At 71.5% G+C, this 115343-nt stretch carries 82 protein-coding genes and 1 pseudogene (1 of these 83 running past the window's edge); 40 read left to right on the forward strand and 43 right to left on the reverse strand.

The window, feature by feature from the left end:
- Positions 1-4 precede the first annotated feature (4 nt).
- Together ACIA5D_RS28410 and ACIA5D_RS28415 are read right to left on the reverse strand one after the other, a co-directional pair.
- The gene (locus ACIA5D_RS28410; protein WP_396033316.1) at positions 5-1813 is read right to left on the reverse strand and encodes a family 78 glycoside hydrolase catalytic domain; all 1809 of its coding nucleotides are present in this window, start codon (positions 1811-1813) and stop codon (positions 5-7) included.
- A 64-nt stretch (positions 1814-1877) separates the two neighbouring features.
- A pseudogene (locus ACIA5D_RS28415) lies at positions 1878-2138 on the reverse strand (alpha-L-rhamnosidase N-terminal domain-containing protein); the annotation flags it as partial.
- A gap of 16 nt (positions 2139-2154) precedes the next feature.
- On the opposite strand from ACIA5D_RS28415, the gene ACIA5D_RS28420 reads away from it, so the two are divergent.
- From ACIA5D_RS28420 to ACIA5D_RS28430, 3 genes are all read left to right on the forward strand, one after another.
- Positions 2155-2538 (forward strand): hypothetical protein, encoded by a 384-nt coding sequence (locus ACIA5D_RS28420; protein WP_396033317.1) that lies wholly within the window; start codon positions 2155-2157, stop codon positions 2536-2538.
- 63 nt (positions 2539-2601) lie between these two features.
- Positions 2602-2745, forward strand: a complete 144-nt coding sequence (locus ACIA5D_RS28425; protein WP_396033318.1) for a hypothetical protein — start codon at positions 2602-2604, stop codon at positions 2743-2745.
- Between the two features lie 144 nt (positions 2746-2889).
- Positions 2890-3246: a hypothetical protein gene (locus ACIA5D_RS28430; RefSeq protein ID WP_396033319.1), complete on the forward strand. Its 357-nt coding sequence runs from the start codon at positions 2890-2892 to the stop codon at positions 3244-3246.
- 731 nt (positions 3247-3977) lie between these two features.
- Here ACIA5D_RS28430 and ACIA5D_RS28435 read toward each other — a convergent pair.
- Both ACIA5D_RS28435 and ACIA5D_RS28440 read right to left on the reverse strand, forming a co-directional pair.
- Positions 3978-4907, reverse strand: a complete 930-nt coding sequence (locus tag ACIA5D_RS28435) for an alpha/beta hydrolase (protein ID WP_396033320.1) — start codon at positions 4905-4907, stop codon at positions 3978-3980.
- A complete protein-coding gene (locus ACIA5D_RS28440) occupies positions 4904-6748 on the reverse strand; it encodes a hypothetical protein (protein WP_396033322.1) in 1845 nt (614 codons plus the stop codon). The genes ACIA5D_RS28435 and ACIA5D_RS28440 overlap by 4 nt, the downstream gene beginning before the upstream one ends.
- Positions 6749-6907: 159 nt before the next feature.
- On the opposite strand from ACIA5D_RS28440, the gene ACIA5D_RS28445 reads away from it, so the two are divergent.
- From ACIA5D_RS28445 to ACIA5D_RS28465, 5 genes are read left to right on the forward strand one after another with little or no spacing between them, the layout of a single operon-like run.
- Entirely contained in the window at positions 6908-7990 is a 1083-nt protein-coding gene (locus ACIA5D_RS28445) for a LacI family DNA-binding transcriptional regulator (RefSeq protein ID WP_396033323.1), read from the forward strand.
- Positions 7983-9581 carry an FAD-dependent oxidoreductase gene (locus tag ACIA5D_RS28450; protein WP_396033324.1) on the forward strand — a complete coding sequence of 533 codons (1599 nt, stop codon included), beginning with the start codon at positions 7983-7985 and terminating at the stop codon, positions 9579-9581. Before ACIA5D_RS28445 ends, ACIA5D_RS28450 begins: the two co-directional genes overlap by 8 nt.
- A 13-nt stretch (positions 9582-9594) precedes the next feature.
- Positions 9595-10836, forward strand: coding sequence for an ABC transporter substrate-binding protein (locus ACIA5D_RS28455; protein ID WP_396033325.1), 1242 nt, complete (start codon positions 9595-9597; stop codon positions 10834-10836).
- Positions 10833-11726, forward strand: a complete 894-nt coding sequence (locus ACIA5D_RS28460) for a carbohydrate ABC transporter permease (RefSeq protein WP_396033326.1) — start codon at positions 10833-10835, stop codon at positions 11724-11726. Before ACIA5D_RS28455 ends, ACIA5D_RS28460 begins: the two co-directional genes overlap by 4 nt.
- On the forward strand, positions 11716-12534 hold the full coding sequence (locus ACIA5D_RS28465) for a carbohydrate ABC transporter permease (protein WP_396033328.1): 819 nt from the start codon (positions 11716-11718) through the stop codon (positions 12532-12534). The genes ACIA5D_RS28460 and ACIA5D_RS28465 overlap by 11 nt, the downstream gene beginning before the upstream one ends.
- A gap of 5 nt (positions 12535-12539) precedes the next feature.
- On the opposite strand, the gene ACIA5D_RS28470 is transcribed toward ACIA5D_RS28465, so the two are convergent.
- Positions 12540-13838: a cytochrome P450 gene (locus ACIA5D_RS28470; RefSeq protein ID WP_396033329.1), complete on the reverse strand. Its 1299-nt coding sequence runs from the start codon at positions 13836-13838 to the stop codon at positions 12540-12542.
- A 95-nt stretch (positions 13839-13933) separates the two neighbouring features.
- On the opposite strand from ACIA5D_RS28470, the gene ACIA5D_RS28475 reads away from it, so the two are divergent.
- The 7 genes from ACIA5D_RS28475 (at position 13934) to ACIA5D_RS28505 (ending at position 24254) form a co-directional block, all read left to right on the forward strand.
- Positions 13934-14524, forward strand: coding sequence for a TetR/AcrR family transcriptional regulator (locus ACIA5D_RS28475; RefSeq protein ID WP_396033330.1), 591 nt, complete (start codon positions 13934-13936; stop codon positions 14522-14524).
- Positions 14525-14543: 19 nt separating this feature from the next.
- Entirely contained in the window at positions 14544-15323 is a 780-nt protein-coding gene (locus ACIA5D_RS28480; RefSeq protein WP_396033331.1) for an SDR family NAD(P)-dependent oxidoreductase, read from the forward strand.
- A 110-nt stretch (positions 15324-15433) separates the two neighbouring features.
- Entirely contained in the window at positions 15434-16375 is a 942-nt protein-coding gene (locus ACIA5D_RS28485) for a glycosyltransferase family 2 protein (RefSeq protein ID WP_396033332.1), read from the forward strand.
- 347 nt (positions 16376-16722) lie between these two features.
- Positions 16723-17106, forward strand: a complete 384-nt coding sequence (locus ACIA5D_RS28490) for a hypothetical protein (protein WP_396033333.1) — start codon at positions 16723-16725, stop codon at positions 17104-17106.
- 1 nt (position 17107) lies between these two features.
- Positions 17108-19441, forward strand: a complete 2334-nt coding sequence (locus ACIA5D_RS28495) for a caspase family protein (RefSeq protein WP_396033334.1) — start codon at positions 17108-17110, stop codon at positions 19439-19441.
- Positions 19442-19505: 64 nt separating this feature from the next.
- Positions 19506-21098 (forward strand): MFS transporter, encoded by a 1593-nt coding sequence (locus ACIA5D_RS28500; RefSeq protein ID WP_396033335.1) that lies wholly within the window; start codon positions 19506-19508, stop codon positions 21096-21098.
- A gap of 216 nt (positions 21099-21314) precedes the next feature.
- On the forward strand, positions 21315-24254 hold the full coding sequence (locus ACIA5D_RS28505; RefSeq protein WP_396033336.1) for a BTAD domain-containing putative transcriptional regulator: 2940 nt from the start codon (positions 21315-21317) through the stop codon (positions 24252-24254).
- On the opposite strand, the gene ACIA5D_RS28510 is transcribed toward ACIA5D_RS28505, so the two are convergent.
- Positions 24255-24728, reverse strand: a complete 474-nt coding sequence (locus ACIA5D_RS28510; protein ID WP_396033337.1) for a hypothetical protein — start codon at positions 24726-24728, stop codon at positions 24255-24257. It abuts the gene before it with no gap.
- A 130-nt stretch (positions 24729-24858) separates the two neighbouring features.
- Here ACIA5D_RS28510 and ACIA5D_RS28515 point away from each other — a divergent pair, with 130 nt between their 5' ends.
- The gene (locus ACIA5D_RS28515; protein ID WP_396033338.1) at positions 24859-28404 is read left to right on the forward strand and encodes a TIR domain-containing protein; all 3546 of its coding nucleotides are present in this window, start codon (positions 24859-24861) and stop codon (positions 28402-28404) included.
- Positions 28405-28437: 33 nt separating this feature from the next.
- On the opposite strand, the gene ACIA5D_RS28520 is transcribed toward ACIA5D_RS28515, so the two are convergent.
- From ACIA5D_RS28520 to ACIA5D_RS28530, 3 genes are all read right to left on the reverse strand, one after another.
- Positions 28438-29913 carry a tetratricopeptide repeat protein gene (locus ACIA5D_RS28520; protein ID WP_396033339.1) on the reverse strand — a complete coding sequence of 492 codons (1476 nt, stop codon included), beginning with the start codon at positions 29911-29913 and terminating at the stop codon, positions 28438-28440.
- A gap of 45 nt (positions 29914-29958) precedes the next feature.
- A complete protein-coding gene (locus ACIA5D_RS28525) occupies positions 29959-31278 on the reverse strand; it encodes a cytochrome P450 (protein WP_396033340.1) in 1320 nt (439 codons plus the stop codon).
- A 98-nt stretch (positions 31279-31376) separates the two neighbouring features.
- Positions 31377-32156 carry a hypothetical protein gene (locus ACIA5D_RS28530; RefSeq protein WP_396033341.1) on the reverse strand — a complete coding sequence of 260 codons (780 nt, stop codon included), beginning with the start codon at positions 32154-32156 and terminating at the stop codon, positions 31377-31379.
- A gap of 198 nt (positions 32157-32354) precedes the next feature.
- Here ACIA5D_RS28530 and ACIA5D_RS28535 point away from each other — a divergent pair, with 198 nt between their 5' ends.
- Entirely contained in the window at positions 32355-34607 is a 2253-nt protein-coding gene (locus ACIA5D_RS28535; RefSeq protein WP_396033343.1) for an ATP-dependent Clp protease ATP-binding subunit, read from the forward strand.
- Positions 34608-34620: 13 nt separating this feature from the next.
- On the opposite strand, the gene ACIA5D_RS28540 is transcribed toward ACIA5D_RS28535, so the two are convergent.
- Together ACIA5D_RS28540 and ACIA5D_RS28545 are read right to left on the reverse strand one after the other, a co-directional pair.
- Complete coding sequence (locus ACIA5D_RS28540; protein WP_396033344.1) at positions 34621-35550, reverse strand: anti-sigma factor RsbA family regulatory protein; 930 nt, start codon at positions 35548-35550, stop codon at positions 34621-34623.
- A complete protein-coding gene (locus ACIA5D_RS28545; RefSeq protein ID WP_396033345.1) occupies positions 35547-36401 on the reverse strand; it encodes an MEDS domain-containing protein in 855 nt (284 codons plus the stop codon). The genes ACIA5D_RS28540 and ACIA5D_RS28545 overlap by 4 nt, the downstream gene beginning before the upstream one ends.
- Before the next feature lie 170 nt (positions 36402-36571).
- On the opposite strand from ACIA5D_RS28545, the gene ACIA5D_RS28550 reads away from it, so the two are divergent.
- Positions 36572-38632, forward strand: a complete 2061-nt coding sequence (locus ACIA5D_RS28550; RefSeq protein WP_396033346.1) for a hypothetical protein — start codon at positions 36572-36574, stop codon at positions 38630-38632.
- Position 38633: 1 nt separating this feature from the next.
- Positions 38634-40163 (forward strand): hypothetical protein, encoded by a 1530-nt coding sequence (locus ACIA5D_RS28555; RefSeq protein WP_396033347.1) that lies wholly within the window; start codon positions 38634-38636, stop codon positions 40161-40163.
- Here the strand turns inward: ACIA5D_RS28555 and ACIA5D_RS28560 are convergent.
- The 4 genes from ACIA5D_RS28560 to ACIA5D_RS28575 are packed head-to-tail and all read right to left on the reverse strand — an operon-like array spanning position 40138 to position 46070.
- Positions 40138-41127, reverse strand: coding sequence for an isopenicillin N synthase family dioxygenase (locus ACIA5D_RS28560; protein WP_396033348.1), 990 nt, complete (start codon positions 41125-41127; stop codon positions 40138-40140). The two genes, ACIA5D_RS28555 and ACIA5D_RS28560, sit on opposite strands and share 26 nt — an antisense overlap.
- Positions 41128-41134: 7 nt before the next feature.
- A complete protein-coding gene (locus ACIA5D_RS28565; protein ID WP_396033350.1) occupies positions 41135-42559 on the reverse strand; it encodes a M1 family metallopeptidase in 1425 nt (474 codons plus the stop codon).
- A 34-nt stretch (positions 42560-42593) separates the two neighbouring features.
- Positions 42594-42983, reverse strand: a complete 390-nt coding sequence (locus ACIA5D_RS28570) for an SRPBCC family protein (RefSeq protein WP_396033351.1) — start codon at positions 42981-42983, stop codon at positions 42594-42596.
- A 6-nt stretch (positions 42984-42989) separates the two neighbouring features.
- Positions 42990-46070 carry an ATP-binding protein gene (locus tag ACIA5D_RS28575; protein WP_396033352.1) on the reverse strand — a complete coding sequence of 1027 codons (3081 nt, stop codon included), beginning with the start codon at positions 46068-46070 and terminating at the stop codon, positions 42990-42992.
- 98 nt (positions 46071-46168) lie between these two features.
- Between ACIA5D_RS28575 and ACIA5D_RS28580 the strand changes: the two genes are divergently transcribed.
- Positions 46169-46519, forward strand: coding sequence for a nuclear transport factor 2 family protein (locus ACIA5D_RS28580; RefSeq protein WP_396033353.1), 351 nt, complete (start codon positions 46169-46171; stop codon positions 46517-46519).
- 6 nt (positions 46520-46525) lie between these two features.
- On the opposite strand, the gene ACIA5D_RS28585 is transcribed toward ACIA5D_RS28580, so the two are convergent.
- Complete coding sequence (locus ACIA5D_RS28585) at positions 46526-49255, reverse strand: ATP-binding protein (protein WP_396033354.1); 2730 nt, start codon at positions 49253-49255, stop codon at positions 46526-46528.
- Positions 49256-49382: 127 nt separating this feature from the next.
- On the opposite strand from ACIA5D_RS28585, the gene ACIA5D_RS28590 reads away from it, so the two are divergent.
- The 3 genes from ACIA5D_RS28590 to ACIA5D_RS28600 are packed head-to-tail and all read left to right on the forward strand — an operon-like array spanning position 49383 to position 52314.
- Positions 49383-49946 (forward strand): OsmC family protein, encoded by a 564-nt coding sequence (locus ACIA5D_RS28590; protein ID WP_396033355.1) that lies wholly within the window; start codon positions 49383-49385, stop codon positions 49944-49946.
- Positions 49947-49950: 4 nt separating this feature from the next.
- Entirely contained in the window at positions 49951-51189 is a 1239-nt protein-coding gene (locus tag ACIA5D_RS28595) for an NAD(P)-binding domain-containing protein (RefSeq protein WP_396033356.1), read from the forward strand.
- 6 nt (positions 51190-51195) lie between these two features.
- Positions 51196-52314: an NAD(P)/FAD-dependent oxidoreductase gene (locus tag ACIA5D_RS28600; RefSeq protein ID WP_396033357.1), complete on the forward strand. Its 1119-nt coding sequence runs from the start codon at positions 51196-51198 to the stop codon at positions 52312-52314.
- 26 nt (positions 52315-52340) lie between these two features.
- On the opposite strand, the gene ACIA5D_RS28605 is transcribed toward ACIA5D_RS28600, so the two are convergent.
- The 3 genes from ACIA5D_RS28605 to ACIA5D_RS28615 all read right to left on the reverse strand — a co-directional run bounded on the left by ACIA5D_RS28605 (position 52341) and on the right by ACIA5D_RS28615 (position 58609).
- On the reverse strand, positions 52341-53687 hold the full coding sequence (locus ACIA5D_RS28605; RefSeq protein ID WP_396033358.1) for a M1 family metallopeptidase: 1347 nt from the start codon (positions 53685-53687) through the stop codon (positions 52341-52343).
- Positions 53684-57502, reverse strand: a complete 3819-nt coding sequence (locus ACIA5D_RS28610) for a Pls/PosA family non-ribosomal peptide synthetase (protein WP_396033471.1) — start codon at positions 57500-57502, stop codon at positions 53684-53686. Before ACIA5D_RS28610 ends, ACIA5D_RS28605 begins: the two co-directional genes overlap by 4 nt.
- Positions 57503-57682: 180 nt before the next feature.
- Positions 57683-58609 (reverse strand): L,D-transpeptidase, encoded by a 927-nt coding sequence (locus ACIA5D_RS28615; protein WP_396033359.1) that lies wholly within the window; start codon positions 58607-58609, stop codon positions 57683-57685.
- Between the two features lie 174 nt (positions 58610-58783).
- On the opposite strand from ACIA5D_RS28615, the gene ACIA5D_RS28620 reads away from it, so the two are divergent.
- Both ACIA5D_RS28620 and ACIA5D_RS28625 read left to right on the forward strand, forming a co-directional pair.
- Positions 58784-59620 carry a sensor histidine kinase gene (locus ACIA5D_RS28620; protein WP_396033360.1) on the forward strand — a complete coding sequence of 279 codons (837 nt, stop codon included), beginning with the start codon at positions 58784-58786 and terminating at the stop codon, positions 59618-59620.
- Between the two features lie 23 nt (positions 59621-59643).
- Positions 59644-63210 (forward strand): PAS domain S-box protein, encoded by a 3567-nt coding sequence (locus ACIA5D_RS28625; protein WP_396033361.1) that lies wholly within the window; start codon positions 59644-59646, stop codon positions 63208-63210.
- 22 nt (positions 63211-63232) lie between these two features.
- On the opposite strand, the gene ACIA5D_RS28630 is transcribed toward ACIA5D_RS28625, so the two are convergent.
- The 3 genes from ACIA5D_RS28630 to ACIA5D_RS28640 form a co-directional block, all read right to left on the reverse strand.
- Entirely contained in the window at positions 63233-63976 is a 744-nt protein-coding gene (locus tag ACIA5D_RS28630) for a ParA family protein (protein WP_396033362.1), read from the reverse strand.
- Positions 63973-65496: a CHAD domain-containing protein gene (locus ACIA5D_RS28635; protein ID WP_396033364.1), complete on the reverse strand. Its 1524-nt coding sequence runs from the start codon at positions 65494-65496 to the stop codon at positions 63973-63975. Before ACIA5D_RS28635 ends, ACIA5D_RS28630 begins: the two co-directional genes overlap by 4 nt.
- A 70-nt stretch (positions 65497-65566) precedes the next feature.
- The gene (locus ACIA5D_RS28640; protein WP_396033366.1) at positions 65567-66442 is read right to left on the reverse strand and encodes a helix-turn-helix domain-containing protein; all 876 of its coding nucleotides are present in this window, start codon (positions 66440-66442) and stop codon (positions 65567-65569) included.
- Between the two features lie 133 nt (positions 66443-66575).
- Between ACIA5D_RS28640 and ACIA5D_RS28645 the strand changes: the two genes are divergently transcribed.
- Positions 66576-67598: a zinc-dependent alcohol dehydrogenase family protein gene (locus ACIA5D_RS28645; RefSeq protein ID WP_396033367.1), complete on the forward strand. Its 1023-nt coding sequence runs from the start codon at positions 66576-66578 to the stop codon at positions 67596-67598.
- Positions 67599-67619: 21 nt separating this feature from the next.
- On the opposite strand, the gene ACIA5D_RS28650 is transcribed toward ACIA5D_RS28645, so the two are convergent.
- The 9 genes from ACIA5D_RS28650 to ACIA5D_RS28690 form a co-directional block, all read right to left on the reverse strand.
- A complete protein-coding gene (locus ACIA5D_RS28650) occupies positions 67620-68627 on the reverse strand; it encodes a glycoside hydrolase family 6 protein (protein ID WP_396033368.1) in 1008 nt (335 codons plus the stop codon).
- Between the two features lie 76 nt (positions 68628-68703).
- Positions 68704-69414, reverse strand: a complete 711-nt coding sequence (locus tag ACIA5D_RS28655; RefSeq protein WP_396033369.1) for a polysaccharide deacetylase family protein — start codon at positions 69412-69414, stop codon at positions 68704-68706.
- A complete protein-coding gene (locus tag ACIA5D_RS28660) occupies positions 69408-70295 on the reverse strand; it encodes a glycosyltransferase family 2 protein (protein WP_396033370.1) in 888 nt (295 codons plus the stop codon). The genes ACIA5D_RS28655 and ACIA5D_RS28660 overlap by 7 nt, the downstream gene beginning before the upstream one ends.
- A gap of 73 nt (positions 70296-70368) precedes the next feature.
- Complete coding sequence (locus ACIA5D_RS28665; RefSeq protein ID WP_396033372.1) at positions 70369-70962, reverse strand: TIGR03086 family metal-binding protein; 594 nt, start codon at positions 70960-70962, stop codon at positions 70369-70371.
- 187 nt (positions 70963-71149) lie between these two features.
- Positions 71150-71494: a hypothetical protein gene (locus ACIA5D_RS28670; RefSeq protein ID WP_396033373.1), complete on the reverse strand. Its 345-nt coding sequence runs from the start codon at positions 71492-71494 to the stop codon at positions 71150-71152.
- Between the two features lie 7 nt (positions 71495-71501).
- The gene (locus tag ACIA5D_RS28675; RefSeq protein WP_396033375.1) at positions 71502-72659 is read right to left on the reverse strand and encodes a WXG100 family type VII secretion target; all 1158 of its coding nucleotides are present in this window, start codon (positions 72657-72659) and stop codon (positions 71502-71504) included.
- Positions 72656-72961 carry a type VII secretion target gene (locus ACIA5D_RS28680; protein WP_396033376.1) on the reverse strand — a complete coding sequence of 102 codons (306 nt, stop codon included), beginning with the start codon at positions 72959-72961 and terminating at the stop codon, positions 72656-72658. The genes ACIA5D_RS28675 and ACIA5D_RS28680 overlap by 4 nt, the downstream gene beginning before the upstream one ends.
- 187 nt (positions 72962-73148) lie before the next feature.
- On the reverse strand, positions 73149-74030 hold the full coding sequence (locus ACIA5D_RS28685; RefSeq protein WP_396033377.1) for an aminoglycoside phosphotransferase family protein: 882 nt from the start codon (positions 74028-74030) through the stop codon (positions 73149-73151).
- 61 nt (positions 74031-74091) lie between these two features.
- Positions 74092-75129: a LacI family DNA-binding transcriptional regulator gene (locus ACIA5D_RS28690; RefSeq protein ID WP_396033378.1), complete on the reverse strand. Its 1038-nt coding sequence runs from the start codon at positions 75127-75129 to the stop codon at positions 74092-74094.
- A 231-nt stretch (positions 75130-75360) separates the two neighbouring features.
- On the opposite strand from ACIA5D_RS28690, the gene ACIA5D_RS28695 reads away from it, so the two are divergent.
- The 9 genes from ACIA5D_RS28695 to ACIA5D_RS28735 are packed head-to-tail and all read left to right on the forward strand — an operon-like array spanning position 75361 to position 93663.
- Positions 75361-76614 (forward strand): ABC transporter substrate-binding protein, encoded by a 1254-nt coding sequence (locus tag ACIA5D_RS28695; protein WP_396033379.1) that lies wholly within the window; start codon positions 75361-75363, stop codon positions 76612-76614.
- Positions 76611-77522 carry a carbohydrate ABC transporter permease gene (locus ACIA5D_RS28700; protein ID WP_396033380.1) on the forward strand — a complete coding sequence of 304 codons (912 nt, stop codon included), beginning with the start codon at positions 76611-76613 and terminating at the stop codon, positions 77520-77522. Before ACIA5D_RS28695 ends, ACIA5D_RS28700 begins: the two co-directional genes overlap by 4 nt.
- Complete coding sequence (locus ACIA5D_RS28705) at positions 77522-78328, forward strand: carbohydrate ABC transporter permease (RefSeq protein ID WP_396033381.1); 807 nt, start codon at positions 77522-77524, stop codon at positions 78326-78328. The genes ACIA5D_RS28700 and ACIA5D_RS28705 overlap by 1 nt, the downstream gene beginning before the upstream one ends.
- Before the next feature lie 5 nt (positions 78329-78333).
- Positions 78334-80235 (forward strand): glycoside hydrolase family 127 protein, encoded by a 1902-nt coding sequence (locus ACIA5D_RS28710; RefSeq protein WP_396033383.1) that lies wholly within the window; start codon positions 78334-78336, stop codon positions 80233-80235.
- Positions 80235-85736, forward strand: coding sequence for an OmpL47-type beta-barrel domain-containing protein (locus ACIA5D_RS28715; protein WP_396033384.1), 5502 nt, complete (start codon positions 80235-80237; stop codon positions 85734-85736). Before ACIA5D_RS28710 ends, ACIA5D_RS28715 begins: the two co-directional genes overlap by 1 nt.
- Positions 85737-85749: 13 nt before the next feature.
- Positions 85750-88764 carry a family 43 glycosylhydrolase gene (locus ACIA5D_RS28720; RefSeq protein ID WP_396033385.1) on the forward strand — a complete coding sequence of 1005 codons (3015 nt, stop codon included), beginning with the start codon at positions 85750-85752 and terminating at the stop codon, positions 88762-88764.
- A 10-nt stretch (positions 88765-88774) separates the two neighbouring features.
- Complete coding sequence (locus tag ACIA5D_RS28725; RefSeq protein ID WP_396033386.1) at positions 88775-89395, forward strand: hypothetical protein; 621 nt, start codon at positions 88775-88777, stop codon at positions 89393-89395.
- A 9-nt stretch (positions 89396-89404) separates the two neighbouring features.
- Complete coding sequence (locus tag ACIA5D_RS28730; protein ID WP_396033387.1) at positions 89405-90340, forward strand: hypothetical protein; 936 nt, start codon at positions 89405-89407, stop codon at positions 90338-90340.
- The gene (locus ACIA5D_RS28735) at positions 90337-93663 is read left to right on the forward strand and encodes a beta-L-arabinofuranosidase domain-containing protein (RefSeq protein WP_396033389.1); all 3327 of its coding nucleotides are present in this window, start codon (positions 90337-90339) and stop codon (positions 93661-93663) included. The genes ACIA5D_RS28730 and ACIA5D_RS28735 overlap by 4 nt, the downstream gene beginning before the upstream one ends.
- Before the next feature lie 72 nt (positions 93664-93735).
- Here ACIA5D_RS28735 and ACIA5D_RS28740 read toward each other — a convergent pair whose 3' ends face one another.
- Both ACIA5D_RS28740 and ACIA5D_RS28745 read right to left on the reverse strand, forming a co-directional pair.
- Positions 93736-94023, reverse strand: coding sequence for a hypothetical protein (locus tag ACIA5D_RS28740; RefSeq protein WP_396033390.1), 288 nt, complete (start codon positions 94021-94023; stop codon positions 93736-93738).
- A 78-nt stretch (positions 94024-94101) separates the two neighbouring features.
- Positions 94102-94821, reverse strand: coding sequence for a spermidine synthase (locus ACIA5D_RS28745; protein ID WP_396033391.1), 720 nt, complete (start codon positions 94819-94821; stop codon positions 94102-94104).
- Positions 94822-94884: 63 nt separating this feature from the next.
- On the opposite strand from ACIA5D_RS28745, the gene ACIA5D_RS28750 reads away from it, so the two are divergent.
- From ACIA5D_RS28750 to ACIA5D_RS28760, 3 genes are all read left to right on the forward strand, one after another.
- A complete protein-coding gene (locus ACIA5D_RS28750) occupies positions 94885-95721 on the forward strand; it encodes a patatin-like phospholipase family protein (protein ID WP_396033392.1) in 837 nt (278 codons plus the stop codon).
- 104 nt (positions 95722-95825) lie between these two features.
- Positions 95826-100247, forward strand: coding sequence for a fibronectin type III domain-containing protein (locus ACIA5D_RS28755; RefSeq protein WP_396033393.1), 4422 nt, complete (start codon positions 95826-95828; stop codon positions 100245-100247).
- 75 nt (positions 100248-100322) lie between these two features.
- The gene (locus tag ACIA5D_RS28760) at positions 100323-100877 is read left to right on the forward strand and encodes a dihydrofolate reductase family protein (protein WP_396033394.1); all 555 of its coding nucleotides are present in this window, start codon (positions 100323-100325) and stop codon (positions 100875-100877) included.
- Here ACIA5D_RS28760 and ACIA5D_RS28765 read toward each other — a convergent pair.
- Positions 100853-103870 carry a BTAD domain-containing putative transcriptional regulator gene (locus ACIA5D_RS28765; RefSeq protein ID WP_396033395.1) on the reverse strand — a complete coding sequence of 1006 codons (3018 nt, stop codon included), beginning with the start codon at positions 103868-103870 and terminating at the stop codon, positions 100853-100855. The two genes, ACIA5D_RS28760 and ACIA5D_RS28765, sit on opposite strands and share 25 nt — an antisense overlap.
- Positions 103871-103980: 110 nt before the next feature.
- Positions 103981-104304: a putative quinol monooxygenase gene (locus tag ACIA5D_RS28770; protein WP_396033396.1), complete on the reverse strand. Its 324-nt coding sequence runs from the start codon at positions 104302-104304 to the stop codon at positions 103981-103983.
- A 63-nt stretch (positions 104305-104367) separates the two neighbouring features.
- On the opposite strand from ACIA5D_RS28770, the gene ACIA5D_RS28775 reads away from it, so the two are divergent.
- Positions 104368-105300, forward strand: a complete 933-nt coding sequence (locus ACIA5D_RS28775) for a GlxA family transcriptional regulator (protein WP_396033397.1) — start codon at positions 104368-104370, stop codon at positions 105298-105300.
- A gap of 340 nt (positions 105301-105640) precedes the next feature.
- On the opposite strand, the gene ACIA5D_RS28780 is transcribed toward ACIA5D_RS28775, so the two are convergent.
- Together ACIA5D_RS28780 and ACIA5D_RS28785 are read right to left on the reverse strand one after the other, a co-directional pair.
- Positions 105641-106954, reverse strand: a complete 1314-nt coding sequence (locus ACIA5D_RS28780; RefSeq protein ID WP_396033398.1) for a PQQ-binding-like beta-propeller repeat protein — start codon at positions 106952-106954, stop codon at positions 105641-105643.
- Positions 106955-107055: 101 nt separating this feature from the next.
- Positions 107056-108150 carry an AI-2E family transporter gene (locus ACIA5D_RS28785; RefSeq protein WP_396033399.1) on the reverse strand — a complete coding sequence of 365 codons (1095 nt, stop codon included), beginning with the start codon at positions 108148-108150 and terminating at the stop codon, positions 107056-107058.
- Between the two features lie 193 nt (positions 108151-108343).
- On the opposite strand from ACIA5D_RS28785, the gene ACIA5D_RS28790 reads away from it, so the two are divergent.
- The gene (locus tag ACIA5D_RS28790) at positions 108344-110185 is read left to right on the forward strand and encodes a threonine/serine exporter family protein (RefSeq protein WP_396033400.1); all 1842 of its coding nucleotides are present in this window, start codon (positions 108344-108346) and stop codon (positions 110183-110185) included.
- Positions 110186-110195: 10 nt separating this feature from the next.
- Here ACIA5D_RS28790 and ACIA5D_RS28795 read toward each other — a convergent pair whose 3' ends face one another.
- The 6 genes from ACIA5D_RS28795 to ACIA5D_RS28820 all read right to left on the reverse strand — a co-directional run.
- Positions 110196-110888, reverse strand: a complete 693-nt coding sequence (locus ACIA5D_RS28795; protein WP_396033401.1) for a DUF4203 domain-containing protein — start codon at positions 110886-110888, stop codon at positions 110196-110198.
- 36 nt (positions 110889-110924) lie between these two features.
- Positions 110925-112478 carry a basic amino acid/polyamine antiporter gene (locus ACIA5D_RS28800; RefSeq protein WP_396033403.1) on the reverse strand — a complete coding sequence of 518 codons (1554 nt, stop codon included), beginning with the start codon at positions 112476-112478 and terminating at the stop codon, positions 110925-110927.
- Positions 112479-112480: 2 nt separating this feature from the next.
- The gene (nhaC, locus tag ACIA5D_RS28805) at positions 112481-113968 is read right to left on the reverse strand and encodes a Na+/H+ antiporter NhaC (RefSeq protein WP_396033405.1); all 1488 of its coding nucleotides are present in this window, start codon (positions 113966-113968) and stop codon (positions 112481-112483) included.
- A 32-nt stretch (positions 113969-114000) separates the two neighbouring features.
- Positions 114001-114153: a hypothetical protein gene (locus ACIA5D_RS28810; protein ID WP_396033406.1), complete on the reverse strand. Its 153-nt coding sequence runs from the start codon at positions 114151-114153 to the stop codon at positions 114001-114003.
- A 237-nt stretch (positions 114154-114390) separates the two neighbouring features.
- Complete coding sequence (locus tag ACIA5D_RS28815) at positions 114391-114576, reverse strand: hypothetical protein (RefSeq protein ID WP_396033407.1); 186 nt, start codon at positions 114574-114576, stop codon at positions 114391-114393.
- Between the two features lie 209 nt (positions 114577-114785).
- Positions 114786-115343 carry the 3' portion of a TetR/AcrR family transcriptional regulator gene (locus tag ACIA5D_RS28820; RefSeq protein WP_396033408.1) on the reverse strand. The gene runs 24 nt beyond the window's last position, so 558 of the gene's 582 nt are visible here — the last part of the coding sequence; the start codon falls outside the window, past its right edge; it ends in the stop codon at positions 114786-114788.

The following is a 115343-nucleotide window of genomic DNA, read 5'->3' on the forward strand; positions in this document are numbered from 1 at the left end:
GTCCTCAGGCTGCGACGAAGGTGTAGCTGCCGGACGGCAGCGCGTAGCTGCCCGGCCCCTGCGGCACTGCCTCGGCCGGAGGGGAGACCGATCCCGCGAGCCGCACGGTCGCGGTCGTGTTCGGTGGGATGACGACCCGCAGGGTCAGCGTGGCGCCGCTCCGGGTCCAGGACGAGCTCGCCGTCCCGTACGCGGTCTGGAGCGACGACGACGCGGCCGTGAGCGAGCCGCCGGGCCGGGGATCGATGAGCAGTTGCCGGTAGCCCGGCGCGGCCGGGCCGAGGCCCCCCACCCCGCGGTAGAGCCAGTCCCCGACCGAGCCGAGCCCGTAGTGGTTGAACGAGTTCATGCCGGGGTCCTGGAGCGAGCCGTCGGTGCGGATGCCGTCCCACCGCTCCCAGATCGTGGTGGCGCCGCGGGAGCTCATGTAGCCCCAGCCGGGATATCCCGGCTGCTGGAGGATCCGGTACGCGGTGTCGGCGTGCCCGTGGTCGGCCAGCACCGGCAACAGGTTCTCCACGCCCATGAAGCCCACCGACAGATGGCCGCCGCGGGCGTCCACTTTGGCCGCCAGCTTGTCGGCGACCGCCTGGTGCCGCGCGGACGGCACCAGGCCGAAGGCGAGCGCCAGCACGTACCCGGTCTGACTGTTGTTGCCCACGGTGCCATCGGCCGCCACGAAGCGTCCGGTGAACGCGGCCGCGATCTGGTCGGCCAGGGCGCCGTACGATGCGGCCTCGGCGGTCCGTCCGGTGGCCGCCGCCATCCGCGCGACCAGCCGCGCCGACCAGCCGAAGAACGCCGTGCTGGACACGTCGTTGGGCGTGCCGTCGTCGACGTTCAGCCAGTCGCCGAAGGTGTCCTGGTTGCGGATCAGATCGGCGCCCGCGGTCGACCGCAGGTAGTCCACGTACCGCGCCATGGCCGCGAAATGCTGGTCGACCACGGCGAGATCGCCGAAGCGCTGCCAGATCGTGTAGGGCACGATCACGCCCGCGTCCGCCCAGCCGGCCTTGCCGGCGCCGTCGATGACCGCCGGCGCCACGTCGGTGAACGCGCCGTCCGCCCGTTGCGCGTCCACCAGGTCGTCGACGAACTTGGTCAGCAGCCCGTGGGTGTCGAAGTTGAACGTCGACGTCGCGCCGAAAGCGGCGATGTCCCCGGTCCAGCCCAGCCGTTCGTCGCGCTGCGGGCAGTCGGTCTGGATCGAGAGCATGTTCGAGCGCGCGCCCCACAGGATGTTCTGCTGCAGCTGGTTCACCAAGGCGTCGCTGGAGGTGAACGTGCCGGTGGGGGAGGAAGCCGTCCAAGCCGCCAGCCCGGTGATGCTGTCGGCGGTGGGCGTGCCCGGGAATCCGGTGATCTCGACGTACCGGTAGCCGTGCACCGTGAAGTGCGGCTCGAAGACCTCGGGCGCGCCGGTCCCGGCCAGCGTGAAGGTGTCGGTGGCCTGGGCGGCGCGCAGGTTCGCGGTGTAGAGCGTGCCGTCCGCGTTGAGGATCTCGCCGTGCCGCAGGGTGACCTTCGTGCCGGCAGGCCCGGTCACCCGCAGCCGGTTCCAGCCGGCGAAGTTCTGGCCCATGTCCGCGATGAAGACGCCCGAAGCGGGCTGGGTGATCGAGCGTGGCCGGAACTCCTGCTGCACGGTGACGCCCGGATCGACCTGCGCCACCAGGTGTGGCAGCGGGGCGGTCCGGATCGTCACCGGCACCCCGGCGGCGCCGCCGATCCGGGCGTCCTGGTCCTCGCCGTGGTAGAGGTCGTCGGCGACGATCACGCTCGGCGCCGCGGTCCAGCTTCCATCGGTACGCACCTCCGCGCGTGCCGTCGGCGTACTCGATGGCGAGCTTGGCCGAATACCAGGGTGAGGCGCCGTAGCGCTGACTCCCGGCAAAGCCGATGTTGCCGGAGTACCAGCCGTTGCCGAGCAGCGCGCCGAGAGTGTTGCCGCCGGTGCGAAGCCGCGCGGTCACGTCGTACTCGCGGTACTGCAGGCGTTTGTTGTAATCGGTCCAGCCGGGCGCCAGCCGTTCCTCGCTCACCTTCGCGCCGTTCAGATAGGTCTCGTGCAGGCCCAGCGCGGTGGCGAACAGCCTGGCCCGGGCGACCGGCTTTCCGACATCAAAACCCTTGCTCACGTACGGCGTGGGGTTCGTGACCGAGACCTGGTTGCCCCACGGGCCCCCGCCGAGCGTGGCGGTCGCGACGGCGGCCGGCCACGCCGCATCGTTGAAGCCGGGCTGCTCCCAGCCGGACGGTCCGCTGGTCGAAGCCTTCCACGAGCCGTCGGTGACGACCGCGCCGAGTTTGGCGATCACGCCGGCCGGGCTCGCGGTGGTGTTGGTGGCCGCGATCGCCAGCGTGTTGCCGCCGGCGCGGGTGGGAACGGTGACGGTGGTGGCGCGTTTCCACGAGTCGGTGACCCGCCGGGAAGCGCTGACCTTCGCGCCGTTGAGCCACACGTCGGCGGTGTCGTCGCCGGTCACCACCAGCGCCGCCGTCCCGGCCGCGGCCAGGTCGAACGTGCGCCGGAAGTAGCGGGTGGCGGCCGGTGCGGAGGTGGCCGGGTCGCCCTCGGGATACCAGATCCACGAGGCGCCCGTGAGGTTCGCGTTTGCCGGCGCGCCGACGAAGCTCGCCTGCCACTCGGTGGCCGGGTCGAACAGCCCGGTGTCGAAGGTGGCCGGCGCGCTCCACGGGCTGAGCCGTCCCTGCGCGTCCCCGATCCGTACCCGCCAGTGGTAGGTCCGGTTGCTGATCAGCGCCGGTCCGCCGTAGGAGACGTCCACGCTCTGAGCCGAGGCGACCTGTCCGCTGTCCCACACGTCGGCCGCTCCGGGCGAGGTGCCGACGGTGATCTGATAGCGGCCCTGCATCGGGGCGTTGGCGGTGACCGCGAGGCGCCAGCCGAACCGCGGTCTGGCGGCGTCGACGCCGACTGGGTTGGTGCGGCGCTCGGTGGTCAGCCCGGTCACGGTGACCGGCGAGGCGGCGGTGACATCGGGCGCGGCGACGTTGCGCGCCCACGGCCCGGCGCCGTACGCGCCCAGGTCGCGGGCCGCCACCCAGGTCTCGGGGATGCCGGTCGCCGCCTGCCACGCGCCGTCGGTGACCAGGTCGGCCGTGCCCGCCGCGGAGGCGACCCGGAGATGGCCGAGAAGCCCGGCCGGCCCGGCGCTGGTGTTGCGCACGGCGACGCGCAGGGTGTTGCCGCCGGGCCGCAGCGCCGCGGCCAGGTCGACGTAGCGGGCCTGGCGCCACGCGTCGGTGACCCGGGCCGAGCCGGCCAGGTAGGTGTCGTTGAGCCACACGTCCACCGTGTCGTCGCCGGTGACGACCAGCTGGGCGTCGGTGTACGGGCCGGCCGGCGCGGTGAAGACGCGGCGCAGGTAGCGGGTGGCGGCCGGAGCGGACTGGACCGGATCGCCCTCCGGGTACCAGATCCAGTGCGCGGCGTCGAGGCCGGTGGGCGCGGCGGCGATCGCGGGGGTGCCGAGGACGGTGAGGGCGGTGATGATCGTCGCGAACGCGGCGACCAGGCGTTTTACGGCCATCCTGTTTCTCCTCGTAGGGAGCGAGGTATTGACACGTTTCAATGTGAAACGTGATTACAGGCTAGGTCCGGGCGTGTGATCGTTTCAACGCGAAGCGGGCAGGATTGCCCTTTCGGGCCGGATGCTCTTGAAGGCTTAGACACCTTCTCGGCCGAAAGACCCGCACGCCGGGCCGGCTGATCCTCTGGCCGACCATCTGCCTGGCGATCCTCGCGGCCGGGTTCGTCACCGGCCTCGTGCGGCTCGCCCGCGACGTCACCCTGCCGCAATGGTCGGCGAAGGCCGCCCGGATCGTCACCGTCCCACTGCTGCTCCTGGTGCTGGCCGAGGGCCTGCCCGACCTCGCGCACGTCAACGAGCCCGCCCAGCCGCACGTGTGTGCCCGGGCCGCGTGTGTGCCCCGCCGCGCGGCGCGTGGCCGGGTCACGAGACCGGGCCCAGCGTCCGGCGCAGCCACGCCAGCCGGGCCTGCCGCGCCTCGAGCGACAGGGCGGCCTCGGGAACCATCCCGTCGAAGCCGTGGAAGCCGCCCGGCCACACGTGCAGCTCGGCCTGCCCGCCGGCGGCCCAGATCCGGCCGGCGTAGGCGACGTCCTCGTCGCGGAACGTCTCGGCCGAGCCGACGTCCGCATAGGCCGGTGCGAGCCCACTCAGGTCCTCTGCCCGGGCCGGCGCCGCGTAGGGCGAGACATCCGGCCCGCCGCGCGCGTTGCCGAGCAGGGCGTCCCAGCCGAACTCGTTGAACTCCCGGTCCCAGACGCCGAGGCCGGCCATCTGCCGGGCCGACAGCGAGTCGTTTCGGTCGTCCAGCATCGGGCAGATCAGCATCTGTCCCGCCAATGACGGGCCGCCACGATCCCGCGCCAGCAGGGCGACCGCCGCGGCCAGACCACCGCCGGCGCTGACCCCGCCCACGACGATGCGGGTGGCATCGATCTCCGGAGCGGCCGAGGCAGCGAGAAGCCCCCGGTAGCAGTCCTCGACCGGGATCGGATGCGGGTGTTCCGGAGCCAGGCGGTAGTCGACCGACACCGCGACCATGCCGAGCTCGTCCGCCCAGTCGAGAATCGGCGGCAGGTCGGTGCGCGGGTTGCCGGCCACCATGCCGCCGCCGTGGATGAAGTAGAGCGCCGGTCCCGGCCGGGTCAGCCCGGCCGGGACACAGAACAGCAGATCGCCCTCCTCGCGCAGCCGGAATGCGCCGTCGCGGGCGAGGGCGTCGAGGGAAGGCGGCTCGCGCCCGGGCACCGGCCGCCGCATGGCGGCGAGGTCCGGGTGGGCGGGCCGCGCCGCCCGGATGGCAGGCAGCGCGGCGCCGAGCTCGGCATCGAAGGGCGGTGGTGTCAGCGTCATGCCGTAATGGTGACGTCGATGTCGCCGTCGTGCGGGATGCGCAACACATGGACGCGCCGCGTCGCGTCGGCCAGATACGTGCGCGTGGAGGTGGAGATGGTGGCCCGGCGGGCGACGCCCCAGCTGATGGCGATGGTCGCCCCGGCCCGGCGCAGCACCAAGCCGTCGGCCGTTGCCGTAACCGTGGAGTTGTAGGCGACCGGCGTGCCGTCGGTGAAGGCGACCGTGTCGGAGGGCCGCAGCACGAGCGGGATCTGCTCGGTCGCGGCGGTCGTCGCGCGCACGGTCCGCCTTACCGAACGGTCGGTCAGGGTGAGCGCGGTGGTCACTCTCGCGTCGGGCGTGCGGTAGTCGACCCGGTCCTTCCCGTACGCGGCCACGAGGTTCCCCGCGGAATCGGGGTTCCCGCCGGTGGGCACCGTGCCCCAGCACCCGGTCGTGGTCTGCTGGGCGTGGATGACCGTGCCGGCGACCGGATGCCAGAAGAACCCGGTTCCGCCCTTGACCGTGGTCGAGGCGCGATCGCCGAAGAACGCGCCGAAGTAGTAGCCGGGCTTGCGGACGAACAGGTAGTCCTGGTTGGTCACGCTGTCGCGGCGCAGCTCCCAGAAGCGCCGCGACCGCAGGTAGGGCAGCCGCGCGATGGCGGCCCGCTTGACCAGCGCGGGCGGCAGCATCTCGGGGTACGTCGCGTGGGTGATGATGCGCGGCGAGGTGTCCTGCTTGGCCAGCACCGGCACTGGGCCGGGAAGCGCTGCCCACTGCGCGCGGGCCGCCGCTTTGCCCTCCCGCGAGGTGTAGAAGGCGGCGAGCGCCGGGACGACCGGGATGAACGATGTGCCGAGGGTCTGCCGGTCGGTGTCGCCGATGACGTCGTCGTAGTCCGAGGCGGCCGTGCGCGCGGAGACCGCGTAGTAGGTGAGCCAGCCGCTGCCGTCCGGCTCGCGCAGCATCACGTGGCCGAACCAGTCGGCGAACCGCCGGGCCATCGCGGCGGCGACCGGGCTCGCGGTGAGCCGGAAGTACTCGGCCAGCTCCGGCAGCATGACCTCGAAGTTGTAGTTGACGTCCATGCCGGTCGGCTCGTAGAAGAAGCCGGCCGGGCTCTGGCCGTGCCGGGACAGGTAGAGCGTCCGCTCGGCCAGCCGCGCCCGCAGCGCCGGATCGCTGAACTGGGTCAGCGCGAGCGCCGATCCCGCCAGCCCGGCCGTGACCTGGTTGGCGTAGTGCACCGGGGGCGTCCAGATCGCGTTGCCGGGATTCAGGAGCCAGCCCATCGCCGTACGCAGAGCGGTGGTGATCTGGGTTTGCCGCTGCGGCAACACGCCCGCCTGGCGCAGGTTTCGCAGGGTCTTGGCCAGGTAGCCGATGCCGAAACCGGTCGGCGCCAGGCCGTGCTCGTCCACGTTGTACTCGGGGAACGAGCCGTCCGGATGCTGCAGGTAGAGGTAGTGCCCGATGGCGGCGTCGAGCGCGGCCAGCAGCGCCTTGTCGTGAAAGTACGGGTTCCAGCGGCGGGACGACGCGTAGAACCAGCTCAGCGTGAAGACGTGCTCCTGCACCCGTGCGTTGGTCGGCCCGCTCGGCGTGCGCCACCAGCCGCCGCCGAAGTGCCCGTAGAGCGCCGGATCGTCGGTGTCGTTGATGTCGTCGACCAGCGGGGCGAGCGTGGCCAGATAGGGCGCGAAGCGCTGCTCGGCCGGGGCGAAGGCGTGCCGGTCGGGGGCCACCGGATCGAGGTCCGTCAGGGGTGGCAGGGCGGCGCGGGCGGGGTCGGCGATCAGCAGGGGAGAGGCGGCGGCGCCGGCCGCGGCGGCGAAGAGAGTTCGACGAGCAACCATGCGTCGAAGTTTCGGCAGCGTTACCGAGGGGGTCAAGATGATAATACGAATTAGTTCGCTGCTAATACCTATTAGTCCTTGACTTCACCTTCCACGCCGCCACACCATGTGAGCCACACGCAGCTAATGCGTATCAGCGCAGCACAACGAGGGGGTCCGGTGGCGCGACGCGTGACCCAGCAGGACATCGCCCGGATGACCGGAGTCAGCCAGGCCACGGTGTCGCTGGTGCTCAACGGGCGGGACGACGGCGACGTGCGGATAGCGCCCGAGACCCGCGACCGGGTGCTCGAGGCCATCCGCCGTACGGGCTATGTGGCCGACCCGATCGCCCGCCGGCTCGCCGCCCGGCACAACCGCATCCTCGGCGTCTTCACGTACGAGTCGGTGTTTCCGGCCGGGACGGGCGACTTCTACCACCCGTTCCTGGTCGGAATCGAGGAGTGCGCCGAGCGAATCGGCTGCGACCTGCTGCTGTTCACCAGCGCCCCGGTGGTCGACGGCCGCCGCCGCATCTTCCACCAGGACAACCGGCTGCGGCTGGCCGACGGCTGCATCCTGCTCGGACAGTGGCTCGACTCGGCCGAGCTGGCCCGCCTGGTCGCCGAGGGCCCGGCGTTCGTCAGCGTCGGCCGGCGCGACGACGCCGGCGGCCCGGTGCCCTACGTCGGCGCCGACTACCCGGGCGCGACCGCCGCCCAGGTGCGCGCGGCGGTCGAGCGCGGCCACCGGCGGCTGGTCTACGTGGGGGAGGGGACGACCGGCCCGGAGTCGCACGCCGACCGCATGCGCGGCTTCACCGGCGCGGCCGCCGAGACCGGGGCGGAAATCCGTCATCTGCCGCTGCCCAACCTGGACGCGATCGTCGCCGAGGCGAGGACCTGTGTCTTCGTGGAGGAGTTCGCCGACGGGGTCGCGCTGGCTCAGCAGGCGGCCGAGTGGGGACTGCGGGTGCCGGAGGACCTGTCGATCGTGGCGCTGGGCGATCCGACCCGGCCGGCCGCGACCGACATCGACTTCACCGGCTTCCGTATCCCGCGCAAGGAGATGGGCTGGCAGGCCGTCGAGGTGCTCTCCGCCCTGCTGGAAGCCGGCGGTCCATCGGGTGGCGCCGGCGTTCCGGGTGGCGCCGGTCTTCCGGGTGGCGCCGGCCTGCCGGTGGGCGCCGGCCCGGTGGCGACGCAACGGATCCTGCCGTGCGAGCCGGTGGCCGGGACGACGCTGGCGGTGGCCCGTGCGTGAGCTGCATGCGGACGTCGTCGTCATCGGGGGCGGCCTGGGCGGGGTGGCGGCCGCGCTGGCGGCGCTGCGGGCCGGGCGGTCGGTGCTGCTGACCGAGGAGTACGCGTGGCTGGGCGGCCAGCTGACCAGCCAGGCGGTGCCGCCGGACGAGCACAGCTGGGTCGAGCAGTTCGGGGTGACGGCGAGCTATCGGGCGCTGCGGGACGGGATCCGGGCCTACTACCGGTCACACTTTCCGCTGACCGACCGGGCACGCCGGGAACGGTGGCTGAACCCCGGCGCCGGGCATGTCAGCCGGCTGTGCCACGAGCCGCGGGTCGCGGTCGCCGTGCTTCAGTCGATGCTGGCGCCATACCAGGCTTCGGGCCTGCTGACCGTGCTGCAGCCGGCGACACCGGTCGCCGCCTCGACCGACGACGACCGCGTGACCTCGGTGACCGTCCGCTCCCGAAGTGGCGACGTCGTGCTGACCGGGCCGTACATCCTGGACGCGACCGAGACCGGCGAGCTGCTCCCGCTGACCGGCACGGAGTACGTCACCGGGTTCGAGAGTCGCGCGGAGACCGGCGAGCCGAGCGCGCCCGACATCGCCGACCCGATGAACATGCAGGCGTTCTCGGTCTGCTTCGCGGTCGACCACGTGGACGGGAACCACACGATCGACCGCCCGGCCTCGTACGACTTCTGGCGCGACTACCAGCCCCCGTTCTGGGGCGCCAAGATGCTCTCCTGGCAGACGCCGAACCCGCGCACGCTCGAGCTGTCCACCCGCAGCTTCACCCCGAACCCGGACGACGACCCGTGGCTGGTGCAGGCCGACCAGCGACGCAACCCGGGCGACGGGAACCTGTGGACGTTCCGCCGTATCGCAGCCCGCCGCAACTTCGCCGACGGCTTCTACGCCAGCGACATCTGCCTGGTCAACTGGCCGATGATCGACTACTTCGAGGCGCCGATCGTCGACGTGAGCGACGCCGCGACGCATATCGAGAAGGCCCGGGAGCTGTCCCGCTCGGTCCTGTACTGGCTCCAGACCGAGGCGCCGCGCCCCGACGGCGGCACCGGCTTCCCCGGACTGCGGCTGCGTGGCGATGTCACCGGCGGCGGCGACGGCCTGGCCATGGCCCCGTACATCCGCGAGGGCCGCCGCATCCGCGCCGAGTACACCATCGCCGAACAGGACCTCTCCCTCGAGGTGCGGGGCGACAAGGGCGCCGTCTCGCACGCCGACTCGATCGGCGTCGGCATGTACCGCATCGACCTGCACCCGTCGACCGGCGGTGACAACTACATCGACGTGGGCTCCTGCCCTTTTGAGATCCCGCTCGGCGCGCTGCTGCCGCAGCGCGTCGAGAACCTCCTGCCGGCCGGCAAGAACATCGGCACCACCCACATCACCAACGGATCCCACCGGCTGCACCCGGTCGAGTGGAACACCGGCGAGGTGGCGGGCGCGCTCGCCGCCTTCTGCCTGGACCGCGGCTGCGACCCCCGCGCGGTCCGCAACACCCCGGCCCTGCTGGCCGACTTCCAGGAACGCCTTGTCTCCGACGGCGTCGAGCTGCGCTGGCCCGACGTCAGCGGCTACTGAAAGGACTTCTCCCATGCGTTTGAGAGCGGCCTTCGCCGCCATAGCCCTGCTCGGTACCGTGGCCGCCTGCGGCGGCGGTGGCGACGAGAGCGCTGATGGCCCGGTCACCCTGCGGATGACCACGTGGTCGGCGAACGAGGCGCACGTGAAGCTGTTCAACGACATCGCAGCCGAGTACAAGCAGACCCACCCCGACGTGACCGTGCAGTTCGACGCGCTGCCGGTCGACACCTACACGACGACGGTGACCACGCAGATCGCCGGCGGCAACGCGCCCGACCTGGCCTGGATCCTCGAAGGCGCGGCGCCCGACTTCGTCTCCTCCGGGGCGCTCGTCCCGCTGGACGACTCGATCGAGAACCCGTCCGAGCTCGCCCCGGCCGCGACCGCGTTGTGGAGGCAGGACGGCAAGCTCATCGCGTACCCGTTCTCGACCTCGCCTTTCGGGGTTTTCGTCAACACCGACCTGCTCGCGAAGGCGGGCCAGAAGCTGCCCGCCGGCGCGGAATGGACGTGGGACAACGCCATCGCCGTGGCCACCGCGACCGCGGCCAAGACCGGTAAGCAGGGCCTGGTCCCGCGCGACTTCGACTACAAGGACTGGACCAACCTCGCGCCCATCTTCGACGGCTGGGGCGCCCAGGCCTGGTCGGACGACGGCAAGACGTGCGGCTTCGACCAGCAGCCGATGGTCGACGCGATGACCTTCATCCACCAGGCGATCTTCACGAAGAAGGCCATTCCCGGCCCCGGTGTCGCGGCCGACTTCTTCGCCGGCGAGTCCGCGATGACCATCACCCAGATCTCCCGGGCCTCGCTGCTCAAGGACGCCAAGTTCAAGTGGGACCTGGTGCCGCTGCCGGCCGGGCCCAAGGGCAAGTACTCGGTCATCGGCCAGGGCGGCGTGGGCGTGCTCAAGCAGGGCAAGCACGCCGACGCGGCCAAGGAGTTCCTGAAGTTCTTCACCAACGACGCCAACTCGGCCAAGCTCGCCCAGTTCTTCCCGCCGCCGCGCACCCCGCAGCTCACCGCCGACACCCTGGCCAAGTCCAACCCGCTGCTCAGCGCCGACCAGCTGCAGACCGTGGTGATCGACGGCATCTCCGCCGGGGTGGTCAAGCCCAGCCACGCGAACAGCGCTCAGATCGGTCAGGCGGTGCGCTCGGCGCTCGATCCGATGTGGAAGGCGGACGCGGACGTGCCCACCGTGCTCAAGGGCGTGTGCGGCGCGATCCAGCCGCTGCTGGTGAAATGACCGCTCGCTTTTGGACGCTGCGGCGCCGGGACAAGCTGACCGCGTACCTCTTCATCGCCCCGCAGCTGGCCGGCGCCGCCGCCTTCGTGCTCGTTCCGCTCGTGCTGGTCTTCTGGTACAGCCTGCACGAGTGGAACGTGCTCGCGAACACGTTCACCTTCAGCGGCGCCGACAACTACCGGCAGCTTCTCGACGACCCCAACGTCCCCAAGGTGTTGCGGGCGACGCTGTTCTTCTCGGCCGGTCTGGTGGTCCTGAACCTGTCGCTGGCGCTGCTGCTGGCCGTGCTGCTCAACCAGAAGCTGCGCGGCACCACCTTCTTCCGGGTGCTGTTCTTCTCGCCGGTGGTGGTGTCGCTGGTCGCCTGGACCATCGTGTGGCGGTTCATGTTGCAGGACAACGGCGGCATCAACTCGTTCCTCGACCTCGCCGGCATCGACGGCCCGAACTGGCTGCGCTCCGGCGGCACCGCGATGGCGGCGGTGATCGTGGTGCAGGTCCTCAAGAACGTCGGGCTCAACATGGTGCTGTTCCTGGCGGCGCTGCAGGGCGTGCCGCAGGAGCTGTACGAGGCGGCCCGCACCGACGGCGCGGGGGCGTGGACCGTCTTCCGCCGCATCACGCTCCCGCTGATCAGCCCGACCATCCTGCTCACCTCGGTCATCACGGTGGTCGGGTCGCTGCAGGTCTTCGCGCAGATCGCGGTGCTCACCGAGGGCGGGCCGGGCACGTCCACCACGGTGCTCGTCTACTACCTCTACCAGCAGGCGTTCCAGTTCCACGCCTTCGGCTACGGCGCCACCCTGTCCGTCCTGCTGTTCCTGATCGTGCTCGTCCTGACCGTCGTCCAGTGGCAGCTGCGCAAGAGGTGGGTCTTCCATGAGAGCTAAGACCTTCGCGTACGGGCTTCTGCTCGTCCTCTGCGTGCCGTTCGTCTTCCCGACCTGGTGGATGGTGACCAGCTCGCTCAAGCCGAACGCCGACATCTTCGGCCGCAACCTGTGGCCGCGGCACATCTCGTTCTCGGCCTGGCACGACGTGTTCACCATGCAGCCGTTCGCGCGGCAGTACGTCAACAGCGCGTACATCGCCATCGTGGTCACCCTCGGCACGCTGGTGGTGGCGTCGATGGCCGGGTACGCGTTCGCCCGCATCCGCTTCCGGGGCCAGAACGTGCTGTTCCTGGTGGTGCTGACCGGCCTGCTCATCCCCAGCGAGGTGACGATCGTCCCGCTGTTCCGCATGTTCAACTCGCTCGGCCTGATCAACACCCACTGGCCGCTGATCCTCGTCCCGATCTTCGGCGCCCCCAGCGTGCTGGCCACCTTCATCATGCGGCAGTTCTTCGTCACGCTGCCGGTCGAGCTGGAGGAGGCGGCCCGCATGGATGGCCTGGGCCGTCCCGCCATCTTCCGCCGGATCGCGCTGCCGCTCGCCCGTCCCGCCCTCGGCGCGGTCGCCATCTTCACGTTCCTGACCAGCTGGAATCTCTACCTCGAGCCGATCGTCTACCTGTCCAGCAAGTCGATGTTCACGCTGCCGCAGGCGCTGACCCAGTTCACCGACCCGTACCAGGGCCAGCTGTGGAACGTGCAGCTCTCGGCGGCGTCGATGACCGCGATCCCGGTGCTGATCGTCTTCGTCATCGCCCAGCGCCAGTTCATCGAGGGCCTCGCCCACACCGGCCTCAAGGGGTGAGCTGGTCAGCGCCGGCGGACCACGGCCAGGCCGCCGCGAGCCGGCGCCACCGCGATGCCGCGGCTGTGCGAGCGCTCCGGCCGGTCGGTGGTGGGCTCGAGGACGAAGTCGCGCAGCACGGTGCGAAGGACGACCCGCATCTCGAGCGAGGCGAACGCGGCGCCGATGCAGCGGCGCACGCCACCGCCGAACGGGATCCAGCCGTACGTGTCCGCGCGCGGCCCGGCGAACCGATCGGGGTCGAAGCGCCCGGGATCGGGGAACAGCGTCTCGTCGTCGTGCAGCAGCGCGATGCAGGCGGTGACGACGGTGCGGCGGGGGAGGGTCCACCGTCCGATGTGGAGCACATCGGCGCGTACCTGCCGGGCGGTTATCTCGATGACGGGCCGGACCCGCTGCACCTCCATGAGGGTCGCGTCGAGGAGGTCGTCGTCACCGGCGACAAGCTGGTCCAGCACCCGAGGATGGCGGCGCAACCGCTCGACCGCCCACGCCAGCGTCGTGGCCGTGGTCTCGTGCCCGGCCGTGAGCAGGGTCAGGAGCTGGTCGGCGATCTGATCGCGGGACATCGGGGAGCCGTCGTCGTACCGGGACTGCACGAGCATGGCGAGAATGTCGTCCCGGTCGGCGAGGCGTGGATCGCCTTCCGCCCGGTCGATGAGCCGGTCGACGACCTCGTCGTACCGTCGCCGGTAGCGGTCGAAGCGCGCGCCGGGCCCGTACCCGCCGAGGTCGCGGCGCAGGACGGGCAGCACCGCCAGCACCGAGCCGAGCTTGACCGCCCTCGGCAGCAGCTCGCGCAGCTCGTCGAGCTCGGTCCCCTCGGCGCCGAAGACGGCCCGCAGGATGACGTTGAGCGTGATGCGCATCGTCGAGGGCATGACCGGAAATGCCCGGCCCTCCGGCCACGACTTCGTCTCGCGCGCTGTCTCGCTTTCGACGATCGACTCGTACGCCCGCAGGCGGCGCCCGTGGAACGGCGGGGTGAGCAGTTTGCGCTGCCGGCGGTGCTCGTCGCCGGTGATGGCGAAGAACGATCCCGGCCCGAGCACCGAGCCGAGGTTCGCGTCGGGGGTGTCGGCCAGCTCGGGGCTGGTCTGGAACAGCTCGCGCACCTCGGCGGGATCCGCCAGCATCACCATCCGGCCCAGGTTGAGCGACTCGACGGTGAAGGCGGACCCGTACCGGCGGCGCAGCCGTCGCATCGTGTCGCGCCGGGAGATCGCGAAGCCCAGCGCCTGCACCAGGCGAGGCGTGTTCGGGCCGTCCGGCAGGACCGCGTGGGCCGTGGTTGTCGCTGTCATCGCCACCCCTCCGCTGGTACGTTTGCGTACCACCACACGGTACGTTCGCGTACCAGCCGCGCACAAGGCCGTCATCAGGTATTAGCGTGTGCAGCGTGACGACCACTGACGTGGATACCTCGCATCGCCGGCGGCTGCTCGAGGGCCTGGCGGCGTGCATCCGCGCCCGCGGGTACGCGGACACGACGGTGGCCGGCATCGTCCGGGAGGCGCGCACCTCCCGGCGTACGTTCTATGCGCATTTCGCCGACCGCCAGGAGTGCCTGGTCGCCCTGCTGCACGAGAGCAACCAGCGCACGATCGCCCGGATCGTCGCGACGGTCGACCCGGTCGCGGCCTGGGAGGCGCAGGCGCGCCAGGCGATCGAGGGCTGGATCGCCGCCGTCCAGGCCGACCCGCCGATCACCCTGAGCTGGATCCGCGACGTGCCGGCGCTCGGACAGGGCCGTGCCCGCCAGTTCCAGCGCTCGACGATGCGCTCCTACGTCCGGTTGATCCAGGACCTCACCGACACCCCGCACCTGCGCGCCGCCGGGGTGCGGCCGCCGTCCGAGCAGATCGCGATCATCCTGCTCGGCGGCCTCCGCGAGTTGATCGCCACCGCGGTGGAGGACGGCCACGACGTCGCCACGATCGTCGCTCCCGCCGTGGAGGCGACCCAAGCGCTGCTGGGCCCGCGCACCTGACACGAGGGAGCTCACCATCATGGCCGACTACCCACGCGGCTTGTCCGCGTTTTCGCTCGAAGGCAAGAAAGCCCTGGTCACCGGCGGCAATCGCGGTCTCGGGTACGCGTTCGCCCGGGCCCTGGCCGACAGTGGCGCCACGGTCGCGTTCGTCGGCCGCAGCGCCGAGGCCAACGAGGCGGCGATCGGCCGCCTGACGGGCGACGGCATTCACGCGTACGGCATCAGCGCCGACCTGACGGTGGACGGCGAAGCCGATCGGGCGGTCGATCGGGCCGCCGAAACCCTGGGTGGCCTGGACATCGTGGTGAACAACGCCGGCATCTGCTTCCACAACCCGGCCTGGGACGCCACCGACGACGAATGGCAGCAGGTCTTCGACCTCAACGTCCGGGCGGTCTGGAAGGTCAGCCTCGCCGCCGGCCGCCACCTGCGGGCCACCGGCGGCGGTGCGATCGTCAACATCGGCTCCATCTCCGGGCTGATCGTCAACCGCCCGCAGGCGCAGGCGCCCTACAACGCCTCCAAGGCCGCCGTGCACCAGCTGACCAAGTCCCTGGCCGCCGAATGGGCGCCGTACAACATCCGCGTCAACGCGGTCGCGCCCGGCTATGTGAAGACCGAGATGGCGCCGGTGGACCGCCCCGAGCTGCGCCGGATGTGGATCGAGGACGCCCCGCAGCAGCGTTACGCGATGCCCGAGGAGATCGCTCCGACCGTCGTCTACCTCTGCTCACCGGCGGCGGCTTTCGTCACCGGTTCCGTCCTGGTGATCGACGGGGGCTACACCGTCTACTGACCGGGCGTATCGGATACCTCCTCCTTTCGGACATGTCCGGAATTATCCGATCTTGTTAGTGTTGGGGTGGGCGCAAGAAGCGCCGGTACCGGCGGAAGAAGGACCCCCCCATGACCCAGGATCGCCGCAACGCCCTGCGCTCGACTCCGGATCGCCGCCGGAGCGAACCCGGTGGCCCGCGTCGATTGCCCTTGGTCAGCGTCGTCATCCCCACGCTGAACGAGGAGCTGAACCTGCCGCACGTGTTCGGCGCGCTGCCGGCCGGGCTGCACGAGGTCGTCCTCGTCGACGGCGGTTCGGTCGACAACACCGTGGCGGTCGCGCGTCAACTGCGCCCGGACGTCGTCGTGGTGCGGCAGACCCGGACCGGCAAGGGCAACGCCCTGGCCAGCGGCTTCGCCGCCTGCACCGGCGACGCCATCGTGATGATCGACGCGGACGGCTCGACGGACCCCGCCGAGATCCACCGCTTCGTCGAGGCGTTGATCAACGGTGCCGAGTTCGCCAAGGGCTCCCGCTTCGGCGAGGGCGGGCACAGCCACGACATCACCCCGCTGCGGCGGGCCGGCAACATGGGCCTCAACCTGTTCGTCAATCAGCTGTTCGGGACCAAGTTCACCGACCTGTGCTACGGCTACAACGCGTTCTGGCGGCGCGCGGTGCCGGTCATGGATCTGCCCTCGACCGAGCTGCCGGCCCCTGCCGACGGGCGCAAGCTGTGGGGCGACGGCTTCGAGATCGAAACCCTGATCAACATTCGGGTCGCCGCCGCCGGCATGCGGGTGAGGGAGGTGTCCAGCATCGAGCACCTGCGCATCCACGGCATGAGCAACCTCAACACGTTCCGCGACGGCGCCCGGGTGTTGCGCACCATCCTCAGCGAGTTCCGCCGCCGTGGCGCCCTGCGCCGCGCGGAGGCGAAGACCGAGGCGCTCACCCGCGCCGCGAACGCCGGCCGAGTCGTCCCGGTGCTGGCCGTCCCCGGCGGCAAGTGGTACGGGACCGTGGACGCGCTGCTGACCGCCGAGACCCAGGTCCCGCGCGCCGTCTAGCGCAGCGAGCCGGTGGCGTCGGAGGCGAGGCCGATCAGCCACGGTCCGAGGGTGCCGCCGAGAGTGCCGGCCATCACCCGGACGGCGCCCCGGCGCCGCGCCGGACGGCGACCGCCGGCCGTCCCGGGTAGGCCGTCACCTGCCGGGTCTGCTCGGCACGGGCTCCGATCATGTGGGTACTCCCTTTTTGGTAAACGGCGTTTCGCTGGAGGAAACAGTCGGGTGCGGCCGGGTATCCGACATCGGACAACACGCAAGGTCCGATCTGGTTGCTCGCGGTCGGCCGGTCGTGCATGTTGTAGGCGGGCCGTCACCGACGCGGAGGGGCTGGGGCTGTGGGCGAGGAAGTGAAGCTTCGCTTGTACGAGGACGGAGCAGACGGTGAACGGCTCGACGAGCTGACCGGCCTCCTCCGCCAGGAGCTGCTTCAGCTCGACGTGGAAGACGTGAGTCCGCTGCCGGGCGGTGCGGCTCCGCCGGGCTCTCGAGCGTTCGACGTGGCGATGGTCGGTGGGCTCCTGGTCACGCTCAGCCAATCGGCGGAACGTCTGGGGCCGGTTGTCCAGGCCGTCCGGAACTGGCTGGGGCGCGGGCAGAACACCCGCCGGACGGTCCGGCTCGAGATCGGCGGCGACGTGCTGGAGCTGTCCGAGGCGACCGAGGCCGACCAGCAGCGGCTGATCGATCTGTTCGTCACCAGGCATGGTGCGGTGGCGGACCGGGACCAATGAGATGAGCGGCCGGCGGAAGGCCCTGATCGTCGCGAACGATGTTTACGATCACGCCGGTCTCGAGCGCCTGCTGGCGCCCGGCGCCGATGCCCAAGCGCTGGCCACGGTCCTCGGCGACGCTCAGATCGGCGCCTTCGAGGTGCGGGTCGTCCGCAACGAGCCGGCACACGTCATCCAGGGCGAGATCGAGGACCTGTTCGCCGAGAGCCGGGCCGACGACGTGCTCCTGCTGCACTTCTCGTGCCATGGGCTGAAGAGCGAGTCCGGCGAGCTGTTCTTCGCCGCCCGCAACACCCGCCCGAACCGGCTCGGCTCCACGGCGGTCGCCGCCGACTTCGTCCAGCGGTGCATGCGGTCGAGCCGGTCGCGTAGCATCGTCCTGCTGCTGGACTGCTGCTACGGCGGCGCGTTCAGCCGGGGCGTGACGGTGCGGGCGGCGGGCGACGTCAACGTGCTCGACAGCTTCCCCGGCGGGCGGCTGGGCAGCGGACGCGGCCGGGCGGTGATCACCGCGTCGAGCGCCATGGAGTACGCCTTCGAGGGTGACCAACTCGCCGACGACCAGGGCCGCCGGCCGTCGGTCTTCACCTCCGCCCTGGTGGAAGGCCTGGCAACCGGCGACGCCGACCGCGACCAGGACGGATGGGTCTCGCTCAACGAGCTTTACGAGTACGTCTTCGACCGGGTCCGCGAGCAGAACCCACATCAGACGCCGACCCGTGACGTGGAGATGCAGGGCGAGCTCTACCTCGCCCGCCGAAGCCGCCCGGTCACCGCCCCCGCGTCGCTGCCGCCCGAGCTGCAAGGGGTGATCGACCATCCGCTCGCCCACATCCGCGCCGGCGCGGTCCAGGAGCTCGCCCGCCTGCAGCGAGGCGGGCATGCGGGCCTGGCGCTGGCCGCGAGGCTCACGCTCGAGCGCCTCGTCGACGACGACAGCCGCATGGTGTCGGCGGCGGCAGCGTCGGCTCTGGCGGCCGTCGAACACGATGCGGGCGCGTCGGCCGGGGCGCCGGCCGGAGCCGTACCGCCGCCGGCCGTCGCGGTGCCTCGCGACCCCGCGGTCGAGGCGAAATGGCCGGGCGGCGACCGGACTGACACGCGAGGACCGGCCGAGTTGCCTTCGATGAGCCTGCAACGGTCATTGCTGGCTCTGATCCGCGGAAAGACCGGGAATTCAGCATCGACAACAGAGCTGTGGGACGTGAACGCTCTGCGGCTCAGGCACCGGCTCGAATACTCGGAACCGCTGGAAGACGTAGCGCTGGACCGGGACGCCAAGTGGCTGGCCGCCTCCTGCGCCGAGGACAACAAGCTGGTGCTGTGGGATGCCGAACGTGGCCGGCTTCGGCACACGCTCAAGCTGCCCCACCCGCCCGACGGGTTCTGTTTTGCTCCGGAGGTCGCTGCGATCATTGCCGGCGGCGAGGGCCGCGATGCCCTGACGGTCTGGGACCTCGAGACCGGCCGCCTTCGCCATTCTCTCGCGCATGACGGCCCGATCGACAACTGGCGGCTGAGCCCGGACGGCGTCTGCGTCGCTGCGCTCCGCAAGGCGGACCACACCGTACGCCTGTGGGATCTGTCGACCGGCGTGGTCCGTTGCGACCTGTCACTCGACCCGCAGGTCGACTGGTGGAACTTCAGCCCGGACGGGCAATGGATCGACGCCGGGGGAAAGGATTGCGAGACGAAGCTGTGGGACGTCGCGAGCGGGCGGCCCGGTGACGCCTTCTTCCAAGGCCCGCTTCTGCATCCGGAATTCTCCGAGGACGGCGGCCTGGTTGCCACTCAGCGTGCCTATGCGGAGTCGGGTGGCATTTGGCTCTGGGACCTGAAGACCAGACGTCTCCTTCGCACGCTGAAGTTGAAGGAGCATGCATACGACATTTCCTTCAGCCCGGCGAATGACCTGCTGGCCACCGGCTTCTACGAATCGGAAGCAAAGATCTGGAATGTCTCGACCGGGCGGGTGATCCGGTCCATCACCGCCGTGTCGAGCTTCACGGGACTGAAGTTCAGTCCCGATGGGAAATGGCTCACCGCCGGCTGCTACAGCCGATCGTCGGTTTTCGTCTGGGATGTCTCCACCGGTGGGCTGCGTTACGAGATTCCCTTCGGGGACACCAAGAACTCGGTCTTCTACGACTTCAGCCCGGACGGTCGCTGGTTGGCCGGCCACGCCTACGGCCACGATCGGTTGCACGTCTGGAACCTCGCCACGGGCGCCGACCGTACGCTGAGCCACCGCGAGATCCTCAGTCAGGAATTCAGCGATGACAGCCGATGGCTGATCACCCTGGGCGACGACGTCCACAAGATCTGGGCGCTCTGAGCCGCCCGGCCGGTCACCTTCCTGGGATGAGGACGTCCGGCCTCGCCGCGCCAATGCTGAGGGGATGGCTGAAGGCACCGGTGAGGGCTCTGGTCTGGGCGGTCGGCAGCGGCGGCTGGCGCTCCTCCTCGCCGCGGCGATGTTCGTGCTCGTCGTCGACACGTCGCTGATGAACGTCTCGATCGCGGCGGTGGTGCGCGATCTCGACACCACCACGAGCGGCGTGCAGTCCGCGATCGCCCTGGAAGCGCTGGTGTCGGCCGCGTTCATCCTGATCGGCGGGAAGGTCGGCGACCTCATCGGACGCAAGCGCGCGTACGTGCTCGGCCTGCTCGGCTACGCCGTCGGCGCGCTGGCGATGACGATGGCACAGAGCCTGACCGTGGTCATCATCTTCTGGGCCCTGATCGGTGGGATCGGCGCGTCGCTGCTCCTGCCGTCCATGCAGTCGCTCATCCACGGCAATTTCCAGGGAGCGGCGCAGCGCCGGGTCTACGCCCTGGTCGGAGCGGCGGCGGCGATCGCGGCCGCGGTGGGGCCGCTGCTCGGGGGCTTCATCACCACCTACCTGTCCTGGCGGGTCGGGTTCGGGCTGGAGGTCGTCATCATCGCGGGCGTGCTGTCCGGCATCGGGCTCGTCCGCAACGTGCCCTACACGGGACCGCGCGTCATCGACATCGTCGGCTCGATCCTGTCGGTCGTCGGCATGGGCGGCGTCGTGCTCGGCATCCTGGTGTGGCAGGAGGGCGGCGAGGCGGTTCTTCTGCTCGTGGCGCTCGGTGTGGCGGCGCTGGCCGGACTGGCGTACTGGCTGGTGCGGCGCAAGCGCGCGGGCAAGCCGCACCTGCTGGACCCGGCCCTGTTCAAGTCGGCGATGTTCCGGGTGGGAATCTCCCAGCAGTTGCTGCAGCAGATCGCCCTGGGTGGCTTGATGATCGCGTTGCCGATCTACCTGCAGATGGTGCTGGAGTACAGCGCCATGCTGGCGGGCCTGTCGCTCGCGCCGCTGTCGCTGAGCATGTTCGTGGTGGCCCTTCTGGTCGGCAAGAGGGCCGGACGGCGGCGCCCGGCCGACATCGTCGGCACCGGATTCCTGCTCGTCAGCATCGGGGTCGCCGTGCTGATCCCGATCGTGCCCCGGGCGGAGTTCGGCTGGGCCCTGCTGATTCCGCTGGCGATCGCCGGGTCGGGGCTGGGCCTGCTGGTGTCGCAGCTCAACGACTACACGCTCTCGCCGATCTCGGAGGAACGGGTGAGCGAGGCCGCCGCCGTGAACTCGGCGGGTGGCTCGTTCGGCCTGTCCTTCGGGCTGGCGTTCGCCGGCGCCATCATGCTGGCGACGCTTTCCTTCTCGTTCACCGACAAGGCCGAGGCGAGCAGCGTCCTCTCACCCGCCCAGCAGACCCAGGTGGCGCAGGTGCTGGAGGAGAACGCGGAGGTGATGACCAACACCCACCTCGACGAGCTGCTGGCCGATCAGACCCCGGAGGTGCGGGCCGAGATCATCCGCATCAACACGGAGGCCCGGCCGGTGGCCCTGCAGATCGCGCTGCTCATTCCGCTTCTCGCCGCCCTGCTGGGACTCCTGAACTACATCCGCATGAGGCGCCTGCCCGACCCCGAGCGGGCGAACAAGGACGGCATAGTCCTGGGCTGATTGATGCAGGGCAGGTCGCCCGTCGCTCAAGGTCTTACTTACACGTCCCGATTCCCCCGTACACGCTCCGCGCAACCGGGCGAGGGCGACCCTTCCCCTGCAACGTGGTCAATGGTCGTCGTCGCACCTTGTACGAAGCATGCGAGACTTGCCGTGCTCCTTGTGAATATCTTGAATCCCCTGCTGGGGCGGTGGGTGAGGACGTGCGGAGGTCAGTTGACGGCGGAGTTCGGGTTGCTGGGCGCGATGGAGGCCCGGATCGCCGGCCGGCCGGTCGCCCTCGGGCATGCCCGGCAGAGCAGCGTGCTCGCTGTGCTGCTCGCCGAGGCCGGGCGCCCGCTCACGGTCGACCAGCTGATCGACCGGGTCTGGGGTGAGGACGCGCCGCAGCGGGCCGCCGGAGCGCTCTACAGCTACCTGTCGCGGTTGCGGCAGGCCGTCGCCGGGGCCGCCATCGCGATCGAGCGCCGGCCCGGTGGGTATGTCCTGACCGCCGACCCGCAAACGGTCGATCTGCACCGCTTCCGCCGGCTCGTCACGCTGGCGCGGGCCGCGGAGTCGGACCGATCCGCCGCGGAACTGATCACGCAGGCCCTCGGCCTGTGGCGGGGCGAGCCGTTCGCCGGGCTGGACACCCCGTGGCTGGCCTCGATGCGGCAATCGCTGCTGAGCGAGCGGTTCGCCGCCGAACTGGACCACAACGACGTGCTGCTCCGGCTCGGCCGGCACGGCGAGCTGTTGCCGTCCCTGTCCGCGGCCGTGGCCGAGCATCCGCTCGACGAGCGGCTGGCCGAACAGCTGATGCTCGCCCTCTACCGGTCCGGCCGCCAGGCCGACGCCGACGAGCAGTACCGGCGGATCCGCCGCTGCCTCGCCGACGAGCTCGGCAGCGATCCCGGCGCCGGACTGCGCCGGCTGCACGAGCGCATCCTCGCCGCCGACCCCGCCCTCACGGTCGCGACCGGCGACGGCCGCGCTCCGCAGGCGCCGCTCCCGACCCGCCCGACGGTGCCGGCGCAGCTGCCGGCGGACGTGCGCGCCTTCACCGGCCGTACCCGGGAGCTCGCCGCGCTGGACCGGTCGCTGGCCCCGCCCGGCGGCGACGAGCCCCCGCTGACCGTCGTGCTGCTGTCCGGCACGGCCGGCGTGGGCAAGTCCGCCCTCGCCGTCCGGTGGGCGCACCGCGTACGCGAGACTTTTCCCGACGGACAGCTGTACGTGAACCTGCGTGGCTACGACGCCGAACAACCCGTGACGGTCGGTGACGCGCTGGCCGGCTTCCTGACCGCGCTCGGCGTACCCGGACCGGAGATCCCGCCGGGCGTCGACGAGCGCGCCGGCCGCTACCGGTCCGAGCTGACCGGCCGCCGGATGCTCGTGCTGCTCGACAACGCGTCCTCGGTGGAGCAGGTCCGGCCGCTGCTGCCCGGCACCGGATCCTGCCTGGTGCTGATCACCAGCCGTGACGCGCTGCCCGGCATGGTGGCGATCCACGGCGCCGAACGGATCAATCTGGATCTGTTGCCGTTGCCGGACGCGGTGGTGCTGTTGCGCCGCCTGATCGGCGCCCGGGTCGACCACGAGCCGGCCGTCGCGGAAGACCTGGCGGCGGCGTGCGCCCGGTTGCCGCTGGCGCTGCGGATCGCCGCCGAGCTGGCCGCGGCGCGTACCGATGTCTCGCTGGCCGAGCTGGTCGGCGAGCTGAGCGACCACCGCCTGCGACTGGATCTGCTCGATGCCGGCGATCCCCGCGCCGAGGTCCGGGCCGTGTTCTCCTGGTCGTACCAGAACCTGCCGGCCGACGCGGTCCGGGTGTTCCGGCTGCTGGGCCTGCACCCGGGCGACAGCGCGCACGTCGAGGCGGTGGCGGCGCTGGCCGGAACGGACGCCGGCGAGGCCCGGCGGCTGCTCGGCGTGCTGGTCCGGGCCAGCCTGGTGCAGGCCGGCCCCGGCGGCCGGTACGGCATGCACGATCTGCTGCGGGCGTACGCCGCCGAGCTGGCGGCCGTGCACGACCCCGCGCCCGACCGGAAGGTCGCGCTGACCCGCCTTTTCGATCACTATTTGGCCGGTTCCGTCGCGGCGATGAACACCTTGTACCCGGAGGGGAGCGTCGCCGCCGGCGACCCGGACGCGGCCCGGAGCTGGATCGAGGCGGAACGGCCCAACCTGGCCGCCGCCTGCGCTTACGGCGCCGCGCACGGCTGGCATCGGTTCGCGATCGCCCTCGCGGGAACGCTGTTCCGCTACCTCGACGCCGGCGGGCCGGCCGCCGAGGCGGTCGCCGTCACCGCCTCCGCCGTGTCGGCGGCCGTGGCCGCCGGCGACCGGGAGGCGCAGGCCCGGGCGCTGTCCGATCTGGGCCGGTTGCACCGGCGGCAGGGCCGCCTCGCCGAGGCGGCCGACATCTACCAGCAGGCCCTGACCCTCTACGCCGACCTCGGCGAGCACGCCGCCGAAGCGGTGGCGCTGCGCAATCTCGGCAGCGTGCACTGGCGGCTGGGCGACTACCGGCAGGCCGCCGACCACTACCGGCGGGCCTGGTCGCACTACCGGCGGCTGGGTGACGACGCCGGGCAGGCCGACGCCTCGGTCCGGCTCGGCCTGGTGGACGCCCGGCTCGGCGACGAGGCGCAGGCAACGACGCGCCTCCGGTCGGCCCTCGAGCTCTACTCGCGGCTCGGCGACAGGTTCAGCGAGGCGTACGTGCTCTCCCTGCTCGCCCGGCTCTCCGGCCGGCCGGCCGACCTCGAGCGAGCCGCCGCCCATCTGGAACAGAGCCTCGCCGTGGTCCGGCCGGCCGGCGACCGCACGGCGGAGGCGTACGCGCTGACCGACCTCGCCGTGGTGTACGCCCGCGGTGGCCGGCTCACCGAGGCGGCGGGTCACCTGCGCCGTGTCCTGGTGCTGCACCGGCGGATCGGGGACCGCGCCAGCGAGGCCGAGGCGCTCAACGAACTCGGTCAGGTGCTGTGGGCCGCGGGCGATGCGGACGAGGCCCGTGCCCAGCACGAGCAGGCGCTGGTCCTGGCCGAGGAGATCGGCGACCGGTACGAGCAGGCGCGCGCCCACGACGGCATCGGCGGCGAGAATCACGAAGATCTCGCCCGGCGCCTCTTCACCGGCCTCGCGGTGCCCGGCGCCCCTCGCTGGTAGTCAAACCCGGACCACACCTTCCACCCACAGCACCGTGACCGGGCGGCCGCGGGTCCTGGCGTACGTGACGACGTCCGCGGTTCCGCCCAGGCCGCGGGCCGGACGGCCGTCCCACACGGCGAAGAGATGATCGCAACGATCCACCAGCGCCTGACCGGCGGCGAGGAATGCCTGATCGCTGGGCGCCGGATAGGGCATCGTGATCACTTTTGCCGCCGCGCGCCGGAGGTCCTCGAACCGGGTCCGGCTGTCGTCCGCGATCAGCGAGGCGGCGTAGCCCTCGCACGGCAGCACCACCTCGAGGGTGCCGCCGGCCGCCAGGACGTGGGTGGCGAACAGCTGGTCGGCGCCGTCGGCGAGATTCGACACCCCGTGCGGACGGGAGCCGGCCGGCAGCACCCGGCTCCAATGCCGCACCGCGCAGTCGACGATGCTCGGCGGGAGGATCCGATGACCTGTGACACCGAACCGCAAATCGACCTCCGTACCGGGGCTCGTCACGCTGGCGATGCACCATGACGATACGATCCCTCGCCTTTTCTCGTGGGGCGCTGGCATGCACAATCTGTCGTCGCAGCACGTGCCGACTGCCAGGGGACCTGCCATGACCTTCGATGGTTTCATTTCGTACAGCCACGCTGCCGACGGGCGGCTCGCTCCCGCCGTACAGCGTGGTCTGCACCGTCTTGCCAAGCCCTGGCACCGCCGGCGCGCCTTGTGGATCTTCCGGGATCAGACCGGGCTGGCGGTGACGCCGGGGCTGTGGTCCTCCATCCAGACCGCCCTGGACGGCTCGGAGTTTTTCGTGCTGCTCGCCTCGCCCGAGGCCGCGCGGTCGCAGTGGGTGAACCGGGAGATCGAGCATTGGATCGCCACGAAATCGGCGGATCGGATCCTGCCCGTGGTGACCGACGGCGAGTGGGCGTGGGACGAGGACCGTGGCGACTTCTCCGAGGGCTCGACGGCGGTGCCCCCGGCGTTGCGGGACGTGTTCACCGAGGAGCCGTTCTTCCTCGATCTGCGGTGGGCGCGCGGGAGCGAGCACCTGAGCCTGCACCACTCCCGCTTCCGGGACGCGATCGCGCAGCTGGCGGCCCCGATGCACGGGGTGAGCAAGGACGAGCTGGAGGGCGAGGACGTCCGGCAGCATCGCCGGGCGAGGCGACTGCGGTCGGGGGCCGCGGCGACCCTGGTGGTCCTGGCGTTGGTGGCATCGTTGACCGGAATATCGGCGGTGCGCAACGCCGAGCGGGCCAAGGCCGCGGCGGCCGAGGCGCTGCGTCAGCAGCAGGTCGCGGACAGTCAGCGCGACAGCGCCGAACAGTCGGCGGAAGAGGCGCGCCGGCAGGAGGAGCTGGCCCGGCAGCAGCACACCCGGGCGGCGCAGGCGTCGGCACAGGCGGATCAGGCGTCGGCACAGGCGGAGCAGTCCGAGCAGTCGGCGCAGGAGTCCGAGCGACTGGCGCAGCAGGCCGAGCGGTCGGCCCGGCAGCAGCAGGAACTGGCCGATCAGGCGTCGGCCGAGGCGCTGCGCCAGCAGCGGCTCGCCGATCGGGCAGCGGACCGGACACGAGAGCAGCAACAGCTGGCGAAGGAAGCGGCCGAGAAGGCGCAGCGGCTGCAGAAGGAGGCGCAGCGGCAACAGCAGGAGGCGCAGCGCCAACAGCAGGAGGCGCAGCGGCAGAAGCAGGAGGCGCAGCGCCAGCGGCTGGAGGCGCAGCGGCTGGCCGGCATCGCGGCCGAGCAGCGCCGGCTGGCCGACCAGGCGGCCGCGGAAGCCGCGAGGCAGCAGGCCAAGGCCGACGAGCAGCAGCGCATCGCGGTCGGCCGGCGGCTGATGAACCAGGCTACGGCGACGATCGTCGAGGACCCCCAGACCGCCCTGATGCTGGGGGCGGCGGCCCAGGGGCTCAACCCCGACGCGGCGACCCGCCGCCAGCTCGCCGGCATCGTCACCGCGACGCAGTACGCCGGCACGCTCGCCACCGTCACGGCGGCCAGGTACGGGCCGGACGGCGTCCTGGCGGCTCTCGGCAACGACGGCCGCGTCTCGCTGTGGAACGTGGCCGACCCGCGCCGGCCGATCCGGATCGCCGCGCTTGCGGACAAGGCCGCGATCGGCAGTTCCCTCGAGCTCAGCCGGGACGGGCGGACGCTGGCCGTCGTGAGCGCGCAGGGCGAGGCGGTCCTGTGGGACGTCGCCGACCGGTCCCGTCCGGTCCGGCTCGCCATCCTGCCGGGCGACGGCGACGTCAGCGCCTTCGCGTTCAGCGGGGACGGCGCCATCTTCGTCACGGGCGACGACCTGGGGACCACGACCCTGTGGGACACGACCGACCGGACGCGTCCCGCCCTGCTCGCCACGCTGACCGAGAAGGACACCTATCCGGTCGATCGTCTGGCGATCAGTCCGGACGGCCGCCTCCTGTTCGTGGACAAGGGGCGGTTCATCCCGCTCTACGACCTGACGGACCCGGTCTTTCCGGTCACGCTTCCCGGCGTCGTCACCTTCGGCGGGTCGCCGGTGGCGTTCAGCCCGGACGGCTCGACGCTGGCCTTCGGCGACCCCGACGGCACGGTGGCTCTCTACGACATGACGGCCCGGAACCCGCTCGGGATCGAGCTGGATCAGGACGTGCAGGACGAAGCCCCGCCCGGTCTTCCTTCGCCGCCCCCGGGCGGGCCGGACTTGCCGCCCCCGGGCGGGCCGGACTTGCCGCCCCCGGGCGGGCCGGACTTGCCGCCCCCGGGCGGGCCGGACTCGCCGCCCCCGGGAACGCCGGGCGGGCCGGACCCGGACCCGGGCACCGACCCGTTCGCCCGGCTGACCGGCCTCACCGGCAGCATCACCTCGGTGGCGTTCAGCCCGGACGGTAGCCTGCTCGCCGCCGGTGACGAGAACGGAACGGCGCTGCTCTGGGACCGGACGGAGTCGAGGAGCCCGGGGGCCTTCACCCGCGTGCGGTCTCGCGGGCCGATCGATTCGCTGTCCTTCGACCCGAAGGCCGCAACGCTGGTCACCGCCGGCGGCTCCGCGACCGCGACCGTGTGGAACGTGACCCCGCCCGGTGCCCCGGACCAGCCGGCCACGCTCGCCGTCCCGGCCGGGAACCCCCTGGCCACGGTTTTCGGTCCCGACGGACGCTCCCTGACCGCCGCCGGCTCGGGCGGGGCGGCGAGCACCTGGAACACCACGGACCCCGGGCATCCCGTACGCGGCGCCGACCTGGCCCTCGACAGCGGATCGGTCCGAGCGGTGGCGTTCAGCCCGGACAACCGGACGGTGGCGACCGTGTCGGCGGGCAGCCGGACACTGACGCTGGCGGACGTGGCGCAGCCGGCGCGGAAGACGACGCTCGCCGTCCTGCCCCAGACCACCGTGGGAACGAACGCGATGGCGTTCAGCCCCGACGGGCGCACCCTGGCGGTGACCGCCGGCGCCGGCACGTTGATGGTGTGGGATGTGGCCGACCGCGCCCGTCCGGCCCTGCTGGCCCGGCTGAGCGACGTCACGGTCGGCGGGAAGGTGGCGTTCAGCCCGGACGGGCGCACCCTGGCCACCGCCGGCGCCACCGATCCCACGATCACGCTGTGGGACGTGGCCGGCCCTTCCGTGCCGGTCCGGCTCGCTTCGCTGGCCGGCCACAGCAAGTTCGTGACCTCGCTGGCCTTCAGCCGCGACGGGCGCACGCTGGCGAGCGGCAGTTTCGACAACACCGCGCTGCTGTGGAATGTCACCGACCGGGCCCGCCCGCAACGGCTCGCCACCCTGGCCGGCCAGAGCAGGTGGGTGGGCTCGGTGGCCTTCGGCCCCGACGGCCGCACCCTGGCCGTGGGTGGCGTCGACTTCACGGCGATCCTGTGGGACACCACCGACCCGGCCGCGCCGATCCAGCTCGCCACGGTGCAGACCTCCTTCAGCACCGAGGTGCGCGAGGTGACGTTCGGGCCGGACGGGCGCACGCTGGCAATCACCGGCCAACCGGCTTCGGGCGGCCCGACCGTCACGCTGTGGAGCCTCACCAAGCTGAACAGCCTCCGCGCTGACCCGGCCGGCTACGCCTGCCGGGTCGCCGGCCGTGGCCTGACCGCGGCCGAATGGGCGCGGTTCGTCCCGGAGATCCCGTACCGGCAAACCTGTCCCCACTGACGGGCCGGCGCGGGCCGCCAGGCGGCCCGCGCGCTAGCTCGCGACCGTGCGGCTGAACTCGGCGTGGCCGGCCCGCACGACCTCGTTGAATCGCTGCAGCTCGTCCTCGGCCGGCTCCTGCTGGAACTCGACGTCGACCATGAAGCTGTTGCCGACGATCCGCACGTCGAAACGGGCGAGCAGGCCGTCGGGCATGCGGGACACCACGAACTGGCGGTACGCCTCCTCGAGCGCGGCCCGCAGGCGGGCGCAGTCACACTCCCGGCCGTCGAGGAGTGCGACCAGGTGGTCGCGAGCCGCATGCGCGGCCTCGCCACGCGGATCCATGACGGACATGCCCTCCTCGAGGGCCTCGCGCGCTTCGGCCGGCCGGCCCAGGTGCTGCAGGCAGATTCCGTACGCGGCGGTGATCTGCCCGAGAAACTCGGGATCGTCACCGCGGCGTGCGGCGGCGGCCGCCTCACCGAGACGCCGCGCGGCCGGCTCGGGCCGGCCCGCCTCCTGCAGGGCGAGCCCCCAATCGAACAGCGCCTGGCTGATCCGGTCGGCGCGGCCGGTCCGCTCGGCGCGTGCGGCTGCGTCCTCGTACGTGAGCAGGCTTTTCTCGGTCTCTCCGGCGGCATTGAGCGCTTCGGCGAGGTCGATCGCCGCCGAAAGTCCCTCCTCCGTGCGGTTCTGCCGGTCGTAGGCGGCGAGCACCCGCCGCAGCGCCGCGGTGCGGCCGGCGTGGTCGCCACGCTCGGCGGCCCGCACGGCCAGGGTGCTGAACGCGCCGACCGTGGCCACGTGGTCCGGCCCGAGACGCTCGCGCAGCGCGTTGGCGAGGTGGGCGACGAGCAGGTACGCGGCCTCCGGGTCGATGCCCTGGTGCACGCGGGCGGCAGCGATCGCGGCGACCCGTTCCACGACGGTGTCGGGCAGATCCCGCAGCCCGGCGAAGAGCGGCCCGCTCCGGCCGGCCGCCTGCAGGATCACGCCCCGCAGCGCGACCGAGCCGGCTACCCGCTCGTGCCCGGCCCGCTGGAAGATCGGCAACGCCTCCTCGATCGCCTCGAGCGCGCCGGTGAAGTCGCCGAGGCGCAGCAACACGTCGGCGAGGGGCTCCAGGCCGGCCGCGTACCCGAGGTGTTCACGCCCGAAGAAGTCGAGCCGGCCGGCACACGACTGGCGCAGCACCTCCGCGCCCTCCTCGAGCCGTCCGCTGAGCGCCAGCGCGATACCCAGGTTGAGCTGGTACCCGAGCCGGCGTTGCGGGTCGTCGCCCGGCGCCACGGCCACCGCCACGGCCGCCCGGAAGCATTCGGCCGCCCACGCGGGCTGCTGGGCCCGCAGCAGCACATTGCCCATGTCGGACTGTGCGGACGCCCAGGCGGCGCCGTGCTCGCCGCTGTCTTCCGCGGCCTGGCGCACGGCACGCTTCATCAGCTCTTCCGCCTCGGCCACCCGGCCGTCGCGAAGCAGCGCCAACGCCTCGTCGAGCGGGCTGGTGGATGCGGGTGAAGCGCTCATGGCCGCGGAGTGTAGCCGTATCCACGCTCGGTGAAGAAAGCCTGCTCAGTCGTCGGGCTTCGACGGCTCCAGGGTGACCGGCAGCGCGTCCAGGCCGAAGACGATCGAGGCCCGGCGCGTGGGAATGGTGGCCGGGTCGATCGCCGGGCGCATCGCCGGGAAGCGCCGCACCAGCGCCGGATAGGCCGTGCGCAGCTCCATCCGGGCCAGCTCGGCGCCGACGCAACGGTGCAGGCCGTGGCCGAAGGCCAGGTGCGACCGGCTGGTGGGCCGGCCGACCTCGATCCGGTCCATTCCCGGACCGAGCACGCCGTCGCGGTCGGCCGCGCTCAGCGAACACATGATCACGTCGCCCGCTCTGATCGGCACGCCGGCGATCTCGAGGTCGCGGACGGCGAACCGGGGGAACGCGACCTGCACCACCGTCAGATAGCGCAGCAGCTCCTCGACCAGCGCGTCGGCCGGCTCGCCCGACCGCAGCGGATCGGCCAGCTCCGGCTGCGTCATCAGCACCAGGGCGCCCAGCGCGAGCATGCTGGCGCTGGTCTCCAGCCCGCCGGTGAGCACCCCGTCGGCCAGTCCGGTCAGCTCGCGGTCGTCGAGCTCGTCGCCGTGGTCGCGGATCAGCGACCCGATCAGTCCGTCACCCGGGTTGCGGCGCTGGTCGGCGACCAGGCCGCGCAGGTACGCCCGCGATTCGTTGATCGCGTCGAGCGGCGCGTAGGCGCCGCCACCGCCGAGGTCGAACCTGGCCGCGCTGAACTCCTGGACGATCGCCCGGTCGGCGTACGGGACGCCGAGCAGCTCGCAGATGGTCAGCGCCGGCACCGGCAGGGCGAACTCCTGCAGCAGGTCGACCGGGCCGTCGATACGGGCCATCGCCTCGAGCCGGTCGTTCACGATGGTGTCGATCCGCGGCTGCAGCCGGGCCAGCCGGCGCATGGTGAACTCGGGCGTGACCAGCCGGCGCAGCCGGGTGTGCATCGGCGGGTCGGTCATGCCGAGCCCGCCGGGCTCCTCCGCGGCCGTCAGCCCGATCTGGGCGGCGAACCCGCCGAAGTCGTTGCTGAAACCGTCCGGGCTGCCCAGCACCGACCGCACCGGCTCGTAGCCGGTCACCAGCCAGGCCCGGATGCCCAGCGGCACCGGTAGCCGGCTGACCGGCGACTGCTCGCGCAGGTTGCCCACCTCGGCCACCGGGTCGAGGCCGGTGCGGAACAACGGGAACAGGGAACTGTCGGGCAGCTTCGACAAGGTGCCGCTGACGGACACCTCGCCGGCTTTCCCCGCGAATCGGCGGGCAGCCCACCCGAGCAGGCGCAGACGGATCGAAGCGAACGTCGTACCCGCATTGGCGATCTGCAAGTCGGCCTCCAGACGGCCGTAGTTCTTCCCCGTGTGAGAAACGGCGCATCTGAATAGTGGCCCCAAGATCCTGTCGTCGCAGTGAGGCCGATCACGGGTCAGACGCCGGCCGGCTCCTGTTCCTGGCCGAGGTCGACAACATGAATCCTGGGGTCGCCGTCGAGCCGTACCTCGTACGCCACCGGCGGCCCGCTCTCGGGCCAGCGCGCACCCACCACCGTGGCCGTGCGCCCGCCGAGGCCGATCGCCGTCCCGGGCGCCTTGAGCCGGTGCGCCGCGAGCAGCACCGCGTCGAGGGTCTGCCGGGCGCCCGGCAGCGAACCCCGCAGGCTCACCGTGCGGAGCTCGCGGCCGAGGCTGATCGTCGCCTCGCCTCGGGGGTCGCCCGCTTCGAGGGCCGCCTCGACCCTGGTCCACAGCCCCCACTGGTCGGCGTCGAGCAGCAGCCGGGCAGCCCGGTCGAGGCCCGCGCACGTGATGTCGACCGCCGTCTCCTCGCCCAGCTCGGCCACCCACTCCAGCTCCCCGGCCGCCGGCAGCAGGCCCGGCGACTCGTGTGCCACCACCGCGTACAGCATCGCGAGAACCGTCCCGCGGTCGCGGCCGTCGTAGAGCCGGCCCGCGGCGGTGCGCAGGCGCGGGAAGCGGGCCGTCAGGTGGGCGGCTCGGCCCAGCGGGGGAGTCGCCGCGTCCCGAGTGTCGCGCACCCGGGCGTGGAACGGGCGTTGTTCGCGGTGGGCGAACACGAGCGCGCGGTGCGGATCGGCGATCAGGCGCGCCGCGACCGAGTAAGGCACTCCCATCTGGGCGGCGAGGGCCCGGATGGCACGCCTGCGTGCACGGTCGTTGGCCTGGCGGCGGCGTTCGGCTCCGGTCATGGCTGCCCCTCCCTTGGGCCATCGTAGATTCTTCGTTGTACGTTGAGGGGGCAGCCGCGCCTGCACGAGCGTTGCGGGCCCCCCACGCGGGCCCGCGTCGACGCCAAGAGGCTCTGACTCAGCGCACACCACCCCCGCGCGCCCGCGTGCGCCGACCGGGTGGGGTGCGTGGGGCCTCGCCGCGAGGGCGTGATTCTCGTGTTCGAACGATTCACCGACCAGGCCCGCCGGGTTGTCGTCCTGGCTCAGGAAGAGGCCCGGCTCCTCAATCACCACTACATCGGCACCGAGCACCTGCTGCTCGGCCTCATCAGCGAGGGCGAGGGCGTGGCCGCGCAGGCCCTGACCGCTCTGGATGTGACGCTCGAGGCCGCCCGCCTCAAGGTCGAGGAGGCCATCGGCCAGAGCGGGGAGACGCCGGGCCTGCACGTCCCGTTCACCCCCGCCGCCAAGAACGTCCTCGAGCTCGCCCTGCGTGAGGCGCTCAAGCTGGGCCACAACCACATCGGCCCCGAGCACATCCTGCTCGGGTTGGTCCGGGAGAGCGGATCGGTGGCGGCTCAGATCCTGGTCGCCCTGGGCGCCGAGCCCCGACGCGTACGGGAAAAGGTCCTTCAGCTTTTGTCCGGGCACCCCGCCCTGGCCGCCGGGCCGCCGGCCACCTCGGCCCTGCTCGACCAGTACGGCGAGAACCTCACCCAGCGCGCCCGCGACGGCGGCCTCGACCCGGTGGTCGGCCGCGACCAGGAGATCGACCGCATCATGGTGGTGCTCTCCTGCCGCACCAAGAACAACCCGATCCTGGTCGGCGAGCCCGGCGTCGGCAAGACCGCCGTCGTGGAGGGCCTGTGCCGGCGCATCGTGGCCGGTGACGTGCCCGAGACGCTGCGCGCCAAGCAGGTCTACACGCTCGACCTGGGTTCCCTGGTGGCCGGCTCGCGGTACCGCGGCGACTTCGAGGAGCGCCTCAAGAAGGTGGTCAAGGAATGCCGCACCCGCGGCGACGTCATCCTGTTCATCGACGAGGTCCACACCCTGGTCGGCGCGGGCGCGGCCGAGGGCGCGATCGACGCGGCTTCGATCTTGAAGCCGATGCTCGCGCGTGGCGAACTGCAGACGATCGGCGCCACCACCACCGCGGAATACCGCAAGTACTTCGAGAAGGACGCCGCGCTGGCCCGCCGGTTCCAGCCGGTCCCGATCGGCGAGCCGACCTCCGCCGAGGCCGTCGAGATCCTCAAGGGCCTGCGCGACCGGTACGAGAAGCACCATCACGTGTCGTACACCGATGGCGCCCTCGCCACCGCCGTGACCCTGGCCGACCGGTACGTCGCCGACCGCTTCCTGCCCGACAAGGCGATCGACCTGATCGACGAGGCCGGCGCGTGGGCCCACATGCGGCCCCAGGGGGACGGGCAGATCGGCGGCGAGCAGATCGCCGAGGTCCTGGCCAACTGGACCGGCATCCCTGTGCAGCGGCTGACTTCGTCGGAGACGACGCGGTTGCTGCACATGGAGGACGAGCTGCACAAACGCATCATCGGCCAGGAGGAGGCGGTGCGTGCCGTCGCGCGCGCGATCCGTCGTACGCGTGCGGGGTTGAAAGATCCCAAGCGGCCGTCCGGCTCGTTCATCTTCGCCGGACCCTCCGGCGTCGGTAAGACCGAGCTGTCCAAGGCCCTGGCGGAGTTCCTGTTCGGCTCCGAGGAGGCGCTGATCCAGCTGGACATGTCGGAGTTCCACGACCGGCACACGGTGTCGCGGCTGGTCGGCGCGCCTCCCGGCTATGTGGGTCACGAGGAGGGCGGCCAGCTCACTTCGCAGGTGCGGCAGAGGCCGTTCTCGGTGGTGCTGTTCGACGAGATCGAGAAGGCCCATCCGGATGTCTTCAACACGTTGCTGCAGATCCTGGAGGACGGCCGGCTGACCGACGGCCAGGGCCGCGCGGTGGACTTCAAGAACACGGTGATCATCATGACCACCAACCTCGGCACCCGCGCCGCTTCCAACCCGGTTTCGCTCGGCTTCCAGCCCGTCGACGGCGGGCAGGACCGCATGGCCGCCAAGGTCCACGACGCGCTGAAGGAGCATTTCCGCCCGGAGTTCCTCAACCGCGTCGACGACACCGTCGTGTTCCCCCGCCTGACCGAGGCCGACGTGCTGGCCATCGTCGACGTGCTGCTGGCCCGCATCGACCTGCGGCTGCGCGACCGGGAGATGGGCGTCGAGGTCACCGACGCGGCCCGCCGCCACCTCGCGACCAAGGGCTTCGACCCCTCGCTCGGCGCCCGCCCGCTGCGCCGCACCATCCAGCGCGAGGTCGAGGACGTCCTGGCCGAGCGCATCCTGCTCGACCAGCTCCACCGCGGCCAGGTGATGGTGGTCGACTGCGAGGACGCGGAGCTGGTCTTCCAGGAGCGAACGGAGGCGGAGATGCACGCCGTCCCGTGAGCGAGCGCCGAGGTCAGCGGCTGAATCGGAACCGTACGCGGGTGAGGCCCCCGCGGTGATCGGTGGCGAGCCAGTCGCTGAGCTGGCCGGCGAGCCACAGACCGACGCCATGCTGCTCGGGATGAGCCGGCGGGCGGTATCCGACGAGCGGATCGGCGAATCCGTCGCCGTTGTCGGTCACCTCGCAGGTGATCGCGGTGCCGTCGATCCACACCTTCAGATGCCGGTCGGCGCGGCCGTGGACGAGGCTGTTGACCGCGATCTCGGTGACCACCAGCAACAGGTCGTCGATCGCCGGCCGTTGCCAGCCGAGGCCCTGCGCCACGGCCTGGACCGCGTAGCGGGCACGGCGCGGGCTGACGGGATCGTCCAGGCTCACCGCGACGAGCGGTTCCCGCGCGATCGGCGGCAACGGCTCGGCCAGGGCGCGCAGCAGCTCACTGGGTTGCTGGTACAGCTCGGACAGTCCGCGCCGGCCGTTGGCCACGACCGGATGGGTGACCCGGGCGCCGTTGATGATCCGGTCCGGCAGGCGGCGGGTGTCGTACGGGCAGACGATCCAGGCGGGCGCCCCGGCGAAGACGTCGTTGATCGCCGACTCGTACCGGATCCAGGTGTCGTGCCGGGCGCCGGCGCCGAACGCCACCTCGCCGATGATGCGGATGGACCGCTGACACCGCGCCTGCGCGGCCGCGAGCAGGTCCACCCATCCGGCGATGGTCGACGCGGGACGCACATACCAGGTGTCGCGGTCGATGAAGGTGACCCCGCCCGCGTCGTCGCCCAGGCTCTGCCGCAGCAACTCGATGTTGTGCCCGGTCACGGCGGCGATGACGGCGTCCCCGTCGCGCAGCCCGTCGGCGGCGAACGGCGTCAGAGCCGCGACGAAGCCCTCGTCGTCGTCGTAGACGAGGGCCTCGTGGACGAGGGCGGCGCAGGTCATCGTGAGTCCTGGAGGATCACGTTCGGGAAGAGCTCGGACCAGGAGCTTGGTCTCCAGATCTTGTGAAGCAACGGCGAGGCTCCCCGTACGGTGGTGGGCCCGTGCCGGCCGGCGATCGCCTCGCACGCCATGCCGATCCCTCGTGCGCCCCTGACGTCGATGAGGGTGACCCCGCTGACGTCGAGCACGGCGGTCGGCCGGCCGGGCGCGGCCCCTACCAGCAGCCGATACACCTGGTCAGCGGCGAGGAAGTCGACGTCGCCCGACAACCGCAACGCGCCGTCCCGGCCGCCGTGCAGGCTGAACGCCCGATGATCACGGGATCGCCGGCTGTGCACCGTCTCGGCGAGCAGCAGGTCGCCGGGGGTCCACCGGCGGGCGTCGTACGCGCACACCACGGTCATCGGAGCCTGTTTGACGAGCAGGTCGGCGCGTAGCTCGTGGTCCGGCCACGCCTCCAGCGCGCCGGGGTGGCCGAGCAGGAACTGAGTCTCGGCGTACACGCGCAACCCGGTGTAGCCCTCGGCCACGGCGGATCGCGCCGCCTCGGCGTACCCGTCCAGCCGCCGGTCGGATTCGAGGACGCCACCGTCGAGATAGGCCTCCGCGGCCGAGCCGAGGACGAGCATGCCGCGGTCCACGAGATCGTCGAGGGGCAGACCGACGGCCCGCAAATCGTCGCCGATCCCCGCGGTCGCCGAGTCGTGCCCCGTGAGGACGCAGACCCGTTCCCGCTGGGCAAGTCCGGCAACGGCGTAGTCCAGCAGCGCACGACGGGCGTCGGCGTCCCGGTCGTACACGAGGCAGAGATGATCGTGCATGGCCAGACCGGGTACGCCGTCTGCCAGCACGACCTCACTCCTCGCTCACCACGCTCGGCCCGAACTGCTCATCGATGCGGGGCATACTATGGCGCGAGGACCGTCCATAACCGGAGCAGACCGAGAATCCCCCGATCAGGTGGGTCGGCTCGGCGCGGTTTCTTTGGGGGGCGACGGCGCCGATTCGGGCTAGGAGCAGCATGACCGTCCACATCCGGGGGAGTTCCGCGGTCGCCGACCGGTCGGCGGGCGGCCCCCTGGATCCTCTGCGAACCCTGATCCAGGCGCTCCCGGTCCCCACCGCGCCGGTGACCTTCCCCAGCCGCGAGGCAGCGCTCGGGCTCGCCCTGATGGATCTGTCCTTCCGGCTCGACCATCTGCCGCGTCTCTCCGAGCATCTGACCCTGATGGACCGTGGGCACATGAGCCGGGAGATCAGCGTCGACGTGGACCTCGACCTCATCTCGGGACGGCTGCGCGACACGCTCATGGTGCCCGGCGACACGGGCGGCGGCAGCGGGTCGCTGTGGGTGCCGGTCTCCCGCTACAGCCGCCGGGACCTCGCGCCCGTGGTCATCCTGGACTCGAGCGGCGAGGTCGTGCCGCGGCTCACCCATCGCGACGCCAACCGGGTCACCGCCGCCGCCTTCGTCAAGCTGCTGGCCATGCTGATCAACGCCCACGACGACGTCGCGGCCCCGGCCAGCCCGATCCACCAGCTGCGCCACACCCATCAGCGGTCACGCTGGCTGATCGAGGCCGCGATCACCGAGCTGATCACGGTCGGTTCCCCGGCGGGACAGCGGCTGCACACGCCCCTCGATCACGCCGCGCTGCCCGCCGCGGGCGCCCGCAGCGGGGGCTCCCGTTCCGTACGCGACCTCGCGCTGGTCGGCCTGGACGCGTTGTTCCCGGCGGAGGGTGTCCCGTTCGCCCGGCTCCTGCAGCTGGCCACCCGCCAGTACATCCTGGTCGCGCAGCTGAGCCTCGACCGGCCCCGCCGGTTCCTGACCTGGGAGGCGCCGCTGCTGCCCGCCCAGCACCGCCCGGCGCCGATGCAGACGCTGGCGAAGAACGTGCTGCCGGTGAACCGGGAGTTCGTCGTGGAGTACGAGACCGAGATCCCGCGGTCGGTCAAGGCGTACCACCTGACCCTGGACGTCCGGCAGGAGATCAGCGTCCGGCGGTTCCTGATGTCCAGCAACGTCGACGACGAGTTCGTCGAGGTGCTCGCCCAGGACCTCGAGTCGGTGGCCCGGCGCGCGGGGCGGCTCGGCACCCACCACAAGCTGCTCGAACTCGAGATGCAGGGCATCGCGTCGCGGCTGGCCGAGCTCGGCCGCCGGCGGCTGATCGACCTGGCCAGCTACGAGGCGTACCTGGCGCGCCTCCCGATCCCGGTCGGCCCGGGCTCGGCGCCGCTGCGCAAGCTCACCTCCAACGAGGTCATCGCGGCGATGTCCGCCGGCGACTGCTCGCTCGACGTGCTCGCGGCATTCTGCGCGCACTACTCCGCGGACGGTCTGCAGCACCTGGCCCGCAGCGACCTCGCCGGGCAGGCCCTGCTGAACATCGCCGACGGGCTGCGGGCCGCACAGGTGGGCTGGGACGTCACCACGGACAACGATCCCCGCGAACACGGCGCCCACGCGCATTGGCGCCGTCCCTCGGTCGAGCTCAGCCCGCAGTCCACCGAGCCGGTCCGCGCCTTCGCCTACATGGCCCTGGCCGACGAGGCGCCGGCCCTGATCGAGAGCATCACCCGGATGGTGGCCGGCCTGGCCCTGATGGTGCTCGGGATCGGGACGCTCCTGTCCGGCGGGATCGCGTGGCTGTACTCGTCACAGGTGTCCGACGACTTCGTGCCCGAGCAGCCGGACGCCGTCGTCGCGGTCCTCCTCCTGGTGCCCGGTTTGCTGCTGGCCCGGCTCGCCCTGCCCAGCACCCGATCGGTGCTGGGTCAGCTGCACAAATACCAGCGGACGCTCGCCGCCGCCTCGGTGGTGGTGACCACGGCGCTGGCGATCACGATCGGCACGGTGCGCTCCGACGTCGAGATGACCAGGCTCTTCCAGGTGGCGCTGGCCGTGCTCATCGTCATCCTCTTCTGCTGCCTGTCCGAGTTCTATGCCCGGCGGACCCACCGCAGCAACTCGGTGCCCCGGTCCACGCGGGTGCCCCGCTGGCTTCGCGACGCCCGCCGGGCCACCCGCCGTCCCGTCGAGCCCGACGACTTCTTCGACGCACGTGGTGAGGTGTGAGGTGACGCTGCCAGCAAGCTCGACGAAGTCGTCCGAACTGGCCCGGATAGCGGCCGAGGCGGCCGGCACCAGTTCCGCCTCGGTGCGTTTCACCCTGATCCACGGGCCCGCCAACGGCCACGACGGCCCCTTGCCGATGGCGATCGACAGCCCCGACCCGGACAAGGAGGACCCGGACGCCTGGCCGACCGACTTCTGCCACTTCTCCGCCGCCGGGCTGTCGGTGTCGACGTCGACCTGGCCGTCGGCGATGGCGGCGTTCAGCGGCCGGGTGCAGATCGGCCTCCCGGAACCGATCGGGCGACGGGACACGTTCTCGTACTCCGGACATACCGTGCCGAATCCCGGCTTCATCCACCAGTCCACCCGCAAGGTCGAGGTCCTGATCACCCTGGGCAACACGCACTGGTCCCCGACCTACCGGGAAGCGCTCATGCAAGCGCTGATCATCGAGAAGCTCACCGGCCTGGCGGCCGAGCGCGGCGCCCCGGTGCTGCATCTGCACACCCCGGTCGCCCCCGTCCCGCAGACCACCGTGGCCGAGCGGGGCGACGGGTCCAACGAGCGGCTGCGCGACGCGATCGGTCCCTGCCTCCGGTTCGCCATCGGGATGGATCCCAAGATGTCCGAGGCGCGGCTGGACTTCGAGACCGAACTGGCCGCGCTCGCCGAGGAGTACGGCTTCGGCCTCAAACTGGACGACCAGCGATTCAACCGGGTACGCGGCGAGTGGTTCACGATCCGCGGATTCGATCGGGAGCGCTACCGCCAGGCACGCGGCCGGCTCTTCCCCGAGGCCTCGGTGCTCACCCCCAAACGGGCGATGATCGCCAGCGTCGTCGGCCCGTCCCGCGCCGGGACGAGCGCGGCCGCGGTGGCGGCGCTGCGGGCACGAGGCATCGGGGTGCTGGCCGCGTCGATCTCCAGCATGCGCAAGACGACGTTCATCAACCTGGTGCTGCCGGTCGCCGCCGCCGGAACCTTCCCGCAGTGGTCGGGCGGCTGGCTTGACGCGCTGCCGAGGCTGGTCGAATGCGCCGGCCAACCGCCCCTCGCCGCCACCTCACCCGACGAAGGGCTGATCGCGGACTGGAAGGTGGCGCTGAGCCCGGCGATGCGCTGCACGTATCCACAGTCGAGCCAGCAGACCGGGGCCACCATCACCGGCCGGGTGCCGTACCCGATCTGGTTGTGGTGGCAGCTTCCGTACCGCACGGTCGACACGCCGACGCTGCTGGCCGAGGCGCAGGCCGCGCTGCAGCCGCACACCCGGCGTTGCGAGGTCGCCTACGCCCAGTCGCGGCTGTGCCGGGGCGACGTCGTCCGGGGCCGTGCGAAGCTGATCGTCATGCTCTCCCAGGAACATCGCGACCACGCCGCGGTGCAACGCCTGCTGACCGACGCCGCCGAGGCGGCCCAGGAGCGGATCCGGGAGCGGTTGCCCGCCCTCGGTGGTGTCGATGCCGGCAAGGTGCGGCTGCGCTTGTCGCCGCGCGAGCGCTGGCTCACGTACGCGGGGATCTCCGCTTGAGGGTCTCTTGGCGCAGTTGCGGGAAGACGTGGGACACCTTGCCGATCAGGTAATCGCCGTACGTTCCGGTGAACGCCTCGAGGTCCTGGCCGTCCCAGCGGGAAACGCTCGCCGTACGGCGGGGTAGCGGCGGGATCTCGGCGGTGAAGTCGGGGTCGAAGAAGAACGGGAACGACAGCCGTTCGCGCCCGCTGAGATTGCGGACCCGGTGGGGCGTCGACCGGTACCACCCGCCGGTCAGCCGGTCGAGCATGTCGCCGATGTTGCAGACGAACGCGCCCGGGACCGGGGGCGCGTCGATCCAGCCGGCGGGGGAGCGAACCTGCAGGCCGCCGTTGGCGTCCTGGGCCAGAAGCGTGAGCAGGCCGTAGTCGGTGTGCTCGCCGACGCCCCAGTCGTCGCTGTCCGGTGGCGAGGGCGGGTAGTGGAAGATCCGGAACAGCACCGTCGGGTCGGCCGTGTACCCGCCGGCGAAGTAGCCGGCGTCGAGGTCGAGGCTGATCGCGACGCCGCGCAGCACGGCCTGCGCCGTCGCGGTGAGCGCCTCGAGGTAGTCGAGCACCGCTTCGCGCAGCTCAGGCACCTGACGGGGAAAGAGGTTGCGACCGTGCAGCGGCAGGCCGGCGCGTACCCGGGGGTCGTCCGGGCCCAGTTCCACGCCGAAGTACAGGCCTTCCTTGCGATCCGGCCGGCCGGAGGTCAACTCGGCGCCCACCGGAAAGTATCCCCGCCAGGCGGCGCCGCCGTGCCGCATGGCGATCTCCATCTTCTCGGCCGGCGGCAGCCGGAAGAACCGCCGGCCGGCGCTGTCGAGCCTGTCCAGCAGCTCGTCCGGCACGCCGTGGCCGACGACGTAGAAGAAGCCGCTGTCGCGGCAGGCACGCTCGATGTCGCCGGCAACCTGGCGCACCGGCGGACCGGACCGCCCGACCAGCGCGGACACGTCGACAACCGGAAGCTTCATGGCGGGGCTACGGGTGGGCGGGCTTCGACGGCGTGTAGAGCCACGCGGTGAACAGCGCGCCGAGGTCGCGGCCCGAGACGCGCTCGGCGAGGGCGATGAACTCCTGCGTGGTCCCGTTGCCGTTGCGGTGGATCTGGGCCCACGAGCGAAGGATGCGGAAGAACTTCGCGTCGCCGACGGTCAGCCGCAGAGCGTGCAGCGTCATCGCGCCACGGTTGTAGACGGCGCCGATGAAGAGGTTCGGCGGGCCGGGGTCGGCGACCTTCGACTTCCACAGCGACGAGGTGGCCGGGGTCGCGTACCGCTGCTCGAAGATCTGCTGCGCGGTGCCCAGGCCCTCGCGCTCGCTCCAGAGCCACTCGGCGTAGGAGGCGAAGCCCTCGTTCAGCCAGATGTCCCGCCAGCGGTCCACGGCCACGCTGTCGCCGTACCACTGGTGGGCGAGCTCGTGAATCACGACGCTGTCGCCGTCTTCCTGCGTGCCGAAGTCCTGCGGCGTGTAGATCGGCCGGCCCTGGTTTTCCAGCGCGTAGTCCCACTCGCCGTCGGCGTCCACGACGCCGCCGGCCGCGCGGAACGGGTACGGCCCGAAGTAGCCGGACAGGAACTGGAGGATCTCCGGCTCGCGGGCGAACGACTTGGCCACCCGGTCGTACGTCTCCGCAGGCAGCGCCGGGTCGATCGCGTCGAAGAACTGAATCCCGTTCTTCCGGTACGACTTCACGTCGAACTTGCCGATCGCCGCCATGGCCAGGTACGTCGCCATCGGCTCGGCCTGCTCCCAGCGCCACGTCGTCCAGCCCCGCCCGGTCGAGCGGCCGGCCGGGGCGCCGTTGGAGATCGCCTGCAGGTCTTTCGGCACGGTCAGCGCGATGGAGAAGGACGCCTTGTCGCTCGGGTGGTCGTTGGACGGGAACCACGCCTGAGCGACATCGGGCTCGCCCAGGACGACCACCCCGTCGTCGGTGGTGAAGGCGCCGCCGTCGCCGAGGTCAGGGTCGTGGATCACCTTGGGCACGCCGTCGTAGACGATCCTGGTGTCGAAGGTGTGTCCCCTGCTCAGCGACCGGCGCGGGGTCACGGTCAACTCGGTGCCGGCGCGGGACCACTTCGCCCCGCGGCCGTCGACGGTGATCGACCGGATCGTCAGGCCGTCGAGGTCGAGGTTGAACGCCGACAGGCGCTGCGTCGCGATCGCCCGGATCTTCACCACGCCGGCCAGCGCGTCCGACGCCGGCGCGTACCTGATCGCCAGGTCGTAGTGCTTGACGTCGTAGCCGCCGTTGCCGTCCAGCGGGTAATAAGGGTCGCCCACGCCGGGCGATCCCGGCATTGCGGGCGAGGAGGAGGAGGTGGCGCCGGCGGGCGTGCCTGCCAGCACGACGGACGTCGATACCGCGAGGACCAGAGCCAAAGCCAGCTTTCGCGCCATGGAATCAAGCTATCGGTCGCGGCCGATCGGTGCATCAGGCCGCCGCGGCCATTTCGGCCAGGGTGGTCAGCGACCGCTCCAAGATCCGGCGCTGGTCGCCCAGCCGGTGCGCTTCGCGCTCGGGCACCTCGACCTCGACGTCGATGTCGGTGGCCTCGCCGTCCGCCCGCAGCCGCCATTGGAAGATCAGGTCGGAGACCAGGCAGGAGATCGTCACCCGGCCGTCGGCGGGTTCGGCCCCGAGGTGCTGGGCCATCGGGAAGTCCGGATAGCCCGCCGGCCACATCGTGTAGTCGCCCTCCGCGCCGATCGCGACGGTCTCGACCCCGGCCCACCACTCCGGGAACCGCGCCGGATCGTGCAAAAGCTTCCACACCTCCTCGACCGGTGCGGCGGCCCGTGCGGTCAGCGTGAAACTCGGCATCTCTGATCACCTCGGCGACGTCAGCGCGTTCCGCACGCGGGCCAGTTCCCGCTGCGGTTCGACCAGGCCGGCGACCGGCGGCCGGCCGAGGTCGACCAGGGCGGCCGTGTATCCCTCGGCGGTGGCCCCGGAGACGGCGCCGAGCATCGACCGCCAGCCTTCCGCGGCCTCCTCGAAACGGCGGCGGGCGAGCGCGAGATCGCCCCGGGACCGCGCGATGAGGCCCTGCACCCAGGCGATCCGCGGCACCAGCGCCCACGGCTGGTCGGCTCGGCCCACCGGTTCCAGCATGGCCGCGCGCAGTTGGGCGGCCGCGGCCGTCGCGTCGCCGGCCAGGGCGAGCGCCTCGGCCCGGTGCAGGCCCGCCGACGGGCGGCTGACCGGCGCCCGGCCGTCCAGGGCCTCGGCGAGCAGGGCGGCCGCCCCGGCGTGATCACCGGCGACGAGCGCCACCAGGCCGGCGTCGTGGGCGGCGGTGGCCGCGAGGGCGGGCGAGTCGAGTCGTCCCGCGACGGCGCGCTGCCGGCGGGTCGTCTCGGCCGCCTCGGCGTGCCGGCCGAGCCGGGCCAGCAGGTGCGCCCGGGCGGCCAGGCAGCTCAGCAGCAGCACCGGTACGGGTTCGGTGGTGTCGACCGCCCGGTCGGCGAGGGTGAGGGCCCCCTCGTGGTCGCCCAGGCACGCGAGGGCGCAGGCGGCGTTCAGCCACACCGCGAACGCCCGGTCCGGAAATCCGCGCCGCGCGGCGTCCGGACCGGCGCCCCGGGCGACGGCAACCGACTCGGCGAAGCGGCCCTGCCGGATCAGGCCCTGCATGCGGATCTCGGCGATGTCGGGACGGATGACCGGATCGGGGTTCGCGGGCAGGATCGCCTCGGCCGCCGCGAGCAGGTCGTCCGAGGAGGCCGGATCGCCGGCCACCGCTTCGCCCCAGGCCAGTCCGATCAGGATGTCGGCGCGGACGGCCGCGGTCGACGCGCCGGTCAGCGACGCCTCGGCGCGGTGGTAGGCGCGCAGCGACGCCTCGGGATGGCACACCACGGTGCGGAACTGCCGGCCGCGGCGGCACCAGGCCGGCGCGATCTCGTCGGGGTCGAGCAGGGAAAGAGCCCGCTCCCAGGCCGCCTCCATCTCGGTGCGGCGGCCCAGCCACGCCCAGACCTCCGCCAACTCGAGCCACAGCGCGCCGGCGTCCGGGGTGAGGCCGACGGCGCGGGACAGGAACTCGGCCGCCTCGGTGACGGCGCCGACCGAGCGGGCGTACGCCGCGGCGGCCGCCCACTCCTGCGCCGCCCGGTCGTCGCGGCCGGCCATGCTCAGGTGGTGCGCGACCTCGGCCGGGTCCCGCCGGTCGAGTGCGACGGCGATCCGGTCGTGCAGCGGCGCCGGATTCGGCAGGTCCGCGTACACGGCTTCGCGGAGCAGTTCGTGGCGGAAGCCCAGCCGTCCACCCCGGCGAACCAGCAGGCCGTCGGCGCTCGCGGCCTCTTCGGCCAGGCCGAGCCCGGGCACCCGCAGGCCGTCGAGCTCCGCTGCCGCCAACGGTCGCCCGGCCACGGCCAGCAGGTTGATCAGCATCTGGGCGTCCGCCGTGAGCAGTCCGCAGGTGGCCCGTACGGAGGTCCGCAGGTTCGGCGGCGGGCCCTCGCCACCGGCCGCGAGCACCCGGGCGCTCTCCACCGCGAGCAGCGGGTTGCCCTCGGCCGCCGCGATCACCCTGCCGACCATGGTGTCGTCGGCGGGCAGCAGCGACCGGGCGAGCGCGGCCACCTCGGCGTCGCTGATCGGGCCGACCGCGATGTCGGTGATGGGCACGGAGCGACCGGCCAGGTCGGCCAGCACGGCGTCCAGCTCCGGGCGGCACGGACGGTCCCGGCGGGTCACCACGAGCAGCAGCGGGAGATGAGCCAGCCGCCGTCCCACATGTGCGGTCAGCCGCAGGCTCGCCCGGTCCGCGCGGTGGGCGTCGTCGACGGCGATCATCGCGGGCCGGTCGGTGCACGACCACTCGACGAGGCGCAGCACCGACTCGAACACGCGCAACCGCTCCAGCTCGGGAGTGGTCACCGCGGGCGGCAGGTCGGGGCGTCCCAGCGGGGCGCCCAGGTCGGGCGACAGCCGGTTCAGCTCGACCGGCCAGTTCGCGCCGCGCGGTGGCGGCGCGACGGTGCCGGCGAGTTGACGTGCCAGCTCCAGCCACAGCGCGAACGGCGTCTCACCGACCACGCCGATGCCGGCGGCCACCGCGGCGCGCGCACCGCCCGCGCTCACCCGGTGGACCAGCTCGGCCAGCAGGCTCGTCTTGCCGATCCCGGCCTCGCCGGTCAGCACGACCACCTGTCCGGCGCCGTCGGCGGCGGCCCGCCAGACCGTGGTCAGCCGCTGCATCTGCGGGCCGCGGCCGAACAGCCCCGGACGGGCGACGGCGGTGGCGCCGGTCCGCAGCCGGGCGTGCGCCGCCCGGGTCGCCGGCGCCGGCCGTACCCCCAGTTCCGAGCGGAGAAGCTCGGTGAAGTCGCGCGCGGCGCGTACCGCGCCGGCCTTGTCGCCGGCGCCGGTCAGCCGGTCCAGCAGGGTGCGGTGAGCCGCTTCGTCCAGCGGGTCGAGCCGGCATCGCTCCCGGGTGAGCCGCACGGCGTCGTCCCACCGGCCGTCGCGTTCCGCCTCCGCGGCCATCGCGGCGAGGTCCTGTCCGCGCCGCTCGCGGTACGCCTCGCGGGCCTCGTCGGCCCACTCGTCGCCGACGCCCGGCAGCAGGTCGCCGTTGCCCGCCGCGGTGGCGGTGGGGTCGAGGACGTCCACCCAGATCTGCCCGGCCGGGATCCCGATCTCCAGGCGGGACGCGACGATCACGTCGGCGGCCGGCCCCCAGGCCTGGCGGATGTTCCACACCGAGGTCCGCAGGCTGGCCCGCGCACTGGCTTCGGGGACCTCCGGCCAGAGCCGCGCCGCGACCGTGGACCGCGGGTGGCATCCGGGGTGCAGGGCCAGCCAGCCGATCAACGCCCGGGCCCGCTCGCTGGACGGCATCGTCAGGGGCCGGCCGTCGGCCTCCACGGTCAGCGCACCCAGCAGTCGCAGCCGGAGCATGGCGTCAGCGTAGGCCCCGGCCGGACGGCTTTGACGCAGCGATGACGGAAACCCTACGGAAGGTGCGGAGGCTGACCTCGAACCGAAAGGAGCACACCATGAACACCATCGACACGACCTCCCTGAGCAAGGCCATCGAGACCCGCGACGCCGACGGCGTCCTCGCCTGGTACGCCGACGACGCCACGCTGACCGTGGTGGACCATGACCACCCGCCGGCCACGCCGCTCGTGCTCTCCGGGACCGAGGCGATCGGCGCCTACTACCGTGACGTCTGCGGCCGGAACATCAATCACGAGGTACGCGACATGGTGAGCACCGCCGACGCTCTCGCGTACACCCAGCACTGCCGGTACCCGGACGGGACGGCCGTGGTGTGTGCCTCGGTCGCCACCACCCGCGACGGCCGGATCAACAACCAGACCGCCGTCCAGGCCTGGGACAGCTGACGATCCTCACCCGGAGGCCATCCGGGCCGTTCGTGCCTGCTGGTAGGGGCAGCCGAGACCCGCGAAGACGACCGCGAGGCGGACGAGCGCGTCGCGGTCGCCGTGGGCGATCGCCGCGGCGCGCTCGACCATGGCGGTGGCGATCGGGTTGTCGCGGGCGGCGTGCCGGCTCCGCTCGATGCGGGCGGCCGCGTCGTCGCGGTGGTCGAGCACGGCCGCCTCCGCCCACAGCGCGGCATACCATGGCCGGCACGGTCCGACACCCACCGATCGGAACGGCTCGGCGTCATCGATGTCGGCCGCGAGCCGCCGCACGGCGGCCGCCGGGTCGTTGCGATGCAGGGCGAGCAGGCTGTCGAACACCGGTGGCCATCCCAGCACACATCCGGCGAGGTCGTCGGCGTCGGCGCCGAGGTCGATCGTCAGGCGGACCCAGGCTGCCCGCCGGTCGTCGTCGCCGCGTATGCCGTACGCCATCGCGACGGCGTACGAGCCCCGGGCCAGGTTGCGGGCGACGGGTCGCCCCGCGCGCTCCCAGCCGATGCGGAAGCGCTCTCCGGTTCGGATGACGTCGTCGAAGTGGCCGGCGAACGCGTCGACGAGCAGGCGCCGGCACATGGCCAGGTGGTCCTCGTCGCGGTAGAAGGGCAGCCCGGCCAGCAGCCGGGCGTCGGCGGCGGCGCCGGCCAGGTTGCCGGCGGCCAGGTCGGCCTCGACGGCCATGAGATGGCCGTCGCCGAACTCGAACCCGCTCAGCGGATCGACGGCGACCGTGTCGAGCACCTCGAGTCGCCGGCGCGCGACCCGTGCCGCCTCGGCGATGTCGTCATTGGCGAGGTTGACACCAGTCAAGTAATCCAGGGCGATGCTGTGCAGGATTCCGTCGCCGGCGCGTTCGGCGAGATGAACGGCCTGCCGGGCGTCGCCGAGGGCGGTCAGGTCGCGCCACCCGGTCGCCACCGCGAACGCCGCCCGGGCCGACGGGGAATCGTCCGACAGTGCACGCGCCTCGGTGATCAACGCGTCGGCTTCGGCCGGTGGGTGGGGTGTGGCCATGATGCCGGGCGCACGGTTGATGTACATCGCCATCGTCGCCAGGTCCCGCGCGGCGCCGGCTCGGTCGCCCGCCGAGATGGCGGCGCCGGCGGCCTTTCGCAGCAGCCGCAGGGCTTCGTCGCCGACGAAACGGCTGGCGGCCGCGCCCGCGGCCAGCCTCAGGTGGCCTGCCCGCCCGGCGGCCGTCGCGGCGAGCTCGGCGGCCTGTTCGTAGCCTCGCTGTGCCTGCGCCTGCCGCCCGCGCAGGAACAGCAGCCCGGCCAGCTCGGCGGCCAGCTCGGCCGCGCGCCCCCGTCGCCTCTCGTCGGCGGCCGACCAGGCGACCGCCGCTTCGACGTCGTCGACGACCCGGTCGAGCCGGGCGCACCAGACCTCGTCGATGTCGGCCGCGTCGCGGCGGCGGAGAGCGGCGACGGCCGTGCGGCACCACCGGTCGTGGCCGTCCCGGATCTGCTCGAGGTCGCCGGCCTGGTCGAGCCGCTCGATGCCGTACTGGCGGATCGTCTCCAACGCCCGGTACCTGGTCGGCTCGCCCCGCTCGACGACGAGCAGGCTGTGCTCGGCCAGCCGGGCCAGCCCGTCGACGACCTCCGCGCGCTCGCGGTCGCCGCCCGCGACGGCGCAGGCGGCGTCGACGTCGAACCAGGAGGCGAACACGCCCACCCGGCGCAGCAGCGCCTGATCGGCGGACGAGAGCAGGTCGTGGCTCCAGCCGATGGCGTCGCGCAGCGAGCCGTGGCGATCGGCTCCGCGGGTGTTCGCGGTCAGGAACCGCAGCCGCTGGCCGAGACCCGATTCCAGCCCGTCGAGGCCGAGCGCCGGGAACCGGGCCGCGGCCAGCTCGATGGCCAGCGCCATGCCGTCCAGCGCCCGGCACAGCGCGGCGACGCGCCCGGCGTCCATCGGCGCCGCGTCGCCGGTCACGGCCGCGACCCGGGCCGTGAACAGGTCGACGGCGTCGCCGCCGCCGGCGACGACCGACAGCCCCGGCACGACGTACACCCGCTCGTACGGGAGGAGGAGCCGGGTGCGGCTCGTCGCCAGCACGGTGATCTCCGGGCAGGCGGTGATGATCCGCTCGACGCAGGCGCGGACGCCGTCGAGAACGTGTTCGCAATTGTCCAGGACGAGCAGCGCGTCGCTGTCGGCGAGCACGGCTACCAGCGCCCGGTCGATCGACATGGTCCGCTGCTCGGGAACGCCGACCGTCTCGGCGACCACCGCGGTGACCATCGCCGGGTCCGTCACGTGGACCAGGTCCACGAACCACACTCCCTCGCGGCGGGCGGGAGAGACCTCGCCGGCGACGCTGAGGGCCAGCCGGGTCTTGCCGATCCCGCCCGGACCCGTAGCGGTCACCAGGCGGTGATCGGTGAGCGCCGCGGTGAGCGCCGCCCGCTCGCCGGTGCGGCCGATCAACGGAGTGACGGGCAAGGGCAGGCCGCGATGCCCGGACTTGACCAGAAGCCCCGGCATGGCGCCGGCATGCCGGGCCAGGCTGCGGCGATCGGAGAGGTGCAGCTTCCGGAGCATCGCGGACACATGGCCCTCGACGGTGCGCGCCGAGATGAACAAGGCACCCGCGATCTGCACATTTGTCAGATGCCGGGCAATCAGGACGAGGATCTCGGCCTCACGCGCCGTGAGCTCCGCGCCCTTGCCCGAATCCACCGTCGTCACGCCCTTCAGTGTCGCCCCCCGGGACACCCGTGCCGAGCACGGGTGTCCCGGACACGTGCTGGGCACGGATGTGCCGGCCGGTCCCGCACGGTGACCATCGGATCAACCACAGTTGAGGAGCAGATCCATGACCAGCACCGAGAACGCCACCCGCAACGGCGTCGACACTGCCACCCTGTTCGCCACGCTCGACGCGGTGCGGGCCGACGCCGACCTCGCCAAGTTCCAGTTCCGGGCGACGAACCGCTGGCTCAGCGGAACCCACAACCGATCGACGATCCACGGCTTCCACGGCGCGAAGCAGGAGATGACCCACCGGCAGCCGTTCACCTTCGACGCCGATCACCCGCCGGTGCTGGTCGGGTCGGACAACGGCCCGACGCCGGTCGAGTACCTGCTGCACGCGCTGGCCGCCTGCCTCACCGCGGGCATCGCGAACGTCGCCGCCGCTCGCGGTGTCGCCCTGACCGAGGTCTCCTCGACCGTCGAGGGCGACATCGACCTGCTGGGCATCCTCGGGCTCTCGGACGAGGTCCGCAACGGCTACCAGCAGATCAAGGTCAGCTTCCTGGTCCGGGGCGACGACCCGGAGAAGCTGCGCGCCGTCGTCGAGCAGTCGTGCCGCCGGTCGGCCGTGTTCGACGTCCTCACCAACGGCGTGCCGGTGTCGATCGACGTCAGCACCGACTGAGCCGATGCCACTCACGGATACGGTGATCATCGGCGCCGGCCACGCGGGCCTCGCGATGAGCCACTGCCTGGCCGAACGTGGCCTCGACCACGTCGTCCTCGAGCGGGGCTCGGTGGGCGAGCGCTGGCGGACCGCCCGGTGGGACAGCTTCCGGCTGCTCACCCCGAACTGGCTCACCCGGCTGCCGGGCTGGGTCTATGCGGGGCCGGAGCCGGACGGATTCATGACCGCGGGCGAGTTCGCCGATCACCTGTCCGGGTACGCCGCGTCGTTCGATGCCCCGATCCGGCCGTACACGCCGGTGGCCCGGGTCGAGCGCACGCCGGCCGGATTCCGGGTGTACACCCACCGCGGCGACTGGGTGGCGCGAACCGTGGTCATCGCCACCGGGTACCACAGCCGGGCGGCGGTTCCCGGCCTCGCCGCCCGGCTCGCGCCCGGGACGGCCCAGCTCACCCCCGCGCACTACCGGTCGCCATCGAGCCTGCCCGACGGCGGGGTGCTCGTCGTCGGCGCTTCGGCCTCGGGCGTCCAGATCGCCCACGAGCTGGCCCTGGCCGGGCGGCGGGTGGTGCTGGCGGTCGGTGGCCACACGCGGCTGCCCCGCCGGTACCGCGGCCAGGACATCCTCTGGTGGCTGGATCGGGCCGGCGCGCTGGACCGCGACATCGACGACGTACCGAACCCCGCGGCCGCACGGGCGGAGCCCTCGCTGCAACTCGCCGGCACATCGGACGCGCGCGGTATCGACCTCGGCGTGCTGCGGATGGCCGGCGTCGAGCTGGCCGGGCGGCTGCGGGCGCTGGACGGCGTCGTCGCCGGATTCGCCGACGACCTGGACGACAGTGTCGGCGCCGCACAGCACCGGTTGACCCGGGTCCTCGGCGAGATCGATCGTTACGCGGCCGCCACGCCGGGCACGGCCGCCGGGCCGCCCGATCGTCCACCCCCGATCGCCGTACCGGCGGCGCCATCGAGGGTGGACCTTCGGCGCGAAGGCATCGCGACGGTCGTCTGGGCGACCGGTTTCCGGCCTTCCTACCCATGGCTGGCGTTGCCCGCCCTCGACCATGGCGGCCAGATCCGCCACCGCCGCGGCCTGACCGCGGTGCCGGGGCTGTACGCGATCGGCCTGCGCTTCCAGAGCCGGCGCAACTCGACCTTCATCGACGGCGCCCGCCACGATGCCGCATATCTCGCCGACCGCATCGCCACCCGGCGCGCGCTGCGCTCCGCGGGGTGAACGGCGATGCCGGCCTACGACGTCATCATCGTCGGCGCCCGGGTCGCCGGGGCCGCGGCCGCGATGCTGCTGGCCCGGCAGGGACTGCGGGTGCTCGTGGCCGACCGCGACCGGTACGGCGCCGACACGCTGTCGACCCACGCGCTCATGAGGGGCGGCGTGTTCCTGCTGTCCCGGTGGGGCGTGCTCGACCGGGTCATCGAGGCCGGGACGCCTCCGGTCCGGCAGACCCGTTTCGACTTCGGCGCCGAGTCGGTGACGATCGGCATCAAGCCGGCCCACGGCGTCGACGCGTTGTACGCGCCGCGCCGTACGGTGCTCGACCGGGCCCTGGCCGACGCCGCCGAGGCCGCAGGCGCGGACATCCGATATGGCCTCAGCGTCACCGGTCTGCTGCGCGACGACTCGGGCCGGATCGCCGGGATCCATGGCCGCGACCGGGCCGGCGCCGCATTCACCGCCCGCGCCCGCCTGACGGTGGGTGCGGACGGAACCAGATCCATCGTGGCCCGCGAGGCCGGCGCCACCACGCTCCGCGCCGGCGCCGGCTGCGGCGCGATCGTCTACGGGTACTGGTCCCAGTTGTGCGCCGACGGCTACGAATGGTTCTACCGGCCCGGGCACAGCGCCGGCGTCATTCCGACCAACGCCGATCAGGTCTGCGTGTTCGCCGGGGTGCCGGCCCACCGGCTCGTCCGCGGCGACCTCCGGGCCACGTACCACCGCCTGCTCGCCGCCACCACCGGCGGCGCCGGGGACCGGCTGGCGCAGGCCCGTCCGCCCGGCCGGTTGCATACCTGGATCGGCCGGCCCAGCTACCTGCGACAAGCACACGGACCGGGCTGGGCGCTGATCGGCGACGCCGGGTCGTTCCTCGACCCGTTGAGCACCCACGGGATCACCGACGCCCTGCGCGACGCCGAGATCCTCGCCCGGTGCTTCACCCGAACCGGAACGGTCGACGATCTCGACGAGTTCGCCACCGTCCGCAGCACCATGTTCGACGTGGTGGACCGCATCGCGGGGTACGGCTGGGATCTTCCGCAGTTGCGCACGCATCTGCTTTCGCTGAGCGCGGCGATGAGCACCGAGCTGGAGCTCATCACCAACCTGGTACGCAAGTAGACCCCCGCCCCAGAAGGTGTCTGGGCTCAGAGCCCGAAGAGTGGCAGCGCGGGCAGCTCCGGGCGGTCCAGCCACTCGGTGAGCAGGTCGTCGACGGGGCCGGGGGTGAAGCGCCGGGCGTGCTCCCGGAACTCGTCGGTCGTCACCGTGCCGTGTTGGTGTTCGGCGACCCACGATCGCAGCATCGCGAAGAACGCCGGATCGCCGATCTTGGTGCGGAGGGCGTGCAGTGTCAGCGCGCCGCGCTTGTACACCCTCGGGTCGAACATGCGTTCCACGCCGGGGTTCGCGATGACGATGCTCGCCGGCTGCAGCGCGAGCCGGGCGTGCCACTGGGCGGCGTGGGCGTCCGCCGATGGGCCGCCCGAGACGGCGGACCACAGCCATTCGGCGTACGTGGCGAAGCCCTCGTTGAGCCAGATGTGCCGCCAGTCGGTGACCGTCAGACTGTTGCCGAACCACTGGTGGGCCAGCTCGTGGGCGACCAGCCGCTCGTGGGTGCGCCGCCCGTCGAGGTGGTTGCGCCCGAAGACGGCCATGCCCTGCGCCTCGATCGGGTCGTCCAGGTCGTCGTCGGCGACCACGACGACGTACTCCCGGAACGGGTACGGCCCGAACAGCCCTTCGAGGGCCGCCATGATCTCGCCGTGCCGCGCGAAGTCGTGGCCGAAGACCGTCCGCAGCCGGGGCGGGACCGCGGCTCGCTGGGTCACCCCGCCCGCGGACAGGTCCACCAGGTCGTACCGTCCGATCTGGACGCTCATGAGGTACGGGGAGGTGGGCTCGTTCCGTTCGAAGACCCAGGTCCGGGTGCCCGCGCCGCGGCGGCGGGAGACGAGGTCGCCGGTGACCACCACGGTGTACGGCGCCGGGGCGGTCAGCGTGACCAGGAAGGTGGCCTTGTCGGCGGGCCGATCGTTGCACGGGAACCAGGACGGCGCCCCGATCGGCTGGCTGGCCACCAACGCCCCGTCGGTCAGCTCGTCCCAGCCGATGTCGCCCCACCGGCTCGAGATGGGCGCCGGGCTCCCGGCGTACCGGATCTCGGTCTTGAAGGTGGCGCCGTAGGCGATCGGCCGTTCGGGTTTGATCCGGAGCTTGCCGAGCCGGTGGGTGAACCTCGCCGACCGGCCGTCCACGCGGACGTCCTGGACCCGGACGCGACCGAGATCGAGGCTGAACCGGGACAGCGACTGGACGGCCCGCGCCGTGATGACCGCCTTCCCGGCGAGCCGGTTCGTCATGACCCGGTAGTCGAGGTCGAGGTCGTAGTGGAGAACGCGGTACCCGCCGTTGCCGTGCGCGGGCAGGTACGAATCGGTCGAGCAGTCGGCGCCGGGCGTGGCGCCGAGCGGCCCCGCCCCCGGAGTCATGCCCAGTTCGCGATCGGGTTGCCCAGCCAACGGCTGTCCTCGGGCACGACGTCGCCGCGGGTGACCAGCGAGCCGGGCCCCACGGTGGTGCGCGCGCCGATGCTCGCGCCGGGCAGAACGATCCCGTGCGGGCCGAGCGTGGCGCCCGCGCCCAGAGTCACCTCGTCCATGCTCATGATCCGATCATGGAACAGGTGGGTCTGCACCACACAGCCCCGGTTGACGGTGGCGCCCGGCTCCAGCCGCACCAGGTCGTACTCCGGCAGCCAGAAGGTCTCCAGCCAAGCGCCCCGGCCGATCTTCGCGCCGAGCGTCCGCAGCCACATGCTCAGCAGGGGAGTGCCGGTGGCGAAGCGGAACAGCCACGGGGCCGCGAGCACCTCGACGAACGTGTCGGCGAGCTCGTTGCGCCAGACGAACGACGTCCACAGCGCGCGGTCGGCGACCCGGAATCGGCCCACCAGCAGCCACTTCGCGGCCGTCGCGATGAGCGCGGCGGCGATCGCCGCGACCAGCAGCACCGGTCCGGCGGCGAGTGCGGCCACCCAGGCGCCGGCAGCCTGCCAGACCCACGCGAGCGTCGCGAGGACGAGGACCGCCATAGCGCCGGCAAGCATCACCGGGACGATCCGGCACAGCTCGATCGCGGCCCGGGCCAGCTTGAGCCGCAGCGGAGGGTGGTAGGTGCGGCTGGTGTCGGCTGCCTCGACGGTACGGCGCAGCGGCATCGGCGGGGCGCCCAGCCACGACGAGCCCTTCTTCGCCTTGCGCGGCGCCGACGAGAGCACCCCCACCAAGCCGCGCTTGGGCACCGACCGGCCGGGCGCCGCCATGCCGGAGTTGCCGAGGAACGCCTGCTTGCCGATCCGGACCGGGGCCACCCGCAGCCAGCCGTGGCTCAGCTCGTACGTGGCGACCATCGTGTCGTCGGCCAGGAACGCCCCGTCGTCGACCGTCGTCATCGCCGGCAGCGCGAGCACCGTGGAAGCCTCCACGTCGCGGCCCACCTTGGCGCCCAGCAGCCGCAGCCACACCGGCGTGAACAGGCTGGCGTACATCGGGAAGAGCGCGAACCGGGCCATCCCCATCAGGCGCTCGGTCGTCCACACCTGCCACGCCACCCGCCCCCGGACGGGGTGGAAGCCGGCCCGCACACCGAGACCGAGCAGGCGCACCGCCACCAGGACGAGCAGGGCGTAGGTCAGGAAGTAGGCGACGGCCGCGACCGGGACCAGGAACAGCGAGGCGGCCAGCAGCACGAGGGCCGGAAGCAGCGCCACGACCGGCAGCAGGCTCAGCAGCTGCGCGGTCAGGCTGTACCAGCCCACCCAGAGCCGGGACCGGCGCTCGGGACGGTCGGCGGGCCAGGCGGCCGCGCCCTTGGCGGCGGGCGCGGCCGGCGAGCCGGCCCAGCGCTGGTTCGCCGGCACCGCACCGGTGACGGTCGACCCGGCGGCGATCTTCGCACCCTTGCCGACCCGGGCGCCGGGCATCAGCGTGCTCCGGGAGCCGATCCGGCTGCCCGCTCCGACGCGCAGCTTGCCGATCCGGACGACGTCGCCGTCGACCCAGTAGCCGGACAGGTCGACCTCGGGCTCGATCGCCGCGCCGCGGCCGAGCTTCAGCAGGCCGGTGACCGGCGGCGCGGAGTGCAGGTCGACGTCCCGGCCGATCTGTGCGCCGAGGGCCTTGGCGTACGTGATCATCCAGCCGGCCCCGGCAACGCCGGTCGCGCCGGTCAGCTCGGCCAGCCGCTCGGCCGCCCACAACCGCAGGTGGACGCCGCCGCCCCGCGGGTAGTCGCCCGGGCGTACGCCACGCAGCAGCAACCGCGCTCCCGCGGCCGCCACCGCGATCCGCCCGGGCGGGCTGAACAGCAGCACCCAGCCGGCCGCGATCCACCACCAGGAGACCTGCGGCGCCGACGGAACCAGAAGATTTCCCAGCGCCGCGAGCACGGTGATCCACCGCAGCCCGACGAGCGCGAGCATCGGCAGCATCAGCACGCCCTGGAGCAGCCCGGCCCGCAGGGGAGTGGGCCGGACCTCGCGGCGGACGGTCGCCGTCGTGTCCAGCGCGTCGATCACCGCCGCCATCTGCGACAGCCGCGGGTTCTGATAGACGCCGGCCACCGACACCTGCGGGTGCTTCCGCCGGATCCAGGCCACCAGCTGCGCCGCGCCGAGGCTGCTGCCACCGCTGCTGAAGAAGTCGGCGTCGGGCGTGGCCGGGCGCACGCCGAGAATCTGCTCCCAGCCGTCGGCGAGCCACTCCTGCGTCGCGGTCAGCTCGGCGTCCCCGCCGCCGGTGGCCAGGGGCCACGGCAGGGCGGCCCGGTCCACCTTTCCGGAAGTACGGGTCGGTAGCGCGTCCACCTCGGCGAGCAGGGGAACCAACGCGGCCGGCAACTGCTCGCGGATGCGTTCGGTGGCGGCGGCGGCGTCGAACCCCTCGCGCGGCACGACGTAGCCCACCAGCAGCTGATTGCCCGCCGCGGTCCGCTTCACCGCCGCGGCCGCGCCGGCGACCCCGGGCAGCGCCTGCAGCGCGGCATCGACCTCGCCCAGCTCGATCCGGCGCCCGCCGAGCTTCACCTGTTCGTCGCCGCGGCCCAGGAACAGCAGCCCCTCCGGCTCCGCGCGCACGATGTCGCCGCTGCGGTACGCCCGCGGCCACCCGAGGGCGGACAGCGGCGCGAACTTCTCGGCGTCCTTCGCGGCGTCGAGGTAGCGGGCCAGGCCGACCCCGCCGATGACCAGCTCGCCGGTCGCACCCATCGCGACCGGCACGCCGGCCGGGTCGACCACGGCGAGCTCCCAGCCGGCCAGCGGCAGCCCGATGCGTACCGGCCCCTCGCCGGTCATCCGCGTGGCGCAGGCGACCACGGTCGCCTCGGTGGGGCCGTACGTGTTCCAGACCTCGCGCCCCTCGACGGCCAGCCGCTCCGCGAGCTCCGGCGGGCACGCCTCGCCGCCGAAGATCAGCAGGTGGACGTCGTCGAGCGCCTCGACCGGCCACAGCGCGGCAAGGGTCGGCACCGTCGACACGACCGTGATGCGCTGCTCGGTCAGCCACGGGCCCAGGTCGACGCCGCTGCGCACGAGCGAGCGCGCGGCCGGCACCAGGCAGGCGCCGTGCCGCCAGGCGAGCCACATCTCCTCGCAGGACGCGTCGAAGGCCACCGACAGGCCCGCCAGGACGCGGTCCTCGGGGCCGAGCGGGGCGTCGTCGGCCAGGAACAGCTGCGCCTCGGCGTCGACGAACGCGGCCGCGGCGCCGTGCGAGACCGCCACGCCCTTCGGCGTGCCGGTGGACCCGGACGTGAAGATGATCCAGGCGTCGTCGGCCGGTTCCGGCCGTCCGGGCCGGCCGCCGGGGGTACGACGCAACGCCACGGTCAGCCCGTCACCGATGACCGCGCAGACGTCCGCCTCGCCGAAGACCAGCTCGGCGCGCTCCTCGGGGTCGTCCGCGTCCACAGGCACGTATGCCGCGCCGGCCGCCAGCACGCCGAGGATCGCGAGGTAGAGCTCGGCCGTGCCGGAGGAGACCCGGACGCCGACCCGGTCACCGACGCCGATTCCGTGCCCGCTCAGTCGTGAGCGCAGCGCCTCAGTCTCGTCGGCCAGCTCGCGATAGGTCAGCCTGGTGGCGCCGGTGTCGATCGCGCGGGCCGCCGGATGGGCGTGCACCGTCGCGTCCAGGATGTCGACCAGCGTGCGGCGGACCGGTGCGTACGGGGAGGTGAACAACGCCGGAGCCGCCGGCGCCTCGGCAATCTCGGGAAGGTCGATCGGCTGCAGATCGGTCGTCACGGTCACCGGGCGTGCTCCATCTTCACCTCGCGGGTCAACGTCGGCCAGGCGCGCAGCACTCAGCCGCCCGGGGGGCAGCGTTCAAAGCTACGGGGGGAAACGGAGAATGACGGCTCTATGTCGAATTCGTGTCGACTGACACACCGACCGTCCGCGAGCCCCCGCGGCCGCCGTCAATCGTCAGGTTGTCTTCAGGACGCCGCCGGCCTGCCAGGTGCTCCACGGCAGGTTCCAGTCGCCGTAGCCGTCCCAGCTGGGCATGGTGGGGCCGCCGGTGTTGGTGTAGACGGTGACGTCGCCGACGTGCGCGAAGGCGAAGAAGCGCTTGGCGTCGGCCACGGTGAGGTTGGTGCAGCCGTGCGACGTGCTGCGCTGGCCGATGTTGCCGCCGTTCCAGCTGGCCGCGTGGACGAACTCGCCGGAGTTGGTGATCCGTACCGACCACGGGACCTTGAGGTCGTACCCGGGTCCGGTCATGCGCTGGACCTTGTCCTTCTCCATGACGACCTTGATTCCGCTGAACGTGGGTGTGCTCGCCTTGCCGAGCGAGACCGGGAAGCTGAACACCTGCTTGCCGTCCGAGGTGACCACCATGCGCACGGCCTTGCCGTCGATCTTGCTGATGTTCGCGGCGCCGGTGGACATGTCCAGGGTGAGGCTGTTGTCGAACACCAGCCCTGTTCCCGCCGTCTGGCCCTTCGTGGCCAGATCCATATGGATCTTGGCGTGCGCCGGCCAGTACTTCTCGGTGCGGTAGTGGGCTTCGAGGGGATACCCCGAGTAGATCGCGGACTTCTGGAAGAACCAGGCGCCGCCGGCCGGCTCGCCGTTGACCGTCACGGTGGTGGCGGCGGCGAACGCCTTCGCATCGGTGATCTTGGCTGATACGTACGCGATGATCGGCATGCCGACGCCCCAGGTGGACCCGTCGGCCTCGAACAGCCGGACATGCACCGGCTTCCCGGCCGGCGTCGACGGGGTGGCCGAGGGGGCGACAGAGGGCGCGGCCGCCGCCGAGCCGCCTTGCCGGTCACCTCCCGACGACGAACTGCTGCAGGCGGACAGGAGGAGCACGACCCCGAGAGCCATCATCCGAGAACTTCTCATGCAGCGACGATGCTACGAACGACGCCGGTATGCCATTCGGCGCCGCCACCGGTTTCCGATTACATCGGACTTATTGTGGCGAGACATGATCGTAAGTCGTATTTAATATATAAACACTATTTCTGCTGTTTAATACTTATTGCACCCGGGCCGCTTGTCAGGAGGCTCATCAGAATGGTGGACGCATGGGTCGAGACGGCCGCGTCGTCCGCGACCGAGCAACCGAGCCCGCCTGTCGATCGCGTGCCCGTGCGCCTTGATGTCATCACGTCGCTGGGGCATGAGATGCGGGGGGCTCTCGGGGGCATCCTCGGTATCGCGCGCGTGATGGAGATGAAGCTCGCCGGCGGGCACCCGGATCCGGCGGAGCAGGCGCGCCACCTGGAGATCATCCGTGCCGGGGCCGAACAGCTGCAGACACTGGGGGATCGGGTAGCCGAGCTGGTCCGGATCGGCGGCCCCGGCGCGCCGGGGCCGGAGCGTCTCGACTGCCGGGACGCGGTGACCTCGGCAGTGGCGGCCGCCGAGCCGCGGATCCAGGCCGAGCCGCGGATCCAGGCCGAGACGCGGATCCAGGCCGAGACGCGGATCCAGGCCGAGACGCGGATCCAGGCCGAGACGCGGATCCAGGCCGAGACGCCGCCGGCGCCGGTGTGGGTGGAGGCGCCCCGTGGGGCGGTCGAGCGCGTTCTCGGCGAGTTGCTGGACAACGCGCTGACCTACGCGTCCGCCGACAACATCTGGGTGCGCCTGCGGCCGGACCCGCCCCGCCTGGAGGTCGCCGACGACGGCGCCGGCCTGACGGCGGACGAGCAGCAGGTGATCTTCCGCGCCTACGGCCGGGGTCTGAACGCGCCGAGGCGAGCGCCCGGGGCGGCGGGGCTGGGGTTGTGCATCGCGGATCGGCTGGTGGACGGCTGGGGCGAACGCATCGACGTGCGTACCGCGCCCGGGGAGGGCGCGACGTTCGGCTTCGGCCTGCGGAGCGCGCTCCCACCTGGCGACGCCTAGATCGGTTAGCCGTGGGAGGCCCGATGGACGTGGACTACGCCTCAGGAACGGCGACGGGCCGGAAACGCCGCGCCGCGCTGGCCGCCTGCTGCGGACTGACGCTGCTGATCGGGACGGCCTGCCTCGCCGGGTACGTCTTCGGCGTACCCCGGTTGGTCACGTTCCTCCCCGGCCTGCCGGTCACCACGGTGACCACCGCGATCTCGATCTCGGTGCTGGCCGTCGCGCTGGCCCTCGCCGGGTTCGGGACCGGCGGGCGGGCGCGACTGCTGGCCTGCTGCTTGTCCGGCGCGGTGGCGGTGGCGGAGAGTGGCGTGCTCGCCGAGTACCTCATCGGGCGCGACCTCGGCATCGACCGGCTGCTGTTCGCCGGCCACCTCCGCGACTGGGCCGGCGGGGCGCATCCGGGCCGCCAGTCTCCGCACTCGGCGGTCCTGCTGCTCAGCATCGGGCTGGCGATCCTGCTGATCGATGTGGGCTACCGGCAGCACCTCGCATTCAAGATCTTCGCGCCGCTCACCGTGATCGCCGCGCTCTCCACCGCGCTGGGCCAGATCTACGGGGTGTCCTACCTCTACGGCACCACGTCGGTCAGTGGCATCAGCGCACAGAGCGTCCTGGCCTTCGTCCTGCTGGCCGGCGGTTACCTGCTGTCGCGCCCGGGGCGCCGGCCGGTCAGTCTTCTCTTCGCCGGCAGCGCCGGCAGCATGATGATCCGACGCCTCCTGCCTTTCGCGGTCGCGGTGCTGCTCGTGATGGCGGCGTCGCTCGGCGTCATCGGCCGTCTCAACGGCGCCCTCCGGGGCCTGGACATCGTGCTGGCCACCGGCACGCTCCTCGCCGTCATGTATCTGGTGCTGATCCGGACCGCGCTGCTGATCGAGAACATCGGCCTCGCTCAGCAGCGTCTCAACGACGAGCTCACGCACGAGCGCGACCTCAACCACGCCATGCTGGATGCCCTGCTCGACGGCATGATCGCCGCCGAGTCCGACGGCCGGGTGGCGGCGGTCAACGACCGGTTCTGCGAGATGCTCGGCGCGCCGGAGGACGAGATCATCGGGCAGCGGCCGCCCTACTGGTGGTCGGCCGAGGAGAGCCGGGCGCAACCGTTCTTCCTCTTCACCGAGGAGCTCGCCACCGGCCGGCGACTACCCACCGAGATCCAGATCGTGCGCCGGGACGGGTCGCGGATGCCGGCGGCACGCTCGGTGGCGGCGTCGTTCACGCCCGGCCGGCGGGCGGCCCTCTTCGTCGTCTCGTACCGGGATCTCACGGAGCGCAACGAAGAGCGCGCCGAGCGCCGGACGCTGGCGGAGCGGCTCGGTCATTTCTTCGACATGTCCAGCGATCTGCTGTGCGTCGCCGGCCAGGACGGCTATTTCAAGCTGCTCAACCCGGCCTGGGAGCGAGTCTTCGGGTATCCCGTGGACGAACTGCTGGCCCGTCCGTTCCTGGACTTCATCCACCCCGATGACCGGTCTGTCACCTCCGCCGAAAACCACGTCCTCGGCCAGGGCATCCGCGGCACCGGCTCGTTCGAGAACCGCTACCGCCGCGCCGACGGCGCCTACCGGTGGCTGAGCTGGACCGCCACGTCGTCGGTGGAGGACGGGCTCATCTACGCGGTCGCCCGGGACGTCACGAACGAACGTCTTGACCGGGAGGCGCGCACCCAACTGGCCGCGATCGTCGAGTCCACCGACGACGCGGTGATCGGCATGACCCTCGACGGGATCATCACCAGCTGGAACGCCGCCGCCGAGCGGATCTACGGCACCACCGCCGAGGAGGCGATCGGTCAGTCCGTCGCGATCACCTATCCGGACGACCAGGCGGAGGATGTGGAGCATTGCATGGTCCGGGTCCGCGCCGGCGAGCCGATCAAGGACCACCAGCGGATCGGCATTCGCAAGGACGGCGTGCGCGTGCACCTGTCGGTGACCGTCTCGCCGCTGCGCGACCCGGACGGAACGGTGATCGGCGCCTCCGCGATCGCCCGGAACATCACCGACCGCATCCTCGAACAGGAGATGCTGGAGGTCGCCCGTGATCAGGCCCTGGCCGCGGACCGTGCCAAGAGCCAGTTCGTCGCCATGGTCAGCCACGAGATCCGTACACCGCTCAACGGCATCATCGGCCTGAACACGCTCATGCTCGAGTCCGGGCTCTCACCGCGCCGGCGTCGCTTCGCCGACGGCGTCGACACCTCGGCCCGGGCGCTGTTGTCGATCGTCAACGACATCCTCGACTTCTCCAAGGTCGAGGCGGGGAAGATGGCGCTCGTGCCGACCGACTTCGATCTCCACCTGGTGATCGCGAACGCCGTCCGGGTCGCGGCCGAGAACGCGCGCGGCAAGCATCTCGAGCTGATCGGCTGCTATCCGCCCGACCTGCCGCGTACCCGGCACGGTGATGCCGACCGCCTCGGCCAGGTGCTGATCAACCTGCTCGGCAACGCGGTCAAGTTCACCAGCGAGGGCGAGGTCCGGCTGGACGTGGCGCCGGCCGGCGGCGACAACCGATGCCGCTTCGCGGTCACCGACACCGGGATCGGGATCGAACCGGACATCCTGGACCGGCTCTTCGAACCGTTCGCCCAAGCCGAGCAGGACACCTGCCGCCGCTACGGCGGAACCGGGCTGGGGCTGACCATCAGCCGGGACCTGGTCGACCTGATGGGCGGCCAACTCGAGGCAAGCAGCCGGCCGGGCGTGGGCAGCACGTTCAGCTTCACCATCGGGCTGCCCCTCGCCGGCCGCCGGGCCGCACGGCAGAAACATCCGGTCAAGAACCACCTCATGGGCCGCCGCCTGCTGATCGCCGACGGCAATGCCACCTCCCGGCGCCTTCTCGCCGATCACGCCCGCTACTGGGGCATGATCGTCACCCCGGCGGCGGACGTCGAGAGCGCGCTCGGCGCCGGCCCGGCCAGCACGACGTTCGATGTCATCGCCGTCGACTCCGGACTGTGCGGCAACCCCGGCGGCGCCCTGGCCGGCCTGCTGAACCCCGGCACGGCGGCCGCCCGCGGGCCGCGGATCGTGCTGCTGTCGCGCGAGCTCACCCACGCGGAGCAACACGTCCAAGGCAGCGGCGTCGCGGACGTCCTGCAGAAGCCGGTCGATCCGTCGGCCCTCTACAACTGCCTCATCGACCTGCTGGGAATGAAGCCGGAATCGGCGGCCGAGAAAGACCTGCCCGAGTCGAACGGCAACGTCCTGGTCGCCGAGGACAACACGATCAACCAGATGGTCGCCGAGGAGTTCCTCACGGCGCTCGGCTACCACGTCGACATCGCGCACGACGGACGGCAGGCGGTGGAGATGGCCGCGGCCGGCCAGTATCGCGCCATCCTGATGGACTGCCAGATGCCGGTCATGGACGGCTATCAGGCGACACGTGAGGTGCGGGCCGCCGAGCGGCACGGCCGCCATCTGCCGATCATCGCGATGACGGCCGGAGCGATGGCCGCGGACCGTCAGCGCTGCCTGGACGCCGGCATGGACGACTGCCTCACGAAGCCGGTCGACCCGGCCCAACTCAAGGAGATCCTCCTGCGCTGGATCGCCGTGCCCGCCGACGCCTGACCCGGCCCCGGCGGACGGAACGTCACGTGCCATCGTCGACCTCCGCCCACAACTCCTCGTAGCACCGGGAGACCCGCGCCGTCGGCGCGAAGACGGGAACCGGTGCGCGCCGCTCGGCCATCTGCTCGATGAGTGTCATCGACGGGATGATGGTTCTGGCGATCCGGCCGGCGTGGTCGTGCCCCATGGTGTCGATGACCTCGCGGTGCAAGCGCTTGCGCCGGTCGGCCATCGAGAAGAACGCGACGATCTCCGGCCGTGGCCGTGGCGTGTCCGCGACGAAGCGGGTCAGCTGGGCGTACGTGCGCAGGGACAGCGTCGTGGGAATGAGCGGCACGAGCAGGACGTCCGCCGCGTGGAGCACGTTCTCCGACAGCAGCGAAACGCCGGGCGGGCAGTCGAGGAAGGCGACGTCGTAGGCGCCGGCCAGGCCGGACAGCAGCTCGTCCAGCCGGCGCCTCCGCCTCTTCGCGTCGTCGAGATCGAGGTCCATGTTGCGGTACGAGAAGTCCGCCGGCAGCAGATCCAGGTTGTCGAAATCGGTCGCCTTCACCGCGTCGTCGATCGGGCGCCGGCCGGAGACGAGACCACGGCTGCCGCCTCTCACCCGCGGCCTGACCCGGAGCATGTAGGTCGCCGCGCCCTGTGGGTCGAGGTCCCAGAGCAGGGTGCGGCGGCCGGATCCCGCCGCCAGGTAGGCGAGGTTGACGGCGGTGGACGTCTTCCCGACCCCACCCTTGATGTTGTACGTCGCATAGACCTTCACCCGGCCGCCTTTCCGTCGTCGCCGATCAGGCGCGTCACCCGCCGGCGGCCGGCCGGCCGGACGTAGGAGGCGAACACGCCGGCGAACTCGGCGCGGGCGCGCTGCTGCTCGGCATGGAGATGACCCGTGAGCTCCCCCATGGCGAGAAGGGCCTCGGCCGGGGCGCGATCCGCGACCATCTCGTGCGCGAGCCCGCGCAGCGTGGTCGACTGCACCTCCGAGTCCTGGAACCGGCCGAGCACATCCTGAAGTTTCTTGAGGTCCCTGATCGCGTCGCGCGACTGAGCGTAGCCGAGCACCGGCGCGAACATCTCCATCGCGTAGCGCAGCTCCTTGCACCGCTTCCGCAGGAGGTGCAGATCCTCCGGCGGCGAGGCGTCGGAGATCGCGGCGCCACCGCGGACGACCCGCCGATGCGCCCGTGCGACGTTGGCGCGGGCCAGGCCCCCGGCCGACCACGCGGCGCCCTCCGCCGATTGCACCGAGCCGGCCAGCTCGGCGAGCTCGACCGCCCAGTCGTCGAGCAGCCGCCGCAGCCGGGCGCCGCGCAGCGCGCGCAGCAGCGTGCGCCGCTCCGCGGCCCGCCGGCGTGCCAGGTGTGCCTCGAACGGCCCGAGGTCGGCAGCCGCGGCGGCGACCAGCCAACCGGCCATCTCCGGCAGGCCGAGTTGGTACACATCCAGATCGCGGACCGGGGTGGTGAGGTCGCCGAGCCATTTGAAACGAGGCTCCCAGACCTCCCGGAAGCGCGCCGGTAGCGCCGGCCGGCCGAGCTTGAGCAACGAGCGGGTCCGCCGGACCGCGACACGGACGTCGTGCAGGAACTCGGTGTCGATGTCGGCGATCGTGCCCGGAAGGTTGTCGCGGAGCTCGTCGAGGAAGCGGGTCAGCTCGGCGGCGAGCAGCGCCCGCGCCGGTGTCCCGGAATCGACCGCCGAGGGCCCGGGCCGTTCGGCCGGAGGCGCCACCGGTTCGGTGGCGGGATCGAGCAGGGTCGTGACGAGCCGCCACACCCGGTCGGCCTCTTTCTGGTATCCGCGGAGAGGCCGGACGGTGACCGTCGCCGGCGGCGTGGCGCCGTCGTCGGCGGACTCCTCCACGTCCACGCGCACCACGATCTTGCAGTCCGCGTTGCGCAGTTCGGTACGGCGTACGAGCCTCTGGTTTTCGCCGATGACGAGCAGAGCGCGGATTCCCGCGAGTCGCGCGACATGGTCCTTCAGCGTCCCGTCCGGCAGGGCAGTCGCCATCGCCGGCCACTGTGGCCCCGCGCCGGTGAGCACGTTCGCCAGGATCTGAGCGCCCTGCGCCAGCTCGAGCCTCTCGTTGCCGGCCTCGGCGATCAGCTCCAGCCGCCGACCCGCGCGGGCGATGCGCCGGTCGAACGTGTCGAGCGTCGTGCGCCGCACCAAGTGAGGCCGGCCGGCCGACACGTCGAAGGACGAGGCCAGCAGCGCATGCAGGGCCTCGAGATCGAGCGCCACGGAGCCGGGCGGGCAGGCACTTCGGACTGCGGTCATGGTGACCTGACAATAAGCGTCCCGGCCTCTCGCGACGTCATTCGGAATGCATGATCTGGCGCCGCTGGCGTCAGTTTCGCCGAGAGTGAGATGCGGCGGAAGAGCTGGCGGCCCAGGAGGCGAGCAGGGCCAGGGCGTGCGCGCTGGGGGAGTCCGGCTCGGCCGCGTAGATCGTCAAGGTGAGGCCGGATTCGGCCCGCAGATCCATGCTTTCGTACGCGAGCTCGAGGTCACCCACGACGTGATGGTGGAACGTCTTGACGCCGGTGCCGTGAATGCGCACATTGTGGGCTCCCCAGCGGCGGCGGAAGTCGTCGCTGCGGGTGGACAGCTCGCCGACCAGGTCGTGCAGGCCCTTGTCGTGCGGGTCCTTGCCGGCCGCGGTGCGCAGGTTCGCCACCACCATGTCGGCGGCCAGGTTCCAGTCGGGGTAGAAGCGGCGGGCCGCGCTGTCGAGGAACGTGAACCGGCCGAAGTTCGGCGCGCCGGTCGGGTCGGCGTAGACGTCGCTGTACATGGCCCGGCCGAGGTGGTTGGCGGCGAGCAGGTCCTGCCGGTTGTCGACCAGGATCGCCGGGCTGGTGACGGCGTCCAGCGACCACCGCAGGCTGGGCCGGACGGTCCACTGCTTCGGCCGCCGGCGGGGCCGCACCAGGGCGTTGCTGCCGTCGGCCTCGTGCGCCAGGCGCAACAGGTGTGCCCGCTCGGCGTCGTCGAGCTGCAGGGCGCGCGCGATCGCGTCGAGCACGCCGGCGGAGACCCCGGCGAGGTGGCCGCGTTCGAGCTTGGCGTAGTACTCGACGCTCATCCCGGCCAGCGCGGCGACCTCGCTGCGGCGTAGCCCGGGGACGCGGCGCTGCCCCGCGGAGGGGATGCCCGCCCGTTCCGGGGTGATCTTGGCGCGGCGGGTGGTGAGGAAGTCGCGCACTTCGGCTCGGTTGTCCACGAATTCGACGGTACGACCCATGGCGGGCCGCTGGGATGCCCTGCTGGTACACCTCTCGAAAGGGACTCCCACGTGCGCTTGCACCGCGGTTTGCTGGAGATGTCAAGGACATCTGTGAAGGAGGAGAACGATCATGCGTGGTGCCGTGATGCATGCCCCCGGCGACGTCCGGGTCGAAGACCGTGCGGATCCGCGGATCGAGCAGCCCACCGATGCGGTCATCCGGGTGTCGGCGGCCTGCGTCTGCGGGTCCGACCTGTGGCCGTACCGCGGCGTCGACAAGGTCGAGGGGCCGTCCCCGATGGGCCACGAGTACGTCGGTGTGGTCGAGGAGGTCGGCAGCGAGGTCACCGGCATCCGGCCCGGCCAGTTCGTGGTCGGCTCGTTCTGGGCGTCGGACAACACCTGCGAGCTATGCCGGGCCGGCTATCAGAGCGCGTGCGTGCGCCGGGTGCCGATGGGCATGTTCGGCTCGCAGGCGGAGTACCTGCGGGTGCCGTTGGCCGACGGCACGCTGGTGGCCACGCCGGAGCTGCCGCCGGCCGACCTGATCCCCAGCTACCTGGCGGCATCGGACGTGCTGGGCACCGGCTGGTTCGCGGCGGTCGCGGCCGAGGCCGGCCCGGGCCGGACCGTCGCGGTGGTCGGTGACGGCGCGGTCGGCCTGCTCGCGGTCCTGGCGGCCAGACAACTGGGCGCCGAGCGGATCATCGCGATGAGCCGGCACGAGTCGCGGCAGAAGCTGGCCCGCGAGTTCGGCGCCACCGACATCGTCACCGAGCGCGGCGACGAGGGCATCGCCCGGATCAAGGATCTGACCGGCGGGCTCGGCGCGCACTCGGTCATCGAGGCGGTCGGCACCCAGGAATCGATGATGCAGGCGATCCACTCGGCGCGGCCCGGCGGCGGTGTCGGGTTCGTCGGCGTCACCCACGACGTGAGCCTGCCCGGCATGGACATGTTCTGGTCGCTGGTGCGCTTGCAGGGCGGGCCGGCGCCCGTGCGCCGGTTCCTGCCCGGCCTGATGGAGCTGATCGGCGACCGCACCATCGACCCGGGCAAGGTCTTCGACCTCGACCTGCCGCTCGACCGGGCGGCGGAGGGGTACAAAGCGATGGACGAGCGCCGCGCGATCAAGACCCTGCTGCGGCCCTGAGACAGGTCCAGCAGGCAGCGGTCATGGCCGGTTCCCGGCGATCAGGCGCTGGGCGAGCGCCGGGCTGAAGATACCGGCCTTGGTGGTGGGCGCGATGCCGCATTTGCCGTCGGAGTTGCCGGGATTGGCGATCCAGAGTTCGAGGGCGGCCGGGTTCGCCGTGGAGCGCCTGCCGAGTTTGCGGCCGCCGGGATTGCACCATTGCCCGTTGCCGCCGTTGCCGTTGCGGCTGGTGTCGATGACGTACCCGGCCGGCCGGTGCAGGGCGGCCTTGACCCGTTCCGCGTATCGCCGGGACTCGGTCGTGGCGATGTAGTTGGAGACGTTCACGGAGAAGCCGCGTACCCGGGCCACGCCGGCCGCGAGGAGCCGCTCGGCCATCGTCGCGGGACGGGTCCAGTCGGCATGGCCGGCGTCGATGAAGGTCCAGGTGTTCGGCGCGTTCTCGGCAAGCATCCGGGCGGCGGCATTGAGCAGGCCGAGTCTGGTGGTGATCTGCGCCTTGCTCATGCAACTGAAGTCGCCGAGCGCGTCCGGCTCGAGGATGACGATCGCCGGCCGTACGCCGATCGCCGTCGCGAATGTGGAGATCCACTTTTGGTAGATCGCCGGGCCGGCCGCCCCGCCCGCGGATTCCGCGCCGCATGCGTCGCGGCCGGGCAGGTTGTAGGCGACCAGGACCGGCAGCTGACCGGCGGCCGCCGCGGATCGGGTGTAGTTCGCGACCGCCAAGCCCACGTCGGCGTCGCTGGTGCCGGTGAACCAGTGGGCCATGGGCTGATTGCTGATGGCGGCGCGGACGGCGGCCGCCCGCTTGTCCTCGGGATGCGCGGCGACCCAGCGGGCGGCGGGCAGTTGCGGGTCGGTGAAGATCCCACGGGTCCGGCTCAGCGGGCCGCCGCCCGTCTGCGGCGTGACAGAGGAATCGGGCGTGTCGGCCGCCGTCAATGCCGTGTCGCCCGGCAGCAACGACACCGCGACCGAGGCGATGACGGCGGCCGCCGTCAATGCTGTGGTCCGTCTCGTCACGCTCTGCCTCACAGCGATACGGCGGTGGAAGTCGACCATTGACTTCGACCGGCCGCCATCGGACGTGAGGGAATCGCTACCGGTAGGCGGGCACGCCGAGCAGCTCGTCCACGGTGACGAAGCGGTAGCCGCGCTCCCGCAGGCCGTCGACGGTGAGCTTGACGGCCTTGACGGTCTGGGTGCGGTCGCCGACCCGGCCGTCGAAACCGTCGTGGAAGATCAGGATCGTGCCCGGTCTGGTCTGCGCGATCGCGCGGCGGGCCATCGCGGCGCCGTCGCGGTGGAAGACCTCCAGGGGGTGGCCGAAGACGCCCGCCACCGGCTCCAGCCGCTCCCGCCGCAGCATGCGCAGCAGGGCCGGCTGGCGCCATAGCCACGGCGTGCGGGCCAGGGCGGGGGTGCGGCCCAGCCGCTCGCGCAGCACCTGCTGGGTCTGGCCGACCTCGCGGCGGAAGGCGCCGGGGCGCAGGTACGTGGTGAAGCGGTGGGTCAGCGAATGGTTCCCGATCACATGGCCCGCGGCGGCGATCCGATCCGTCGTCTCCGGAAAGCGCCGCACGCACCGGCCCACCTGGAAGAACGTGCCCCGGATGCCGCGGCTTTCCAGAAAATCGGCGATCTCCGAGGTGTACGGCTCGTTGGGCCCGTCGTCGAAGGTCAGCGCGACGACGCGGTCCTCGGGCGCGGCGTGGTAGGGGTAGCGGCCGAACACCTGCGACTGCGGGAGCATGAACAGCGCGTACGCCGCCGCCACCGCCAGCGGCACGACGAGCCAGAGCGCTACCACTGGACGTCCACCGGAACCGCGTGCTGGTGCACGTAGCTGACCGCGGTGTCCGCCTTCTCGGCGAGGTACGCCCTCGGCTGCTGGAACGCGAACAGCGTCAGCGTGGCGGCGAGAGCCGCCACGGCGAGCCGGCGCCGGTGGGTGGGCCGCGGGCGGCTGTCGCGGAAGACCGGCGCGGAGCCGATCATCCGCTTGCCGGTGACCCGGTTCAGCACGTACGCGGAAAGGTAGTAGACGAACAGGCAGACGAAGACGTTGTAGAAGAAGCCCCGGTTGAAGCGCCGGCCCGAGGTGTAGGTCGGGTTGGAGTGGTCGTAGATCACCCGGCCCTCGCGGCGCATCCGGCGCAGCAGATCGAGCTCGTCCCCGCCCTGGGTCATCCGGGTGTCGTAGCCCGTCCAGCGATCCCGGCGGAAGGCGATGTTGGTGGCGGAGACGTAGAAGGTGCGACCGGTCGCGCGGTAGATCGTGTGCACAGTGCCGAAGAGCAAGCGGGCGAAGACGCGGCCCCACCGGGGGCCGTCGTGGTAACGGCACGGCCCGACCACGGCCACGACGTCGTCGGATTCCCGGAAACCGCGATCGATCTTCGAGAGCCAGTCCTTGGCGTACGTGGTGTCGGCGTCGGCGGAGACGACGATCTCGCCGGTGCTTGCGGCGGTGCCGGCCTGGCGGGCGTTGCAGACCCCGGGTGCCGACTCGCTGATCACGCGCACGCCCAGGTCACTGGCGATCTGGGCCGTGTCGTCGGTGCAGTTGTTGTCGACCACCACTATTTCGTACGGGTCGGGAAAGTCCTGATTTTGCAGGGAGGTGATCGCCTCGGATATGTAGGACGCCTCGTTGTAGCACGGGACGATGACGCTGAACCGGGTTGTCATGGTCATCAGCTTCGGCGCGGGCGTACGCCGAGAGCCATCCATGATCACCCCGATTCGGCCCCTGATTTCCGCGTCAGGCCGCCGGCGTCCAGTGCGGGTCGCGGCCGAGGTAGCGCAGCAGTTCCGCCGCGGCGCTGTCGTTTTCGCGGGCGTCCAGCGCGGGGGCGTAGGCGCCGTACTGGCGCAGCGGCTCGACGATCGCCCGGGCCACGGGCAGCAGCTGCGCGGCGAGGTCGTCGTCGAGCGGCGAGGGCTGACCGGCCGCGACCGCGATGTCCCAGGCGTGGACGCCGGCGTCGAGGGCGGCGGCGCCGGCCGTCATGGCGGCGGGCAGGTCACCGTGCGGCAGCGGGGTCGGCGTCGTGCTGTCCCGGTCGACCGTGGCGAAGGCGGCGGCCGACGCGGTGAGGGTGGGCTCGATCAGCTCGGCCGGGGTGCCGGCCAGGACGCCGGACGGGGTGAACGGATTCTCCGTCGGGCCGCCTTCTCCGGTGATCGCCGAGACGTAGGCGAGCTGGTCGCCCGCAGCGTGCTGGAGGACCTGGGTGACGTTCCACTCGGCGCAGGGAGTGGCCCGGCCGAGGTCGGCGACGGTCAACGCCGCGGTCGCGTCGCGCAGTGCCGTGTGGGCGCGGTCCAGGATCGTCCAGGTGGAGGTGGCGGTCATGGTCTCTCCTCGAAAAGCCTGCTCTGCAGCTCCGGAACGGAACGGAATGTTCCGCTACCTTCAGCGTAGCGGAACATTCCGTTCCGCACAAGCATTGACAGTTCGCCATCGAGGACATGGACGTGGCCTGCCCAAGGCCACGCTGGACGGATGGATGGACTGGTAGCCGGCACCCAGCAGGCGCGGGTCAGGGCACGAGGTCGTCGTCCTCGTCGCCGCTGTCCGGGCTGTACCAGGCCTCCGTGATGAGCTGGATCTCGGGCTGTCCCTCGGGACGGCTATCGAATGGATATACCTTGGCGCCCGCCGGAATGCCGACCCGGCCCAGCCAAATGCCGTGATGACACCGGTCGCACCAGGCTGTGACCGACCCGGTGCGGCTGCCCGGGTAACCGTAGAAGGTGAGCCGGATATGGCCGCCGTCCCCCTCCGGACAGGGCACGTCGATCGGCTCGGGAAAGGCCCCGAGCACCTTGGTGAAGGCCTGATACCACGACTCCCAGCGACGTTCCGCCTCCGTCATCTCTGGCATCTCGCTGTCATTCCCCCTCGAGCAGGTGCTTGTGTTCCTGCCACCAGCGTTGCTCATAGGCGTACGCCCGCGCCTCGTAGGCCTTGCGGGCCTCCTCCGTCCACGGGAACGGCAGGCCGTTACGCAGCTCGTCGAGGTGGAACCGCTCGTGCGCCAGCGTGCGGGCCAGCTGCTCCTCGTCCATGAACGCGTCCCGTGCCAGTTTGATCTCGCCGTCCGGCATCGTCACACCGTAGAACTCCTTGCCCGGGCCGGCGCCGCGACGGAACTTGTCGATGCTGAAGTTCACGCCCTCCAGGTCGATGCCGTACTTCTTGGCCAACGCCACCACGTTGTCGCGGCTCATGAGGATCTTCCTGCCGTTACGGGCGATGCCGTCGCCCTCGCGGAAGAGCCCCTTCTCCAGCCCGCGGGCCCCACGCAGCCGAGCGATCAGATCCTGGATGATCTCGCCCAGCCTGCGCATCATCGTGCCGAGGTTGCGCAGGCTGGAGATCAGGTCCTTGAGCCAGCGGGAGATCTTCGCGGCCCACGATGCACACAGCGTGGACACCTGCTCGACCACCAGCGGCGTGGCCGTGCCGAGCGAGGCGATCAACTCGCCCGCGTACACGATCAGCCGGGAGACCACCGTGGCGACCGCGTCCCGCACCATCATCCGCACCGTCGCGATCAGCAGCCCGGCGCCCTCGGTGATCAGCGCCATCGTGTCGGACGCCTTGGCCAGCGCTTGCAGCGACTGGTCGCGCTGGTCGGCCCAGGTCCGGTACGCGCCGGAGGCGGCGCCCTGCCATTCGGTCAGGTCGAACCGCACCGCCCGCGCGAACTCGTCCGACTCTGCCCGGACGCTCTCCGCCACGTTATGCCACGTCCGCGCGTGGCCGGCGATCGCGCCCGGGTCGCCGGCCAGCCAGTCGAGGGCTTCGGAGAGCGGCTTCACGTGTTCGATCAGCCACGCGATGCCGTATTGCAGGAGCGCGCCGACCGGATCGGACACCAGGGCCAGCGCGTCGAGGCCGGCGCCGACCACGCCCAGCGTGCCGTCCACCCAGCTCTTGTTCTGCACGCCGTGCGCGATGAGCTCGATGTCCTCGGCGAGCCACACCCCGGCCCAGGCCGACTTCGGCTGCTCGACAGGGCCGGAGACCAGTGGGTTGGTGGTCATCCGGCGCTCTTGATCGAGTTGGCGCTGAAGGTGTCGGAGGAGTCGTACTCACTGGCGGTCGTGCGCAACTTGGCACCGGTGTCCCGCAATGACTCAGCGCACTCGTCCAGCCCGTCGACCAGGATGTCGTGCAACACGTTCAGCATCGCCGGCACCATCACGCAGAGCTGCCCATACGCCCCGTTGTCGGCGCGCACCGCACGACCCGCCCCGGCCGCGGTCGTCAGCCGGTCGGCGATCGCCTCGACGTGGCCCGCGTGCGTGACCAACTCGGTGTGCCGCACGCTCAGTTGATCAGACATGGAGACACCCCCGATTCGCCCACGCTAACGAAGGTTGTCAATCAATGCGGACGCCCGCGACGATTATTGCGGCCGGCTCGGCGTGCGGGCAGTTGGCACGGTCAAAAGGTGCACGAGCATGGTCACAATGTGGCTCGCACCCCGGGCCGGAGCCGCTCGCGGTGGCTGCGGGCCCTGGGACGGCGGCTCAGTTCGGGGCCAGCTGGGCGGCTGTCCCGAGCAGGCCGGGTTGGTCGAGGGATTCTTGCGCGCAGCGGGCGAACAGCCATTGGCGCAGCCGATCGCGGTCGAGGTCGAGCAGGTCGGCCATCCGGTGTGTCAGCCCGATCGGGTCGGTGCGCAGGCGTTCGCAGTTGAGCAGGTGTTGCACCGCGTCGTAGGTGGGGTCGCCCAGATAGGGCTTGGGGTCGATGGCCAGCCAGGGTTCGCGGGCGGCGGCGAGGATGTTTCCGGCGTGCAGGTCGGTGCACAGCAGCACCTGCCGGTCGGCGGTGGCCGGCAGGATGCGCAGCAGCTCGATCGCGGCGTGGGCGAGGCCGGGGTCGAGGTGGCCGGGGGTGTCGGCAAGCCGCTGCTGGAACTCGGTGGCCCACGCGTCGCACATGACTTGCAGCGGCCGGAACACCGTGCCGTCGGCGGGTGCCTGCCACAGCCGTTTCAGGAGACCGGCGACGATCGGGTCCTGCTCGGGCTCGGGCAGCATCTCGCCGAGTGGGATGCCGGGGTGGCAGCGTTCCAGCAGCAGTACCGCGGTGGCGTCGTCTGTGGCGTGAGTGTGCCGCCGCACCATGCCGTCGCCGTTCCAGACGCGCAGTCCGTCGGCTTCGTGGCGGGCCTCGTCGTGTTGCCAGGCCAGTTTGAGCACCAGGTCCTGGCCGGTGCGGTCGCGGGCGGGGGCGACCCAGGCGGATCGGCCGCCGGGTTGGTAGGGCGGCCCGACCCGCAGTGACCATCGGTCGGCGAACGCGTCGACCAGGCGGGGCAGGGCCGCCAGCCAGGCGTCGCGCTGCGGCGACCGGTCCGAGCGCACGCTGTCGGCGAGATTTGCCGGCACGACGAAGGCCGTCACGTCGCCCATGATGCCCCGCGGTGCCAGTGATCAGGGCGATGGAAGCGGAGGCCCCGAGCGGTCAGTCGAGCGGCGCGGTGGACTCGCGGGTGATCAGGCGGCAGCCGATGGTCTCGGTGCCGGAGCCGAGCGTCCCGTCGATCGCGGCGAAGAGGCGCTGGGCGGCGAGCCGGCCGAGCTCCTCGAGATTCATGTCGATGGTGGTCAGTGGCGGGCGGGCGTTGACGGCGAGGACTTTCCAGTTGTCGAAGCCGATGACGGCCACCTGGGCGGGGACGGCGCGACCCTCCTGGTGCAGGACGTCGAGGACGCCGCGGGCGATCTCGTCGGAGCCGGCGAAGATCGCGTCGACGTCGGGGTCGCGCTGCAGCAGCATGCGGGTGGCGCCGCGGCCCCACGCCTCGGACCAGGCGCCGAACCAGACCTGGTCGCCGGCGAGCGGGAGGCCTTCCTCGGCGAGGCGGTCGAGGGCGCCGCGGGCGCGGTCCTGTGCCGCCCCGTAGGACGGGTCGCCGGTGATGTGGGCGATGCGCCGGCGGCCGTGGCGGATCAGGTGGTCGACGGCCATCTGGCCGCCGCCGACGTTGTCGGTGATCAGGGACAGATCGGCCGGGTTGTCGGAGGGGGAGTAGGCGTAGATCGCCGGCACCGGAAGGTCGCCCAGGGACGGCCGTGCGTCGGGGCGGGCGCCCACCACGATCAGCCCGTCGACCCGCCGCGACAGCAGCGCGCGCAGATGATGGCGTTCGCGAAGATTGTCGCCCCGGGCGTCACAGAGGAACACCGACGTCTGGTCGGAACCGAACGCGTCTTCGGCGCCCATGAGGATCGGAATCGAGAATCGGCCCTCGAGGTCGGAGGTCAGCAGACCGACCGTTCCGCTGCGCTGAGTGATCAACCCCTGCGCGAGCGTGTTGGGCGAGAACGACAACTCCTCGGCGGCCTGAATGACCTTGGCACGGGTCTCGGCGCGGACCTGTGGCTGGTTGTTGAGCGCCTTCGACGCGGTCGCGATCGAGACGCCGGCGAGCTTGGCGACGTCACGCAGCGTAGATCGGCCGGTCGGGCGTAGACCGTCCGCACTGGACCCCTGCTCCATCGCGCCCCTTGACAACAGTTTTTCCTCCGTATTACGTTCCTGAAAACCTTTTCGGTCTTCCGCAAGCTCCCCCGGAAGACGCCCTACCTGCGTATGAGAGTACCTGTGGTGGCGTCTCGACCGAAACGGCCCGAAAACCTTTTGTGGTGTGTCTCGGAGGGCAACGTGCGGCTCGACATATCCATCAACCTTCGCAGAGCGATAGCGGGAATTGCTGTCGCAACATTGACCATGGCCGGTCTGGCCGCCTGTGGCGGTGACGACGACAAGGGATCGGCCGCCCCGCCGGCCGCCGCGGGCGTCGACGGCGTCGACGACGGCTCGGAGCTGACGCTCTGGACGCGTGCGCCGCTGGAGCTGCAGGCCAAGGCCCTGGTCGACGCGTACAACGCCAGCCACAAGAACCAGGTCAAGCTGACCATCGTCCCCAATGACGACTACGTGGCGAAGGTGGGTGCGGCGGCCGGCAGCGGCGACCTGCCCGACCTGTTCGCGGCCGACATCGTCTACGTGCCCAACTGGGCCAAGGCGGGCCTGTTCGCCGACCTGACCGACAGCATCGCCAAGCTCCCGTACGCCGACAAGATCAACCAAGCGCACCTGACGGCCGGCACCTTCGAGAACAAGAAGTACGTGCTTCCGTTCGTACTCGATCTGTCGGTCATGTTCTGGAACAAGGACCTCTACAAGGCGGCCGGTCTCGACCCGGAGAAGGGCCCGACCACCCTCAAGGAGTTCAAGGACCAGGCTCTCGCCATCCAGAAGCTGAACAAGCCGGGCGTCAGCGGCACCTTTTTCGGCGGCAACTGCGGCGGCTGCAACATCTTCACCTGGTTCCCGATGGTCTGGGCCAGCGGCGAGGACGTGATGAACCCCGAGGGCACCAAGTCGCTGCTCAACGGGACCGCGGCGAAGGAGGTGTACTCGACCTGGCATGACCTCCAGGCCGCGGGCGCCATCGCTCCCGGCTCCAAAGAGGAGACCGGCGCCACCTGGGTCGCGGGCTTCCAGCAGGGCAAGGTCGGCGTGATGCCGTACCCGGCGACGCTGCTGTCCACCGCCGACAAGACCGTCAAGGTCGGCGTGACGCCGATCCCGGGCGTCAACGGCGGCGGCTCCACCTTCGTCGGCGGCGACGGCATCGGCGTCTCCAAGGACTCGAAGAAGTCCCAGCAGGCGTGGAACTTCCTCGCCTGGATGATGTCCGAGAAGGGCCAGGTCGACGTCCTGGCCAAGAACGGCACCTCGGTGGCCCGCAGCGACCTGGTCAACAACCAGTACACGGCCAAGGACCCCCGGGTGGCCCTGATCAACGAGGTCGCGGGCCGGCCGGAGAGCAAGGTCCCGGTGGCCATCAACTGCCAGCAGGCGTTCAACGCCCCGGGCAGCCCCTGGGTCACCCTGATCCGCAACCAGGTCTACGGCGACGGTTCGTCATTGGAGAAGGACAACGACGCCATCACCCAGGTTCTCGGCCAGCAGTGACAGTGCGCAGCCTGCCCGCCCTCGCGGCGGATTCTCGCCCCAGCCGGCGACGGCGCTGGTCGTCGTCGCTGGCGGGGTGGGGGTACGCCCTCCCCACCGCCGCGTTCGTCCTGATCTTCTTCGTCGTCCCGATCGGCATCGTGGCCCGCATGTCGGTCTCCGACTGGAAGCTGTTCACCGGCGACCGGGGCTGGAACTCGGGGAAGAACTTCCAGTCCGCGCTCGACGACCCGCTGCTGTGGCCGTCGGTGTGGTTCACGATCAAGTACACGGTCGTCACCACGGTCATCCTGCTCGCGCTGGCCCTCGGGCTCGCGCTGCTGGTCCAGGAGTCGACCCGCTGGACGGGCTTGCTGCGCACGTCCTTCCTGATCCCGTCGGCCCTCGGCCTGGCCTCCGCCTCGCTGTTGTTCTACGCCCTCTACTCCCCGCAGAGCAGCCCGCTGCTCGGCTTCACCGACAAACCAATCTCCTTCCTGGGTACACCGATGTCGGCGCTCTGGTCGACCGTGGTCCTGATCGTGTGGCGCTACGCCGGTTTCTACATGCTCCTGCTGCTCGTCGGGTTGCAGAGCATCTCCGGTGACGTCTACGAGGCGGCCCGTCTCGACGGCGCCAACCGGTGGCAGACGTTCCGCCGGATCACCCTGCCGCTGCTGCGGCCGTCCCTGGCGCTCAGCACGATCCTGTGCGTCACCGGCTCGCTGCTGGCCTTCGACCAGTTCTACATCCTCACCAAGGGCGGCCCGGACAACAGCACGATCACCATCGTCCAGCTCATCTACAACTCGGCCTTCCAGGGACGTAACGACCTCGGCCGGGCGGCCGCGCTGTCGATCCTGGTGCTGGGCGCCCTGTTGATCATCAATCTCGTTCAGTTCCGCAGTCTCCGCGGCAAGGAGAACTGATGCTGCGCACTCCCGCGCGCGTCGTGACCGGCGCGCTGGCACTCCTGTTCCTCTTTCCGCTCGTCTGGGCCGCGGTGGCCTCGGTCAGCCCGCAGGGCGGTACCGCCCAGGTACACGGCTGGGGCCTCGGCAACTACCAGACCCTCGCCCACTACCAGGCCGGCATCGTCCAGTACCTGCTGAACTCCACGGCGGTGTCGCTGATGACCGTCGCGTTCACCCTCATCGTGTCCACGCTCGGCGGGTACGCCTTCGCGATGTTCAGCTTCCCGGGGCGCAACGTGCTGTTCCTGGTCACGCTGGCGATCCTGATGGTGCCGTACGCGACCCTGCTCATCCCGCTGTACGTGCTGCTCAACGACCTCGGCCTGCAGAACTCCCTGGTCGGGCTGTCCCTTGTGCTCACCATGTTCCAGCTGCCGTTCGCGGTGTTCATGATGCGCATCTCGTTCGAGGCCGTGCCCAAGGAACTGCGCGAGTCGGCGCTGGTCGACGGGTGCGGCAGCTTCCGGGCCCTGCGGCACATCCTGCTGCCGGCGGTCCGGCCGGGCCTGGTCACGGTCGGCATGTTCGCCTTCCTGGCCGCCTGGAACGACTTCATCACGCCGCTGGTGCTGATCAGCGACTCGGCCAAGGCGCCCCTGCCGCTGGCGGTGGCCAACATGCGGCAGCAGGTCATGGGGATCGTCGACTACGGCGCCACCGAAGCCGGCGTGGTCGTGCTCGCGCTGCCCTGCATCTTGATCTTCCTCGCCCTCCAGCGGCACTACGTCCGCGGGTTCATGTCCGGCGCACTCAAGGGTTGAAACACGTGACTGTCGACGAAGCACCCATCGCCACCCGCAGCGCCCCGGTCACGCCCGCCGCGCCCACCACCGGCCGGCTGCGTCCGCTGGGCCTGCGCGAGGTCAGCCTGCGGCCGGGCTTCTGGCAGCAGCGCCAGGACATCAACCGCACGGCGTCCCTCGAGCACATCGAGCACTGGCTGGAGAAGACCGGCTGGCTCGGCAACTTCGACGCCGCCGCCGAGGGCCGGTTGCCCGCCGACCGCCGGGGTCGCGAGTTCTCCGACACCGAGATCTACAAGCTCCTGGAGGCCATGGCCTGGGAGTACGGCCGGACCGGCGACGCCGCCCTGGACGAGCGCTACCGGGCGATCGTGCGCCGGGTCGCCGCGGCGCAGGAGCCCGACGGCTACCTGAACACCAACTTCGGCCGGCCCGGCCAGGCGCCGCGCTACAGCGACCTGGAATGGGGGCACGAGATCTACTCGTACGGCCACCTCATCCAGGCCGGCGTGGCCCGGGCCCGCTCGACCGGCCCCGACGAGCTGTTCCAGGTGGCCGTGCGGGCCGCCGACCACGTCTGCGAGGTGTTCGGGCCGGACGGGATCGCCTCGGTGTGCGGGCACGCCGAGATCGAGCCCGCCCTCGTCGAGCTGTACCGGGTCACCGGCGAGCGCCGTTACCTCGAGCAGGCCCGGCTGTTCGTCGAGCGCCGCGGCAACCAGGTCCTGTCCGACATCGAGTTCGGCCGCTCCTACTTCCAGGACGACGTGCCCACGCGGCAGGCGGAGGTGCTGCGCGGGCACGCTGTCCGGGCCACCTATCTGGCCGCGGGCACGGTGGACGTGGCCGTGGAGACCGGCGATGCCGGGCTGCTCGACGCCGTGACCCGGCAGTGGCAGAACACGGTGGCCCGGCGCACGTACCTGACCGGCGGGATGGGCTCGCGGCATCAGGACGAGGCCTTCGGCGAGGACTTCGTGTTGCCGCCCGACCGGGCGTACTCCGAGACGTGCGCCGCGATCGGGTCGGTGATGCTCAGCTGGCGGTTGCTGCTGGCGCACGGCGACGCGGCCTACGCCGACCTGATCGAACGCACGCTGTTCAACGTCATCGCCACGTCGCCGGCCGACGACGGCCGCGGCTTCTTCTACACCAACACCCTGCACCAGCGGGTGCCCGGCACCGAACCGGCGCCGGACGTGCTCGTGCCGCGGGCGGCGTCCAGCCTGCGCGCGCCCTGGTTCGCCGTCTCCTGCTGCCCGACCAACCTGGCCCGCACGTACGCGAGCCTCGCCGCTTACCTGGCGACCGTCGACGACGACGGGCTCCAGATCCACCAGTACGCGGCCGCCTCGATCAACACTGGCCGGTACGGCTGCGAGATCGACACGAATTACCCCCACGAGGGGCGCATCACCGTCCGGATCATCGAGTCACCCGACACCCCCTGGACGCTCAGCCTCCGAGTGCCGCACTGGGCCACCGGCGCGACCCTCGACGGCCGGCCGGTCGAACCGGGCTGGGCCCACCTGAACCGCCGCTTCTCCCCGGGCGACGTCGTAGTTCTCGAACTGCCACTGCAACCCCGCATCACCGCGCCCGACCCGCGCATCGATGCCATCCGCGGCTGTGTCGCCGTCGAACGCGGACCGATCGTGCTCTGCGCCGAGTCCGTGGACCTGCCCCAGGGCGTCGACCTGAACGCCCTGCGGGTACTCCCGCACGCCGAGGAACGCGACGGTGCCGTCGTTGTCACCGGTCTTACGGTCCAGCCCCCGGCACAAGGCTGGCCGTACGGCATCGCGCTCGAACCCATCACCGGGACCGTCGACGTCCCGCTGCGTCCTTACCACCGATGGGCCCGTCGTGGCCCGTCGACCATGCGCGTCTGGCTGCCCCTCGCCGACGGAAGGACCAACCAGTAGTGAAACTCGCAAAGTATGGGGTCGTCGCGGCAGTTCTCGCGACGGTCCTGACGCCCCCTGCCGCCGCACAGGCCGCTCCCACGGCCGACACCCCGTACCCCACCTTCAAGGGCGACGCCGACCCGGTGCCCGCCGAAGGAACCGGGTACCACGTACGCAACCAGCTCCAGGCCATCTTCGACGCCGACGTCGCCGCCGGCGCCGGATCGAACAGCGACAAGGACTTCTGGTTCGACCACATGCTCGCCCGCACCGGCAACCAGCCGGGCGGCTCGAACGGCGACGCCAACCAGTACCTGTTCAGCCGCGGCCGCGCCGTGTTCATGAAGACGCACAGCCCCGGCGTGCTCGGCTTCGGCGGCGAGGTCGCCTACATCGAGTCGATCGCCGGCGGCCAGGGCGCGTACACGATCACCGCCTCGGTCAACGGCGCGGACGTCACGCTCACCGAGGACGCCGCGTCCCGCAAGCAGACCCCCAGCTACTTCCGCGGGGTCTTCAACAACACCGCGGCCGGCCTGCGGATCGTCGAGACCAAGTTCATCACCGACAAGAACGTCGCGGTGACGAACCTCGACCTGTCCAGCACCAACGGCGCCGCCAAGAACGTCGTGCTGACCGCCACCTCGGCGTTCGCCAAGACGGTCGCCGACGACAGCGGCGAGCTGACCGGCTCGACGATCGCGTTCAACAAGCTCACCACGATCTTCCCGCGGTTCTCCGGCGACGGTTTCGCGCCGGTCGACGGCACGCTGAAGCAGACCGTCGCGGTGCCGGCGAGCGGGGCGGCGAAGACCAAGCTCCAGCTGGGCTTCATCACCAAGGAGCAGCCGGACTCGGCGACCGAGTACTCCGCGATCAAATCGAAGACCCCGGCCGCGGCCTACACCGATCAGGTCACCACCTACAACAAGTGGTGGGCCGACAACGTGCCCTACCTGGACACGCCGGACAACAACATCGACAAGACGCTGTTCTACCGCTGGTGGCTGATGCGGTACAACTTCCTCGACGCCGACCTGCCGGGCAACGACTACCAGTTCCCGACGTCGATGGAGGGCGTGCTCGGCTACAACAACGCGATCGTGCTGACCGTCGGCATGTTCGTCGACGACCTCAAGTACTTCCGCGACCCGGTCTACTCGTACGGGCCGTGGGTGTCCGCCGGCGAGGTCGCCAAGAGCTCGAAGTACGTCGACAACCCGGGCGACCCGGCCAACTGGTCGAACAGCTACACGGAGTACATCTCCGAGGCGGCCTGGCGGTCGTACCAGCTGCACGGCGGCCCGTCGGCCATCGCCGAGAACCTCGCCAAGTACGCCGAGGACGACGTCAAGGGCCTCCAGCAGGCGTACGACACCAACGGCAACGGCCTCATCGAGTACAGCTGGGGCGCGATGACCGGCAACGACGCCGACGCGGTGTCGTTCGACTGGCGCAAGAACCAGAACATGGACCGCGCCGAGAACGCGTACCTGTACTCGAACGCGAAGGCCTCGGCCGCCGCGTACCGTACCGCCGGCGACACCGCCAAGGCCGCCGAGATGGACGCGTTCGCCGAGGAGATCAAGGCCGCGGTCCTGCAGTACCTGTGGGAGCCGGCCCGGACCACCCCGGACGAGATGGGCCTCTACGGCAACCTGCTCAAGCACAACCTGGTCAACGGCAACGTCAAGGTGCCGTGGAAAGAGATCAACAACTATTATCCGTACGCGGTCGGCTTGATGCCCAAGCCGGGCGACGCCGACTACACCCAGCCGTACGTCGAGGCGCTGCGCCTGTTCGCCGACGACCAGCAGTACCCGATCTTCCCGTTCACCACGGCCAACCAGGCCGACAAGGCCGCGGCCGCCGCGGCGGGGGACCCGGGCAGCAACAACTTCTCGATCATCAACTCGACGGTCGATTTCCGAATGCTCGCCTCGGCGCTGCGGAACTACCCTTCGCCGTATCTGAACGCCGAGTCGTACAAGAAGCTGCTGTACTGGAACGCGTTCGCGCAGTACCAGAACGGCGACAACCGGTACCCGGACCAGAACGAGTTCTGGGCGGACGGCTCGACCGCCAACGGCGGCACCGTCGGTTACCGCTCGTGGATCCACCACACGATCCTGGGCGCGACCAACTTCACCATGATCGAGGACGCGATGGGCCTGCGCCCGCGCTCCGACGCGAAGGTGGAGCTCGACCCGATCGACATCGGCTGGGACCACTTCACCGCCAACAACATCCGCTACCGCGACAAGGACCTGACCGTCGTCTGGGACGCGCCCGGCGGCACGAAGTACTACGGCGCCGATGTTCCCGAGGGCTACTCGGTCTACCTCGACGGTCAACTGGCCTTCACCGCCGACAAGCTGGGCAAGATCGTGTACGACCCGGCGACCGGCACCGTCGAAGCGGCTCCCGGCGTCACGGTCCTCTCTCATGCCCAGAACGAAGTGCAGGCGCCGCAGGACGTGCGGTTCGCCGCCAGTGACCGGATCGTCGACGTGATGGCCAAGGCCGGCGCCGACATCAACCCGGCCAGCACCGGCAAGCCGGACGTCGCCCAGGGCAAGCCGGCCACCGCGACCTTCTCGGCCAGCGGCCGCGCTCCGGCCGGCGCCGTCGACGGCACCACCGTCAACGAGCCGTTCTGGGGCACGGCCGGATCGCCCAACGCCTCCGACTCGATCGACATCGACCTGCAGGGCGACAAGAAGATCGACGACGTACGGGTGTACTTCTACAAGTCCACGACGACCGCGACCGTGGCCGGATACTCCGCGCCGGCCCAGTTCACGGTCCAGTACGACAACGGCGACGGCTGGAAGACGATCCCGGACGAGACCCGGTCGCCGGCCTACCCGCGCGGCAACCTCAACCAGGTCCGGTTCCCCGAGGTCACGGCCAAGAAGTTGCGCGTCACCGTGCAGCACGCGCCGGGATCGAAGACCGGCATCAAGGAGGTCCAGGCCTATGACAGCGGCGTTGCCGCGCCGCAGCCCGTCAACGCCCCGCCGCTGGCGGACGCGTGGGTGGACTCGTCGTACAACCAGGCCGGCTCCGCCCGCCTGATCGGGCTCGCGCAGGACGACGGCAACCCGGGCACCGCGCTCACCTCGGCGTGGACGGTCGTGGACGCGCCGGACGGCGGCTCGGCCGCCTTCGATCCCGCGAACGCGCCCACCACGGTGGCCCGGTTCACCAAGTCGGGCCGGTACACGCTGCGGCTGACCGTCAGCAACGGCACCGCGACGGTGACCAAGGACGTCGTGGTACAGGGCACCGCGCTGACCGAGGGCGAGATCAACGTCGCCTCGACGGCGACTCCGTCGGCCAGCTTCACGGCCGGCTGGAACTCGGTGAACGCGGTCAACGACGGCAAGCCGCCGCTGTTCACCGGCGGCGCGCAGACCGACCTCTGGGGGACGTGGACCGGCAACGAGCCGGCCACCCGCTGGCTGCAGTACGACTTCCCGTCGGCCGTCCGCGCGGACAAGGCGTCGATCGACTTCTGGTCGGACTCCACCACCGGCGGAAGCGGCGTCGCCGTGCCGAAGTCGTGGAAGCTGCAGTACTGGGACGGCGCCGCGTTCAAGGACGTGACCGGGGCGACCGGGTTCGACCCGGCGGTCCGCGGGCGCACCAACCAGGTGTCGTTCGACGGGGTCACCACGACCAGATTGCGGGCCACCTTCAACGGGCTGCCCAACGCGGCCGGCACGGCGTACTCGGCGGTCGGGGTCTCCGAATGGCGGGTCTTCGCCGCCGCGGCCAGCTCGATCCAGGGCGTGGACGCCCGCACCCAGGTCGGCGTCGTGCCGGCGCTGCCGTCCACGGTCGACGTCACCTACGCCGACGGCGCCAAGCTGCCGGTCGCGGTGGCCTGGGGCCAGATCGACCCGGCCAAGGTCGCGGCCGTCGGTGACTTCACGGTCACCGGCTTCGTTGCCGGCACCACGCTGACCGCCACCGCCCACGTGTGGGTCCGCGGCAGCGACCCGGTGCAGATCAACACGGTCGACCCGGTCACCGTCACCACCAAGGTCGGCGTCGCCCCGGCGCTGCCGGCCGGCGTCACGGTCGGCTACAACGACGGCTCCCGGCAGAGCGGCATCGCTGTCACGTGGGATGCCATCGACCCGGCCAAGTACGCCACGGCGGGCACCTTCGTCGTGAGCGGCCAGGTGGCCGGCACCGACAAGACCGCCACGGCAACGGTTTCCGTCGGCGACGGCGGCTCGACGGACGAGGTCGCCCCGGTCACCGTGCTCTCCACCGACCCGGCGCTGCCGACCGGCTGGACGAACACGAATGTCAGCGTGACCGCGACGGCCACCGACAACCAGGACGACAACCCGAAGATCGAGGTCGCGGTCGGGTCGGGCGCCTTCGCGGCGTACACGGCGCCGGTCACCGTCTCGGCCGAGGGCTCGACCGTGGTGAAGGCCCGGGCCACCGACGACGCCGGCAACGTCTCGCCGGTCACCCAGGTCACCGTCGGCATCGACAAGACCCTCCCGTCGGTCACCGCGTCGCTCGACGCGGCCACCCGCTCGGTGTCGATCACCGGCGTGGACTCCGGCTCCGGGGTGGCGGCGGTGCAGTACCGACTCACCGTCGGCGGCGTGGTCACCCAGGACTGGACCACGGCCGGTGGCGCGGTCCCGATCGGGTCGTCGGCCACCACGGTCGACTACCGGGCGGTCGACAAGGCCGGCAACACGTCGGGCGTCGGGACCCTCGAGGTCGCGGCCGGGCAGGCGCCGGTCAACGTCGCCCGCACCGGAACGGCGTCCGCGTCGTACACCCCGGGCTGGCTGACCGCCGACAACATCGCCGACGGCGTCCAGCCGACCGGACCGGTCGGGCCGAACACCGACGTGTGGAACACCTGGCCGCAGGTCGGCGAGCAGTGGATCCAGCTCGACTGGGCGTCGCCGGTCACGGTCGACCACAGCCGCATCTGGTTCAGCCAGGACCTCGACGACACCGGCGCGGGTGTCGCCCCGCCCGCGTCCTGGAAGATCCAGTACTGGGACGGCTCCGCCTGGAAGGACGTCGCTTCTCCATCCGCTTACGGCACGTCGGCGACCGCGTGGAACACGGTGACCTTCACCAAGGTGACCACCACGAAGCTGCGGGCCCTGCTGCAGTCGAGCGGGACCGAGGAGGGCAAGGGCGCTCCCGGTGTGCAGGAGTGGGAGGTCTACGACGTCCCGGGCACCCCGGATCCGCAGTTCGACGTCCAGGTCCAGGCCAAGACCCAGTGCATCGGCGGCAAGGCGTACGTGGCCGTGAATGCGGTCAATGCCGATGACCAGGCACTGGATATCGAGCTGGTCACGCCGTACGGATCGAAGAAGGTCCTCGCGGTTGCTCCCGGCAAGACCGCCTACCAGCAGTTCAACTCGCGGCTTGCGATCGTTCCGGCCGGCAACGCGACCGTGAAGGTCACCGGCGGTTCGGTCACCACCGAGATCCAGGCGCCGTACGGCGCCGCGAGCTGCGGATAACAGGAGAAGCACCTTGAGACTGCTGCGTGCTGCGGCGGTCGCGGGGATGGTCGTGGCGGGGCTGCTGATCGCCCCCGCCACGGCCGCCCTGGCCGCCGACCCGTACACCTTCACCCACGTGGGCAACCCGATCCTGGCCGACGGCACGTACTACTCGGCCGACCCGGCCCCGCTGGTCGCCGACGACCAGCTGTACATCTACACCGGCCACGACGAGGCCGGTCCCACCACCAACGACTTCCAGATGAACGAGTGGGGCGCGTTCCGCACGTCCGACGTCGCCTCCGGCACGTGGACGCACTACCCGTCCCTCGCCCGGCCGGAAACCCTGTTCAGCTGGGCCACCGCGGGCCGGGCCTACGCCGGCCAGGTCGTCCAGGGCCCGGACGGCCGCTACTACTGGTATCTACCGGTCAGCGAGCGGACCAGCACCGCCGCCGACAAGTTCGCCATCGGCGTGGCCGTCGCCGACAGCCCGACCGGGCCGTGGACCGACTACATCGGCGGGCCGCTGATCTCGCAGCGCGTCCCGACCGCCAACACCATCCAGAACATCGACCCGACCATCCTGATCGACAAGGGCCGGGTGTTCGTCTACTGGGGAACGTTCGGTCAGCTGCGCTGGCTCGAGTACCAGCCGGACATGAAGACGCCGATCGGCACCCAGAAGTCCATCACCGGGCTGACCGGCTTCTTCGAGGCGCCCTGGATCTTCGAGCGCAACGGCACCTACTACCTGGCGTACGCGGGGAACAACGCCGGCCCGACGTCGGCGTGCACCCCGGCCAACTACCACGCCTGCATCGCGTACGCGACCGCCGGCTCGCCCGAGGGGCCGTGGACGTACCGCGGAACCGTGCTCACGCCGGTGTCGTCGACCACCAGCCACCCGGGCATCATCCAGTACCACGGCCAGTGGTACCTCGCCTACCACACCGCCGACGCGGTCGGCGGCGGGCACTTCCGCCGCTCGGTGGCGATCGACAAAGTGGAGTGGGACGACACGCTGTCGCCGCCGCGGATGAAGCAGGTCGTCCAGACGCCAGTGAAGGAGCGCAACCGCACGCCGCGGGCGAACATCGCCCAGGAGGCCAAGGTCACCGTCTCCAACACCCCGGTGCCCACGCAGTACTGGGTGAAGGCGCTCAACGACGAGATCGTGCACGCCAACCCGCTGCCGCCCGACATGTGGGGCACCTGGACCGGCAATGACCCGCCGCAGCAGTGGGTCCAGTACACCTGGGACCAGCCGATGCGGATCACCGGTTCGCAGATCGACTTCTGGAACGACCAGGCCCAGGGCACCGGCGTCGGCGTCGCCGCCCCGGCCAGATGGAAGATCCAGTACTGGAACCTGGCCACCGGTCAGTGGGCCGACGTGCCCAACCCGAGCGGCTACCCGACCAGCACCTCGGGCTTCCAGAGCACCACCTTCGACGCGGTCACCACCACGCAGGTCCGGGCCACCTTCGACGCCTCGACCAACGGCACCACGTACTCGGCCGTCGCGGTCGAGGAGTGGAAGATCCTTGCCGCCCAGCCGGCCACGGTCGCGGCCCCGGCCATCACGGTGGAGACCGGCGAGACCGAGTTGCCCGGCACGGTGCCGGTCACCTTCGGCTCGGAGACGCTGTCGGTGCCCGTCTACTGGGATCCGGTCCCCGACGTCTCCACACCCGGAACGTTCCAGATCGCGGGCGACGTGCTCGGCTACGCCGCCGGCAAGGTGACCGCGACCGTCACGGTCATCTCGCCCGGCGACACCGAGGGCGACGTGACCGCGCCGACGCTGACGCTGACGCCCAGCGGCAGCGCCGGGACCAGCGGCTGGTATCGCTCGGCCGTCAAGGTGCGGGCATCGGCTGTGGACGACCGCGGTGGCCGGATGACCATCCAGTCCACCGTGGACAACGGTGCTCCCGTCACGGCCGAGCCGGTTCGCTACGCCGACGTGAACGTCACCGGCGACGGGCAGCACACCGTCACGGCGACCGCCACCGACCGCGCCGGCAACAAGTCGGCGGCGTCCACTCTCCCGGTGAAGATCGACGCGGTGGCGCCGGCCAGCACCGGGACGGTCGCCGACCGGGCCGTGACCGTCGCCGCCACCGACGCCACCTCGGGCGTCGCGCGGATCGAGTACGCGATCGACGCCGCGGCCTGGACGGCCTACACCGGCCCGATCGCGGCGCCCGGCTCGAACAAGCACACGGTGTCGTTCCGCGCCACCGACAACGCCGGCAACCTCGAGACGGCGAAGACGGCGACCATCCCGGCCGACCTGTCCGGGCCGCTCTCCGGCAACGTCGGGCCGATCGCGACGCCGACCGCGTCGTACACCGCCGGCTGGAACAGCGTCACGGCGCTCAACGACAACGCCGACGTCGCCAACCCCGGCCAGGCGCAGATCTGGGGCACCTGGTCCGGCACCCGGCCGGCCACCCAGTGGATCCAGTACGACTGGTCCCGGCCGATCCGCCTCACCGGCGCCGAGCTGAAGTTCTGGCGCGACTCCAACAAGGGCACCGGCGACGGCGTCGCCGAACCGGACGGCTGGAAGCTGCAGTACTGGGACGGCAGCGCGTTCCAGGACGTCGCCGGGGCGAGCGCGTACGGCACGAGCTCGACCGCGTTCAACACGGTCACGTTCACGCCGGTCACCACCTCGCGACTGCGCGCCACCATCAACGCCAACTCCAACGGCACCACGTACTCCGCGGTCGCCGTCACCGAATGGCGGGTCTTCGCGGACGACCCGGGAACGGTGGTCGTGCCGGTCACCGTCACCGCCGCGCCCCGCTGCATCGCCGGCAAGGCCTACCTCGCCGTCAACGCCCACAACGGGGGCGACTCCGCTGTGGACATCGCCGTCGAAACGCCGTACGGAAGCAAGGTCTTCACCGCAGTCAGGACCGACGCCTATCAGTCCTTCGCGGTGCGCAGCACCGCGATCCCGGCCGGCACCGCCACGGCGACCGTGTCCGGCACCACCCTCAACGCCCCCTACGGCGCTCTCACCTGCAATTGATAGGAGCACGATGAACATCCCGAAGAAACGGCTGATCGCGGTGACCGCGCTGGCCGGCGTGGCCGCCTTCCCGACCGCCGCGATCGCCGACCCGGGCGACTCGGCCGACGTCGACGTCACCGTCCAGATCGCGCCGATCAAGGTGCCCGGCGTGCTGGCCCTGACCGTGGCCGGCGGCGCGGCGACCCTGCAGGAGAACGGCTCGACGCTGACCGTCCGGCAGTTCACCGGCACCCTGCCGACGGTGACCGTCACCGACACCCGCACCGCCGACGAGATCCCGGCCGGCTCCGGCTGGGCCGTGCTCGGTTCGGCGAGCGACTTCACCGGCACAGCCGGCCAGGCCCCGATCACCGCCGACCACCTCGGCTGGAAGCCGCGCCTGGTCGACGCGGGCAACAGCGAGGGACAGGTCAGCGAGGGTGAGGAGGTCGTCACCTCCCTGGACGAGCCGACCCAGCCGGGCAACAACGTCGGCCTCACCGACCAGGAGCTGCTGGTGTCCACGTACGACTCGGCGTCGGTCACCGGTGACGCGTACTCCGTCAACGCCGACCTGTTCCTGCGCACCCCCGCGGACGTGGCGGCCGGCTCCTACAAGAGCAAGCTGACGCTCTCCCTGTTCGAGTAAGGACCCCTCATGATCCTCCAGCTCCTGACCGCAGCCCTTCTGGCCGCCACCCCCGTGCCCGCGGACGCCGGTGCCAAGGTCACGTGGACCGTCCAGCCCGCGGACGGGAGCCGGTGGATCGAACGCACCCTCGACCCGGGCCAGAAGGTCACCGAACAGATGGCGGTGCGCAACCTCGGCACCGCCGACACGGTGTTCGCGCTGAGCGCGGCCGACGGCTACCTGACCGACAAGGGTCACTTCAACATGCTCGCCTCGGACAAGAAGTCCACCGACGGCGGCACCTGGATCACGGTGCAGTCCAGTGTCGCCGTCGGTGCGGGCAAGACCGCGATCGTCCCGTTCACCATCACCGTCCCGGCCGGTGCCGCGCCGGGCGACCACCCGGCCGGCATCGCCGCGTCGGTGCTCAGCCGCAACGGCACCGTCCAGGTGGAAAGCCGCGTCGGATTCCGGGTCATGCTCCGGGCCAGCGGGACGGTGCGGTCCACGCTCGCCGCGCAGCGGGTCAGCGCCCGCTATTCGCATTCCTGGAATCCGTTCCGCTCGGGCTCGGTCGAGGTGAGTTACACGCTGGCCAACACCGGAAATGTCCGGGCCGACGCGCACACCTCGCTCTCCGTCTCCGAGCTCTTCGGCATCAAGCACCGTGACGGCGGCGCGGCCGCGGGGGAGCTGCTGCCCGGCGGCGCCCGCCCGGCCGGCGGCGTCGTCCACGGCGTCTGGGGCCTCGGCCCCGTCCACACGAAGATCCTGCTCTCCCCGGCCGATCCGGCCGGCCCCGCCGAAGTGACGGTGTGGGTCGTGCCGTGGCCGCAGCTCCTCGTGGTGGTCCTGCTAGTCGCTCTCGTCCTCGCCCTGCGCGCCCGCCGGCGCCGGGTTGCCCGGCTGCTGGACGACGCCCGCCGGGAAGGACAAGCCCTGAGAAAGGACAACCGCCAGTGACCCCCCTCAGCCGACGGCAGCTCTTCCAACTCTCCGCGCTCGGTGCCGCCTCTGCCGGCCTTTACGCCTCGCTGCCCACCGGCGCGGCCTGGGCTGCAGTTGCCGCCGCCGCCTCGACCGATGTCGGACCCGGATCGACCGCCCCCGTCCGGCCCTTCCCGCTCGGCGATGTGCGGCTGGGCAACGGACTGCTGCAGACCAAGCGCGACCGCACCAAGGCCTTCCTGCGGTCGTACGACGAACGTCGCTTCCTCGTGCTGTTCAACAACCAGGCCGGCCGGCCCAACCCGTCGGGCGTCGCCGTGCCGGGCGGCTGGGAGGACGGCGGCCTGCTCAGCGGCCACTGGGCCGGGCACTACATGACCGCCCTCGCGCAGGCGTACGCCGACCAGGGCGAGGTCGTCTACAAGACCAAGCTCGACTGGATGGTCACCGAGCTCGCCGCCTGCCAGGCCGCCATCACCGCCCGCATGACCGATGGCGGCGGCGACGGCGGCGAGGAGCCGGCCCCGGTGATCGGCCGCGTCGCCGGCAAGTTCGGCAGCGCGCTCAAGCTGAACGGGACGAGCAAGGCGCAGTACTGCACCCTGCCCCAGGAGGCGATCAACCAGCTCACCAACTTCACCATCGCCACCTGGATCAACCTGGGCTCCACCGCGAGCTGGACCCGGCTGTTCGACTTCGGCCAGTCCACCGGCATCAACATGTTCCTGACCCCAAGGGCCGGCGTGACCGGCAACGTGCCGCGCTTCGCCATCACCGTCGGCGGCTCGGGCGCCGAACAGCGGATCGACGGCTCGTCGGCGCTTCCGGTGGGCTCCTGGGTGCACGTCGCGGTGACGTTGTCCGGCAGCACCGGCACCCTGTACGTCAACGGGCAGCCGGCCGGCGTCAACACCGCCATGACGCTGAACCCGTCCAACCTCGGCAACCCGGGCAACCGGTGGATCGGCCGTTCCCAGTACGGCGACCCGTTCCTGGACGCGACGATCGACGAGTTCCACATCTTCGACCGGGCGCTCACCCAGCCGGAGCTGGCGTCGCTGCTGGAGTCGGCGCCCGGCGCCACCGGCGGCGGCAACATCGCCTGGTACAAGTTCGACGAGGCCGACGGCACGGCGCTCAAGGACGCCTCGCCCAACGGCCGCGACGCCGGCATCGTGGCCGCCTCCACCGCCGGGGCGGCCGACTGGATCCCCACCCACCCCGGCTACCTCGGCGCCATCCCCGAGGACGCCGTGCTGCGCCTCGGGCCGCCGCGCTGGGCGGTCTACGGCGGCAACGCCGACACCAACACGTGGGCGCCCTGGTACACCCAGCACAAGATCATGCGCGGGCTGCTGGACGCTTACTACCACACCGGCAACGCCCAGGCCCTCGAGGTCGTCACCAAGATGGCCGACTGGGCCCACCTGGCGCTGACCATCGGCGACAAGAACCATCCCGACTACCCGGGCCCGCTCACCCGCGACGACCTCAACTACATGTGGGACCTCTACATCGGCGGCGAGTTCGGCGGCGCCAACGAGGTCTTCCCGGAGATCCAGGCGCTCACCGGCGACCCGAAGCACCTCGAGACCGCCAAGGCCTTCGACAACCGCGAATCGCTGTTCGGCGCCACCGTGGAGAACCGCGACATCCTCGTCGTCACCCCGGCCAACCGGCCCGGCCGCCGCCGCGCCGAGCGGCTGCACGCCAACACCCACGTGCCGCAGTTCATCGGCTACCTGCGCATCTTCGAGCACGGCGGGGCGCAGGAGTACTTCACCGCCGCCAAGAACTTCTACGGCATGGTCGTGCCGCACCGCATGTTCGCCAGCGGCGGCACGAGCGGCAACTACCCGGGCTCCAACAACAACCTCGAGCTGTTCCAGAACCGCGACAACATCGCCAACGCGGCGCAGACCAGCGGCGCGGAGACCTGCACGACGTACAACCTCATGAAGCTCGCCCGCAACCTGTTCCTGCACGAGCACGACCCGGCCTACATGGACTACTACGAGCGCGGCATGCTCAACATGATCGCCGGGTCCCGCGCCGACACGACCTCGACCGGCGACCCGCAGGTCACCTACTTCCAGCCGCTGGGCTCGGGCACCGTGCGCAGCTACGGCAACACCGGCACCTGCTGCGGCGGCACCGGCCTCGAGAATCACACCAAGTACCAGGAGACGATCTACCTCAAGTCCGCCGACGAGGGCACGCTCTGGGTCAACCTGTACGTCCCGTCCACCCTCGCCTGGGCGGCGAAGAGCTTCACCGTCACCCAGGAGACGACGTTCCCCCGGTCGGACCAGGTGAAGCTCACCGTGGACGGCGCGGGCCCGCTCGACCTCAAGCTGCGGGTGCCCGGCTGGGCCACGAAGGGCTTCACCGTCGCGGTGAACGGCGCCGCGCAGAACCTGGCGGCGCAGCCCGGCACGTACGTGACGCTGAGCCGCACCTGGAGTCCCGGCGACGTGGTCGAGATCCGGATGCCGTTCAGCATCCGGATCGAGCGGGCCATCGACCGCCCCGACACCCAGGCGATCTTCTGGGGTCCGGTGCTGCTGCAGGCCCTGGGCGGCGGCACCTCCTGGCGCGAGCTGACGCTGTACCGCGGCCTCAAGCGGGACGGCGACTACTCGCGCGCCGCGATCACCGCCGGGCCGGTCACCGCGGCCGGCGATCCGACGTTCGTCGCGGGCGGGCTCACCCTGCGGCCCTACTACATCAGCGACAACCAGCCCGCGTCGTCGTACTTCCGGCGGACCGAGCCGGCGATCGTGTTCGGTTCCCTCGACAGCGGGGTGCCCAACCGCAAGCGCAACGACGGGCTGCCGCGCTACGACGTACCCGTCACCGGCGTCGTCTCGCCCGGCACCGATGGCCCGACGTTCCTCGACCTGGTCTGGGACCAGGCGCCGTTCGCGACGCACAGCCAGTTCGTCACGGCGGTCAGCGACACGGCGGCGGCCTTCGTGACCGCGGGCGTGTTCAGCACGGCGGAGCGGGACACCATCGTCGCGGCGGCCGTCGCGGCCGCCGGTGAGCTGTCGCCGCCGGCGTCGTTGAGGGTCGAGGTCGAGGCCCGTACGCAGCGGGTCGGCACGACGATGTACGTCGCGGTCAACGCCCGCAACGCCGACCAGGTGCCGCTCACGATCGAACTGATCACGGCGTACGGGTCACGAACGGTCCCCGGCGTGGCGCCCGGCCACTCGGCGTACCAGTCCTTCAACAGCCGCGCCGCCTCGATCCCGGCCGGCACCGTGACCGTCAAGGTCAGCGGCACCGTCGACGGGGTGCCCGTGACGGCGCAGTTCGAGGCCGCTTACAGCTAGAGAACGGCGCGATCGTTGCGCGCCGGGGCCTGCGATCCACGCGGTCCCGGCGCGTTCAACGCTCTTTCCCGATCAGAAGGGGGGCGCGTCCTCGCCCATCAACGCCAGCACGACGCCGCCCTTTCCGCTCTTGAGGCCCTGGACCACGACCTTGCCGGTACTGCCGTCGGGCAGCTCCAGGGTGAAGGTCTTCCCCACCGCGTTCTTGGGGCCGTTGCCCGCGCTGTTGGCGGGCCGGAAGTCACCCGCCCACGGCGGGATCCCGCCCTTGCGGGCGGGCTCGGCGAAGAGGGCGGCGGTGCCGGGCGTCCTCGTGCCGTCCGAGGAAAGAAGCACTGCGGCGCTGCGATAGGTAGCCATTAGCGGTAAGACTAACCGGACTGCGCCGCGCATGGCCGATTGACGGACCACCTTGGCATCGGTTTGTTGTGGTCGGCGTCAGCCGGCGGTGGTGGCGACGTAGAGGGTGTTGGCGGAGCTGCCCCTGGTCAGCGGGTTGGCGAAGGTCACCACATGCGCGGTCGCGGCGACGAAACACTGCCGCAGGACGGCCAGAAACGCGTCGTCGGGCTCGTCGTCGGACCACAGTCCAAATGCCCCGCCCGGGCGTAGGCGGCTGCCGAGCCGGCGTAGCCCGGTCGGGGTGTAGAGGTCGGCGTGGGTGGGGTCCAGAACGTTGACGGGCGAGTGGTCGATGTCGACCAGGATGGCGTCGAAGAGGCGGTCCGGCGCGGCCGGGTCGAAGCCCGCGCCGTCGCGCAGCAGCGCGAAGAAGTCGCCTTCCAGCAACGTGGTGCGGGGGTCGGTGGTGAGAGCGCGGGCCTGCGGGAGCAGTTCACGGCGATGCCAGTCGATCACCGGCGCCAGCGCCTCGACCACGATCAGCGACCGGACCCGGGCGTCGGCGAGCGCGGCGCGGGCGGTGTAGCCGAGGCCGAGACCGCCGACGACGACGTCCAACGGCGCGTCCGGCAGGGCGGCCAGGGTGAGCCGGGCCAACTCCTCCTCGGCGACCGTGAACATGCTGGACATCAGGTACTCGTCGCCGAGCTTGACCTCGTACACCTCGGTCTTGGTCGTGGGCTCGAGGCGCCGGCGCAGGCTGATCTCGCCGATGCGGGTGTTGGCCCAGTCCAGTTCGGCGAGTCGCGGGTGCATGGGTGCCGAGGATAGTCCTGCGGGCCCCGTGCGCTCGTGCGACCCGTTCGGATAGCGTGCGTCATGGCGAAGCGCGCATTGGTTCTGGGCGGTGGCGGCGTGACCGGCGTGGCCTGGGAGATCGGAATGCTGACCGGCCTGGCCGAGGCCGGCGCCGACCTGACGGACGCCGACATCGTCATCGGGACGTCCGCAGGCTCGGTGGTGGGCGCCATGGTGGCCGGCGGCCTCGACCTGCCGAGCATGTTCGCGGGCCAGCTCGCGCCGCCGACCGCCGAGATCCCCGCCCGGTTGGGCGTGACGATGGTGCTGCGCTGGGCGTGGGCGGCGGCCGGCCGGCGCGACGAGCAGCGGGCGCGGGCGCGGATCGGCGCCATGGCGCTCGCCGCGCGCACCGTCCCCGAGGGCGACCGCCGGGCGGTCATCGCCGCTCGCCTGCGCCACGGCGACTGGCCCGACCGGCGGTTGCTCGTCACCGCGGTCGACGCACGGACCGGCGAGTTCGTGGTCTTCGACCGCGAGCAGGGCGTCGACCTGGTCGACGCGGTGGGCGCCAGTTGCGCGGTGCCGGGTGTGTGGCCCCCGGTCACCATCGGCGACCGCCGGTACGTCGACGGCGGCGTGCGGTCACCGGTCAACGCCGACCTCGCCGCCGGATACGACCGGGTCGTGATCCTCGCCCCGGTGACCGCGAACTTCGGTCCCACGGGCAACATCCGTCGCCAGATCGCCGGGCTCGGCGCCGATGTCGCCCTGATCCGCCCGGACAAGGCGGCGAGGCGCGCCTTCGGCCGCAACGTGCTCGATCCGGCTCGCCGAGGTGCGGCCGCCCGCGCCGGCCACACCCAGGCCCGTCAGGAATCCGCCCGGGTGGCCGAGCTCTGGACCGTCCCAGCCTGACGCAGAATTACCACTTTCAGTCACATATTCGGGTTATTCCGGCTACGTTCAGGCGGCGCCGGCGCCGCCGTGCCGCACTCTCATCAGGTCCTCCGGAGGCCCTCGTGAGCTCCTCGACGCACGCCGTCCGGCGCCGGCGTGACTCCCGGCCGGCGTGGGCCTGCGTCGCCATGATCTCGATCTTCGCGGTCGGCCGCGCAACGCCCGTACAGGCCTCGCCGGCCGACCCGCCACCGGTGCCCTCGGGCAGGGTCGCATCGGTCACGGTCACTCCCATCCCCGGAAACCCGGCCGTGGACGTGAGTTGGGAGCCGCTGGATCCGGCCGGCTGGAACGGCAGCCAGATCGAGGCCTACGAGGTCCACATGACCGCGCCGGAGGGCGCGAACCCGACCAATGGCTGCGACGCCCTCATCGCGGACACGACGTGCATGTTCATCGCCGACAAGGCCGGCGTCTACACGGCCACGGTGGCCGCGTACAACGAGACGGGCGCGAGCGCCGAATCGACCGGGGGCATCGCGACCCTGGTGCTCGACCCGCCGGCCGGCCCGGTCACGAGCCTCGTCGCCACCAGCGCCAACGACCCGGCGACCGGTACGGCTGACGTCGGCGTGACCTGGGACGCCCTGGCCCCGGAGGCGTGGAACTTCGGGAGCCGCCAGAACTTCCACGTGAGAATCGACGCTCCGGGCGGCGGGAGCGCCGGCCCGGGCGCATGCTCCGGCGACCTCACCGAGACGAGCTGCCACTTCACCCCCACCGACTCCGGTCGCTACACGATCCACGTCGCGCCGGTCAACGAGGCCGGGACCGGCGCCTCGGCGGACACGACGGTCGACGTCGCGCTGACGCCCGACGCCGCGGTCGGCCACCTCGCCGTGACGCCGATCGGCGCCGACGGCCATGTGAACGTGACCTGGGACCCGGTGCCCGAGGACGCCTGGAACGGCGACACCCACCATTACGACATCCAGGTCACGCCCGCCGGCGACGGCCACGTCGTCGAGAACTACTGCGGTCAGTGGGCCGAGGACGACGCCACGTCGATCGCCGGCTGCGGCTTCGCCGTCGACGCCGCCGACACGTACACGGTCACCGTGACAGCCGTGAACGAGTTCGGCGCCAGCACGCAATCCAGCAGCGAGAACGCCGACGTGACGATGGGCCGCCCGGCCGCGGCGGTGGCCGATCTCCGGGTCGCCGGCGAATCCGGGCCCGGCGTCGTCGACGTCAGCTGGACCCCGCTCGACGACGAGGCCTGGAACGGCGCCCTGAACAGGTTCTACAGCGTGGCCGTGACCGGACCCGGCGATGAGCCGTTCACCGGCCCGGGCAGCTGCGCGGCGCAGATGGACGTCGCCGCCTCGAGCTGCTCGTTCAGCGTCGGCGACGGCGGGTACTACCAGGTGCAGGTCGTGGCCATCAGCGAGGGCGGCGTCAGCGAGCCCGCCGGAGCGGGCATCCAGGTCACCCTGGCGCCGACCGGCACGGTCGGGCCGGTGGATGTCGTGAACACGCCCGGGTCCGGCCACGTGGAGCTCTCCTGGCCGCAGATGACCGACGGCTGGGGCGGCGCCCAGCAGCGGAAGTACGAGGTCACCATCACCGGCGGCGGCACCCTGTCCGACAACACCTGCGACTCGGTGCCCGACGTGCCCGAACCGTCCTGCTCGTTCACGGCCGGCGCGGCGGGCCCGATCACGGTCGTCGTGACGGCCGCCAACGAGGCCGGCGCCGCGGCCGGCGGCGTGTCCGCCGACGGGCTCATCACTCTCGCGCCGACCGCCGCGCCGGTTGTGCCGGTCGCGACCGTGACCGGCCTGCAGGTGCTGCCGGCCATCGGTGACGCCACCGTCCAGGTCGGCTGGGACGTGATTCCGGCCGGCGACGACGCGTGGAACGGCGCGATCACCACGCACGACTACGTCGTGAGCATCGTCGGGCCCGACGGCGCGACCATCGATCCCGGCACCTGCACCACCGTCTCGTCCGCGTCGTGCCAGTTCTCCACCGACCGGGGCGGCGACTACACCGTCGGGGTCGCGCTCAGCAACGAGGCCGGGACCAGCGTGAACGCCGCCAGCAACACCGGCCACCTCACGCTCGCCGTCCCGTCCGGACAGGTCGGCGCAGTCACCGCGGACAGCATCCCCGGAACCGGGATCGTGGAGCTGAGCTGGTCGGCGCTGGACGACAGCGACTGGAGCGAGGGCGTGACCCGCAGCTACGCGGCCACCATCGGCGGTGACATGGACCTGCTGTTCAGCACCTGCGACTCGGTCCCGGCGCCGGCCACCTCCTGCTACGTCGAGACCAACGCCTCGGGACCGTTCACGGCCGAGGTGAAGGCCGTGAACGAGGCCGGCGCCGCCGTCGCCGGCGGATCCGTCAGCGGCACCGTCGTCCTGGCGCCGAGAGCGGCCGTGTCCACTGTGCACGTGAGCACCTCGATCAACTCGCCGACCGTCACGGTCAGCTGGGACCAGCTGACGACCGGCTGGGAGAGCGGCGTCGAGAAGACGTACGCCGTCAGCGTGCAAGGGCCGTCCGCCGACACCCTTGCGAACGACGGCTGCACGAACGAGCCGGTGGTCGACTCCGATGCGCCGAGCTGCACGTTCGACGTGAGCGAGGGCGGCGACTACGTCGTCTCCGTGCAGGCGGTGAGCGAGGGCGGCCCGGGCCCGTCCGCCGAGGAGACAGCGCACGTCACGCTCGAGCCCACCGCCACCATTGCCGGCGTGACGGTCGGCGCCGTCCCCGGCTCCTCGACGGTGAACGTCGGATGGGACCGCCTGCCGGAGACCGGCTGGAACGGCGGCTCCACCCACTACTACCTGATCACGCTGCAGGCGCCGCCCAACGCGGTCATCGGCGCCACCACCTGCACCACGGTGGCCGACACGGACGACCCGCACTGCACCTTCACCACCGACATCCCGGGCGCCTACACCGCGCAGGTCACGGCGGCCAACGAGGCCGGCCCGGCCGACACTCCGGGCGTCGGCACCGGCACCCTGGCCGCCGGCGTGCCCGCGGCGGCAACCGGCGTGACCGGCACGAGCGGCGTCAACGCCATCACCGCGTCGTGGACGGCGGCGGTGGCCACCAGCCTCGCCGGGGTCAGCTCGTACACCGTCAGCGCCGTCGCGGACGGCTACCCGGACAAGACCTGCGCCGGCACCGTGACGACCAGCCCCTGCACGATCACCGACGTGGCCGCCGGCGTGCCGTACACCGTGCGCGTGGTGACCGACGGCCCGGGCGGAAGCTCCGCACCGGCCGACAGCGCCGTCGAGGTCGTGCCGACCGGCGCGCCGCAGGCGCCCGTCGCGGTGCCCACCGACGCGGTGCCGGCCGGCAGCGGCACCACCGCGCCCGGCGCCACCATCACCATCACGGGCAGCGGCTACGCGCCGTACTCGACCGTGGTGTTGTCGTTGTTCAGCAACCCGGTGTCGCTGGGCACGGCGACCGCGGACGCGAACGGGAACATCGCGGTCACCGTCAGCCTGCCGGCGGGCACGCCCACCGGAAGCCACACGTTGCTCGCCACCGGCCTCGACTCCCACGGCGCCGTCCTCAACCTGGCCAAGTCGGTCGCGGTCACCACGCCGCCGGCTACGACCCCCACCGCTGCGCGGCCCACCGGCGCGGTCGCCTCCCTCGCCGCCCGGCAGGTCGCGCCCGGCAACCGCAGCGCGGTCGTGACCTGGGCGCCCGGCCAGGTGTCCTGGGGCGACGGCGCCGGCCGCGGCTATGACGTCAGCGTGAGCGGGCCGGGCGACGCCCGGATCACCGGCTCCTGCACGCAACCGGTCGCCGGCAGCGCCACCTCGTGCGAGTTCAGCACCGACACCAACGGCGCTTACGCCGTACGCGTGACTGCCGCCACCGACGCCGGCCGCAGCGGCGCCTTCGCCTCGGCCGCCGTGACCGTCACCACCGCGCCGGGCGCGCCGACCGCGGTGACCGGCACCCCCGGCGCCAACTCGATCAGCGTGAGCTGGAAGCCGCCGGCCTCGGCGGGCGCGGGAATCCTCGGATACACGGTCACGGTGACCGCGCCTTACCACCCGGTCCGCGGGTGCGGCTCGGTCACGAGCAGCCCGTGCACCGTCACCGGCCTCGCGGCCGGGGTCCGATACGTGGCCCGGGTGGTGGCCAACGGCCGCGACGGCGACTCGCCGATGGCGTCCTCGGCGATCACGATCACCGCGGCCGGGAACGTGCACCTGCCGACGGAGCTGCCGAAGGTCGCCGTGGACAACGGCAGCCGGGCGGCCGCGCCGGGTGCCAAGGTCATCGTCACCGGGGCCGGCTACCGGCCCGGGACCAGGGTGCGCCTGGCGTTCTACCCGGGCGGCACCTCGCTCGGCGCCACCACGGCGTCGGCGAAGGGCACCGTGGCGTTCAGCGTGACCATGCCGGCCAGGGGATCCCGCACCCTGCTCACCATCGGCCTCGACAACCGCGGCCGGGTCCGCTACCTGGCGACGGTCCTGCGCGTGCGGGCGATCTGAAGTAAATCGTAAGCGGCTCCCGGCAGTGTTCTCCCCGTCAGCAGCGATACCGCAAACCACCGGGGAGAACTTCCGATGCGCAAGCTCATCAACTCCACCTACATCACCCTCGACGGCGTCATCGAGAATCCCGTCTGGACGTCGCCCTACTTCGCCGAGGACGCGGTCGAGGTGGCCACCGAGCTCACCACCGGCGCGGACGCGCTGCTCATGGGCCGGGCCACCTACGACGGCTTCTCGCAGGCCTGGCCGGCGATGGACGAGAACGACCCGGCCACCGGCGCCGCCTTCTTCAACAACGTGAAGAAGTACGTGGCGTCGACGACGCTCAAGGACCCCTCCTGGAAGAACACCGAAGTTCTGGAGGGGGACTTGGTCGAGGCAGTCGCCAAGCTCAAGGCCCAGGACGGCAAAGCCATCGTTCAGTACGGGTACGGCACGGTCACCGCTCAGCTCGTCAAGGCCGGCCTGGTCGACGAGGTGAAGTTCTGGATCCACCCGGTCATCGAGGGCGCGCCCAGCTTCACCAGTGTGCTGAGCGACGTGAAGGCCACGTTCGAGCTGATCGGCACCCGGGTCTTCGCCAACGGCGTCATCGTCGCCACCTACCGGCCGAAGGCCATCGCCTGATCGAGGGTGAGCTTGGCCCCCTCGGCCACCAGATCGTCGAAGCGTTCCTGGCCCAGCGAGGCAACCGCCCGTCGTGCCGCCCGGCCGAGCTCGTCCTGCTCGGCCGGGGCGGCCGGCGCCGCGTTCTGGTCGCGGGCGGTGGCCGCCGCGCCCAGCAGACGGGCCGCCACGGCGGGCTCGGCGAGGGCGGCCAGGCCCTCGACCGCGCCGATGCCGTCGCGGGTCGAGCCGATGGCGGCCTCGTACGACTCCATGTGCAGTGCCCAGGCGGCGGACGGGTCGCCCTGCAACTCGCGCGCGTAGCCCAGCTCGACCAGGATCATCGGCAGGTACGGCGGCGGCTGCGGCTCGATGCGGCCCTGGTCGGCGATCCGGGTCAGGTGGGCGACGGCCTGGTCGAGGCGGCCCGAGCGGCGGGCCGCGATGCCGAGGCTCATCTCGGCGAACACCACCGCGGTGGGCGCGCCCTGCTCGACGGCCAGCCGGTAGGCGCGTTCCGCCAGCTCCCGTGCGACCTCGTTCTCCCGGCCCTGCACGGCCAGCCAGGCCAGCCAGGACAGCTTGCTGCCGACCTCGGGCCACAGCGAAAGCTCCGTCGCCCAGCGCAGCCCCTCCCGGTGCACGGCGGCGGCCCGCTCGTTCTGGCCGCGGAACTCGGCCAGCCCGCCGAGCCAGTCGCCGGCCCGCAGCCGCCCCCACCGGTCGCCGAGTTGGGCGAAGAGCGCGTCGCTGCGGGTGGCGGCCGCCTCCAGAGCGGACAGGTCACCGGCCGCGTGCGCGAGCATCGCCCGCGAGGCCAGCGTCGCCGCCTCGGTCCACGAGTCGTCGAACTCCTCCGGCAGCAGCGCGGCGGCGAGGGTCAGGTCGCCCCGGTCCAGCACGGCGTTCGCCACGAACCAGGCCGACCGCCCGGCCGGATCAAGAGCAAGCACATCCCGTACGTCCGAAGGCACCTGCTCTCCTTGCAGCAGGGCGAGACCGAGTCGCCAGGGCGCCGCCAGGCGTTCCTGTTCGGCCGGGCCGGCCTGGGCCAGGGCCGTGCGCGCCTCGCTGAGCCGGCCCCGCAGGACCCAGTACCAGGTGAGCGCGAGCGCCAGCCCCAAGCCGCCGCCGTGCGTGAGCGCCGCCCGCAGGTTGGCCCGCTCGGCGTCCAGAATGGAGAGCCACTCCCGCTGCTCCGGGCCGCGCAGCAGCGGATCGGCGCGCTCGGCGAGCGACCGGAAGTACGCCGCGTGCCGGCTCCGGATCGCGGCGGCGTCGGGGAGGTGCGCGGCGGCGAACTCCGCGACCGACTCCAGCAGCCGATAGCGCGGCCCCGGCGCGGCCACCACGAGCGACCTCGCCACGAGCCGGTCCACCGCGTCGAGGTCGGCGTCGCACACCTGCTCGGCGGCCTCGGGCGTGCAGCCGTCGCGGAACACCGAGAGCCGCGCCAGCACGTCCCGATCCTCCGGGTCCAGCAGATCCCAGCTCCACGCGATCACCGCGGTCAGGGTGCGCTGCCGCTCCGGCACATCCCGCTGCCGCGTGGTGAGCAGCCGGAAACGGTCGTCCAGACGATCAACCACGCCTTGTACGCCGAGAGCGCGCACCCTGGTCGCGGCCAGTTCGAGCGCCAGGGGCAGGCCGTCCAGCCGGCGGCAGAGCTGCGCCACCGCGGGCGCGGTCTGCTCGTCGAGCCGGAACCCGCGGTGCTGAGCGGCCGCACGCGCCACGAAGAGCCGGGCCGCGGCCGACCGCCGTACCGCGTCGACATCGGCCGGATCGGACGGCAGCGCCAGCGGACCCACCTCCCAGATCCGCTCGCCCGCCAGCAGCAGCGGCTCGCGGCTGGTGGCCAGCACCCGTACGCCGGGCGCATCGCGGAGCAGCCGCCCGGCCAGAGCGGCGGCCGCCCCGATCACGTGCTCGCAGTTGTCCAGCACGAGCAGCATCTCCCGGTGCCGCAGCGCCGCCACCAGCCGATCGGTCCCGGACCCGCTCGTGCCCCGCGCCTCGTGCAGGCCGAGCACCCCGAGCACCTGCTCCGCCACCCGCGTGTCGGCCGGCGGCAGCGGCGCCAGTTCCACCAGATGTACGCCGTCCGGCGGCGCCTGTTCGGCCGCGGCCGCCGTGGCGAGCCGGGTCTTGCCCACCCCGCCCGGCCCGACCAGGGTGAGCAGCCGTCCGGCCGGGATCAGCGTGCGCAGCTCGGCCAGGGCCTCGGCCCGGCCGATCAGCTCGTTCAGCTGGGTGGGCAGGCTGTTGCGGAGGATCGCGGCCCGGGCCGGGGCGCTGAGGCCCGGGTCCTGGTCGAGGATCTGCCGGTACAGGGCGACCAGTTCGGGCGCCGGGTCGAGGCCCAGCTCGTCGGCGAGCCGCCGGCGCAGCCCGGCGTAGCTCTCCAGGGCCTCGGCCTGGCGGCCCGCGGCGTACAGAGCGCGGATGTGCAGGGCGCGCAGGCCTTCCCGCAGCGGATGGCGCTCGACCAGCTCGGCCAGCTCGGCGGCGACCAGGTCGTGCTCGCCGCGGGCCAGCCGGGCGTCGGCGAGCCGCTCGTGCACGACGAGGCGCTGCTCGGTGAGCCGGGTCGCCTCGGCGCGGGCGAACTCCTGGTCGGCCACGTCGGCGTACGCCTGGCCGCGCCACAGCCCGAGCGCCTCGCCGAGCCGGTCCACGTCGGTGGTGTCGGCGAGCGCGGCGAACCGGTCGGCGTCCACGTCGTCGGCCCGCAGCCGGTAGCCCGGGGGCCGGAACTCGACCAGGTCACGAGCCCCCGGTTCGGCGTCGTCGAGCGCCTTGCGCAGCTGTGACACGCGCACCTGCAGCGCGGCGGCCGGGTTCGCGGGCGCGCCGTCGCCCCAGAGGTCCTCGATGAGCCGGTCGGCGGAGACCACCGTGTTGCGGTGCGCCAGCAGGTCGGCGAGCAGCATCCGCACCTTGGCGCCGGGCACCACCACCGGCTCGCCGTCGCCGGTGGCGACGGCGAGCGGGCCGAGGATCCCGAAGCGCACAGCGGACCATCGTACGGCGGTAGGTCGACCCTGAGCGCAGCCACGCACGCCGGGCGCCTGGAGGTCCGTGCGAGACGGCCCGGCCTGCCGCCGGCCTGCCGCTGGGCTCGTCAGGCGGGCACCTTGGCGGCGAGCACGTCGGCCGGCAGGATCTCCGGCGGCGCGGCGAGCAGGCGGTCGGCGTTGGCCATCAGCGCCTTGGCGATCGGGCCGTTGATGTGGGCTTGACGGGCGTCCTCGTTCGGGAACGCGTCGACGATCCAGAACGTCGACGCATCGGTGCGCAGGGCGAACCACACGATCGTGCCGGCCTCGTCGTTGGCGAGCCCGAGGGCGCCGGCCAGGAAGTCGGCGACCTCCTGCTCGGATCCGGACTTGGCGACAAGCTTGGCGACGAACGCGAGCTTGGTGCTGGAAGTAGTCACACCCAGCACGCTAGGCCGTCGGCCGGCGCTTGACAGGTGGCGGAAACGACAACATCCGGTACCGTACGCGACATGCGCATCAGCCTGCTCGTGAACGACGGCTGCTTCGCTTCCGGGGTGGCTGCGCTGCTCGACGTGCTCGGTACCGCCGACGCCGTGCGGACCGAAGTCGACCCGTCGATCCCGGCCATCGAGACCGTCCTGGCCGGCCCGAAGCGGACGGTCCGCCTGGGGTCGGGCCTCAGCGTCGCGACCCAGCGCACCCTCACCGAGATCGACGACGTCGACATCGTGGTCGTGCCGGCGATGGGCACCATGACCGGGCCGGCCACGGAGGCGGCGCTCGACAGCCGGGCCGGTCGTGCACTGGTACGGGCACTGCGTTCGGTCGACCCCGATCGGGTATCGCTCGCGGCCGCGTGTACCGGTGTGTTCCCGCTCGCCGCGAGCGGGCTGGCCGACGGGCGCCGGGTCACCACCACCTGGTTCCTGGCCGGCGCGTTCCGGCGCCGGTTCCCGGCGGTGTCGCTCGACCTGGACAGCATGGTCGTCCGCGACGGCGCGGTGATCACGGCCGGGGCGGCGTTCGCGCACATCGACCTCGCGCTGACGCTGGTCCGCGGAGTGAGCACCGACCTCGCCCGGCAGGTCGCCCGGCTGCTCGTGATCGATGAACGCCCGTCGCAGGCGGCCTACGTCGCGTACGACCAGATGGCCCACGACGACCAGCTGGTGCTGGCCTTCGAGCGCCACGTCCGCAAGCACCTGGCCGAGCCGTTCGACGTGGCGGCCGCGGCAGCCACGATCGGGGTGACCCGCCGGACCCTCGAGCGGCGCACCAAACAGGCACTCGGACTGAGCCCGCTCGGCGTGATCCACCGCCTGCGTCTCCAGCAGGCCGCGTACTTGCGGCGCACGGGCGACCTGAGCGTCGAACAGATCGCGCGCCACGTCGGCTACGCGAACGCGGCGACGCTCCGAAGCTTGCAACGCCGCCACCGGTGACCTCAAGGACGTCTCCTCGCGGAACCCGTCACGCTCCACATGCCCGCGCTGCCGTGGACAGAGTCACGCTTGGAGATCATTCGGTGGCAAGGTCCGGGTTCCGGCCAGGACGCCGAGATACCGCGGGTCCCAGCCCGCTCACGGCCGCTCATGGGAGTGAGCCGTTGGACCAGCTTTCAGGGTTGGCGGCCGTTGGCTGGTGAGCAGAGCAAAGCGTGCCCGAGGATGGTGCGCCGATGGTGCCGGCGTTTGAGGCGGTTCTTCGCCGAGGTGGTCTGGTTGGTCGCGTGGCAGGTGGGCACGGTTGGGCCCGGCCGACGATGCGGCGGGACCGGGTGGATCATCCGACGGCGGTGACGGTCAGCGTGTCTCCGCGTGGGCAGAGCAGGTAGCCGGGCGTTCCCCGGCAGTCCTGCTCGGCGAACCGGTCGACGGTGCCGAGCACGGTCTGCCGGCCGGTGGCCAGGTCGAGGCGGTTCACCGCGGTGCGGTCGGGCGGCGTCCTGGTTCCGCGCAGCAGGAGCAGCGAGCCGGCCGCACCGGCCGAGAACGCCTGCTGCCCGCCGAACGGGTGACCGATCGTCCGGCCGGTGGCCGTGTCGACCAGCACCGTTGTTGCCGAGGCCAGGTTGGCGGCGGCCGAGAGCAGCAGGCGCCCGCCGCCGAGGTCCCACACGAAGTTCATGTCGTTGCGCCGCCAGACCTCGCGGCCGGTAGCGGGTTCGCGGCCGACCACGCCCCGCACGCCCGCGGTGCAGATCAGCGCGCCGCAGCCGGTGACGTACCCGATCAGCTCGTCGGATCGCCACAGTGGGCGCAGATCGGCAGCGCGGTAGATCGTTGCGACGGTCTGTGCGGACGCCGTGCGTACCACCACCAGGTAGGGGCCGGCGGGGAAGAGCGTCGCGGAGTACACCCCGTTCCAGGGGATGCGGCCGCGGTGCCGCACCGTGCCGTCGTCATACCCGTAGACGGTGGCGTCGCCGGTCCGGGTCACGGCGACGATCGCGGTGGGCCGGCCGTCCTCGGCGAGCGTGGTCCATTGCTCGGCCGGCGCGATCGCGTGTCCCCACACCTCGTGGCCGTCGCGCAGTCCCACCAGACGCAGCCCCGTGGTCACACCGAACTGATCGGTCTCGGCGAGCAGCGCGTCACCGCGCTCCACCGACGGGAAGGCGTCGCCGTCCGCCCGCCACAGCTGCTCGCCCGTTGCCGCGTCGAGCGCGATCGTGCCGCGCCCCGGCGTCGAGCCGTCCGGCTCGACGCCCTGGATCAGCAGGGGGGCGGCGGGCACCAGCAGAACGTCGCCGGCCGGGCGTACGCCGTAGCCGGCAACACCGGCATCGGCCGGCGTGCTCCATCGGGGCTTGCCGGTGGACAGGTCATAGGCGGTCACGCCGCGTAGCCCCGCTGGGTTGGTCCGGCTCAGGTACACCGTCCGGCCGTCCAGCGCCATGGTGTCGCCCGCCCGGAACGCGGCCGCCCAGAGCGGGCGTACCAGGGACGGCGCCGGCGGCGCGGCGGCGGCCAGAGCCAGCAGACCGGCCACGGCGAGCACGGCCAGCGCCAGCCGGCACAGCCGCGGCAGGTTCACCGGGGCGGCCCGCGGTTCGGCGGCTGCCCCGGCGACGTCGCCAAGGTCGATCAAAGTCATCGTCAGCCGACCACCATCACCGGGTAGTTGTTCCGCACCTGGTAGGCAAGATAGCTCCGCAACCTGAGCAGCGGCCCTCGGCGATCTTGTCCCGGCGGTCATCAAGCGCGGTTGCCGGGCGGCGGGCGAACGGCGCCCTCTGCGCTGGGCCGCCGACGTCTCGGGCCGGCGTCGACGAAGCCTGCCAGCCACCGCGCCGACCGGACGGAATCGATGAAGATCGCCTTGACCAGGAGACTGAGCGGGATGGCGAGCACGGCGCCGACCGGACCGAGAACCCACGACCAGAACGCCACGGATGCCACGGTCACCGACATGGACATCCCCACCGCGTCGCCCACGACCTTCGCCGGAACGTACGTAGTGACGATCGAGTTCAGGATCGTGTAGACGACGATCACGAGCACCATGCTCTGCCATCCCTGGGTCAGCAACGCCAGCAACGCCGGCGGAACCAGGCCCACGAGGAAGCCGACGTAGGGGATGAAGTTGCACACCGCGGCCAGGAGCCCCCACAGGAACGGCAGGGGGATCCCCAGGATGAGCAGGAAGGCCGTGTCCAAGGTGCCGACGATGATCGCGAACACTCCGGTGATGGCGACGTACCGCCGGGTGTTCGCCACGAAGCCCGCCAGCGCGCCGGCCAGCCGGGGATGATCCTCCTGCAGCGCGGCGGCCCGGCCGCTGATCTGGGCGGACTCGATACCGACGAACAGCATCAGGCTGTAGACGAGAACAAGGCTCGCGGCGACCCCCACCAGCGAGGGGATGTGCGCCGTGAGCCAGCCGGCCACGACCGGCAGATCGATGTTCCGGACGATCTCGCGAATCTGTTCCGGGCCGACGCCCAGCGTGGCCAGGAACTCGGACAACTCGCGCGTCGAAGCGGCGGCCTCGTCGAAATAGCGCGGCAGGACCGTGGCCAGCCGGGCGATCGCGTACACGATGATCGCCACCAGGCCGAGCAGGACGCCGAAGATCGACAGCATCAGCGCGATCAGCGCCACGATCGCCGGGACCCCGCGCCGCACCAGAGAGGTGTGAACCGGATGGACCAGAATGACGATCACCAGCGCGAACACCGCTGGAGTAATCAGCCAGGCCAACTCCCGCAGACCCAGCACCGTGACCACGATTCCGCTGAGAACGGCAAAAACGGTGAAGGTACGCGGCAACGTGAACCCTGTTGTTTCCACACGAGGCTCCTTAATGTCGCGACACCGGTATTGGCCTCCGGAGCGACTTCGGCTGGGCGCTGACACGGTGGATGGAGAGTTAGCCTTCGCTGAGCAATGTAGCGGCGGCCTGGCAGTCTCACCCCGCACGGGTGAGCCCTCGTACACCGGGTGTGGGTCAGACTGCGAGAGCACTTGGCGTCTCGGAGGTGCCATGGTCGCCCACTACGAGATGCATACCGCGGCGCCGGTCCCGAGCCGCGCGCGCCGGCCAGGAGGCGCCTCGTTCGCTCGCCGGGCCGCCGTCCTGCTGGCTGGTCTCGCCGCCGCCCTCGCCCTGGCCGGGCCGGCCATCGGCGCGCGGGCCTCGGATCCATCGGCGCCTGGCCCGGCCGCGTCGTCGACCAACGAGGCCGATCTGCCGTCGCCGACTGCGGAGCCGGGCGCGTCAGCGCCGACGGACCCGCTCACGAGCGACAGTGCTTCCGCGTCAGTCTCCGTTCCCGTGTCCGCCGACCCGTCGTCCGGCACGACACCGCCTCCGACCACGACGGCGGCACCGGCCTCCCCCGAGCCGGGGTCGGCCGCGCCCGTCCCGTCGCCGGATTCCGCTGGGTCCCCCGCGGCATCGCGGTCCGGCATCGCGGTGTCCACGCTGCTCGCGGCGCTGGGCGCCCTGCTGGCCGCGGGCGCAGTCGCGCTTGCGATCGGCCGTCGAGCAGCGCGCGTGACCCACCGCGAGACCGGCCCGCGGCTGCCGCACCCGGGTGTTTCCAGATCGCTCGTGCCCTTCCTTGTTGCCTTGGGGCAGGCACTGATCGACGGCGGCGAGCCGGTGTCCTCGGTCCAGCAGACCCTGGGCAAGGTGGCGGCGGTCAACGGTGTTCCGGACGCGGAAGTCGTCGTTCTGGCGACGGCGCTGTTCGTCACCGCGCCGACCCTGGGTACGGTGCAGACCGCGGTCGCACCCGCCGGCATCGAGCCGCTTCGCCTGGAGCAGATGGACGCCCTCCACCGGCTCGTCCGGTCGGCGGAACACGGTCAGGTCCGGCCGGTCGACGGGCTCGGTGAGCTGAACCGGATCCGCCGTATGCCACCGGCGTTCGGCCCGGCGGTCCGCGTGGCCGGCTATGTCCTGCTTTCGGCGGGGCTCGCATTGGTCCTCCGAGCGGACTGGACCGGCCTGTGGGCCGCCGCTCTGCTCGGCGCGGGGGTCGGCCTGCTGCAATTGGCGACGGACCGGGCGCCGGCGCGGTGGCAGCCGTTTCTTCCGCCGTTGTGCGCCTTCGGCGTGGCGGGTGGGGCCTTCCTGCTCGCCCGGGTCGACCCGGGCACGGGAGTGTTGGCGCCGCTGGCCGCGCCGCTGGTGACGTTCCTTCCCGGTGCGCTGCTGACGACGGCGGCGATCGAGCTGGCCACCGGGCAAATGATCTCTGGCGCGGGTCGGCTGGCGTCCGGCAGTATGCGCCTGTTCCTGCTGGCGCTCGGCATCATCAGCGCGGCCGAACTGGTCGGTGCCCCGGTCACTGCCGTCATCGGGGTCAGCCTCCAGCCCTTGCCCGCCTGGACGACCTGGTTCGGCGTTGCTCTCTTCGGTGCGGGCATCGTGCTGCATCACTGCGCTCGCCTTGCCTCGCTCGGGTGGCTGCTGCTGGTGCTCTACATCGCGTACGCGGGGCAGGTCGTCGGAGGTTTCTTCCTCGGTGGAGTGCTGTCGGCCTTCGTCGGAGCGGTGCTCATGACGCCCGTTGCCCGACTGGTGGCACGTGCGCCGAACGGACCACCAGCGCCGGTAAGTGTGCTGCCCGCCTTCTGGCTGCTGGTGCCAGGGGCGCTCGGTCTGCTCGGGGTGACCAAGTACCTCGGGGCCGACCCGTTGGACGGGCTCAACACCTTGATGTCCACCGCCGTGACGATGGTCGCCGTCGCGCTCGGCGTTCTGCTGGGCAGCGAGATCCGCTGGGTGGACCGCACGCCGGGCCGGCCGCGCGCACCGCTGACCGGCAGCCCCGGTTCGCAGCCGGCCGATCCGCCCAACGGCGGCGAGCAGCGATAGGGCGCGCCGGTCACGAGGCGGCCCCATCTGTCGCGCCGTGCGCCCCACCGGGGTGGTACAACTGCCGGCCGCCGTCCGCGGCCCATTGGGCCCGCACACTGCGCCGCTTGTCCGCGAGGAGGCGCAGCTGCAGCACGATCCCGGCCAGGGCGAGAACGCCGTACAGCACCCACCACCCGGCGGTGTCCTCGATGCGCGAGATCACCGCTTCGGATCCGAGATCGTCCGCGGCCACCCCGCCGGTGAGCAGCATGATCCCGGCCACGATCGTGGCCGAACCGGCTAGCCCGGTCAGCACGGCGAGCAGAAGCATCGGCAGCCGGCCGACGACGGCGAGCACCGCCAGCGCGATCCCCACCAACATGCCCGCCGCGATGACCGCCCACGACCAGCGGACGTTCGCACCCACCATCAGGGTGGCGCCCAGGACGAAGCCGATCGCCGCCATTGCCAGGACCACGGATACCTCGTAATAGGCGTAGGCGAGCAACCAGAACGCCGCCGCCACGCCGAACCCGATGATCCAGGTCAGGACACCGGCAAGGAACCCGTCACCGGTCACCCGGTCGATCAACCCCGCGCCGAGCAGGAAGCCGGCGAACGCGCCCCACACGGGGATCACCAGGCGCATGCTCAGGTAGCCGCGGAAGCAGAACAGGCTTCCTACGGCGAGCGCCAGCAGCCCCAACAGAACGTCACGCACGGCGCCTAACCCTTCCTCGTGCGAACTCCCGACGCATCAAATGGCGATGAAGCCGGTCCACAAGCCGACGACACCGATGATCCCGGCGGCCACGATCAGGACGCAGAGGACGATCTCGGTGGGTGTGAACAGCCGGCGGCCCCGCTCGCTGCGCGCCTTGACGTACAGCAGGGTGGCCGGGGCGAGAACCACCGTGCAGAGCAGCAGGAACTTCAAGCCCGCGGCCTCGAAGAGGAACAGCGTGTAAGCGGTCGCGATCCCTGCGAAGATGGCCTCCTTGCGGCGCGTCCGGGCAGCCACATCCTCGTAGGATTCGCCGGTGAGACCCAGCTTCAACGCGTACGCGGAGGCGAGGAAGTAGGGGATCAGCGCCAGGCTGGTGCACAGGTCGAGCATGAAGTTCAGCGCGTCGGTCAGCACGAGGGTCACGGCGAGAAGCGCTTGGACGGCCAGTGAGCTGACGACGAGCGCGGTGATCGGCGTCTTCTTGTCGTTCTCCTTGCCGAGGAAGGCGGGGAAGTCCTCGTTGTGGGCCGGGATGTACATCACCTCGGCGGCCATCAAGGTCCAGGCGAGGTAGGCGCCCAGGACCGAGACGATGACGGCGATGCTGATGAACCAGCGGCCCCAATCGCCGACAACGTGCTCGAACAGGCCGATCATCGAGGGCTGGCGGGTCGCGGCGATCTCCGGCTGAGCCATCACCGAGTAGCTCGACAGCGTCACCAGAGAGAAGATCGACAGCACACTCAGAAGGCCGATGACGGTGGCCTTGCCGACGTCCGCGCGCCTCTTCGCATAGCGGGAGTAGACGCTCGCGCCCTCGATGCCGAGGAAGACGAACGTTGTGATGATCATGGTGCTGCGGACCTGCTCGTTGAGCGAGCCGAGATCGCCGTAGCCGGTGGCAGTCCAGTTGTCGGCGAAGATGCCCGCGTCGAAGGCGACGAACAGTACGACGATGAAGACGAGGATCGGCAGGATCTTGAAGACGGTCACGATCCGGTTGATCACAGCGGCGTCGCGGATCCCCCGCGCGATGAGGTAGTGGAACAGCCAGACCCCGACGGTGGACAGCGCCAGCGCGAGGATGGTGTCGCCGTCACCGAAGCCGGAAAAGAGCCCGCCGAGGGTCGCGGTGATGAACACCCAGTAGAAGGCGTTGCCGGCGATCGCGCTGGCCCAGAAGCCGATCGCGGAGTTGAAGCCGGCGTAGTCGCCGAAGCCGGCCTTGGCGTAGATGAAGACCCCGGAGTCCAAGTTGGGTTTGCGGATGGCGAGGTTCTGGAAGACGAAGGCGAGCATCAGCATTCCCGCCCCCGCGATCGCCCAGGCGATCAGCGACCCGAGGATCCCGGTCGCCACACCGAAGCGTGCCGGCAGCGAGAACACGCCTGCGCCGACCATGCTGCCGACCACCATCGCGGTGAGGGTGGGCAGGCTCATCTTGCCCGGCGTCACGACCGGGGGGTCGGCCACCGGGGCGCCGGCCACCAGAGTGCCGCCGGTCGGGGTGCCGGCGGCCGGGGTGCCGCCGGTCGGGGTGCCGGCGGCCGGGGTGCCGGCGGCCGTGGGGACCGTGTCTGCCATTGTCAGTCACTCCGTCCTGGGGAGGGTTCGAGCGCGACCGGCTCGACCTTCTCGATCTTGAAGCCGGTGACGCCGTACAGCACGCTCAGCGCGGGACTCGCGTAGCAGAAGATGGCGTACGGCAAATAGAGGAGCGTGGAGACGCCGAGCGTGGCACCCATGAACGCCCCGCACGAGTTCCACGGCACCAGCGGGGACGTGACCGTGCCGCTGTCGGCAACCAACCGGGACAGGTTCGTCGGCGCGAGACCGCGCCGGGCGAACTCGAGGCGGAAGATACGCGCGGGAAGGACCAGGGCGATGTACTGGTCACCCGCGACGACGTTCAGCCCGAAGGCACAGGCGAACACGGTGAAGAACAGCCGCCCGGTGCTCTTCGCGGAGGCGATCATCGGGTCGACCAGCCGGGAGATCAGCCCGAACCGTTCCAGCAGGACGCCCAGCGTTACGGCCCCGAAGATCAGCCACAGCGTGTAGAGCATGCTCGCCATGCCGCCGCGCGAGACGAGCCGGTCGACCTCCGCAAGGCCGGTGTCGGCGTGGAACCCGGTTGCCATCGTCAGCCAGGTCGCTTTGATCGACTCCACTATCACGTTGCCCGTGCCGGCGATGAAGTCGGCGACGACCTGGCGCTGGGTGAACGCCGCGAGCACGCCGGCGAACAACGCCGACCCGAGCAGCGACAGCGACGCCGGCGCCTTGCGCACCGACAGCACGACCAGCAGCAGTAGTGGCAGCAGGTTCACCGGGCTGATCCAGAACAGCTTGTCCAGGTCGGCCAGCTCCGTGGCCGTGGATACGGTGTCGTGCACGTCCGGGGCCCTGACCAGGCCCAAGATGAAGAAGACGGCCAGCGCGATCAGAAACGCCGGCCCGGAGGTCCACACCTGGCGCTTGATGTGCTCGCGCGGGTCGATCCCCACCATCTGTGCGGTCAGGATGGTGGTCTCCGACAACGGCGACGTCTTGTCGCCGAGGTAGGCACCCGAGATCACCGCACCCGCCGTGATCGCCGGCGACACGTCGAGCAGGGCGGCAATGCCGACCAGGCCCACGCCGATCGTCGCCGCAGTGGTCCATGAGCTGCCGATACTCAGCGCGGTGATCCCGCAGATGATCGCCGTGGCCGCGTAGAACCACGACGGCGACAGCACCTGGATCCCGTAGTAGACGAGCGTCGGGATGGTGCCGGACAGATTCCACGTGCCGATCAGCGCGCCGACCGCCAGCAGGATGAACAACGCGCTCGTCACCGAGGCGATCGCCTCCTGCCCGGCATGCTGGACTTCCTCCCAGCTGTGCCCGTTCTTCAGCGCGATCAACGCGGCGATCGCGGCGCACACCACCAGAGCCACCTGCAGCGGCCCGTCCAGGGCGTCGAGACCGAACAGCGCCAGGGAACTGGCGATCAGCACCGCCAGCGCGATCAGCGGGACGACAGCATCGATCAGCGATGGTCGTCTGACCGTCGGGACCTCACGTTCTGCCATGGCCTACCTCTCCGGGGGCACGGAACGCGTTCTCAGAAGTCGACGGCGTCGCGGATCAGCGAACGTGAAGACGGTGTCCAGGTGCATCGCGGCACCTCGGCGCCGCGAGCGCACGGGGCGCAGACCAGCACCTTCCGCAGCCGTCCCGCCTCCGAATGCACGCCGAGGCTGTGGTTGTCCGGCATGGCGGTGCCTCCCACCTTCTTCCCCCCTGTCGCCGGCGTCCGCAGCGTCGTACCTGTGCCAGACGTCCAGCCAGGGCGGACGGTTCGCCTCTTGTCATCCGGACGGTACTCAGCGGCCGGAAACAAGGTCCTCATCCGCCGCGGATGATCCATGCGTGGTGGCCGGAGTCGATGTTCGTGAAAGTCTTCGGTCCCCGAGCGGGACAGCCGCCACGGACGACGCGCGCAGCGGCCGGCTCACCGGCCAAATGGCGGCATCGACTGATCCGCGAGGTTCCGTGGGTACGACCGGTCCGTGTCGTCGGGGTAGCCCTGGCATTCACAGGCGGCCGGGTTGGACTCCACCCGGCCCTCGGCGTCCGGGATCAGCTTGGTGACCTTCAGGCGGAACGTCCAGGCGTACGTCTGCCCGGCCGGCATCACCGGTGGGCTCCAGCGGATGTACTGCGTCCCGCTTGCCCATTCGCGCCCCGTCGAGGGTGGCGCCGATCTCATAGGTGACCGTCACTCCGGTCATGGTGTGCTTCGTGTACCCCGGGCCGGCGGTGAAGGATGGCCAGACCCAGGAGAACGGCGAGCAAACGACGCATGAACGGGAACGATAAGCGCTCCCACCGTGCCGCGCTGCCCGCTCAGTGGCGACCTCGGCGGGCGAAGAGCAGGTTCAGGTGGGCGTCCAGGACCCCCAGGGCCTGCTCCGCCGTGTACTGACCGCCGAGTACGTACACACCCAGGCCCTCCATGAGAGCCAGCAGGCCGGCCGCGTCCGCCGCGGCGTCCGGACCGGGCAGGAGCCCGGCGAGAAAGCCGACCATCTGGGCGGTGTCGTCGTGCAACTCGCGGGCCGCCGCCGGACGCACCGCCGTGTAGGCAAGGAACGCCAGCGCGACCCGGCCGTCGGCGCGGCTCTGATCGTCGAGCGGCAGGAGCGCGGCGATCATCGTACGCAGCAGCAGCCGCGCCGGCGGGTCGTCGCCGAGCCGGCCGATCGCCTCGGTGACCCGCACCTGGTTGCGGGCGCGCACGACGGCCAGCGCGAACGCCATCATCTCGTCCTTGGTACGGAAGTAGTGCTGCACCATGCCCGCCGAGACCCCGGCCGCGGCGGCCACGTGACGCAGGCTCACGGCCTCGAGACCCTGCTCGGCCGCGACCTGCATCAGCGCGTCCGCGATCAGCGCCCGCCGCGC

The sequence above is a fragment of the Actinoplanes sp. NPDC051513 genome, assembly GCF_044454685.1.
In the GTDB taxonomy this organism is placed as follows: domain Bacteria; phylum Actinomycetota; class Actinomycetes; order Mycobacteriales; family Micromonosporaceae; genus Actinoplanes.

Excerpts from the sequence above, each read along its gene's own strand:
- ACIA5D_RS28725 (WP_396033386.1), top strand. The coding sequence starts at position 88,775 with ATGAACATCCCGAAGAAACGGCTGATCGCGGTGACCGCGCTGGCCGGC.
- ACIA5D_RS28645 (WP_396033367.1), top strand. The coding sequence starts at position 66,576 with ATGCGTGGTGCCGTGATGCATGCCCCCGGCGACGTCCGGGTCGAAGAC.
- ACIA5D_RS28670 (WP_396033373.1), bottom strand. The coding sequence starts at position 71,494 with ATGCCAGAGATGACGGAGGCGGAACGTCGCTGGGAGTCGTGGTATCAG.
- ACIA5D_RS28515 (WP_396033338.1), top strand. The coding sequence starts at position 24,859 with ATGACCTTCGATGGTTTCATTTCGTACAGCCACGCTGCCGACGGGCGG.
- ACIA5D_RS28465 (WP_396033328.1), top strand. The coding sequence starts at position 11,716 with ATGAGAGCTAAGACCTTCGCGTACGGGCTTCTGCTCGTCCTCTGCGTG.
- ACIA5D_RS28790 (WP_396033400.1), top strand. The coding sequence starts at position 108,344 with ATGGTCGCCCACTACGAGATGCATACCGCGGCGCCGGTCCCGAGCCGC.
- ACIA5D_RS28485 (WP_396033332.1), top strand. The coding sequence starts at position 15,434 with ATGACCCAGGATCGCCGCAACGCCCTGCGCTCGACTCCGGATCGCCGC.
- nhaC (WP_396033405.1), bottom strand. The coding sequence starts at position 113,968 with ATGGCAGAACGTGAGGTCCCGACGGTCAGACGACCATCGCTGATCGAT.
- ACIA5D_RS28625 (WP_396033361.1), top strand. The coding sequence starts at position 59,644 with ATGGACGTGGACTACGCCTCAGGAACGGCGACGGGCCGGAAACGCCGC.
- ACIA5D_RS28500 (WP_396033335.1), top strand. The coding sequence starts at position 19,506 with ATGGCTGAAGGCACCGGTGAGGGCTCTGGTCTGGGCGGTCGGCAGCGG.
- ACIA5D_RS28540 (WP_396033344.1), bottom strand. The coding sequence starts at position 35,550 with ATGACCTGCGCCGCCCTCGTCCACGAGGCCCTCGTCTACGACGACGAC.
- ACIA5D_RS28750 (WP_396033392.1), top strand. The coding sequence starts at position 94,885 with ATGGCGAAGCGCGCATTGGTTCTGGGCGGTGGCGGCGTGACCGGCGTG.
- ACIA5D_RS28635 (WP_396033364.1), bottom strand. The coding sequence starts at position 65,496 with ATGACCGCAGTCCGAAGTGCCTGCCCGCCCGGCTCCGTGGCGCTCGAT.
- ACIA5D_RS28480 (WP_396033331.1), top strand. The coding sequence starts at position 14,544 with ATGGCCGACTACCCACGCGGCTTGTCCGCGTTTTCGCTCGAAGGCAAG.
- ACIA5D_RS28745 (WP_396033391.1), bottom strand. The coding sequence starts at position 94,821 with ATGCACCCGCGACTCGCCGAACTGGACTGGGCCAACACCCGCATCGGC.
- ACIA5D_RS28605 (WP_396033358.1), bottom strand. The coding sequence starts at position 53,687 with ATGACTCCGGGGGCGGGGCCGCTCGGCGCCACGCCCGGCGCCGACTGC.
- ACIA5D_RS28565 (WP_396033350.1), bottom strand. The coding sequence starts at position 42,559 with ATGGCGCGAAAGCTGGCTTTGGCTCTGGTCCTCGCGGTATCGACGTCC.
- ACIA5D_RS28455 (WP_396033325.1), top strand. The coding sequence starts at position 9,595 with ATGCGTTTGAGAGCGGCCTTCGCCGCCATAGCCCTGCTCGGTACCGTG.
- ACIA5D_RS28800 (WP_396033403.1), bottom strand. The coding sequence starts at position 112,478 with ATGGCAGACACGGTCCCCACGGCCGCCGGCACCCCGGCCGCCGGCACC.
- ACIA5D_RS28615 (WP_396033359.1), bottom strand. The coding sequence starts at position 58,609 with ATGAGAAGTTCTCGGATGATGGCTCTCGGGGTCGTGCTCCTCCTGTCC.
- ACIA5D_RS28810 (WP_396033406.1), bottom strand. The coding sequence starts at position 114,153 with ATGCCGGACAACCACAGCCTCGGCGTGCATTCGGAGGCGGGACGGCTG.
- ACIA5D_RS28595 (WP_396033356.1), top strand. The coding sequence starts at position 49,951 with ATGCCACTCACGGATACGGTGATCATCGGCGCCGGCCACGCGGGCCTC.
- ACIA5D_RS28675 (WP_396033375.1), bottom strand. The coding sequence starts at position 72,659 with ATGACCACCAACCCACTGGTCTCCGGCCCTGTCGAGCAGCCGAAGTCG.
- ACIA5D_RS28600 (WP_396033357.1), top strand. The coding sequence starts at position 51,196 with ATGCCGGCCTACGACGTCATCATCGTCGGCGCCCGGGTCGCCGGGGCC.
- ACIA5D_RS28550 (WP_396033346.1), top strand. The coding sequence starts at position 36,572 with ATGACCGTCCACATCCGGGGGAGTTCCGCGGTCGCCGACCGGTCGGCG.
- ACIA5D_RS28760 (WP_396033394.1), top strand. The coding sequence starts at position 100,323 with ATGCGCAAGCTCATCAACTCCACCTACATCACCCTCGACGGCGTCATC.
- ACIA5D_RS28690 (WP_396033378.1), bottom strand. The coding sequence starts at position 75,129 with ATGGAGCAGGGGTCCAGTGCGGACGGTCTACGCCCGACCGGCCGATCT.
- ACIA5D_RS28590 (WP_396033355.1), top strand. The coding sequence starts at position 49,383 with ATGACCAGCACCGAGAACGCCACCCGCAACGGCGTCGACACTGCCACC.
- ACIA5D_RS28570 (WP_396033351.1), bottom strand. The coding sequence starts at position 42,983 with ATGCCGAGTTTCACGCTGACCGCACGGGCCGCCGCACCGGTCGAGGAG.
- ACIA5D_RS28680 (WP_396033376.1), bottom strand. The coding sequence starts at position 72,961 with ATGTCTGATCAACTGAGCGTGCGGCACACCGAGTTGGTCACGCACGCG.
- ACIA5D_RS28740 (WP_396033390.1), bottom strand. The coding sequence starts at position 94,023 with ATGGCTACCTATCGCAGCGCCGCAGTGCTTCTTTCCTCGGACGGCACG.
- ACIA5D_RS28575 (WP_396033352.1), bottom strand. The coding sequence starts at position 46,070 with ATGCTCCGGCTGCGACTGCTGGGTGCGCTGACCGTGGAGGCCGACGGC.
- ACIA5D_RS28695 (WP_396033379.1), top strand. The coding sequence starts at position 75,361 with ATGGCCGGTCTGGCCGCCTGTGGCGGTGACGACGACAAGGGATCGGCC.
- ACIA5D_RS28775 (WP_396033397.1), top strand. The coding sequence starts at position 104,368 with ATGCGCATCAGCCTGCTCGTGAACGACGGCTGCTTCGCTTCCGGGGTG.
- ACIA5D_RS28580 (WP_396033353.1), top strand. The coding sequence starts at position 46,169 with ATGAACACCATCGACACGACCTCCCTGAGCAAGGCCATCGAGACCCGC.
- ACIA5D_RS28530 (WP_396033341.1), bottom strand. The coding sequence starts at position 32,156 with ATGACCGGAGCCGAACGCCGCCGCCAGGCCAACGACCGTGCACGCAGG.
- ACIA5D_RS28620 (WP_396033360.1), top strand. The coding sequence starts at position 58,784 with ATGGTGGACGCATGGGTCGAGACGGCCGCGTCGTCCGCGACCGAGCAA.
- ACIA5D_RS28495 (WP_396033334.1), top strand. The coding sequence starts at position 17,108 with ATGAGCGGCCGGCGGAAGGCCCTGATCGTCGCGAACGATGTTTACGAT.
- ACIA5D_RS28730 (WP_396033387.1), top strand. The coding sequence starts at position 89,405 with ATGATCCTCCAGCTCCTGACCGCAGCCCTTCTGGCCGCCACCCCCGTG.
- ACIA5D_RS28435 (WP_396033320.1), bottom strand. The coding sequence starts at position 4,907 with ATGACGCTGACACCACCGCCCTTCGATGCCGAGCTCGGCGCCGCGCTG.
- ACIA5D_RS28780 (WP_396033398.1), bottom strand. The coding sequence starts at position 106,954 with ATGACTTTGATCGACCTTGGCGACGTCGCCGGGGCAGCCGCCGAACCG.
- ACIA5D_RS28660 (WP_396033370.1), bottom strand. The coding sequence starts at position 70,295 with ATGACAACCCGGTTCAGCGTCATCGTCCCGTGCTACAACGAGGCGTCC.
- ACIA5D_RS28705 (WP_396033381.1), top strand. The coding sequence starts at position 77,522 with ATGCTGCGCACTCCCGCGCGCGTCGTGACCGGCGCGCTGGCACTCCTG.
- ACIA5D_RS28665 (WP_396033372.1), bottom strand. The coding sequence starts at position 70,962 with ATGACCGCCACCTCCACCTGGACGATCCTGGACCGCGCCCACACGGCA.
- ACIA5D_RS28560 (WP_396033348.1), bottom strand. The coding sequence starts at position 41,127 with ATGAAGCTTCCGGTTGTCGACGTGTCCGCGCTGGTCGGGCGGTCCGGT.
- ACIA5D_RS28440 (WP_396033322.1), bottom strand. The coding sequence starts at position 6,748 with ATGGTTGCTCGTCGAACTCTCTTCGCCGCCGCGGCCGGCGCCGCCGCC.
- ACIA5D_RS28470 (WP_396033329.1), bottom strand. The coding sequence starts at position 13,838 with ATGACAGCGACAACCACGGCCCACGCGGTCCTGCCGGACGGCCCGAAC.
- ACIA5D_RS28460 (WP_396033326.1), top strand. The coding sequence starts at position 10,833 with ATGACCGCTCGCTTTTGGACGCTGCGGCGCCGGGACAAGCTGACCGCG.
- ACIA5D_RS28520 (WP_396033339.1), bottom strand. The coding sequence starts at position 29,913 with ATGAGCGCTTCACCCGCATCCACCAGCCCGCTCGACGAGGCGTTGGCG.